Genomic DNA, 115343 nt, shown 5'->3' with positions numbered 1-115343 from the left:
TGTGGATGCAGTTCCAGCCAGGCGGTGGCCAGGTTTTGCAGGGTTGTTCCGGTAGACAGTTCATCGTCTACCAGCACCAATTCCGTTGCGGCGCGTGCTGCGGGGCCGGGATCGTAGACCAGGTGTGCGGGCGCGTGCGAGTGGGGTTCATCGAAGCGCAGCAGCAGCGGAGCTTGTGTGTGGTAGCGCGTGGTGTGCTGAAACGTGCCGGTTTTGCCCGGAGTCGCCTCCAACCACGCCCGAAACACACCCTCGCCCAGCGCGGTGGCCGTTTCCGCCAGCCCGATGAAATGCGGCGCGTGCAAGGGAGGCAACGCAGCAACCAGCGTGCGGTAAGTGCGGGCCGCCACGTCCGGCGCAATCGGAATGTGCTTGCCCAGCACCCGGCTCACGAACAGGAAACCGCGTTTAGGGTTGCGGCGCACGGCGTAGGTCAGCAGGTCGTTCAGCGGCGCGGTGGCCGCCTCTAGCCTCAGCTTCAGCGTGCCACTCGGCAAAACGACTTCTTGCATGTTCAACTCTGGGCTGACCGTCATCCTAACTCCACTTCAGGTTCGGCCAATTCCGCCGTGCCCATCACGCGCACCACTTTGTCCTCGGCCACGCTGAGGCCCGTGCGAACGGCTGGGAGGGTGTTCCAGTTCAGCGTTCCTGTGGCTGCATCCAGCAACAGGCGCGGAAAATTGATGCCTGCTGCCATGCTGTAGCGCAGGCCGCCTGATGCCCGTGCATTGATTTCCAGCATGTGTGGCACGCGCAAGCCGTCGTCTTTGGTCTGAAAATTGAAGATGCCGCTGAGGTTGTACGTCTGGGCAATCTTCTGGGCGGCGGCCACCAAGTCGGGGCGGTGTTCCAGGCGCTGCCCATGCTCCCCTTTGCGGCGCACCACCGCGCGAATCAGGCGGCCCTGCCACGCCACACAGTCGATGCTGCGTTCCGCGCCTTCCAGCGTGTGCATCAGCAGCATGGTAGGCAATTCACCACTCGCAAACATTTCCCGCGCCGCCGCCACGCTCATCTGGTACAGCTCGCCCTTCAGAAAGGAATTCAGGTCGGGCCGCTCCATCAGCACCCGGAACCCGCTGGCATAAATCCCCCGCGCAGGCTTGACGCACAGGCGCACGCCGTCTAACTTGAGTGCTTTCAAGCCGTCTTCAAAGCTGGCGGAATCTTCAAACGTCGTCCACCGCGGAATGGGCAAAATAGCAGTGTCCCAAGCCCGCAAAAATTCGTCTTTGCGTTCCAGGTGCCGCTGCGTGGCCTCATCTGCGGGCACGATCAGGGCAATTCCGGCCTCGGCAAAGGCGGGTTGCCAGTGCCCCAACCGCTCGCGCTCCTTGCCGGGAACCACCACTCCGATGCCCCGTTCGGTGCAGGCGGCCAGCAGCCACGCGGCGTAGTCGTCGCCCAGCAGCCCTTTAGGTTCCAAAAAGGTGTACGGCGCGGCGGCCAACATCCCGTGATCGGGGTCGGTGTGGCTGGCCCAGACTTCATAAGGAGCGCCTTCCAGCGCCGTCAATTGCGCAGAAGTCACGCTGAAATTTTTGGTGAATAGAACTCTGGGCAGGGCAGTGGTGGGGCGGGCAGTTGTCATAGGCATCTCGTTGGGGTTAGGGGAAAGGATGATCGGCAGTGCCGGAACAAGGAGTTCAGACAGTGATGCACGTTAATTTATCTTTAATTTGTCAGGCTGGGAAGGAGGTTCGGTTGGTTACCCCGCCTGCCCCAATTCCCGCCCCAGATTTTCGGCGGCCCGTAAAGCCGATTCTTCAGCCTGCCCGCCGTACTGAGACAGCAGTGCCCGCAGGCGCGACAGCTGTTCTACATCCAAGTACGCCCGCACGCCTGTTTCGGTCACTTCGCCGGGCTGTCCGGTCAGGCCGCGCACCAGCCCCAACACAAAGCGTTGCTGCACGGGGCCGCTGGCGCGAATCTGGCGTTCAGGGTGGGTCAGGCGAAAGTGCGCGGAAACGGTGGCGTCCTGCATCCTGCGGGCCAACGATCCGGATTGGGCCAGCACGTCGGCGGGCCGAATAGTGCGGGCAGCCTGACGATACTGCTCCGGGTCGGCGTCGTGCGTGTAGGCCCAGCCATCAGCGCGAACCTCGGCCAACTTGTTCAGGTCTACGGCGTCCAGCAGTTTCAGCAACTCGGCGTCCGTCAAATCCTCGGCGTCTACCAGTTGTGTCAGTACTTCGTCTTGCTCCGTCGTACCCAACCGGGTCATCAGGGAGGCCGTTTCGCGCCAAGAATCCAGCGCCGCCATCTCCTGAGACACGGGTAGGCTGGGATCGAGGTCGTACAGGGTCAGGTCGTGCGTCCGGAGGTGCGCCAGCAGCAAACGTCCCGCATTCTGGCGCTCGCCGCCCACGCCCCGGCGGTACAGGTGAATCAGTTTGCGTCCCTTCTGAATGGCAGCGTCTAGGGCGGGCGAGGTCATGTCCTGATTCTGCCCGGTTTGGGTGGGGGGTGCAGTGGGTGGGACGGACTAGAGCATTTGTCAAAAGAGTTGTTTGTTTTGACCGAACGAAGTGAGTGAATTTCAGCAAGGATTTGGGAGAATGGAAGCGTCAGGAGTCTTTTTTGTGACGCTGTAATTCGGACAAATGCTTTAAGGGCGGTATAAGGTGTTGGGACGGGGACGCAGCTCGCACGTTCGTTTGGCTTACCCTGCCACTGCTGCCCGCCCCGCCAGTTGCCCTGTGCTGTTTGCCTGTTGCAGAGGTACCACGGTCAGGCCGTTCCAGCGCCACGCGGCAATGGTCAGGGCGATGTCCAGCGATTTCACGCTCAGTTCCAGCGGGCCGCCGTCTCCGGTTCCGGCCAGCGCGAACCAGCAGCCCAACGGCACCTGTGCGCCGAGGTGCTGGCCCTGTGTCAGCTCGCAGGCGGCGTGTTGGGTGTACACGACTTGGGGGCCGCCGCCGACCCGAATGGCAAAGGCGTAAGAAGAGTCCGTGCGTTCCAGTTCGGCGGCGCTGTTTTGTACGTCCAGGCGCGCCACCATGTCCCAGTTGCCCGCAGGTACGGCAGGCCACAGCAGGCGCAGCAGCGGCGGCTGGGCATACAGCCCGTTTCTGAGAATCTGAAGCTGGCCGCGCTCGGTGGCGACGCGGTAGCCGTTGCTGGTGCGGCGTTCGGTGCGTGTGAGCGGCATGTCCCCCGGTTCGTTCTGGCAGGGATCGGCGGCGCGGCGGGCCGGGGCCACTGCCGAGGCCGAGACTTGGGCAGCAGGGTGGCTCACTGGGGCTGCGAGTTGAGCGCTGGCCCGCTCCAGGTCAGCCTGAGCCGCTTCAGCCTGGGCCGCCAGGTCGTTTAGCCCTGCCCGCGCCGCGTAGTACCGTGCCAGCGCTGGCTGAAGTGGTAAATGGTGCGCCGCCAGCACCGTCCGCAGTTCCCGGCGTTCGCTGCTGCTGAGGGTTCCGGCCAGTGCCACCCGCAAGAGTTCACTGGCAAAGCACAGGCCGTCCTCCAGGTCGCTCGCCTGATACACCAGCCCCGGCATCCTTACTGTTTCTTCGGGTGCGGCGGTGGTCAGCAGGCCCAGCGCGGCGGCCTGAGCCAACACTGCCGGGGCGTCTGATCCCAGCAGTACGCGGGCCACCGCCGAATCCAGCGGGCCGTACATCAGGCTCAGGCGGGCCAGTGCGCCCCGGAATGCGGGCGGCAGTGTGCCGAGTTCCCCCAGCAGGGCGTCGCGCACCCCGGCGGGCAGCGGCAGGCGCGTGCCGGGCAAGTCCAGATCGGCCTCAATCAGTGCGCGGGCATGCAGATCAAGGCCGTCGGATTGCTGCACCACGCGGGTGGCGTAAGCGCGACGTTGGTCGGCGCTCAGCAGTTGTTGGCGCTCGCTCACGGCGTCCATCACTTCATGCACCGCCAGCGCAGGCAACTCCAGATGATGCAGCCGTGAGCGGTCTACCGTGCCCAGTGCGTCCCGCAGGGCGTGTTGCTCATCTGCCGAAGACGGCGACAGCACCAGCATCAGGCTGCTGGGTAAGTTCATGGCGAACTGCATGCTGGTGGTCAGAAACGGTGTGGCCTGTCCGATATCGTGAATGGCGATCACCAGCGGATTCCCGGTGGCTGCCACCAGCGTCCATGCCCGCACCAGATCTTCTTCGCGGTGGCCGGGTTGCGCCAGTAGAGCGTGGGCTTCGGCGTGCCGTTCGGGGGGCAGCAGGCGCATCAATTGGTGCAAAAAGGCCGCCCGCTGCAACTCCGGGTGCGGCGACGCCTGCATCTGAAGGGCTTGCCAATCGCTGCCCGCCACCGCGCCCTGAAGCAGTTCGCGTTTGCCCTCGCTGCTGCGGCCACTCAGGATCACCAGTTGCGGCGTTTCTCTGGCGCGCTCCAGCAGCTGCCGGAATCGCCGGGTCAGTTCGGTGCGCTCAAATTTCACGCTGCCTGTGGTGCGGCTGGGTGCAGGCGTAATGTGCAGCTGCATCCCCAGTTGGTCGGCCCGCGCCCGAATCAGGCCCGCCGCCGCCAGGCGCCCATTTTGCACCGAACGGGCATACACCCGCGAAAAGGCGGCCTCGACCTCCTGACTGATCACCCACCGCTGGCTGTCGACCCACTCGCGGAATTCGGTGGAACCCAGGTCTTCCAGTCCACTCAGCGGCAACCCGCTGCCCTGCGACAGCCACTCGCCGAGGCGCGAATCGGGCAGATGATCGGCCTCGCGCAGCCAGCGGTCGAGGTCGGTGGGCAAGGCGGCCTCGAGCAGCGGTTGGTGAGACGGAAACAAGTCCAGCTCAAGGTGTCGCAGGCGGTGCAGTTCTACTCGCAAATTCCGCAGGGCGTCCGGGGTATTCCACATCAGTTCGGCCAAGTGTTCGCGGTGCTGCGGGCGGCGCTGCAGCGTGAGGTAGATCAGGAGTGCCACCGCCTTGACCGACGCATTAACAGGTTTGCCGTCTTTGGCAAGGTAACTGTGCCCAAGCAGATGGATGGTCAACATTTCGGCTCCCTCAAGCGAATTCTGGACAAAGGAAGGTTGAACGAAGGAAGGTGGGGGCCCTCAGAACCAGCAAAACCCGAACACTCAGCTCAGATCATCAGACCCTAGTGGTTGCCCAATGATCAGACCATGATCAGCTTCAATAGGCGTGCCCTGGTCGGCTGGCTGGGCGTGGCCTCAAGGCCGCTACACATGGGTCGTCAAGCCAGAAGGCAGCTCGGTACAGAAAGGGTCAGGACAAACTCAACAGGGCCAAATCTTTACAACATGAGGAAAGGCGGGAGAGGAGTTCGGCTGCTTCTCATGTTAACAGCGGCAGAACGTCTCTAACGTCAATTAAACGTTAAATTCGGCCCTGGTCAAATGACCAGGGATCGAGATTAAGAACCCCTCATCGACTTCATCTTCATGGCCACTTGCTGTTTGTGTCATTTTTGCCGCCATCACAGAGGGGCGCAAACCAGGAGAGGAACCGCGACTGTGCTGAATACTGGTTCCTATTAACGCACTATGCCGTTCTTAGGCTCAATTTGTGGCCGTTACCCCGTAAACACCGGATTCCCAGGCAAGTTTCCCAATTAACTGGCACTGGCCTTTCCGGCTCAAAAGTACTGACCCAAAAGAAGCGAAAGCTGCTTACAAAAAAAGGGCATCAACAAAACCGGAAATTTGTAGGCAATTGCGGCGATAAATTCAGAAAGAAAACCTTTCACAGACGGCTCATCTGTAGCTGCCGACCCAATTTGCTCGGCATGAGAAATCTGGAAATCCAGCCATACTTTGATGAGGCATTGATGCTATCCCTTCAGATTTAACACACCTCGACCGTTCTCATAACTAAGGTATGAAGGCAGACAGTTTAAACGCCTGGCGCTTAATTCTCATCTGCTGATTTGGTTTCCGGCATGTGTCGCAAGGCACCTGCCCGGCGACCTGTGGCTTGAAGATCACGGTCAATATTTACGGCGATCAAGACATAAGGAGAGCGGCGATGACAGACCGGAAGTATACGGACGCAGTCCAGCCCGAGAGTGTTTTTACTCAAACCGTTTCAGGCTCCCAGACCGTTTTGGGTTCCCCGCACACTGTGGGGCAAAAACACTTTGCCCTGTTTGGCGTTCAAATCGCCGGAACAACGTTACCGAATGTCGCGGTACTGGCCGAGGAACTGCGTCGGCTGCATCTGCTCTGCGAGTCCCAGGCGCGGCGGCTGGATGACCTCGAAGCCCGCGAACATCTCAGCTGGCCGACCAGAAGCGCCTATGCCCACCTTGAAATCGATCCGTAACGGCGGGCAGCACAGGAAAGCCGCCCTGGTCTTCCTCCACCCACTGGTCTTTTGTCCCACACTGCACCACGCCCGTCCTGGAGGCCTCAATGATCAACATCGCGCTGCTGTGTGAAGGCACGTACCCGCATATGCAGGGCGGCGTGAGCGTGTGGTGCGATCAATTGATTGCTGGTTTGCCAGAGCATTCCTTCGACGTCTACGCCATCAGCGGCCAGCGCATCAGCCAGGACGGCTGGGAATTGCCGCCCAACGTGAAACGGCTGGTCAGTGTGCCGCTCTGGGAGCAGGAACCCGGCAACGGGCGTGGCTGGCACAACCAGGAGGCGCTCGACAGCGCTTATGCCCAACTGCTGTACAGCTTATTCATCGGCACCAACGACACCGGGCTGTTTTTGACGGCCCTGCGTACAATCTTCGAGTACGCCCAACTTGGAGACCTGACTCAGGCGTTGACGACGCGCCGGAACACGGTGCAGCTGTACCAGATGTGGCGCACGTATGGGCGCAGCGCCGCTGTGATGGAGCGTCAGGAAGACCTGCTCCTCCAGCCCACCCTCGACGACGCCCTGCAGGCCAGCGTGTGGATGGAGCATTTTTTGCGGCCCCTCTCTTGCCCGCCGCCCGAAGTAGACGTGTGTCACGCGGCGTCCAACGGCCTCAGCCCGCTGCTGGCCTTTACCTGCAAATGGGCTTACGGCACGCCGTTCGTGCTGACCGAACACGGCATCTATCTGCGCGAACGCTTTCTGGATCTGCGCCACAGTAAGCACACGCCCGCCTTCAAATCGTTCCTGATGCGTTTTTACCGCCTGTTGACCTCAGCGGCCTACCAGATGGCCGACCTGATTACACCCGGATCGCACTACAACGAACGCTGGGAAGTAAGGAATGGAGCCGACCCAGACCGGATTCGTCCCGTGTACAACGGCATCAATCCCGCCTTCTTCCCCATTCATACCGAGGAGCCTAACGCGCCTACCATCAGCTGGGTGGGCCGCATTGATCCGCTGAAGGATTTGGGCACGCTGATTCGGGCATTCGGCGTGGTGCGTGAGGCCATGCCCGACGCCAAATTACGGATGTTCGGGGCCGTACCGAAGGGCAACGAGGGCTACGCGCAGCATTGTCAGGCCATGATCGATCAATTCGGTCTGAAGGAAGCGGCGACCTTTGAAGGCCGGATCGACGACGTAGTAGACGCCTATCACGCGGGGCATATGGTGGCCCTGACCAGCATCTCGGAGGGCTTTCCCTACACCCTGATCGAAGCGATGGCGTCGGGCAAAGCGACTGTCGCCACCGATGTGGGCGGCGTGACCGAGGCGCTGGGCAGCACTGGGCTGATCGTGCCGTCGCGGGATCATGGAGCAGTGGCGCAGGCCAGCCTGACGTTGCTGAGCAACGCGGGCCTCCGCAAGACCCTCGGCCAGGCGGCCAGAACGCGGGTGCTGTCTCAGTTCACGCTGGACAGTTTCCTGCACGTGTACCGCCATATTTACCCGCATGTGGTGCTGCAGGGCAGCGCGGGTCGGTGGATAGGATGACTTCGGCCCCGCTACGAACGCTTCCGACTGCGGCTCGGCGTGGCCCAGATCGCCGCTCCGCTGACCCCTTGGCCGTGTTGTCCCGCCACCTGAACCGAGACTGCCTGCACGCCCTCCAGCCGCAGGAATTGGCCGCCATTCTGGAAGCCGAGGGTTACACCGACACACTGATTCAGGAACGCTACGGCGATCTCAGCGTGTTTGCCTGCGCCGAACGCCTGTTTCAGTTGGTGCCCTACCGCCCGCCCACGTTGGCCCGCTCCGCCTCACCAACGTTGCGCCCCGGCCACATCGGGCGCGACCTGCTGCGCGGCGTCATCTATCTGCTTCCGGCGGTGTGGTCGCCTGCGGTCTTGGCACTGGGTTGGAATGGAAGCCAGAGCCTCAGTGGAGATGCAGGCCAAAGCACCAGCCTCAGCAGCATTCAGGGCGCGGGCCTCGGCCTCCTCATCTCCAGCTTCTTTGGCTGGGGCTGGATGCAAAGCGTGGCCTATCTGGGGTATCTGGGCCTGGCGACCAGTCCGGCGGAAACGGCCAGAATGCTGCGCTGGGCGGGTGCTGGGGCAGTGGCGCTGACGGGTGTGCTGGCGGCGGCAGCAGCAGCGGCGCTGGGGCAAGACCCCGTGCAAGTGGGCGTCGTGGGGCTCAGTATCGCCTGCTATCTGGCGGCGGCTACGGCTCTGTTGGTGCTCAGCAGTGAAGTTCTGTTGGTCATCAGCCTGCTCCCCGCCCTGACATGGCTGGGCTTGCAAGCGGCCTTCTCTGGCGGCTTGGCGCAGAGTAATGCCCCGCAACAAGCCGCTGTGGTGCTGGCGTTGGCGGTGGGGTTGCCCGTGGTGGCGGCCCTGTATAGCAGCCAACCTGCCCTGATCGGGGCGATGCAGGCAGCGGCGGCACGGGTGCGGGGCGTCCCTGTGGCGGTTCCATCGCCCCGCAGATTGGGCCGGGCGGCATGGCGGCGGGCGTTGCCTCACGCGGGTTATGGCTGGCTGTGCGCCGGTTTTCTGTCACTGGCACTGCTGCATCCCTTGTCCCCATCTGACCAGTACGGGTCTGCCGGAATGCTGGGCCTGTCGTGGAGCCTCGCGCCGTTGGTGCTGAGCATGGGTGTGCTGGAACTGAGCGTACGCCGAATCCACGCCGCCCTGAGACAGAAGGCGGGCACGACTGGAACAGTCAGCAGCATCGTCAGAAGCAGCGCGTGGCAAGTTCTGAAGGTAGGCGTGCAGTACACCGCCCTGTTGTTTCTCGCCTACGTGTTGGCCCGCCTCTTGGCCCCTGAATTCGGTTTTCAGCGCCCGTCGTGGTTGCTGATCCTGGGGCATCTGCAAGTGGCTGCAGCGTTGCTGTTCAGCGGCCTGCTGATCAATTTTGGGGCGCTGAACCGCGTGTTGGGCGCGTGGGCGTTGGCACTAGCCGCACAACTGGCCTTGCTGCTGGCGCACGTAGATGTTGTGAGCAGCTACACCCTCAGCGCAGGCGGCGTGCTGGCGCTCTTGCTGGCCCTGATGTGGCTGGCGCTGATGGATATTCGCAACCTCGGCTGACTTCACTCTCCCAGTTCTTCAAGGAGTTCCAATGAATAGTCTCGTGACAGTCACCGGTGCAGAAGGATTTATTGGCTCTCATCTGGTCGAAGCCCTGGTCAGAAGCGGCGTGCGGGTGCGGGCGATGGTGCTGTACAACTCGTTCAACTCGTGGGGCTGGCTGGATCAGCTGCCGCCCGATGTACTGGAACAGGTGGACGTGGTCATGGGCGATGTGCGCGATCCGGTGTCGGTGCGCGAGTGTATGCGGGGCGCCGAAGTGGTTTACCATCTGGCCGCCCTGATCGCTATTCCGTACTCGTATCAGGCTCCACATTCTTACGTGCAGACTAACGTGGTGGGTACGCTAAACGTGCTGGAAGCCGCCCGCGATTTGCACACGCCGCGCATCATCCACACCAGCACGAGTGAGGTGTACGGCACGGCCCGTGAGGTGCCGATTCACGAGTCTCACCCGTTGCAGGCGCAGTCGCCCTACGCGGCTTCCAAGGTGGGGGCCGACAAGTTGGCCGAAAGCTACTTCCTCAGCTTCGGCCTGCCCGTGGTCACGCTGCGGCCCTTCAATACCTATGGCCCCCGCCAGTCGGCCCGCGCCGTCATCCCCACCATCATCAGCCAAATCGCCGCCCGCGCTCCAGTGGTCAAAGTCGGTTCTCTGACTCCCACCCGCGACTTTAATTACGTGTCCGATACAGCCAATTCCTTCCTCGCGGTGGGCAACGCACAGGCTGCGGACGTGGTGGGCCGCACCTTCAATACCGGAACCGGAGTCGAGGTGTCGGTGGGCGAACTGATCGGAGCCATTGCCGACGTGATGGGCCGCCAAGTGGAAGTAGAGCAGGAAGCCGTGCGCCTGCGCCCCGACGCCTCGGAGGTCATGCGCCTCGTGAGCAACAGCGGAGAACTGCGCCGCGTCACCGGCTGGCAGCCCGAATTCCCGCTGCGTTCGGGCTTGGAACGCACCAGCACCTGGTTCTTGGACGGCAGCAATCTGGCCCACTACAGAACCGGAATGTACGTGGTGTAGCAAGTTTTTTGTCCTCCCCTCCAAGGCGGGCGTTGCAAAGCAAGGGGGGGATTCCCCCACAACCCTCACCTCTCATCCCTCAAAAAGGAGAACCACCATGCACGCAGTCATTCTTGCAGGCGGCAAAGGTACCCGGCTTCTTCCCTACACCACCTGCGTGCCCAAGCCGCTCGTGCCCATCGGTGACCGCTTTTCCATCCTGGAAATCGTGCTGCACCAGCTGTCTCACTTCGGATTCCGGCGGGTTACGCTGGCGATTGGGCACATGGGGCCGCTGATCCGGGCCTTTGTCGGCGACGGCGGGCGCTGGGGCCTGAACGTGAACTACCTGCAAGAAACGTCGCCCCTGGGTACCATTGGGCCGCTGTTGGGCGCACTCCATACCCTGCCCGAACACTTTCTGGTCATGAACGGCGACGTCCTGACCGACCTCGATTACGGCAAGCTGCTGCGCCAACACAGCGCCTCTGCCGCGCCCGTGACAGTGGCGACCTATGCCCGCGAAGTTCGCAGTGAATTTGGCGTGCTGGACATTCAGGAGGGCGAGATCATCAAGTTCCGTGAAAAGCCCGTCTTCGATTTCATGGTCAGCATGGGCATCTACGGGTTTTCGCGCAGCACGCTCACCACCTACACGCCCGGCCAGCCCTTCGGCTTCGATGATCTGGTACTCGACTTGCTGGCCCGCGACCAGCATCCTGCCAGCTTTGCGTTCAACGGCTACTGGCTCGATATTGGCCGCCCCGAAGACTATGACCGCGCCAACGCCGAGTTCAGTTCGCGCCTGCCTCAGCTGATGCCGGGGTTCGCGTCGGACTTGCCGGGCTTTGGTCTGGGCGAACGGCCCGAAGCTGCCGACCTGCGGGCCTTGCAGCCCAGCAACTAGGCCGGATGTATGCCATCCCTTCCCTCCCTAAACTCGCGCCTGACCCGTGTGTTACTGCTCGGCGGCGGCGGTTTTCTCGGCCTGCACATCGGGCGGAGACTGCGGCAACAGCCTGACCTGCTCACCATCGTGGGGCCGCCCCGCGCCCAACTGGATCTGGTGCAGGCCACTCCCTCGGCGTGGGACTCCCTGATCGCGGCAGCCCGCCCAGACATCGTTATCAATGCTGCTGGCCGGGTGTCCGGTTCCCCCCAAGAATTGTTCGACGGCAATATGTTGATTGTGTCCGGGCTGCTTTCCAGCCTGAACCGCCTGCAACTGCGGCCCTGGCTGGTGCATGTGGGTTCGGCGGCAGAGTACGGCGTTACCGCGCCCGATCGTCCGGTCAGCGAAGACATGCCGTGCCACCCCGTTGGCCCTTATGGAGTGGGAAAACTGGCCGCCACGCAACTGATTCTGGAAGCCCTGCACTGGGACACGGCGCGGGGTGTGGTGCTGCGGGTGTTTAATCCGGTGGGCGCGGGCCAGAGCGGGGCCACCCTCCCCGGACATGCGGCCAGTGTGCTGCGCGAAGCTGTCCGGCAGCGCAGCGACACCGTCAGTTTTGGCGACCTGGCGAGCCGACGCGATTATGTGGACGTACGCGACGTGGCCCGCGCTGCTGTGTTCGCCGCCCGCATGGGCCAGCGGTCAGAGGAGTCCCTGCCCCCAGCTTTTCCTTTGCCTGCGGTGCTGAACGTAGGTTCTGGGCAGGCCCGTCCCTCCTGCGACGTGGTCACTGGATTGGCGGACTTGGCCGGATTTGTGGGCCGCATTACCGAAACGGCCCCCAGTTCCCCGCGCTCCGATACAGTGCAGTGTCAGCGGGCCGATATTGCGCGGTTGGGTGCGCTGGGCTGGTCTCCGCATTACACCTTCGAGGATGCCCTGCACGACCTGTGGAATCACCCCTCACTCCTGGACTGGGATGCACCGGGCGCGGTTCCGGTCAGCCACCTCTCAGCTGTGTCCACTGCTGCTGCATCCTCCTCATCCGCATCAAAGGAGTCTGTCCATGAACAAAGCCGCGTCTAAACAGTTGGGGTATAAAACGGCGGCTCAGGCGCTCCTGACGGTGGCGGGACTGTTGGTGCTGGGCGGGTGTGGGCAGGGCAACAAGACCGCGCAGGAGCAGACGGATCAAGTGGTTGCCGAAGACCACAGTGACGATTTCGGCCATCTGCAAAACCACCTGCATGCCCCGGTGCTGGCCCCGCCTGCCCGTCCCGACGCCCACAATGTCGCGCCGCTGCGTGAACTTCGCGGAGCCAAGCCCCGGTTGCCGCTGCAAACGCTGAGTATGACGCCCAATACCAATGTGGTGGCCCTGAAAGTGCTGGTACTGAGTGCCAATGCCTATGACGGCACCCAGAGCGCCGCGACGACCATGTTGGCGCAGGCGGGCGTGCCCTACGACGTGATCAATCCCAGTGTGTCCGGCAGCTTTACTGCCCAAACGCTGGTGGCCGAGGACGGCACGGGCAAGTATCAGGGTGTGATTCTGACCACCGGAAACCTGGCGTATGAGGCCAGTCCGGGCGTGTGGCAAAGTGCGCTGGACTGGGCAGGCTGGAATCTGTTGTGGCAATACGAGCAAGACTACAAGGTGCGGCAGGTGTCGCTGTACACCTATCCCAGTTCCTGGCCCGAAGAGTACGGCCTGCGTGACGCGGGGCTAGCGTCGGCCACCGCCAATCCCAAGCTCACGGCGGCAGGCAGCGGTGTGTTTACCGACTTGCGGCCCGGCGTGACCCTGCCTATTCAGTACGCCTACAACTATCCGGCGACTGTGGCTGCCGTACCCGGCGTCACCACCACCCCGCTGTTCACCGATGCAGGTGGGCGGGTGCTGGCGGCCCGCTCGGACACCGCCGGGCGCGAACGGTTGGCGCTCACGTTTGCCCAGAATCCCAATTTGCTGCACTCCGAATTGTTGGGCTACAGCCTCGTCAAGTGGCTGACCAAAGGCGTGCATCTGGGCGAATACCGCCGCTTCAATCAACTGGACATCGACGACTGGTTCTTGCCCGGCGACCTGTACAACGCCACCACCAAAACCATCAAGCCGGACGCCTTCCGCATCTCGGCCAGCGACGCCCTGTCGTTGTCGGCGCAGCAAACCTCGTTGCGCCAGCGGTACCCCGTTTCTTCAGAATTCAAGTTTGCCATCGTGTACAACGGGGGCGGAGCCAATACCGCCGCGCCGCTCAGTTGCGCCACCAACGCCGTCAGCCCCGACCGCCTGAGCAGCATGTCGCGCTGCCTCGCCAACAGTTTCGATTGGGTCAGCCATACCCGCGATCACCTGTACATGGATTTTCTGAATTACAGCGATTCGTTTGCCCAGTTGCAGCCCAACCTGACCATCGGGGCGCAACTCGGCCTGAATATCAGCACCAAAAGTCTGGTCACGGGCGACATGTCGGGGCTGGGCTACTACAACCCGGCGGGTGAAGGCCCCAAAACAGATTTCGGCCTGCTCAAGTCCAATGCCAGTTTCCTGTCGGCGGCCCAGAATACGGGCACACGCTACCTGTCTTCTAACCGCTCGGTGTCCAGCCAGTGGGATGCGGGCTGCATCAACTGCGGCCTCGTGCACCCGCTGAATCCCAACATCTTCCTGATTCCGCGCTGGCCGACCAATGTTTTTTATCATGTGACCACGCCCACGCAGGCAGTCACGGCCTATAACGGCGTGTACGGCCCCACGGGAACGGCTCCCTACTGGCCAACAGACCTCACCTACAACCAGTACCTCGACAAAGAAACCGATCTGGCCCTCGGTCACGTCCTCAGCGGCAGCGCCTACCCGCACTACATGCATCAGGGCAATCTGCGCCAGCACACCACAGGCCGCAGCCTCGCCTCGGACTGGGAATCTGCGCTGCTGACCAAATACTCCAAATACAGTACGCTGCCCCTGAAAACTTTGCGCTGGGACAGCCTCGGCGCGTACATAGAGGCCCGAACCTCTTACATGAAGAGCGGCATGAGCGGCACATGGAACCGGGCGGCCAAAACCTTGACGGTGCAGTCGGCGTCGGGCGGCGAGGGCTTCGTAACCGGGGCGGCGGGCAGCCTCGGCAGCAGCGAGGTTTACGGCGGCCACACCATCACTACCTTTGCACTGGGGGCAGGACAACTCGTTACGGCAGTCCTGCCCTGACATGGCACGCCTGACGCGCACATTGACGCCGCCGACGCTGCCCAGCACCGAACCCGGCGAACGCAGCCGATCCCGCTCTGCTTTGGCCCTGTACTACGGCCAAGACGCCTTGCCGCTGCTGACGCGCTATCAGCGGGTGGTGGTGCAGCCGGGCCACTTTAACGCCGCTCAGGTGACCTGGTTGCGGCAGCGCGGGGTGCAGGTGTTGGCCTACCTGAGCCTCGGAGAAGACGGCAGCGGCCAACCGCAAGACTGGCTGACCGCTGCCCCCCCGACCATCTGGGACACGCGGCTGGTAAATGCCAGCCACCCCGAATGGCGGGCGCGGGTTCAGGCGCAAGTGTTGCGAGATAAAGCGGTGTTCAGTGGCTTCTTTTTAGATACCGTCGACTCTGCCCCCCAAGATTCCCGCCAACTGCGGGCCATGCTGAAACTGGTGAGGTTGGTGCGCCAGTGGGCTGGCCCCAAATACCTCCTGATCAACCGGGGCATCGGGTTGCTTCACCGCCTGCGCGGAACCGTGAACGGCGTGCTGATCGAAGCTTTCTCGACCACCTGGCAGTCCAGTGTGGAGCAGTCCAGTGTCGGGCAAGCTAGCGTGGGACAGACTAACGCTGGGCCGGCAGGTTACCGGGCCTACACCAAACCGGAACTCGAGTACACCGCGCAACTCGTAGAGCAGGTGCGGCGACAGGGGCTAGAGGTGTACGCCCTAGATTACGCCGATACGCCTCAACTGCGGAGATTCGCGCTGCGGCGGGCCGCCAGTTTCGGCCTCTCCACTTTTGTCAGCAACCGGGAGTTGTCTTTGCCCACTGGCTATGCGCCGCCGCCCAAGCGCGCTGGGGCCGCCACCGAAGCCCACCGCCAGAAAGGCCTCAGTCCCTAGCAGAAGTGGGAAGAACGTTTTAAGCGAAGATTCTGCCTCACAAGAAGATGCGCCCAGTGGACTCGGTCAGTCCGTCTGGAACGCATCTTTTGTTTGGGGTTGGCACCCTAGGGACTGGCCCTGATTCCCGAACATCCGGCCCTGCTGATCAATACGTGCGCAGCTTCACCAATCGGTTAATTTTCACAAATCATCGCAACTTTGTATCAGTTGCAGCTTTCGCGCCTGTAGCCCGACATCGTGCCGCCTGCTAAATTCAGGTCTTTGCGAATCGTATTGATCTTCAGACTGGTCGACAGATTGCAGTCGGGAGCCAGCTTGTATTCTGTGTTCAGGGCCAATTTGCCGCGTTTCACGTACTCGGCCAGCGGAGCGCATTCGCTGTATTGCTGGCACTGCTCGTTCAAGATGCCGTCAAACTTTTCGACCATCATTTTGCCCGTCCGGTCTCTGAGCAAAATCTTGTCGGGGCCGTTCTTCTGGAAGACTGCCAGCCCAAAAGCGTGCGCCTGATCCGCGACCCAGCCGTTGAAGTCGATTTGCTGCTGGGTCGTGATCTTGCCGCCGCTGACGTTTTCATCGTTTTGCAAGTTGTCAGGCTCAATGGCCGCAAAGCCCTTGTCCTTGCACATCTTGAAGCGATTCTTGAGGATGACGGCCAGCACCGAATTGGGCTTGAATACGTCTGTCACGTCCAGAAAGTATTCGGAGGGCCAATCGGGGTCTTGCTGAATCTTCAGGTAGCTGGGGTACTGATCCGAGTCAGGCCGGCCCGGTTCATAGCTGCCGACATCCAGATAGCAGACGGTGTACACGCCCTGCGCGTTCAGTTGCGCGACCTTGGCCGCCGAAGTACCGAAGCCGTCTATGTCCAGTAATTTCACGCCGGAAGGCACAGTGATACTTGAATCTTCACCCGCGCCAATTTGCCAATCCCAGGACACGATGCCTGCGGGAGGCAACTTGATGCCTGTAGCTGGGGCTGGCGTTGGCGTTGGAACTGGGGCTGGTGCAATGGGAGCAGGCGCAACTGGGGCTGGTGCAACGGGAGCAGGCGTGGGGGTCGTGGTCGCCGTCACCGGGTCGATCAGCAATTCGTCCACCAACGTTCCCCGGTTCCATGTACGCTCGCCGTTCAGAAACACCACGCTGAGGCGGTCGCCGGGGGCGATATTAAAGTTGCCAAATGCGACGGTGGCGTAAGTGGACGACTTGATTTCGAGCCGCGCCAACTCCTGCCCACTTCGGCGCAACGCGACCACCGGATTGCCCTGATAGGCCTCGGCCAGCGCCTTGATACGAATCAGGTATGTGCTTGCTTTTGTCGCGCTGGGCACGGTAAAGCGCACGCTGCTGCCGGTGCTGTACAGCCCCACCGACTGCCCGCCGCTCGCCGCTGGATCATCGATAATTTCGGCGTCGCGCAGCGTGCCCGGCTGAACAATGGTGAGGGGCTGACGTTGTTCGCCCGACAACTGGGCTGCGCGTTCTACGCTGGCCTGCTCCGCCTCAAAATGTGCGCCAGTGGCAGTTGTCATCGGGTTGCTGGGGGAACGGACGGAGGTTCCGCACGCACTCATCAACGAGGCGGTGACCAACAGCATCAGAGGAGTGTGGCGGGACTTAAACGTTTGAATAAGGCTCATGGGCGTTAGGCTATAGGTCGTTCAATTAGAGAAATAACGAAAAATCGACATGGCCTATTAGAATTCTCTCGTTCCTACCACCTTGAGAGGTTTGTGTAAAGGGTGGAGATTGTTCACATGTAAGAAAAGTGTCAGATCAACCAATTCGATTATGAATACAAGTTTACAGGAATATGAGAAATAGCGGTGTATTTGTATCACCCTGGCAATTTAAAAAAATAGGACTATTGATGGCGACCAACTATTCTTTTCACACTCGTCTAGAAGTGGCATAACTAACGAAGGTTATTAATGAAGATTTAGGCCCTTTGACTAGGGAGGGAGGAAATCGGGGATTACGTGCCCGTATTAATAAAAAAATCCGCTGTGATCATGACTTGATGCCACTGCTAAGCAGAGCGCCTGAAAAAAGCCAGCTTTAGCCCAGGGAGTCTGCGAATCTATCTGGTGAAATGAGCAAAACTTCCCAGAAAAACATGAGCCAAACTGAATCGGTTCAGACATTTGGAGGTGGTCGGCTTGCCGCCGATCTGAGTTGCTCATTCACTTGCCCGTGCCTCCCTCCTGCTCGGTCAGAACAAATGAGCGCTCTTCATGAAGTAAAAATTAAGTTGTGTTCAGAAATCCTTTCTCGTGAATGGCAACCTACGCCAGCCAACCGAGTCTGGTTTCTTGCGTGGTATCTATATCCGCCTGCACCTGCTCGCTGGTGGGCCTGCAGCGGGGCCAGGCCATGAGCAATCTTTTATCTGGGCGGCACCGTGCCCGTTGGTATGAGAGTCTGGAGAATGTCGTGTGGACAGTGCAGAAGCACAGCCAGTGTTGGCTCTGCCGCTCTGCCCACCAGTTCTGAGGAGGACAGTGACTATGCGAACCATCAAACTTGGCAGCAGTGACCTAGATGTGCCTGTGGTGTCCGTGGGCTGTATGCGGATCAATTCGTTGGAAAAGCAGGACGCAGCGCGGTTTGTGCAGACGGCGCTGGATGAAGGCGCAAATTTCTTCGATCACGCCGATATTTACGGGAAAGGGAGCTGCGAGGAGATTTTTGCGGAGGCCATCGGCATGAGCCCCAGCGTGCGCGAAAAAATCATTTTGCAGTCAAAATGCGGCATTCGCCCTGGCATGTTCGACTTTTCCAAAGAACACATTCTGTCTTCGGTAGACGGCATCCTGAAGCGCCTGAACACCGAGTACATCGATATTCTGCTGCTGCATCGCCCCGACGCCCTCGTGGAACCCGAAGAAGTGGCCGCCGCCTTCGACACACTCGAAACGTCGGGCAAAGTGCGTCATTTCGGCGTATCCAATCAGCATCCGCGCCAAATTGATCTGCTGAAAAAGTACGTCAAGCAGCCCATCGTCGCCAATCAACTGCAACTGAGCATTACCAACGCCACCATGATTACGAGTGGATTTAACGTGAACATGGAAAACGACGCAGCGGTTAACCGTGACGGTGGCGTGCTGGACTATTGCCGCCTGAACGACATCACCGTCCAGCCTTGGTCGCCCTTCCAGTTCGGTTTCTTTGAAGGCGTATTCCTCGACAACGCCAAATTCCCCGAGCTGAATGCCAAAATTGACGAGATCGCAGCCAAATATAGCGTCGGCAACACAACGATTGCGATGGCTTGGCTGTTGCGCCACCCGGCCAAGATGCAGCCCGTGACAGGCACCATGAACCTTCAGCGCCTCAAAGACTGCTGCAAAGCCAGCGAGATTCATCTGACCCGTGAGGAGTGGTACGGAATTTTGCTGGCCGCCGGAAACGTCTTGCCCTGATTTTCATTCTCTTTCTTTGCCGTCCAACAGCGCCCGTGCTACTGCCTGCGCTTGCTGGGCGGCGTTTGGGTGTTCAGTGATATGAGCCACTACCGTCGCGCCTTCTCTCAGTAGCAAAGACTGGCTGGCACGGGCCGGAGGATTGGGCGCGGCGGCCTCGGCCAAGGGGCTTTCCAGCAGAGCGACAAACCGCTCCTTGTGGTTGGGCCTCGTATAAGACAGGACGCCCCGCCAGCTTTTCTGTCATTCCGGCAACTGCGGTTTCTCGCCCCGGAATATGTCCTGCCCGGCATATTTTTCCAGTTGTACCCTCCCGCCCGTGCGGGCGCTTTGGTAAATGGCGTCCATGATTCGATGATCTTGCACGCCCTCTTCTCCCGGCGTCCACGGTGTTTTGCCATCCCTGACCCGCTCGGCGAAATGATCTATTTCCAGCCCGAATTGATCGTAGCTGCCGAATGCCGGAATAGTTTGGCCGTCCTTGTCGGTCAGGATCAGACTGAGGCCCGTGTAGGTAAAGGCAGGTTCCATCAGGGCGCTGCCTTCTTCGCCCAGCACGCGCAAAGTCGTTGTTTTGTGCGCCCCGTAACTGGTCAGGGCATTGGCGATGATGCCGTCTGGAAAGCCCAGCATAAACGACACCGATTCCTCTACTTCGCGGAATCGGGAGTCGTTTTTGGGCTGATGCTGCGCGGCAAAAACCCATTCCGGCTCGGTGCCCAGTACGAAGCGCAGGATGTTCAGGCTGTACAGGCCTACGTCGGGCAGAGGGCCGCCGCCTGCCAAGTCCAGCTTCATGCGCCACGCTTCGGCGTCTTCTTCGACTTGCACATGCATGGAATCCAGCAACTTGATAGGGCCAAGTTTCCCGCCCTGCACAGCGTCGCGGGCGGCCCAATGGTGCGGCGTGTATTGGCAGCGGTAGGCCGTCATCAGCTGTACCCCGGCGGCGCGGCAGGCATCCACCATTGCCTGAGCATCGGCAGCGTTCACCGACAGCGGTTTTTCGCACAGCACATGCTTGCCCATGCGGGCGGCCCGCTCAGTGTAGTCGCGGTGCAGGCTGTTGGGCAGCACGATATACACGCCGTCCACGTCTTCCCGGTTTTTCAGTGACTCAAAATCATCGTAGGAGTACACGTCCTCATCGGTCAGATCAAAAGCGCGGGCAAACGCGTGGCCTTCCTCCAGATCAGACGTGACCAGCGCGGCCACACGGGTATGTTTGCTGGTACGAATGGCTGGAATCAGTTCCTCGGCACTCAGTTTGCCCAGCCCGACAATCGCTAGTCCAACGCGTTTTTGAACAGATTCCGGCTCAGGAAGATCAGGTTTCAGTGGCATGGTGCCCACGCTAAAGCGGCGGTGTGCGCCTTGTTCATACGGAGCCTGAATGCACCTTTACGCTCCCATGACGGCGGCTCATCGATAGGGATCGCTTGGCCTCACATTAGCCTCAAACTCACATTCTGGGCGGTATGCTGCAAGCAGGGGATGCTGTCCCCGCAGCCACGTTTCGTTTTCCATCACCTCATTTATTCACCGCACCACTTATAGAGCGCACCAGAGGAGAACCGATGAGCTTTCTCAATAAACTCAAGGCGATGGGCAGTCAGGCAGGCAAGGAAGCGCAGGACACGTGGAGCCGCTTCAACAACACCGCTTTTGCCGACGCGACGATGGCCGCCTGTGCCCTCATTGGCGCGGCAGACGGCAAAATCGATCAGAACGAGCGCACCCGCACGGCTCAATTTATTACCACGAGCGACAAGCTCAAGGCCTTCAACGTGGCCGATATGAAAACCAAATACGACAACTTTTGCAACAAGATCACTGCCGACTTCGACTTCGGCAAGATCGAATTGATGCAGGTCATCGGGCGTGTGGCGGGCAAGCCGGATCAGGCCCGCGCCGTGGTGCAATTGGCCCTGGTGATCGCCAATGCCGACGGCGAATTCAGCCCCGACGAGCAAAAAGTGATGCGCGACGTGATTTTTGCGCTGAAGCTGACGCCCGCTGAATTCGGCCTCTGACCCACTCGTCGCCCCACGCGGCGCATGAGTATCAGATGTCAAAAGACCGCTCCAGCTTTGAGTCTCCTCAATTGTGATTGACAGAACGCTTTGACAGCGACATTCTAGAGGTAGAGTCTCATCCTGCGCTTTCGATTCGTTCTGCACCACTACTTCACATCACACCCATTTCAGGAGGGCAACATGGCAGTATCACTTTCTAAAGGCGGCAACGTTTCACTTTCCAAAGAAGCACCCGGCCTCACGGCCATCGTCATCGGCCTCGGCTGGGACCCCCGCGCCACCGACGGCAAGCAGTTCGACCTTGACGCCAGCGCATTTATGCTGAAGGACGACGCCAAAGTACGGGCCGACGGCGACTTCATTTTTTACAACAACAAAGTCTCTTCCGACGGCAGTGTGACCCACAACGGCGATAACCTCACTGGCGAAGGCAGCGGCGACGATGAAACCCTCGACGTGGATCTGACCAAAGTGCCTGCCGAAGTGCAGAAAGTCGCGCTCTGTGTCACCATCGATCAGGCCGATACGCGCGGCCAGAGCTTTGGGCAAGTGGGCAACGCTTACATTCGCGTTTTGAACAAGGCCAACGGCAGCGAAATCGCCCGCTACGACCTGTCCGAAGACGCCTCTACCGACACCGCCATGATTTTCGGCGAGATCTACCGCAATGGAGCCGACTGGAAATTCAAAGCCGTCGGTCAGGGCTACGCGGGTGGCCTCGCGCCGCTGGCCCGTAATTACGGCGTCAACGTCTAAACTTGTCTTTTGGAGGCGGGTGGGGCTGCTTGGCCTCCGCCCGCTTTTTGCTTTCGCTGAAGCTGAGCACTGACCCACAGCCAAAAGGAGTCCATGCAGACCTTTCAAACTGGACAAAAATCACCCCTGAGTGCTTTAACCCCCCAAACAGCTCTGACGCTGACGGTACGCGTTACTGGCCCCGCGCCTGAATATGACCTGATTTTGTTTGGCCTAGACGCGGCGGGCAAGCTCTCCGATGACCGTTACATGGTGTTTTTCAATCAGCCGAAGAGTCCTGAAGGCGCACTGAGCATGCAGAGCGGTGCCCGCAACGAAAAGGTCTTTCAGATCAATCTGGTGCAGCTGCCCACCTCGGTGCGCCGTCTGAGCCTCGCGTCCACAGTAGATCAGGGATCGTTTGCCGCCATCGATCATGCCGAAGTGACCCTCAGCAGCGGCGCGGGCCAGCATCTGACCTACCGCGTCACCGGGCGCGATTTTCAGCAGCAGCGGGCCATCATGTTGCTCGACATTTATTTCAAGGAGGTGTGGCGAGTTGGGGCCATCGGGCAAGGCTTCAACGGCGGGCTGGACGCACTGGTCAAGCATTTCGGCGGCACGGTGCAGGAGTCGCCGCTGGCCCGGCCCCCGGTTGCGCCGCCTACTCCGGTTGCTGCTCCACCGCCCACTCCGGCTCCCGCCGCTGCGCCCACTCCGCCCCCGCCCAGCATCAGCCTGCAAAAAATCACGCTGGACAAGCAGGGTCAAAGCACCAAGATTTCACTGCGCAAAGACGGGGGCCAAGACCCCATTCGCGTGAACCTGAACTGGGAGCGTGGCGGCAGCAAAGGTGGATTCCTCGGTTTTGGCGCGACATCGGGCGCTGACCTCGACCTGGGCTGCATGTTCGTGCTGAACAGCGGGCAGATGGGCGTGATTCAGTCGCTCGGCAACAATTTCGGCTCAGACCGTTTCGAGCCGTACATCATGCTCGACAAAGATGACCGCACCGGAGCCTCTAGCGACGGTGAAAACCTGATCATCTTCCGGCCCGATCTGATCCATACGGTGTTGATTTTCGCTTTCATCTACGAAGGAACCAGCGATTTTACCCGTGTGGGCGCACACCTGACCCTTAAAGACCCGCGTGGCAACGAAATCACGGTGCGCCTCAGTAATCCCGACATGCGCCGGACTTTTTGCGCCATTGCCAACATCGAGAACGTGGGGGGCGATATCAAAATTACCAAAGAGGAACGTTATTTCAGCGACCACTCCACCTGTGACGAGCATTACGGCTTCGGGTTCAACTGGTCGGCGGGCAGCAAATGACAAATATTCCGAACGAAAGCGCCGGAGTTTGGTGCGCCATTTCGATCGGAACAGAGTCCGTATGACCGCGCTCACGGCGGGTCAGCGGCTTCCGCTAAGCACTCTGGGCGTCGGCTCCAGCTTCACGGTACAGGTCAATTGCACCCTTGGCGGCACCGACATCACTGCCTTTGGCCTGAAGGATGGCCAGCTGTCCGATGACCGATACATGGTGTTTTTTAACCAGCCCAAGAGTCCAGAAGGGGCATTGGCGCTGACCGCTCAGGGCGTGGATACGGCCTTCAGCGTCAATTTGGCGGCCCTGCCCGCCGACATTACCGAGGTCTATTTCACCGCCACGCACGACACGACTCCGGTGGGCCAAGCCGGGGCTTTGTCAGTCACTTTGGGCAGCGCCACTTTCGATGTGAAGCCGCACCTGAAGGCCGAAAAAGCCGTGATGCTGGTGCGGCTGTACCGCCATCAGGGCGACTGGCGTTTGGCGACCATTGCGCAGGGATTCGACGGCGGCCTGGACGCGTTGGTGCGACATTTTGGCGGAGAAGTGGCCGAAGCTTCCGCGTCTGCTGCCCCGCCTGCTCCCGCCGCCGCCCCGGTCAACCTCAAAAAAGAGCGTCAGCGCGTACTGCTGGAAAAGGCCGAGCGCGAGCAACCGCAACTGGTGAGCCTGATCAAAGCTGCCTCCGTGAGTCTGGAAAAACGCGGCCTCGGAGAAGCGCAGTACCGGGTGAATCTGGTGCTGGACATCAGCGGCAGCATGTACGACGAGTACCGCTCCGGGTCGGTGCAGGCCCTTGCCGAGCGGGCTTTGGCACTAGCCTCGCGTCTTGACGACGATGGAGAAGTCGAAGTGTACCTGTTCGGCCTCAAGGCGCACCGCAAAGGCTCCTTGTCGCTGGGCAACGTGGCCGGATTCGTGGCCCGCATGGACATCAAGCTGGAAGGCGGCACCCATTACAGCCCAGTGATGACGCTGATCCGTGACGACGCCCGCGCGGAAGGCCACCGCCTACCCACGCTGGTGCTGTTCATCACCGATGGCGGCACGTCTAACCGCCCCGCCGTCGTCAAGCAGATGATGGAAGCTGCCCACGAGCCGATTTTCTGGAAATTCATGGGCATCGAAGCGGGCCGCGTGGACTTTGATTTTCTGGAAAAGCTGGACGACCTGAAGGGCAGGCGTGTAGACAATGCTGACTTTTTCCGCGTGCCCGCCCCTATTCGTATTCCAGACGGCGAACTTTTTGAACTGCTGGTGAATGAACTCGATTCGTGGCAACGCGACGCCAAAGCGCAAGGTATTCTGACCTGAGCCACCCCCGTTAACACTTTCTCTTACTCTGGAGGCAACACCTATGGCTATTTCACTGCAAAAAGGGCAACAGATCAGTCTGGCCAAAGAAGCTGGCCCCTCGCTGGGCGTGGTTCGCATGGGTCTCGGCTGGGACGCCATCAAGAAGAAGGGCTTTATGGGCTTTGGCGGTGGGCAAGTCGCCGTTGACCTGGACGCCAATGCCCTCCTGTTCGACGCTCAGGGCAATCTGGTGGACGCCGTGTGGTTCCGGCAACTGCAAAGCAAAGACGGCAGTATTAACCACAGCGGAGACAACCGCACAGGAGCGGGCGACGGCGACGACGAGACCATTACAGTGGATTTGGCCCGCCTGCCCGCCAGCGTTGTGACCGTCATTTTTAGCGTCAACAACTACACTGGGCAGGATTTCAATCAGGTCGAAAACGCCTACTGCCGCCTCGTGAATACGCAGGGCGAAAAAGAAATCGCCCGCTATAACCTGTCGGCGCAGGGCGGCCACAGCGCTATGATTCTGGCGAGCCTGAAACGTCAGGGCAACGACTGGACGATGACGGCCATCGGCACAACCTCACGTGGGCGCACCTACAACGACAACTTGCCCGATATGAAGCCTTACCTGTAAGCAGTTCGAGCAACCTTATTTGAACGGGCGTCCTCTGTGATGTCCGTTCTTCTCTTTGATTGCTACTCCAGTCCCGTCCCCAACATCGCCAACGGATGACGGTTCATATCTTTATAAAGCAGATATTTGCTCCAGCTTCGGCCCAATGCACCGTACCACTGAGGGCAATACGTGCCCATCCAGATCACGTCACCTGTGCCTACGGGGTAATAGGTGTCCTGCAATTTATACAAACCCTCGCCTTCCAGCATCAGCAGGCCGTGTTCCATGTAATGAATCTCGGAATAAGGGAGGCTCGCGCCGGGGGCGAAGCTCATGGTGGACATCATGAAGTCGAAGCGGGCGTCGTCGGGTAGCAGTTTGCGGGCCATCAGGTGGTCGTCGCCCTCGAAGGCGTAACCGGGATTTTCGTGCTCATTACCCCATACCACGTCCGGCGCGGCTTGCCCTACTGCGGCCTCATACGGTTTTTCAAACACGGCAAGGCGCGTGGGCTGTGTGGCGGTCAGCGTATGCGCCGTCCGTGCCGGGGCAAACACATAGTCGGACGGCCCTAGCCTGCGCGTTTCCCCGTCTATGCTCACCTCAATTTCACCGTCCAGCACGAAGGCAAAGCGTTGGTAACCGTGTGCGGATTGGTTGGCCTGCGCGCCCTGCGGCATCTCGGCAGTGAACTGCACGAAGCGGGCGCGGAGGCCGATCACCGGGGCAATATGTAGAACAATCGCGCTGCCGGGCCACTCGGCCAGCGCCGTGCGAACGAACGTTTCGGGCGTGATGACAGCGTGCGACTGTTGCAGGCTGCTGCGGGTGTGGCCGAGGTGTTTCATAGGACTCCTTGAATATGCGGTGTTAATAGCCTGCTTCTGACCTGGTTGTCAAACTGCCCATTCTGGTAAACCGCGTGGCCCCGTAGATACGTCGCTTGAACTTGGCCCCCAAACGAAGTGCCGACATACGGATTTTGCTGCCAGCGGTCATGCAAATCGGTATGTTCCAGTGTCCAGCGGTGGCCCAAATTGACCAAGGCAAAATCGGCGTCTGTGCCTATGCGGAGTTCACCTTTTTGGGGCAGATTGAACCGCCGCGCCGGGTTTAGAGCGGTCATGGCCGAAATGGCCCCCATAGCCAAACCGCGCTGCCCGTATCCATCGGTCAGCAACACATTCAGCGTACTCTGTGCGCCGCTGATGCCGCCCCACAAGGCGAAAAAGTCGTCACTGGTTTTCAAATCGGGCGGGGCGGGGGAGTGGTCGGAACCGATGATGTCTATTTCGCCGCGCAGTAAGGCAGCCCACAAGTCGTCCTGTACCGCCTGCGGGCGCAGCGGTGGCGCACACTTCAGGGCCGCCCCGATGCGTTCCACGTCTGCGTCGGTGAAATGCAGGTAATGGGGGCAAGTTTCGGTGCTCACGTCCACGCCCCGCGCTTTGGCTTCGACGGCCAAGGCCACCGCCTGCCCGCTGCTGAGGTGAACCAAGTGCAGCGGCGCATCCAACTCCTGCGCGTAGAGCAGGGCGCGTTGTACAGCTTCCAGTTCCGTTACCACCGGGCGCGAATTCAGATAGTCGCGGGCCGAGGAAGCCCCCCCAGCGCGGGCCAACTCGGTCAGGCGGCGCGTAAAGCCGTCGCTCTCGGCGTGGGTGGCGAGGGGGAGGCCGAGGCGCTTGGCGGCCTTCAGGCCCTCGTACAGCGTCACGTCATCCACCGCCGGAAATTCATCCAGCCCGCTGTGACTCATAAACGCCTTGAATCCGATGACGCCCGCCCCCGCCAGTTCGTCCATCTGGTCTACATTTTGGGGAGTCAGGCCACCCCACAGTCCAAAATCCAGCAGCGATTTGGCCTCGGCTACGGCGCGTTTGGCTTCAAACGTGGCCGCGTCCAGCACCGGGGGCGAGGAATTGAGTGGCATATCGAAAAAACTGGTGGCTCCGCCCGCTGCCAGTGCCCGCGTGCCGGTCTCGAAGCCTTCCCAGTGGGTGCGTCCCGGCTCGTTCAAGTGCACATGAGCGTCCAGTCCGCCGGGAAACAGGTGCAGGCCGGACGCGTCCAGCGTATGCGCGGCCCCGTCCAGAAGCTCATCGGCAAGGGCAACGATTTGCCCGCCTTCCACCGCGAAATCTGCCCGACGTTCGCCCTGTGCCGTGACGAGGGTGCCGCCCCGAACGATCAGATCAAAGCCCATGCTTGCCCCCTGTGCTGCCAGATTGCGCCGCCAGCAGATGCAAGAAGCGCTCGCCTAGCGCCAAAGCATCGGTTACATCTTCTGCTAACACTGCCTCGTCGGGGTGGTGGCTCAGGCCGCCCGGCGAGCGCACGAACAGCATGGCAGAGGGCATCCGGGCGGCCATCACCATCGCGTCATGGCCCGCACCGCTCACGAGTTCGGGGTGCGGCAAACCCACGTCTGACGCCGCCTGATGCAGCAGCGCCCGAAACTGCAGGTGCATCGGCGTGGCCTGAACTTCCATTTTCGGCATGACCGTCACCGTGACGCCGCGCTCACTGGCAAATTGTTTAGCCGAATCCAGCAGTTCCGGCAACGCCGCCAACCGTACCTCGTCGTGGGCGTGGCGGATGTCGAGCGAACAGCGCACCTCGCCGGGAATCACGTTGCCAGCACCGGGCTTCACGTCCATCATGCCGACTGTGGCGACCAATCCGGGTGTGCTGCGTGCCAACTCCTCGGCGGCCACCACGAAGCGGGCGGCGGCGGCCAAAGCGTCCCGTCGCAGCGGCATCGGCGTGGTTCCGGCGTGCGAGGCTCGGCCCGTAAAGGTCAAGTCAAGTCGGCTCTGTCCCGCAATCGCTTCTACAATTCCGACGCTCTGGCCCGCCGCTTCCAGCACTGGCCCCTGCTCGATATGAATTTCAAAGAATCCCAGCGTCTCCCCGATGATTTCGGCAGATGGCAAGGCCTCGGCATCCAACCCGAATTCGGTCAGTGCATCGCGCAAAGTTTGGCTGCCTGCGTCGCGTAAATCCAACATCGGCCCCGCCGTTCCCAACAGTGCCAGACTGCCAAAAAACGACGCACCGTAACGCACGCCTTCCTCCTCCGAAAAGCCCTGAACCTCCAGCGCAAACGGCAACCGCGTACCGCTCAACGTTTCCACCAGCGCGAACCCCAGTACCACGCCCAGAATGCCGTCATAGGCTCCGGCGTTCGGCACGGTGTCCAGATGCGATCCCAGATACAGCGTGGGCGCGTTCGGCTCAGTTCCTTCCCAGCGGCAGCGCAGGTTTCCGGCGGCGTCCACACGGCTGGTCATGCCCAAGCGCCGGGCCCAATCCTCCAGAAAGGCGTGAACATCATGCATGGGTGGTGTCAGAAACAGGCGCGTGATGCTGCCGGGCGTGGTGGTGAATCCGGCCAGCGTGTGGCAGGCGTCCAGTACGGTCTGGGTCAGGTCTGGTTGGGTGGTGGTCATGCTGAGCCCTCCATTAATTGCTGTGCTGCACGGGGGAAATAGGGAATGCAGATTTCGTTCAAGACCAGATGATCGAGGAATCTGGCTTCTGGCGCAGAATCATCGACTTGGGCGCGGCGTTCTTGCAGATATCGCTCCGGCGTCAGGCGTTCGCCCCCTTCCATTTCTGCGCCGCAGCTCACCCACTGCCACAGTTGGGCGCGGGCCAGTTCTGCGGTGGCAGTGTCCTCGATTCGGCCCCCACGCACCAGCACACCACTTCCCACATACCATGCCTTAAATACATCTAGCGCCAGTCCAATCGTGTCCTGCACAGTCTCTAGCGGCAGCGGACGGGCGGCGGGTAGATTTAGCAACCGCTCCCGCGTGCGCTCTGGCAATTCGGGGGGCAGCGGCTCGGCGCTTCTGCCCTCAAAGCCTGCCCGCACCGCGCCCAGCAGTTGCGGAAGTCCAGCCCAGGCTGCTGTGAACCCCTGCATGGCTTCGCGGCGTTTGTCAGCCTGCACAGTGTCCAGCGTGGATTGCGGGTTGGCTGCATCGGGCGCAACGGCGGCGCTTCCGCCAATCGCCGCTGCGTTACGGCGCTGGCACACGCGAACCAAGGCTTCGGCATAGGCCCGCATCGCGTCCACGTCCATGCCCAACTCGGCGCGGGGCGGCATGGCCGCACTTTTTTTTCCCACAAATTTGGTCAAACTGAAGACGTAGTCCCAGCGCCCCGCGTTCAGGCCGTAGGCTCGCCCGCGCAGGACGTACAGCAGGGCGTCGGCGTGCAGCACACCTGAAAACGTCTCTATTTGCAGGCACACCCGGATAGAATTGGGGGCCAACTCCAGTTCCGTTTCGGCCAATGCCAGCGCGTCTTCCCAAAATTTCGCCTCGGCCACCGTTTCCAGCTTGGGAATATACAGGTGAAGCGGTTGCTGGGGGCGCGCCGCCACAGTGGCGGCCAGATCGCACAGGCTGGCGATTCCGGGGCCGTCAAAGTTCAGCCCTTCCTCCACCGCATACAACGCACGGGGCCGCGCCAGCAGCGGTTTTTCGGTTTGGGTGGCCCAAGCCAGAGCGTCATAAGCCGCCTGCACATTGGCCTGCGTGGGGGCAAACGTGTCGTCAAAATCGATCACCACCGCGTCTGCATCCGAAGCCAAAGCTTGCCGCAGTGCGTGCACATCCGAGGCCTCCACGATCAGTTCGGCGCGGCGGCCCAGCAAGTCGGCGGGAATTGGCGCGGCGGTGTATTCGGGCGGCAGAGGCGACTCAGTGTTGATAGGAAGTGCGTCCCAGCGGGCACGCAGCGCGGTATGCAGGCGCGAGGCCAACTGGTGCGCCAGTGGTGAAAGTCGGATGGATTCGGCTGGAATTGGACTGGGCGGAGTCATGAGGCTTCCTTGGCAGAGTTCTGAGAAAAGAGAGGAGAGCGGGGAGCTTTGGCCCCAGCCTATCAACCCGCAAGACAGATGGACTCCAGATATTTAGGCGTCTAGGTTTCTGCTCCTGTTTCTGAACTGGGCCTATGCTGAGGCCGTCATGCCAGCGCCCATTGCCGATCCCCGCGCCCTGCTGGACGCCACCTACCGCGCGGCACTGCGGGCCACCGACGCAGGCGACCTGGTGCGGACGCGGTTGCTTCAACCCGGTTCCACGCCCCCGGTCCTTATCGCCGCATTCGGCAAAGCCAGCCTGCGGATGCTGGACGCGACTCTGTCAGTCTTTCCAGAATCGCGGTTTCTAGCCCTCGCGCCAGACGGCCTGCACATCAGCCCAGCCGTGCAATCCGCTCTGAATCGGGGTCAAGGCGAACTCCACTTCGCCCGCCATCCTGTTCCCGATGAACGAGGTGTGCTTGGGGCGAGGCGGTTGCTGGAACGGGTAAACGGGTTGCAGCCTGGCGCAGAACTCCTGGTCTTGGTTTCAGGCGGCGGAAGTGCGCTGCTGTGTGCGCCCTGGGGCGTGACGTTAGAGCAAAAGCAGGCGTTGACGCAGGATTTACTGGCATCTGGCGCAAGCATTCATGACCTGAATACCGTTCGCAAACACCTCTCCCGTGTCAAGGGCGGGCAGTTGGCGCAGGCGGCTCTGGGGCGCGGCGCGTCCGTCACCGCCCTCCTCCTCTCCGATGTGATCGGGGATGATCCCAGCGTCATCGCGTCCGGCCCCACCGTGCCCGATTTGACAACGTTTGCCGACGCATTGGCCGTGCTGGACAGATTTGGTCTGGGTCATCCGGCAGCGCGGGAGCATCTGCAACGCGGCATAAACGGAAAATTGCCTGACACGCCCAAATCCGGCCCCGCTTTTGCCCGCGTTCACACAGAAGTCATCGGCTCCAATCGCCTGCTTCTGAATGCGGCGGCGGCTCACCTGGAATCTCAAGGCGTGCGGGCCGTCATTCTAGGCGATTCCTTCGGTGGCGAGGCCCGCGACCTGGCCGCCCTCCATGCCGCCATTGTTCGTGGCGTGTATGGGTCTGGCACGTCTGCTCCGCCTCCAGTAGCCCTGATTTCCGGTGGAGAAGCTACCGTCACACTCGGCCTACATCCGGGCGTCGGTGGGCGAAATCAGGAATTTGCGTTGACCCTGCTGCTGGAATTGGAAGGCCGGAACCGGAATCTCTGGGGCTTGTCGGCAGGTTCGGACGGGATAGACGGGGCGTCTGCCGCAGCCGGGGCTTTCCTCAGCCCAGACAGCCTTCAGCGGGCGCGGGCGCTGGGCCTCAATCCTGCCGTCGCCCTGTACCGTCACGATTCCGGCTCCTTCTTCTCCGCTCTGGGCGACGCCCTGAACACTGGCCCTACTGGACAAAACTTGAATGACTTGCGCGTGCTGCTGGCTCTCTAGTATTTACAGTGGAATAACAAAGTAAGCGGTTATCCACAGGGAGGGCTCACTTGCATTCCCTCCAGCGCCGTCCTACAGTGACTTCAGAGCTTCGTTACACCCCAGACGGCTGTTCTGCATGGATAACCAGCCGTCCGCTCCGAGCTTTCCAGCCCTGTGCGTCAACCATGCGTTTGCCCCCTCCGTGCAGGACTACGGGAGGCGGCAGACGCACGCTGACCACCGGGCTTTTCTCGTGTTCACCCCATTGCCTCACGCGCTTTTGTGCCACCCTTTCAGACATCAGGAGGCCCATCCATGCCCAAACTGCATACTCTAGAATTGACCATCAACGGGCGGCCCCAGACCGCGCCGGATGTGCGCCCACACACTACCTTGCTGAACTGGCTGCGCGATCAGGGTTTAACGGGCTGCAAAGAAGGCTGCGCGGAGGGCGAGTGCGGGGCCTGCGCGGTGCTGGTGGCGCGGCCTGACGAACACGGCGGCACGCGGCTGGAATCGGTGAATGCCTGCCTTGTCCTGATGGGGAGTCTGGCAGGGCAGGAAGTGGTGACGGCGGAAGGGCTGGGGCGTCCGGGTGTGCTTCATCCCGTGCAGCACGAGTTAGCGGTGCGCGGTGGCTCGCAATGTGGCTACTGCACCCCCGGCTTTGTGGTCAGCATGGCCGCCGAATATTACCGGCCAGAACGCGCTGCGGGTGACGCACATCACGGCCCGAATGGATTCGACATTCATGCGCTGAGTGGGAACCTCTGCCGCTGCACCGGCTACCGCCCCATTCAGGACGCGGCTTACGCCCTCGCTCCGCCCGCTGAGGCCGACGCACTCGCCCAGCGCCGTACCCAAGCGCCGCCCATGCCCCAGCCCACGCATCTCAGCAGCCCAGACGGCGACTTTCACCGCCCCGCTACTTTGGCCGAAGCTGTGGCGTTGCTGGCCGCTCACCCCGACGCCAAAGTGCTAGCGGGCGGCACCGATTGGGGTGTGGAGGTGAATTTGCGCCATGCCCGCGCAGGCGTGACCATCGCGGTAGACAGGCTGCCGGAACTCCGCACGCTGACCGGTACCGACCACTATGTAGAACTTGGCGCGGGCCTGAACCTGTCGGAACTGGAGCGGCGCCTGGGCGACCAGATTCCGCTGCTGCGCGAGTGGTTTCCGCACTTTGCCTCGCGCCTGATCCGCAACAGTGCCACGCTGGGCGGCAATCTGGGCACTGCTTCGCCCATCGGAGACAGCCCGCCCGTGCTGCTGGCGCTGGATGCGGGCGTGGTAGTGGTGGGGCCAGATGGTGAACGCGAAGTGCCGCTGGCCGACTATTTCACGGGTTACCGCCAGACGGTGCGTCTTCCTGGCGAACTGATCCGCGCCGTCCGAATTCCGCTACCACTTGCACCTATCGCGGGTTTTTTCAAGATTGCCAAACGCCGCTTCGACGATATTTCCAGTGTGGCGGTAGGGATTGCGCTGGAACTGGAAGGCCAAACGGTGCGCCGTGTTCGCATCGGCTTGGGTGGAGTGGCCGCCACGCCCATTCGCGGACTGAAGGCTGAAGCTGCGCTGACTGGTCAAATCTGGAACGAACAAAATGTGCGCCAAGCCGCCAAACTCCTCGGCACCGAGGGCACGCCGCTGGACGATCACCGCGCTTCGGCCGCTTACCGCGCCGCCATGCTGGAGCAGACCTTGCTGAAGTTCTACTTTGAACGAACGGCGCAGCGTCAGGAGGTGCCTGTATGAGCCTGTTCGAACGTCCGCCGCTGGGTGCAGTAGGCGACTCCGTACCGCACGAAAGCGCCGACCTGCACGTCACTGGGCACGCGCTGTACACCGATGACCTCGGCGTGCGGCTGCAAGGGCTGCTTCATGCCTGGCCCCTGCAAGCGCCCCATGCCCACGCCCGAATCCTGAGGCTCGACACCGCGCCCGCCCTGAGCGTTCCCGGTGTGGTACGCGTCCTGACCGCCGCCGACGTGCCGGGCGTCAACGATGCGGGCGTGAAGCACGACGAACCGTTGTTTCCTGAGGAAGTCATGTTTCACGGTCACGCGGTCTGCTGGGTTCTGGCCGACAGCGTGGACGCGGCGCGGCTTGGATCGGAAGCCATACTTGTTGAATACGAAGTCCTGCCCGCCCTCCTGACCATCTCCGAAGCAGTCTCAGCCGAGAGTTTTCAGGGGTCGCAGCCCACCCTACGCCGGGGCGACGTGTCGCTGGGCTTTGGGGAAGCCGCACATATCTTCGAGGGTGAATTCGAGTTTGGCGGCCAGGAGCATTTTTATCTGGAAACCAACGCCGCGCTTGCCTACACCGACGAATCGGGCCAGATGTTCATTCAGTGCAGCACCCAGCATCCCACTGAAACACAGGAAATCGTGGCGCATGTGCTGGGCCTGACTTCCAGCCAGGTGACCGTACAATGCCTGCGGATGGGCGGCGGCTTTGGCGGCAAAGAGATGCAGCCACACGGCTTCGCGGCCATTGCCGCACTGGGCGCGACCCTCACCGGAAGGCCCGTGCGCCTCCGCCTGAACCGCACCCAGGACCTGACCATGACCGGCAAACGCCATCCTTTTCATGCCCGCTGGAAGGTGGGTTTTGACGCATCAGGCCGCCTGAATGCCCTGCAAGCCGTCTTAAGCAGCGACGGCGGCTGGAGCCTCGACCTCTCCGAACCCGTGCTGGCCCGCGCCCTGTGCCACATCGACAACGCCTATTACATCCCACATGTGGAGGTACTGGGCCGAATCTGCAAGACCAATAAAACGTCCCAGACAGCTTTCCGGGGCTTTGGCGGGCCACAGGGCATGCTGGTCATCGAAGATATTCTGGGCCGCTGTTCGCCGCTGCTGGGGCTAGACCCTGCCGACCTGCGCCAGCGCAACTTTTACGCGCCCGGAGAAGCCACACCCTACGGCCAGCCCGTGCGCCACGCCGAACGGCTGCAAACGGTGTGGCAAACGTTGCTGCATAAGAGCGATTTCGCCGCCCGACAAGCCGAGATTGGGGCCTTCAATGCAACCCATCCACACACCAAACGCGGCCTCGCCATCACGCCCGTCAAGTTCGGAATTTCCTTCAATTTCACGGCCTACAACCAGGCGGGGGCACTCGTTCATGTCTACAAAGACGGCTCCGTCCTGATCAATCACGGCGGTACCGAAATGGGGCAGGGGCTGCACACCAAGATGATTCAGGTAGCGGCGACGGCGCTGGGCGTCCCCCTGAAGTGTGTGCGACTTGCTCCAACCCGCACCGACAAAGTGCCGAATACCTCCGCGACGGCGGCCAGTTCCGGGGCCGACCTGAACGGCGGGGCCATCAAAGATGCCTGCGACCAGATCAAGGAGCGCCTCGCGGCGGTGGCGGCAGGTGCGCTGGGCGTGCATCCCAACGATGTTCGCTTCGAGAATGGCCGGGTCTATCCGCTGGGCCACCCCGATCAAGGCCTCGATTTTGCCAAGCTCGTCCACGACGCCTACCACCTCCGCACCCAACTCTGGGCGGCGGGCTACTACCGCACGCCGGGCCTGCACTGGGATCGGGCGGCCATGCAAGGCGAGCCGTTCAAATATTTCTCTTATGGCGCGTCAGTGTCAGAAGTGGAAGTGGACGGCTTTACGGGCGCTTACCGCCTGCTCCGCGCCGACCTGCTGCACGATGTGGGCGATAGCCTTTCTCCCCTGATCGATATAGGACAAGTGGAGGGCGGATTCGTGCAGGGCGCTGGCTGGCTGACCTTAGAGGAGTTGCGCTGGGATACGAGTAACGGGCCGCACCGGGGCCGCCTCGCCACCCAGTCGGCCAGCACCTACAAGCTGCCCAGCTTTTCCGAGATGCCCGAAATCTTTAACGTGGCCCTGCTGGAACAGGCCACCGAAGACGGGGTGGTCTACGGTTCCAAGGCAGTCGGAGAGCCGCCCCTGATGCTGGCGATCAGCGTGCGAGAAGCTCTGCGCCAGGCCGCCGCTGCCTTTGGCCCCAGTGGACGCGCCCAACAACTCGCCAGCCCCGCTACCCCCGAAGCCGTGTTCTGGGCACTAAAAGAAGCCCGGCAGGAACGGACAGAAGCGGAAGGAGTGGCGGCGGATGACTAGTGGGGGTGTGGGAAAAGCAAAAGCACCAGCCTCACAGTTTCTACCTGTCCACCCATCGATCCGAACGCCCCTATCCGTGTGAGGCCGTCGTCCACGCAGTAGGCCGGCCAATTCCAGCTCAAAGACAACTGGCAATTCCACTTCAAGAGAGGGATTGGGCCGAGTGTGGACGTGACAAGATCAATCCTGCCTAGTGCAACGACAAATTCCCCTGAACCCTTTGGGGCTGGGGGTGGGGGAGGCAAACGTGGGAGTTCCCAAGAAAACCATCCTCAATGCCCAACCAAGGAACCCAAATTGAACTGGCTCGCCGCCCTCCAATACCTGACCGACTCCCAAGAACCCGGCGTCCTGATTACCATCGCCGCTGTGCGTGGTCATGCCCCGCGTGAGGCTGGAGCCAAAATGGTGGTCAGCCGGAGCGAAACGTGGGACAGCGTGGGCGGCGGCAACCTGGAAGCCACCGCCGTAGCCCGCGCCCGCACCCTGATTCGCACCAGCGCCCAAGCCCCCGAACTCCTGACCTCGCGCCTGACCGACACTGCCCCCAACGAATATGGCCGCCAGTGCTGCGGCGGTGAGGTAACGCTACTGCTAGAGCCGTTGGCAACGGTGCGCCCCCACATCGCCCTATTCGGCATTGGGCATGTGGGGCTAGAACTTGCGCTGATCCTGTCGCGGCTGCCTGTGCATCTGCACCTCACCGATTCGCGGGCGGCGCAACTGGCCCCCGAACGGCTTGCAGGACTGGCGGCGGGCGCATCTACCGTTCACCTTCATCCCGTTCCGATTCCAGAACTGACCCTGCCCGACCTTCCCGCCGGAAGTCACATCGTCGTCATGACCCACGACCACGCCGAAGACGCCGCCCTGTGTGACGCGGCCCTGCGCCGCCCCGATCTGGGATGGATTGGGCTGATCGGCTCCAGTGTCAAATGGATTCGGTTCCGCGAGCAACTGAAGGCGGTGGGACATAGCGAAGTCGACTTGACGCGCATCACCACGCCCATTGGCCTGCCCGGAATCCGGGGCAAAACGCCCGCCGTGATCGCAGTCAGTGTGGCGGCCCAACTCGTGGAGGTGTTGGAAACCCACACATTTCCTGCTTTCCAGAAGGATTCTGTTGCTTTACAGACCAGTCAAGAAACCGCTGACTAATCCTCCATTCCACCAAATCCGTCCTTCTTCCCATTCGCTGTACTCAAGAAAAATCCGAACCTGAATGAATTTTTTCGGAATACCCCCAAAGGATTTCATGACCCTCTACCGCGCCACTTTTCTGCACACGCCTGCCAATCCCTTCCACTCCGATCAAGCCCTGCGCACCGAAGACGATGGCGGCCTGCTCGTCCAGAACGGCCAGATCATTCAGAGCGGCAGTTTTGCCACCGTTCGCGCCGCCTTTCCCGACGCCCCAGTAGAAGACCTGCGCGGCGGCCTGCTGCTCCCCGGATTCATAGACACCCACGTGCATTACCCGCAGGTTCGCGTGATTGGCGGGTTGGGGTTGCCGCTACTGGAATGGCTGGACACCATCACCCTGCCCGAAGAGGCCAAATTTGGCAATGATGCCTACGCCGCCGCCATTGCCCGCGAATTCGTGTCAGGCCTGACTAGCAACGGCACGACCACTGCCCTGATCTTCGGCTCCCATTTTGCCAGCGCCGTCGATATTTTGTTTCAGGAAGCCAGTCGGGTGGGGCTGCGGGCGGTGGCGGGGCAGGTCGTCTCTGACCGGATGCTGCGCCCAGAACTGCATACCACGCCTTCGCTGGCCTACACGGAAGGAAAGGCCTTGATAGAGCGTTGGCATGGGCAGGGAAGGAATCTCTACGCGGTCACACCGCGATTCTCCTTATCTGCCTCAGAAGGAATTTTGGACGCCTGTGCCGGGCTGATGGCCGAGTTCCCCGACGTCTGCTTTACCAGCCACATCAACGAAAACGGGCGCGAAATTCAAACTGTGCGCGATCTGTTTCCCAGTAGCCGCGATTATCTGGACACCTACGAACGCGCCGGACTGGTCACGCGCCGCACCGTGCTGGCCCACAGCGTTCACCCCACAGACCGGGAACTGGGCGCAATGGCCGAACACCGCTGCACCGCCGCACATTGCCCATGCAGCAATTCGGCGTTGGGGAGCGGAAGGTTCCCGCTGGGGCGTCATCTCGCGGCGGGCGTTCACGTGTCCCTTGGCACCGATGTGGGCGGCGGCACGGGCTTTTCTATGCTCAAGGAGGGCTTGCAGGCCCATTTCATGCAGCAGCTGATGGGGCCAGCCGGCGTACCGCTCTCACCCGCACACTTGCTGTACCTCACCACCCGCGCCGGGGCCGAAGCCCTCGATCTAGACGGCCAAATCGGAGATTTCAGCGCAGGCAAAAGCTTTGACGCCGTGTACTTTCGCCCGCCAGAAGGCAGCATCATGCACACCGTGTTGGCCCATGCCTCCAGCACCGAACGCGCTCTGGCCTCCCTGTTCGCGGGCGGCACACAAAGCGACGTAGCGCGGGTATGGATCGGCGGTGACTCGGTGTATGCCCGTTCCCCACAGCCGCAAAAAAATCCCCAGCTTAGGCAGCTGGAGATGTGAGGGGCCGTGTAGGTTTGCTTTAGTCCGCAGATTGGGCGCTGACCGGTGCCGCACCCTCTACTTTGGTGCGTCCACGTGAGGCTTGTCCGCCTTTGCGTCCAGCAGCACGCGCTTCTTCGGAAGTAAATTGGTGGGCGTTGCCGCTGGCATGGGCCGCCTGGCCGCCTTTACTGGCAATTTCGCGCTGCTTTTGAGGATCCATCCGGGCAAAGCCGCGCCCACTTCCACTCTTCACACCATTTTTATCACTGTTGCTGGTCATGTCACGCCTCCGGACAAATCATTTGCACTATGGAGCAGATGCTTCCGCTCTCTAGGGCCGAGTCTGCCGCGTTTGGCGTGCTCACCCTACCCATCTCACTAAAGGCTCGACAGTAGAAAATGTTTGCCTTACGTGAATTTAATAAAGGATAATTAATTTTCTACTCATATTAAGAAAGACATAGGGGTCTTTCTCATTGTATGGGCCGCTCTTTAGTCTATCGGCTCGGCTTCAGCGACTCCTCTGCTGGGCAGCGGTGGATTAAACATAACCTGATGTAATGTCTTCGATCTTTTTGTGGCTTCGGCGGCCAAGGCCAGAAGTTGCTGTGCCTCAGCGGGTGCACTGATCTGGAGGCTCTCTCCAGTCCGCTGGAGCAGCAGTCTCTTTTCTTCCAAAATTCTGAGAGTCTGCCAGAAAGATTTTTCGACGCTCTCCGTCACTTCGTCAAGCAGCGCGGCGGGGCTATAGGCGTGACCGGTGTGGCAGCGGTAGCGAATCAGGTTGCCCTCGTGAATTTGAAGCAGGCTGCCGTGACATTCCGGGCAGGTCAGGGGAATGGGCGTGCCCAGACCCATTACGCCAAGGTCAAAACCGTTTCTCTCGGCAGCGATCTGAATTTCTACATTGATCCGCTTCAATTCGTCTTCCACGTCTTTCACTTCGATTCCACCAGCACCGGTTTCAGTGGCTGCCGTTAACTCTATCAATGAGGCGGCCAGCTCAGATAAAGGCTGCACCATGTCCACCTCTACCTGCCGAATCGCGTTCAGCGGCATGTCCTCGTATCCAGCCTCTTGCGGGCGCTGCACAATGGTCGTTCCGCCCAGCCGCCCCACCGTCCACAGCCCGGAGGTTCCGTCATCAAGCATCCCCGACAGCACCACGCCCACCACACGCGGCCCGTAAGTGTACGCCGCTGAGCGAAACATGGCGTCTACCGAAGGCCGGAAGCGGTTTTCCTTCGGCCCCTTTTTGACCAGCATCCGGCCAGCTTCTAGCAGCAAATGATGGTCGGGTGGGGCGACATATACCCGTCCGGCACGGATGGCCTCGCCGTCTTGGGCATGTTCGGCAGGCAGCGCCCCGGCACGGCTAAAAATTTCGGGGAGGTAGCTGGGGCTGTAGGACGGAATGTGCAGCACCACGAAGATGGGGGCCGGAAAATTGGCTGGCAAATAAGAAAGCAGTTGCCGCACGGCTTCCACGCCGCCCGCTGACGCGCCGATCACGATGATGCGTTGATGGTCATTGCCTGCAAAAGGTCTTGCTTGGTCGCCAGAGTGGGACACCAGAGCCAAATCATCTGGAAGAATCATGGCCTGAGAGTAGGGTTTTGCTGCCCTGTAGTGAAGTCTGATTAAGCCTTTACCCGTGCTGCCCCGGCTCTTTGGGAAAGGCCACCCAAATGCTCGCGCCCTCCCCCTCTTTGCCCTCGGCCCACACACGCCCGCCGTGCCGCAGGGCGATGCGCCGTACCAGCGCCAGTCCCAGCCCTAATCCCTCCATTTCGCCGTCCGTGTGTAGGCGCTGAAAAATCCCAAAAATCCGGTCTTTGTGCCGCATGTTGAAGCCCCGGCCATTGTCGCGGACACAGATCAAGTGTTCGCGCTCGTTTTCCTGTGTGCTGATCCGCACGTGGGTTGGCTTGTCTACCGAACTGAACTTGACGGCGTTGTTCAGCAATTGCGAAAACAGCAGGTGTAGCGTGCGGCTATCGCCGTAAATAGTGGGCAACGGATCCTGGGACAAACTAACTTGGCGGCCCTGCAATTCACTCTTCATGCTTTTGCGGACATCCGCCATGACGCGTTCCAGGCTGACCGGAAAAAAGCGGGCGCGCTGGCGGCCAGCCTTAAAATAGGTGTGGAGTGCGCCGACCAGTTCATTGAGATGATGGACTCCAGCCAGTACTTCTTGCAAATCGTGCCCGCCTTGTGGCCCCTCGGCGGTGGCCAATTCGTGCAGTTTGCTGGCGTGGACATTAATTTGCCGAATCGGAACGCGCAGGTCTTGCGTCACCGACTGCACCAACGCCTCCAATTCATCATTCAGTTCCTGAATTTGTGCGGCGCGGGCCTGTGCCCGTTCTTCCAGCGTGGCGTTCAGCAGCGATATGGCTTCCTGCGCCTCTTTCAGCGGCGTAATGTCGATAACGGCGGCGCGAGCGTGCTGCAGTGCGCCGTCTGGGGTCTGCCTGTCCAGGGTCTGTATATCTGAGGATTGCGTCGCGACCGCATCTATTTGGGCATGGAACGCTTGCCCATCTTGGCGCACCAGCGTCAGTTCTACTCGGCACGGCAAGCGGGTTTCAAAAACGCGCCGCAAAAACACAGCAAAATGGGAGCGGAAGCTTTCCTGTACGAAAACAGGCAACCGCCGTCCGTTCAGCCGCTCGCGGGTCAGCCCCAACTGGCTACAACCGGTTTGATTAACTTCCAACACCACGCCGCTTCGGTCAAGGGTGAAATATCCCAGTGGGGCCAATTCGAACAGTTCTATGTACTTGTTGCGCGTCAGTTCAAGTTCCAGATTGGTCTGGCGTAGTTGCTCGTTTTGAAGCTCCAGCTCTATTTGATGAACGTGTAATTCGTGTTCCTGAGCCTGAGCGTAGTGCTTAAGTGACGCTGGATCACTGGGCAACTCGTCAAGCTCATAGGGGGAAGACGCACGCAACTGGCGCTCTGCCTCTCGGCGCAGCGCCGGATCAAGCTGTTCCTTTCCGGCGTCTGCCCCTTCGTCAGATGTATGCATTCCCCCTCCCCCATGTACGTCCATAATTCAAGGTTCTGTTCACCATCAGGCCAGCCAAATCAGCGATTGTGGCGGTTGTTGCGCTCGCCCGCCACACTAGATCAACACAACCGTCATCTATTCTCCATCCTATTCCTAAATCTGTAGATATGCGACAAGTGGTGTTCTACCGCTGTCCAGAGTCGTTTTGTATGGACTATACGCCAGCTTTTTACCTCCAACAGACACAGAAGCGTTCAGAGCCTCAAACAGAAGTGTGGATTTATTCATATTGGTGGTTTCCTGTAGAGCTTGTTGAGCCTATGTTCGCGGCCTTCCTCTGGAATTGAGCTTAACTGAGCGCTCGACCTATCTGCATTTAGAGAACAGTTGTAATCAACACAACCTTCGGAATATTTAAGTCCCTTAAGCGTCAGCTACCTGCTGTGTTCCAAACAACCGATCCATGAGGATAAAACATTTTCCTGACCAAAGTGTCAATTGGCGCAACCCTAAGTGACTGCGAATTTCGACAATTCAAGGAACCTACCTTTTGATCAGTAATGCAGCCTAATCGTTGGCATCATGCTCGTCAGTCATGCTCGAGCCTTCTGCCAATGCACGGTTCACGATGTTGGTGATGTCTTCAAGCATAAGTAAAATCAGTTCTGTCTTGCCGTCTTCACTGACCAAATGGCGGGCGTTGAATTTATATTTCCGCATGCTTTGCAGTGGCAAATTCAGGTCGGCTACAAAATCAACGACAGCCGGGCTGCCCAGGGTCAATTTCCGCAAAACGGAAATAAGGTCTGGAATATCCAGGACGCCATCAGCAAGGTCTTCCAACGCCTCGCCCATCAGTTGAAACCAGGGCACCTTCAAGAGTTCTACGAGGGGCCGATTGACCGTATGCACTTTCAGTTGCGGGTCAAGTACCATCACCGGATCAGGCAAAGAGTTGATCATGGCTTTGGCGTACAGCAGAGATTCCTCAAGCTGCCGCTCAAGCTGTTTAAGGGAAACAATATTGGTAAATACGATGACTACACCATCAATGAAATTATCAAATGTTCGGTAGGGCGTAATTCTCATCAGATACCATATGCCCTCTTTGGTTTGCACCTCGGTCTGATACGCGGTCAGATTTTCCAAAACTTCTTTGATGTCCCGCATAAAATGCTCGTAATTTAGATTGACGAAAATATCTCCGATAGGCCGCCCGGCGTCGGAAGGAATAAGGCTTATAATAGATGTAATTTTTGGAGTGAAGCGTTTAACACGCAGTGTATTGTCCAAGAATACTGTGGCAATGCCCAGACTATCCAACAAATTTTTGATATCATCATTGGCCTGTGCAAGGTCGCTGATCATCATTTGATGTTCAGAGTTGATCGTAATAAGTTCTTCGTTTAAGGACTGCAATTCTTCTTTTGAGGTCATCAACTCTTCATTGGCACTTTGCAGTTCTTCATTTGTAGTTTGCAGTTCCTCGTTGGCACTTCTCGACTGTTCCAAAGAAATTTCGCTTTCCTCAAGCGTCACCTGCAGGTGCTCACGGGTGATTCTCAGTTCCCGTTCCAGTTCGGCCAATTGGCCGGTTGGCCCGTTCAATTCCATGGTGTCCAGCAAATTAGAAGACGGCAGTGTCGGCGCGGCAAACACGATGAGCAGCAGGTTTTTAAGGGCGGGTGCAGTGACGATAGGATGCACGATCAGGTCGAAGATCAGTGTTCCTTCGCCGACCAACAGGCGAATATTGCGGTGAATGACTTCTCGCTGGTCGCTGACGGCAATGCGGAGGGCCGCCGCCAATTCGTAGCGCAGGCCGGAGCGGGCCATATCCACCACGTTCACGTTCGCGCTGAGGCCGGGCTGCCCCGCCGGAAGCTCTAAATACGGCCCCGTGTGCCCGCTGACATACTGAATATTCCCCGTTTCATCGACCACCACTGCCGGAGGTGCCCATTGGTTGAGCAGCAGGTTTTGCACGGTGCTCGGCAGATCAGGCTCACCCTTGCTGCGCCGAACCTTGGCATGTTCTCGCTGCGTGGCCACCGACAGGGTCATGTTGGTCGCAGACAGTCCAGCCAGTCCCCGGCCCAGATGAATTGGCCCCGATGAGCCGGGATTGCGCTGAAAGATTTTCCAGCGGGTTTCCAGGGTAGAAAACAGGTTGCGAACCTGACCAATAGTTTCCGATGGCCCCAAAAAGAGCAGGCCATGCGGCTTGAGGGCGTAGTGAAACAGGGGAATGAGCTGCTTTTGCAGGTCGTTACCCAGATAAATCAGCATGTTGCGGCAGGTCAATACATCCAGGCGCGTAAAGGGTGGATCACCAAAAGTACTGTGCTGAGTAAAAATAATCATGTCGCGCAGGCTCGGTTTGACTTTGTAGCCGTGCGTATGCCGTACAAAAAACCGTTCCAGCCTCTCCTCGGACACCGTGTAACTGATATCCAGGGGATAGAACCCCTCGCGGCCCCGATCAAGCGAGTGCTCGTCTATGTCCGAGGCAAAAATCTGAATCTTCATGATGCCGCCCAGGCCTTCATCCATCAGTTCGCACAGCACCATGGCAACTGAGTAGGCTTCTTCGCCTGTCGAGCAGCCCACCACCCACACCCGGAAGGTGTCGGCACTCTGAATATCGTTGCGGGGACGGTTGATCAAGCTGTGGCGCAGATGTTCAGTTAGGCGCTCAAAGGCTTCTGGGTCTCTGAAAAAGCTGGTGACATTAATAACGAGATCTCGCGCCAGGGCCACCACTTCTTCCTTGTTGTCTTGCAAATGCCGCAGATAATCGGCGAATTCCATGATCTGATTGCCTTTCATCCGGCGCTCTATTCGGCGCACGATGGTGTTCTTCTTGTACTGCGAGAAATCTTGCCCAGTGTGCTTGCGGATCAGGAGCAAGATTTTATAGAGGGTCGCTCCCGCCTTGATCTCCCCGTTTTCGTCGATCAGCATGCCCATCTGCACCATCGGCACGCCGTGCACGAGGTCGTACAGGTAGCTCGCGAGTTCGGTAGCCGGAAGCACTTGATCGGCCAGCCCGGTCGCCACGGCATTTTCGGGCATGGCTGGATACTGCGCGCTGATAGGGTCTTGCACCAGCACCCGGCCCAGATTGTCGTGGATAGATTGCAGGCCCCGGCTGCCGTCTGCGCCCATGCCAGACAGCACCACGGCCACCGCCTGCTCGCCCTGATCGCGGGCCAAACTTTCAAAAAACCGGTCTATGGGCGTCGGACTCGGATCGGCATCATCTAACAGCAGTTGCCCGCGCAACAGGCTTAGGCTTTTGCCGGGCGGCACCACGTACACATGGCCCGGTTGGGTGATCATGCCGTCTTTAATCTGTACCACCGGCATCGGGGTGCAGCGTTGCAGCAATTCCGGCATGACGCCCTTGTGGTGTGGATCCAGGTGCGGCACGACCAAAAAAGTCATTCCGGCTCCGCTGGGCATTCCGCTAAAAAACCGTTCGTAGCCGTCTAGTGCGCCTGCCGAACCGCCAATGCCAACCATCCATAGGGGTGAAGCTGGAGAATCACTGGGTGAAGTCATGGACATGCTCCTCGAAACTGGGAAAAAATAGGTTGAAGAACATAGTGGGTCGGGAACACAGTAGCTGGGGAACACAGCCGCGAACTCCACTGTACAGCTTGTTCAGACCGCTTGTTCAGTAGGCTTGTCTTGCTGTGTGATGTGTTGTAGACGTGTGCTCCGGGAGCGTTAGACAAAAATTTGATCTGACTTCCGCCAGTTTAATCCCTCGCTTTCCCTCAATTCAGACATAGGCCTTCTTTGTTCTGAACCGTGTCATACGTTGTGGGTGCTATACGCTTGTCTAAGCAGAAGAGGTACTTAAAAACCTATGCTGTCACCAACGGTAGATGGCCCAGATTCCAACTGATCGGGCGGTCTTGCACATCGGCGCTGACTTCTGTTTGCACCGAAACCACCAACGCGCCCAAATCGACCAATCCCAATCTCAGCGGTTAGCGAGAAGTCCGCGACAAGTCCAGCAGGGCGTCAATCAGGGTATTCATGCGCCTCGCCGCCTGATCGATGACGCCGAGATAGCGGCTCACTTTGGGCTCTAAGGTGCTGCCCAACTCCTTCCGGAGCAGATCGTTAAAGCTGGCGATGTGCCGTATGGGGGTACGACACCGAATAGGCGAACGCCTCCACCTCTTTGTTGGCGGCTCCCAGCGCTTGTGTGCGGACATCCAGAGCGGCCCGCTGCGCCGTCAATTGCCGCGCTTGCTCGGCGCGTTCGGCGGCCAGCCCCAGCCCCGACACAATGGTTTCCACTACCGCTTTGTCTACGGTTGTCCACGTTCGCTGACCAAACAGAACCACGGCCAGCACGCCTACCAGGGTTTCATTCGGCAGCAACGGCAACGTGGCAACGGCGTGAATATGCTGCACCACTTCCGGCAGCGTATCCAGCTCATGCTGGTACACATCTTGGTAAAACGGCTGGCGGGTACTCCACGGTGTTATAAGGGTGGGAATTTCCATCGGAAAGCCTGCCTTCACCAACTGCTCTAGGTCGGGGTCACCAAAATCCCCTGACACCGATTTCAGCTGCCACAGGTCGCCTTCCAGCTCGTAATAGTCCACGTAGCCTGACGGCACCAGACTCAGCGCGATGTCTTGGGCGCGGCGCACGAGTGGGTGGCGCTCGGTTTCAAACATCAGGTCACGCGAGAGTTGGGCCACCGCTTACAGCGCGGCGTTGCGGCTCTCGACCTCGGCTTTTTGGGCTTGCAGATGCCGCGCCTGCACTGCCCGTTCCAGGGCAAGGCCCAGCGTATTCGCCGCCCGCCTCAGCAACTCCTGCTGCTGCCACGCGCCGCATTCCTCCTGCCGCCACGCCACCAAAAAGCCGCCAAACGTGCGGTCGGGCAGACAGATCGGCTCCATGGCCCCGGCTAGGGCTGGAAACGCTGCGATGGTGCCCGGCTCGGCGCGTTAATTGTTCAGATAAACACCGTGCCCGGTTTGGGCCACCCGGTGTAACATCGGCGCTTCACTCAGCTTCAGGCCGGGGCGCATCATGAACTTGACGATGGCGTCGGGCGTATCGCCCCAGAGCGGGGGCAGGCGAATCTGGTCGTCTTCCAGGCGCACCACCAACATGCTCTGGGCCGATGCGTGGCAATGCCAACCCCGCCACCTCCTCCGGCGTGGTGGCCCATTGCAGGGCTTCTCCCAACACCGCCAACACCTCGGCTTGCTGGCGGGCGCGGTCAAGTTGGTGGGTGCGGCGGCCCAATTCGGCCACTTCCTCGGCCCGCTCCAGCGCCAGCTTCAGGCTGCGGCTGACGGCCCGGATTAGAGCCTGATCCTGGTCACGCCAGGGTGTGGTGTTCTTGAGGCCAAACAGGAGCAAATGCCGAATGTTGCCGCCCACCGCTAGCGGATAGCCTGCTGCCGTGCCGTAGGACTCATCTGTTCCGGGTTCCAATCCCCCGTAAAAAAATCCGGTGTCTGAAGCGAGGGTACTCTGAATCAGGGGCGTACTGGTCGGCAGTCCAGCCACCACTGTTTCGAGGCTGCCGCCCGCCACATCTTCACTCTACGCCTGAGCTTTCCAGAGGTCGCCGTCTTGCTTGTAGTAGATGACTGTGCCGTCGGCAAAGAGCAGCCTTAACATGGCAATCGCCTGCCGCGCCAGGGTCAGCACATCGGTTTCCGTGCCCACCGCTTCGGTAAAGGCCACGAACGCTTCCTGTGCGGCGCGTTCTTCCAACAGCTGTTGGGTGCGCTGGGTCACGCGGGCCTCCAGCATCGCGTTCAGGTCATGAAGAGCTTGCTCCGTTTGCTTTTGGGCCGTAATGTCGCGGGATAGACCGTAAAGTCTGACCGCCGCTCCGTGTTCGTCGCGCTCCACAAACGTATGCTGCTCGACCCACAGCAGTTGTTGATCGTCGCATAAAAAGCGGTACTGCAACACCGATTCATCCCGTTGCCCGCTCCGCAGTTCCCCAAAAGCCTGTATGACCAGTGGCCGGTCTAGGGGATCGACGTGGGCCAAATAGTCGGTCAGCGACGGATTGCCCTGCTGCACGCCCAGGAGTCCCCTCAGTTCGGGCGAGCAATAGCCGGTATTGCTGCGTAGATCAAACTCCCATGATGCCTGACGGGCCGCCTTCAAGGCCAATTGAAGACGCGCATCGCCAGTGTGCGGGAACAACTATAGACCTACCCTACCGCACTTGTTAAAGCCTGTCCGCAGATTTTCGCGAAGCTGCAAGGGGCCAATAGCCAGCAGTATGTAGTCTTGACTACCGACCGTACTCTGATCGCCCTTGCTCCGCTGAGAGGCGTGCCAGAGCCTGTCCAGTGCTGCTTCAGGCGCGGGCCACCACTTCCGCTTTATGCAGGCGTTTTTCACTGTACATTCGTTGGTCTGCCAAAGCGACCAATTCAGAAATGACCGTGCCATCGGCCGGAAAGCTGACTATGCCCGCGCTGGCGCCTACCGCTGCAAACCCCGCGGCGTGCGTTTGCACCAAGGTTTGTTGAATCCGCTGGCGAATGGCCGTGAGGTCGCCGCTTGCGCCTTTGGCGGCAGTGTGCGGCAGCAGCAGCGCGTACTCGTCGCCGCCCAAGCGGTACACCCGGTCTTCGGTGCGGAAGGCCGCCCTCAGCCGTTCTCCAAAAGTATGCAGCAGCGCGTCCCCACGGGCATGGCCCTCGGTGTCATTCAGCAGTTTCAGGCCGTCCAGGTCGAGGATGACGAGAGCAAACGGGACGCTGTGGCGGGTGGCTTCGGCGGACAAACTCTTGAGATCAAGCTCGAAGGCGCGGCGATTGGCCAGCCCGGTCAGGCGGTCACTCAGGGCGGCAGTTTCCAGTTCTTTCAGCCGTTCTTGCCGCTCCAGGGCCATACTGACCGTGCGGGCCGCCGCTCCGAACAACGCCTGATCTTGGGGACTCCAGTCCTTCTTTTGATACAGCCGGACAGCGCACAACATAAATTGCAAGTCGTGTGACCTTGCCAGTGGAACCCACAACACCGACCGCGCTCCCGCCGCGACCAAGTCGGCATTTGCGCCCTCATGTGCGGCGTAATCGCTGACATAGGTGGCCTGTCCAGAGTCGAACACCTGCCACATCAGCCCCTGCCCCTGGTCAAGGCCGCGTGTCATCAGATCCAGATAGCTGCGGCTGGCCTGTCCATTGCTGTAAGCCGTGACGGTACGGGCATGGTCATGTTGGGCCACGATAAGTCCGGCCCAGTCGGTTCCTGCCACCTGGCTGACCAGTGCACAGGCCCGCTGAGCGACTTCCTCGGCGCTCAAATTTCCCTCGCTCAGCTGCGACACCTCGACCAAGGCGCGGGCGTGCTCGGCGGCCAACCGGAGGTCTTCCAGCAAGGCCACCCGCTCCCACGCGGCGCACACGGTGCGTGCCCCGGCTTCCAGTAAGGCCCGCTGGGCACTGCTCCACGACAGCACATGGCCGCGCCGCCCAGCCACCAACACCGTCAGTCCTCGCCCCGGCTTGTGCGGCAAGGGGACAACGGCCAGCCCAGTGACTCCTCTGGCCGCCAGCAAAGGTTCGGTGGTTTGGGCCAGATAGAGCGGCCCCTCGGCGGCAGTTTGCCACAGGTCACTGCTGGCAAAACCGGAATTAAGCGCCAGTTCCGTCTTGAAGTCCTCGCTGACTTGCCCATGCAGGGCCAGCAACCCGGCCTGCCCTTGCTGAACCCGAACCAACGCCAGCCAACTGGCATGGATGGCAGGCACCAGCAGATCAAAGGTGCTGCGGGTCACGTCTTCCAGCGTTTTTGCCCCACTGAGGCTGCGGGTCAGTTCTGCCAGGGTCAGGGCGTCCTGGCGGGCACTTTCGGCTTCCTGTGCCAGCAGCACAAGTTCGGTGGCTTGCTGCTCCAGGGCGTTGCGGGCCTTCACCTGCCCCGTCACGTCGCGCACAATGACCGTTCCGTACTGCACGCCCGATTCGCCCGGCACCGGAAACGTCTGTACCAAATAGGTACGCTGTGCAAATTCAAGTTCCCGAACAGACGGTTGGCCCTCCAACGCCGCCAGATGGTCAGGCTCAAGCGCTAGGGCAATCTTGGGGGGAAAAATCTGGTGAAGGGTTTTGCCTTCCATCGTTTCTCGCCTCAGGCCCACGGCTCCCAGCCCGGCTCCATCGGCCAGCAAGTAGCGCAGATCGCGGTCAAACAACACCACCGCGCCCTCCGGAAAATGGGCGGCCAGTGTGCGGTAACGGGCTTCCCGGTCTCGGATATCACGTTCGGCGGCCTCATGTGCGGTCAGGTCGGTGATGACCGTGATGGCCCCCACCCCGTCTGAACCCACCAGCGGGGCACTGTTGACCACGCCTGACATGACGCTGCCGTCCCTTCTGCGAAACTGAAAATGGGCCTGAGAAAAATTGATCTGAGTTTGCCGCACGGAAGGCGGCGGGGTTCCGGCCCTCTGCGCGATGACCTCTGAGAGCGCCTCCCGCTCGGTTGGAATGACCAGATCGGTGAGACGCTGGGTCATGAGACTGCCGGGAGTGTGATCCAACATGTCGGCCAGAGCAGGATTGACGTGTGTAAAATTCCCCTGAGCATCGGTGACCGCTACGCCCTGTCCCATCGTGTCCACCATGGTGCGGGCAAAATTTCGTTCACGGGTCAGGCTAACCAGCAGGTTGCGGTTGCGGCGCTCCAGCGGGACTAACACAAATACCCCCAACGTGGCGAGCAGCGTCAACACCACTGCGACCCGGCCCCAAGCCAACCGGTTCAAGGTCGTGATGTATCCGGCACTGCGCTGTTCGGCGCGGGCTGTGGCGGCGTCCAGTTGCTTCAGGAGTGGCCCACGCGCCTGAAGGGAGATCCAGCGCAGATCGGCAGAGTCGGCCTGAAGTCGGCCTGCCTGGATATTCAGAATTCGCCTTGTAGCGGCCACAAATGCCTGAACTGAATTGTCGAGATTGCCGTTGTACAGCGCACGCACTTCATCGGCGTCACGGGCATGATACAGACCAGACGCCGGGTTCCTCAGCCGCATATGACTGGCATAGAACGTGCTGACAGTCTGCCCAAGCTCGGCTTTGAGTTCGGCACGCAGGGAGGACGGAAGCAGACTGGCGGGCTGAGCGAGTTCCTGCACGTTCCAGGCGATCTGCTGCGAGAGCATCCGCTGCCGTCCGGCCAGATTCACCAATTGGGTGTCCTTGCGGCTCGCCGTGACCTGAGCCGATAAAATAACATTTGAACCCACGCTCAGGGTCGCAAGCACCACCAGGGTTGTTATGTACGCACGCCTAAGTGTTTTGCCCCCAAAGGTTAAAGTTGGGGTGATACTTGGCCCTGTCATACGGGCAGTCTAAACAGAGCTTCCTGACAAGACTTTGAATTCTATAATCATGAGGCTCTGATCCTGATGTTCCTCGTCCACAAGCTTAACAGGGGTGGGTAACAACACTTCAAGTTAAAGCCGGGCGTTGTTGGCCTGAGCTAAACTTTGTAAAGTGGCGGTCAAAGGATCACTTGCCGTGTGTGAACATACACCCGCCACGCTGACCGTATAAGTTAACCAGTCGCCCCGTTCATCAAAATCACGCTGGACTTCAAGTTGAAGTGTCCAACCAGCCGACATGCCCCATTGCAGGAGATACATCATCAACACTGGCCCGCTTCCCCTCTGCCAGATCACCTGGCCATTGGGGCCTAACGACAGGTGAATCTGGGGATCGGCTGGCATGCCGCCAGGCAACAGGGAGTTGAAGCCAGCAAAGAAGTGTTCCCCTCCTGCACTGGCGACGCGGTGGAGGGCCTGAGGCCAGGTAGCTGCCTGACGGAGTGCATCCAACAGTGGGTCGTTCATAGCTAAAGAGACCTCGTCAATGAGAAAGGCACAAACCGCGTGAATCTTGGTGTGACTTTAGCAGTTCCCGCCGACAAAATTTTCCAGCATGCCATCGGCGGCACTAGTCACAAAAAACTAGCTGACCCACCGCCATCTAAGATCGCCGAACCCTGCCAGGACTGGAGGACGGATCAATAGGGGTGTAGCTCCGTGCGTTGCCAGGTTATTTTTTTGTATATGACACTTGCTTTCATTCTTAGCATTCAAGAAAAACCATTCCCATAAAACCAGATAGCTAAACCCCGTCATAGAAGCACTTAAAACCGCTTGCTCACAGGAAGCCCGAGAAGGGCGATCCAAGATGTTTCGAGAGCTAGAACACCTGGGCATACGCAAAATAGAAAAAAGGGAAAATCGCTAACCATGCAGGGAACAAGTTCGCACTAATCGGACTTAGTTTGAAACCACCAAAGCTAAAGGGTAGAATCCAGCCATGATGTTGGTCGGCTCAAGAATTCATGCTCACAGGCATAGGCAAGTTCCTTCGCTGGTGTCAGAGCGTCAGCCATGAGCCTCGTCCGGGCGACTGGCACCCTCGCCATTTCCAACCTGACAGATCAGGCCTTGCGGGTACGGGCTGTGGAGGCCGCCAGCACTTACGACACCGAAATGTTGATTCAGGTGACGCGGGCCTACATGACCACTGCCAGCCGCAAAGGCGCACGCACCAGCTCCAAAACACTGGACGCCTACGCCTTGGCTGTGAGCGATTTCGTGCCCTGGGCGCGGGACAACGGTGTGCAGTTGCTGCGGCCCGGACGGCGCGACGGCAGCCGCTACGTGGCGCAATTGCAAACTCGGCCTACACTGGGGCGCGGCAAAAGCGGAACGCTGTCTGCATCGACGGTGGCGCAGTATGTGGCAGGTGTGCGTGCCCTCTACCGCGCTCTGCGTTGGGCGGGGGCCACCGAAGCCCAACCTTTCGAAGACGCCCACGTGCCGCCCGACCCCACCCCCGGTATCGTCAAAAACCCGCCCTATATGGCAGAGATCGACGCGGTCTTGGCCCAATGTGAACCGAGATTGGCAGCGCTCCTGTTGCTGTGTGCCCACGCTGGCTTGCGGGTCAGTGAGGCGCTGGGGTTAAAGGTGGCCGATATCGATGGCGCACGGCTGACGGTTCGGGGCAAGGGGGGCAAAATACGGCGCGTGCCGCTAGGCAAGCGGGTGCGGACAGCTCTGGCAGGCTTATCTCCCTTGACCGCAGCCGGACAATTGTTTGATTGGAATTACGCGCAGGCCACCTATCAGATGCAGAAGGCGTTTCGAGCGGCAGGGTACGGGCATGTGTGGCGCGGCTTTCACGCGGCGCGGAAGCATTCTGGGACGCGGTTGTACACGGCAACGCGGGACTTTACGCGGGTGGGGCTGTTTTTGGGGCACAGCAGCGTAGATACGACTCGGCGTTATGTGGCGGTTCAAGATGACGACGTAGCGAGTGAAGTGGAGTTTTTCTAGGCGCTGATTGAGGGGAAGAACAGGGGGCCATGCTGCAGAGAATGATTGATCTGCAGCATTGTTATTCCCCTGTAATACACGAATCAAAAGGAGACGGACAGGCCCCTAAGAGCCTGCCCGTCCGTCATCGACCCAGTTTTTTAATCTGAGTTACTCTTCATTTCTGTCGATCAGTTGCGGCCCCGGCGGGCGCGTTGTGGCCCCACTCGGCCTGCGCCAACGCCTGCGGCCGGAGACGAACCGACCGACCGCCCTGACGACTGGCCCTGTCCGGACGATTGCCCGCCCTGCTGAGACCTGCCCTGGCTCTGGCCGCCGCGCTGGCCCCCACCTTGGCCTCGGCCTTGGCCGCCGCCACCGCTTCCGCCCTGTTTTTCCTGAATTTCGCGGTCAACCTGGCCTTCTTCGTTGGTCAGGGGGGGTTGCAGGGCAGCGGGTAGTCCACGGCGCACGCCTTGCCATAGACCGCGTTGTTCGGGGATGAGGAGCACGAGGTTGGTTCCGGGCTGGCCTGCACGCGCCGTCCGGCCCGAGCGGTGGACGTGGTTTTCGGAGGTGGACGCCACGTCCATATGAATGACGAGGCGCACTTCGGGGAGGTCGATGCCGCGTCCGGCGATGTCAGTGGCGATCAGCACGCGAGATTTGCCGTTGCGAAGCAGACCCATCACATGCTCGCGCTTTTTCTGATCCATGTTGCCTTGCAGGGGGCTGACCACGTCGCCGGGCAAGAGGTCGGCCAGGTGTTCGGCGCGGCGCTTGACGAGTGCTTTGGTGCGGCAAAAAATAACCACACAGCCGCCGGGTTCGCGCAGGGCTTCGCGGGCGTGGTTGGCGGCGATGTCCAGCACGTTGCCCCGCGTCACGTTGATAAGAAGGTGGGTCGCTCCAGTCGCTCCGCCCATCACGTCCTGGTCGGTTTTGCCGCCCTGCTCGGCAGACAAGGCCGCCCGGTCAGGGGCAATGTCGATGCGCTTGGGCTCATGCATAAATTGCTCGGCAATATTGCGAATGGCGGCTGGAAATGTAGCCGAGGCCATCGCCAGTTGCAGAGCACGCGCTCCCGTACGGCCCCGGTGTTCGGCCTGCGCCTGGGCCGCTTGGCCTTTGGCGGCACGCAAAATGTCGCCCACGTCTCTGAGAAAGCCCAGCGACAACAACTCGTCGGCCTCATCCAGCACGACGTATTTCAGCCCCGCAAGGCTGAGTTCGTTACGGCTGATCAGGTCTTTGAGGCGTCCGGGGGTTCCGGCGATCAGGCCCTTCCCGGTGGCTTCGCTGCGAGTCTGCGAGGGCGTGATGCCGCCCGTGATTCGGCCTGCCGACATGCCCAGTTCGCGGGCCACGTCACGGATTTGCACGGCCAGTTCGCGGGTAGGCGTGACCACCAGAACTTCGGGGCGCATCCCGCGAGTGGTGCCCATGCCGATGCCGCGTGCGGCGGCAGGTATTAGGAACGCCAGCGTTTTGCCGCTGCCGGTGCGGGCAGTGGTGATCACGTCCTGGCCGTCCATCAGCGCGGGAATGGCTCCGGCCTGAACGGGCGTGGGGGTGCGGCCACCCAGCAGGGTTTGCCAGGCGACGGGCTGTGCGGGGCGCTCTAACGTGGCTGTGTTGCCAGAGTTGTTGGATGGGGTACGGGCATTTGAAGCATTACGGTTATAGGTCATAGGGCGTCCTAAGCCGGCGCACCCGGCCTAAGCTTGGGCCTAGGGAGGGGCGGGCATGGATGGATGCGGCGTCAGGCAAGGGCCGCAGGCGGAAAGGGCAGAACGTTGAATACCCCGCCTGAGAGGCCCAACCGCGCAGCAAGACTCGCCGCACACCACGTTTCCGGCAGGGCCACCACAGACAGGAGGCCAACACAACACGGAAACTGCAGGATCGATAAAGAGAGAATCTAGGCCAGAAACAATTCTTTTCAGCGCAATTACTGTCTTGATGTCTCCGGTCTGAAGTGCAACAGAAGACACCGGGGCTGAACGCCACCCGCAAGCGCGGGGATTCACAAGGAGCATTGTACCTGATTCCGTTCTGGACAGGGCGTGACTACGTGAGGGACGCGCGACCTCCTGTTGAGTCCGTCGCACTTAGCATTGCGTGTCTCCGGGACAGCACCACACCCGCTCCGCAAGCGGCTCTACGAGTCCATTTCCATTACAACGTACTTTCTTCGATATTCACTTTGCTCGGTTCATCTATCGATTACCTTCGGCTTACCTGGTTGCACTCAACAACGGCTCCGAACCGCTGCGCTGACTCTGAAGATTTGTTCAGCTTCGTCTGATAGGTGCCTATATGCTTAAATCTGGCTTAACGTTTGGGCCGATCTGGGGGGCAAACCGCGCAGGATGTGGCCGGGGCCGTCTGCGACATTCTGATGGAGCATCCTCACGACGCGCCTATGGCGTTGTTATATCTGACCACCCCGGCGGACGACGAGGAACGGCAGGAGAGTTTGCAGGTGGCAGCAGCGACGCACTTGGAAGAGATGCGGGAAGCGGGCGTACCCGACGTCCTGCCCTTCCCAGAGAACGCACAAGACCTGCACTTGCTGCACCGCGTCTCTCCTTTTCCAGCTCCAGTGTGGCTGGAACCCATAACCCAGGTGGCGGCCTTGCCCCTGCTGCACAGCGACGGGGCAACTGTGTTGGGCCTGTTGGTGGTCGGTCTGAATCCCCGTAAAAAGTTTGACGGGCCGTACCGAATGTTTTTGCAGGTGTTGCGTAGGCAGGTGGCCTCCGCCCTGATGAGCGCTCATGCGTTTGCACTGGAGCGTGCGCACGTAGAGCAGGCCCGGCAGCAAGCTGAACTCTTGGCCCGCCAGAATGCCCAGTTGGAAGCCCGCGCCCGTGCGCTGCAAGGATTCAGCGACCTGACCCATGACCTGAATGTGAATACCCCGCCGCAAGCGTTGGCACAGCGGGCGCTGGAAGGGCTGATGACGCGACTGCCTGAAGGCTACGCTGCCTATATTTGAACTGCAAGACGGCCACTGGCATGAGCTCGCCCGCGCCGGACAGTACGGCGACCCAAATTTGACGGCGGCAGTGGCAGCGGGCCTTCCCTATAACGCGACCCACAATTTGCGTCTGCCGTGGGAAACCGGGGAACCTTACCAGAGCCACTACGACACCAGAACCGGCAGCTTACCGGGCAGTACCTCGCATGTGCAGGCCACCGCGTGTTTGCCGGTCTTGGCGTCGGGGCGCTTCATCGGGGTCATTGGCTGCGGCCTTTTTGCGGGGCAAACGTGGAACGCCGAAGACCGCGCTGTCGTCGACACTATCGTGCAGAGCCTCGGACTTGCCATCGAGGGGGCGCAGAGCGTGGCAGCCCTTCAGGAGCGCACTGCAGCATTGGTCAGATCGAATGCCAAGTTGGAACGCTTCGCGTCGGTGGCCTCGCACGATTTACAGGAACCGCTGAGAACCATCACCAACTTCAGTGCGCTCCTCAAAAAACGGCATGGCGAAGACCTGAACGACAACGCCCTGAAATATCTGGACTTTATTCAGTGCGGCGGCCAGCAGATGAAAGCTCTCGTCGGCGATCTGCTGACCTTTTCACGCCTGTCGGAGGAGGTGACAGCCTACGGAGCCGTGCCGACCAGTGAAGCTGTGTGGACCGCGGAGCGGTGGCCGAGGCCGGGGCGACCCTTCAGACGGCGGGATTGCCTGTGGTGCGCGGCGATTTGCCCCGGCTGACGCAACTGTTTCAGAACCTCCTGGGCAACGCCATCAAATTCAGGCAGGAGGGGACTGCACCAGAAGTGGGCGTGAGTGCAGAACGCGAGGGCACCTTCTGGCACTTCCGCGTCACCGACAACGGCATCGGCATAGAGCCGGAAGCCTTCGAGCAAGTGTTTGTGATGTTTAAGCGCCTGCACGCCTGCGACGAATACCAAGACTCCGGCTTGGGCCTCTCTACGTGTCAATGCATCGTGGAAGACCATGGCGGCAGAATTCTGGGTGGAATCGGCGCCGGGTCAGGGCAGCACCTTTCAATTCACGTTGCCCGGCGCTGCCGAAGCGCCCTGAATCTCGCCGCACTCCATCTCACTGCCCTGCATCTCACTTCAACAGGACGCTGAATTCTGAGGGACTGAAGTAGGGCACACTTAACATTGCGCGTTTCCAGAACATCACCGGAACCGCTCGATTCCCAGTGCGCCTTACGTTCTTCGTTTCTCGCTCCGCTCGGTAAAGCTAAAGCTTGACTGCAAGGGACTTAATTCTGTCGCCTGGCTGACCGTACCGCACACTCTCCTGAAGGGCGAATAAAAACCATTGATGCCTAGGCCGCTGCTCCAGGAGCCAAATTTATTGTCGGTCTTGTCAACGTCGCGGCTCTTCCCAGCCCAATTCGTTGTTTAATAGGGGTCTCTAGAGTCGGCAAACAGGGTTCGGTACCCCATTCGGCACACGATTGGGCCTTTTCTGGGCTGTGCAATTGGTTTCAGCCTGCCCTCTATTTTGGAGTGATCCTATGCCTGATACCCCGGTGCATGCCCCCGTCTCCCCAGCAATGATCGTTCGGCAGAGCAGCCCAGCCAATCTGGAATTTCCGTTCCACACACTGTCGGAACGTCTGACACCACCGGGCCAATTTTATGTTCGCAGTCATTTTCCGGTGCCCGAACTGAATGCCGAGGAGTGGCGATTGGAAGTAGGCGGTTTGGTCGGCCAGCCCCTGTGTCTCACGTTGGCCGACCTTCAGGCCATGACCCCGCACACGGTCACGGTCACGCTGGAATGCGCGGGCAACAGTCGGTCTTTCCTGACGCCCAAGGTGGCGGGCGTCGCGTGGGACTTGGGTGCTGTGAGTACCGCCGAGTGGACGGGCGTCCCCTTATCTGCCGTGCTGGAGCGGGCCGGACTGCAAGCCGGAGCACGGGAGGTGGTGCTGTGCGGCGCAGACCGAGGCTGTCTGGATGAACCCGCCAAAACGCCGGGCATCATCGCCTACGAGCGCAGTCTTCCGCTGAACAAAGCGCAGACCGATGTGCTACTGGCTTACGCCATGAACGGCGAACCGCTGACGCCGCAGCACGGGTATCCGGTGCGGGCCATCGTGCCGGGGTGGTACGGCATGGCTTCTGTCAAATGGCTGACTGGCATATGCGTGACTGACACGCCATTTCAGGGATTTTTTCAGACTTTGGATTACTCATACTGGGAAAGCGTCGGTTCCCTCTCGCCGCAGATGACGCCGCTGTCGGTGATGCAGGCCAAGGCCCAGATTGCCCGGCCTGCCCCCGGCGAAACCGTCGCGGCCGGGAAACCTTACGTCATCATGGGCGCGGCGTGGACAGGAGAAGCCAAGATTATACGGGTAGAAATCAGCACGGACGGCGGGCAGACCTGGGCCGAAGCCGAACTGACCGACCCCGCCGAGGCGCATGTGTGGCGGCGGTGGCGGTACTTGTGGCATGCGCCTGATCCATCCGGAACAGTGACCCTGCTCGCCCGCGCCACCGATTCGTCGGGGCAGACTCAACCCACCAAACACACGCCGGAGCGCGGCAAATACATGATCACGTTCCCGCTGCCTATAGCGGTGATGGTGGAATAGAGATTCAGAAGGGAGATCAAGCAGGCCGCAAGTCCTCTGCGCTTTGGTCAGCAAAAACGGGCGTGGCCAGGTTCAGTGCGTGGGTGCGAATATCGGCGGGCCAATGGGTGCTGTGTTCAGCAAATGCCGTGCCATCACGGGCGTACAGGGCGCGGGTGGCGGCTTCAAAGTGCGGCAGGTTTCCGGCCACCGCGCCCAGAAAACGGTCTGTGGCGACCTGTGCCTGTTGCACCCGCTCCTGACCGGGGTTTTGCTTGCGGGCCTCATCTACCAAGCGGCGTAGGGTTGCCGATGCACCGCCGCGTTGCAGTTCCAACCAGGCCCAGTGCCGGGGCAGCAACGAGATTTCACGCGAAACGATGCCCAGTTTGGGCCGTCCGGGGCCAGCTTTGGCCAATGCGGGAGACGCAACAGCAGGCAGAGGCGCTTCCCGGTCCAGCACCTCGGAGAGCGTCCCGCGTAGATTGAAATCCATCTGTCGTCCGCTATGATTTTCAAAAATCAGTACGGATGAGTTGGCGTCAAGCGGTTGAATCTGGGTTTTGAGGTAGGCCAACACTTCGCGCAGAGCGCCCGTTACCAGGTGCTGAGAACCGTGAAAGGCCGTGTAGGTGGGCAATTCGTCCATAGGTGAATACTATCCGGGTAAAATAAGGATGTCAATATCACCTGGGTAGAACGAATGGCTTAGGCGGCTTGCTTTGGATGCTGGGTGTCCAAGTGCACACAGGAGCCGCTGGGGAAAACTTCTGTTCTACGCTGCGTCGTCTGTTTGAACCTAATTTCAGATATCTGTGGATGAATCAACCGCCAAATTGTAATTTATCTCTAAGTCTGGTGATCTTTTTCCGGCTTTTGACCAGTAACGTTAGACTTGATACAAATTACAAACAAGCCAAACTTAAACTTTGTTCTAAGAATTTTATCATTGTACTAGCGCGTACTTTAGTGAATGAGAATGGCAATTAGATTCCTTTTGTCGGTAGATCAAACAACTTGACGGCCTGACAGTTCGTTTTCTTACTTTGGCATCCTTTGTTCTCAAAGGAGCAAGCTGTTTTGTTTTTCGAAGGAGTTCTTATGAAGAAGATTTTTGCACTGACCGCACTGATGTTTGTCACTCCCGCCCTGGCCGGAGGCGGAAGCGCCGTTCCCTCGGGCAACACGATTGCGGCTATCGTTTCTAACGACCCGAATTTCAGCACCTTGCTGACCGCTGTGCAGGCCGCAGGCTTGGCGAGCACCCTCAGCGGAGCTGGCCCGTTCACCGTGTTCGCGCCCACCAACGCCGCGTTTGCCAAAGTGCCCCAAGACCAACTGAATGCCCTGCTGAACGATCCCGCCGCGTTACGCGCCTTGCTGCTCTATCACGTCGTGCCGGGCCGCGTGACCGCCGCACAAGTGGTTACGCTCAACAGCGCCAAAACCGTGAACGGAGCCAACGTGACTATCGCAGTCAACGGCGGTACGGTGACCATCAACGACTCTACGGTCACCGCAACCGATATTCGGGCCAGCAACGGCATCATTCATGTGATCGACACGGTGCTGATGCCCTGAGGCAACCCCCTTTTAAACGGAGCAGGGGAGCAGCGGCCAGCAGGCTGTTTCTCCCCTGCTTTCTCACATACAGTCTTGCCCCGACTCGCTCCTGACCGTTCCCACCTTCCCCTGAGAGACCTGAATCTATGCCCCCATCCACCCTATTTGTCTCGATGTTGTCCCGCTGCCTGACGGCCTTACTCCTGCTCGGCGCAGTTTCAGCTTGCAACCCTGCCCCGAAAAGCTCGGCTTCGTCGGAGCCTGTGCCGTCTGCTGTATTGGCGAAGGTACCTGCTTCGGCGGTGCCCAGTTCGGTTGCACCTGTGACGGTTCCCAGTGGGGAAGAAGCAGGGCGAGACGCGCCGCGGCCCACAGAAATTCAACTGTTGTGGAGCGTGCCGGAACCTCTTCTTCAAGGTGGAGAAGTTTCGCGCCCACTGGTAAACCGTTCTCTAACCTTGCCCCTGACCGCCCAGCAGGTGAGCGCTGTCCAGATGAATACAGTGCAGGCAGAGGGGCGGGCGGACGGACAGCAGAGCGGAGGTGGGGTAGAAACGCTTCGGCCCACGCTAGAGACGCTCTACGCGCAAGTAGAGGCGCGGCAGCCACGAGAAATCCGCTTCGTGCGGCAGGGCAACGGCTGGATCGGTCAGGCCCAAACAGGCTGGAAGGTTGACCGCGCCGCCACCGAAGCTGCCCTGCTGCGTGCCGTGCGAAGGGGCGAACGACGCAGCACCCTGTCGGTCAACCTGGTGGCCCCGGCAAGGAGTGTGGCCTGGGCCGCCGCTCAGGGGTTGGCACATTTGGGGACCGGTGAATCGTCGTTCACGGGCAGCCCTGACTTCCGGGTGCATAACGTGCGGGTCGGGGCCAGCCGGGTGCATGGCCTGTGGATGGCCCCCGGTGCCGAGTTCAATTTTAACCGTTCTATCGGCGCGATCAGTGCCAACACAGGCTTCCTGCAGGGCTATGTCGTAACGGGCAATACCCTGAGCATAGAGGACGGCGGCGGGCTGTGTCAGGTCAGCACGACTGTGTTCCGGGCCGCCTTCCGCGCCGGGCTGCCTATTACCGAGCGGCACGCGCACTCCTATCAGGTGGGCTACTACGGCGACCCTGGCCTGGACGCCGCCGTATACGCGCCCAGCAAGAATCTGCGCTGGCGCAACGACACGGCTGGGGTGCTGCTCGTGCAGGCCGACTGGGACATACAGGCCGCCCGCCTGAGCGTGCATCTGTTTGGCCGCCCAGACGGCAGGCAGGTGCAAATTGGTGAACCAAAACTCTCTGGCACACGCACCGCGCCGCCGCCCACTTTTATTGCCGACCCACAGATGGCTTCGGGCACAGTGCGCCGAATAGATATGCCTGCGGCGGGCGCACAGGTCACGGTTTCCCGGCAGATCAAGTTTGCAGGGGGCCGCACCCGCAGCGAGAACCTGCCCAGCACCTACCGGGCTTGGGGCGGCGTTTTTGCTGTTCCACCGGGAGATGACCGTTTAAGCGGGCCGGAGTAGAGCATTTATCAAAAGAGTTGTTTGTTTTTGACTGCACTATGGGAGAGGCGCGGAACAGCTTGAATGCTCCGCGCCTGCGCTGTTGGCCCACAGCTAAGGCTTGATTTTGGGAGACAGAGCCACGATTGAAAACCAGAACGTTTCGAATGACTTGATGACTTCCACAAATTCACTGATGGTCACAGGCTTGGGAATATAGGCGTTGGCGTGCAGGTTGTAGCTGCGCCAAATGTCGCTTTCGGCTCTGGAGGTGGTCAGCACGATCACCGGAATATTGCGGAAGTACTGATCGAGTTTCAGAATGTCCAGCACTTCCAGGCCGCTCATACGCGGCATATTCAGATCAAGCAAAATCACGTCTGGGGTGGGTTTTTCGGCGTACGGGTCTTCTCGCCGCAAAAAACGTAGGGCTTCTACACCATCTTTGGCTACATGCAAATGATGGAGAAAATCGGCCTCCGAAAAGGCTTCCTCCGTCAGCATGACATCGGCGGGATTGTCTTCGACCAGCAAAATCTCAATAGGCTTCATGCAAACTCCTGAGCAGTCAGTGAACGGACAGCGGGTAAACGCCCTTCGCTGGGGCAGTTATAGCGGGTATGGCCGGACAAACCAGTGACAATGCTTAAATTCTAGCCGACTGGGAAACGGAATTTAAGGCGGAGAGGGAGGGGCAGAGCTTGCTTCTGGCGGGCCGTCACCCCCTACAGCAGGCGACAGATCAGCGGCTCCTGGACTGGCGGGAGCGGGGGGAACAGTAAACGAGAAGGTGCTGCCCCGGCCAAGCATGCTGGTCAGGTCAAGCGTGCCGCCGTGCTGCTCTACAGCAGTACGCGTGACGGCAAGGCCAAGGCCACTGCCCTCGTATTCGCCGGGGCCGTGCAACCGCTGAAACACGCCGAAAATCCGGTCATGGTACTGAGGCTCGATGCCGATCCCATTGTCCTGAACGTGAATCCTCCAGTGGTGGCCTTCATCTGTTGCCCACACTCTGAGCAGTGGTGCCCGCCCCTCGGCACGGAATTTGAGAGCGTTGCCGATGAGATTCAAAAAAATGTGCCGCAACAATTCCGGGTTCCCCACACAGAGGGCAGAGGTTCAATTTGAATCTCTGCGCCCTGAACTTGCAGCTGTAGGTCGTCAAGCACTTTTGCCACCAACTCGGCTGTATTCACCGCAGAGAAATTGCGCCCGACTTGTCGCACCCGTGAGTAGGCCAGCAAGTCCTGAATCAGGTATTTCAGGCGCTGCGTGGCCGAAATGGTAAAGGCGATGTACTGGTCAGCGCGGTCATCGAGTTTGCCCGAATAGCGTTTAGAAAGCAGTTCGGTGTAACTGCCGATGGTTCTGAGGGATTCTTGCAGATCGTGGCTGGCCACGTAGGCAAAGTGTTCTAGCTCGCGGTTGCTGCGTTCGAGCGCCGTATTGGTGGTTCTGAGCGCCTGCTCGCGCTCCTTCACTGCGCCCGCCATGATCTGAAATTGTTCCCCCAATTCGCGCAATTCCAGCAGGGGCGTGAGCGGAAGGCGGTCATCGTAATTGCCCGCTGCCATCTGCCGCGCCCGCGCCGTCACGTCCTGCACGTTGCCCGCAACCGTTCTGGCCGCCCGCACGGCAGTCAGGATCAGCAGCAAAATACTCAGCAGCAGGCCCAGCAAAGTCACGGCCCGCACATTGCGGAGGGTGTCGGTACTGGAGAGAAGCGCCGCCCTCAGATGAGCATTTTCTCTTTCCTGCATGGTATTCAGCGTTTGCCGCGCCTCATCGAGCGTGCGTTTGCCGCTGCCGTCGCTGACCAACCGCACGGCGGCGTCTAGAGATTCTCGGCGGGCCGTAATTTCGGGAATGGCCGCCTGACGATCCCACGCTTCTATCAAGAGGGCCACCCTATTCAGGGCCACCTGCTGTTCACTGGTCACACTCGCTTCCCGCAGAGCCGCGATATGGCCGGGCAAGATTTTTTTGGTGGTCGTGTACGGCTGTAAAAAGGCCGCAAGACCTGTAATCACGTAGCCGCGCTGCCCCCGTTCTGGGTCGGCGGTATCGCGCAGAAGGGCTGTGATAAGAGTCACCCGCGCCTGCGCTTCACTGACCAGCTTGGCGCTGCGGGCATTGCGGTCTACGGCAAACAGCACCGAAATGCCCACACACAGCAGCAGCAACAGGGGCAACCAAAAAGGCCGCAGAATAAACGTGGAGAGCGGTTGGCCCGGCGAAGAATACGGGGCTTCCCTCTCCGTGTTCTGGTCTCTCTGATCCGCAAAAGATGTGCCAGGAGGATGATGCTGAGCCGACATGCCTCCGGAGTGCAGAAGAAAGCCCTGATGACCGCTGTACTTTTTTAGTGGTGTGAGATAAATGTCACGTCTGAACCAGCTCGCTTTGCACCCTCACGCGCCGCCAGATCCTGGATAGCGTTCAGGTCTGACCCAACTCTGGCCTGTACCGACTCTATGTTAGAGGCTGGTTCGTACCTGCCACAATTCTGGAAACAGCACGATCTCTAGCGCTTTACGGAGGTAGCCCACGCCGCTCGTACCGCCGCTGCCCGTTTTAAAGCCAATGGTGCGCTCCACAGTCGTCAGGTGATTGAAACGCCACGCCCGGAAATTGTCTTCCACATCAAGCAGTTTTTCGGCCAGTTCGTATAGATCCCAGTATCGCTCTGGGTTGCGGTACACCGTCAGCCACGCCTCCAGCACCTGGGGGTCTTCTACAGGCTTCTGGGAGAAGTCGCGCTGCAACACTTCGGCGGGCACTGGCAACCCCCGCGCCGCCAGCAGTTGCAAGGTCAGGTCGTACACGCTCGGCGCTTTCAGGGCCGCTTGAAGAGGATCGAGGAGGTCGGCGCGGTGGGCGTGGGGCCGCAGCAGGGCCGGGTCGCGGTTGCCCAGCAGCACCTCGACCATGCGGTACTGCGCCGACTGGAACCCGGACGCCCGCCCGAACGCGTCACGGAATTGCAGGTAATCGGCAGGCGTCATGGTCTTCAACACGTCCCACGCATTGGTCATCTGCTGCTGCGCCCTAACGACCCTGGAGAGCATTTTCAGCGGCGTATCGGTCACGCCAGCCGCCAGCAGGGTCATGGCCGCTGTCAGTTCGCGCACCACCAGTGACATCCAGACCTCCGACACATGATGCACCGACACGAACAGATGCTCGTCGTGCGCCTGGGTCACGGGCTGATGGGCCGACAGCAACGTGTCTATTTGCAGGTATTCCACGTAACTCAGCGCCCGCGAGAAATCACCGTAGGCACGTTCGGCAGAATTTGGGTCTGGATCGGCGGGGGTGACGGGACGGTGGGAATCGCTCATGGGCTGAGCGTACTCCTAACAGGCGGGCCAGAGCTAGAAGGGAGCTGAATGGAATGACCCGCAAGTCGCGGCGACCAACATCGACCGTATGGAACGTCAAATGCACAGAACAAGGGTTCCGGGGTGGTGAGGCTGAGAGGCAGTGCTTGTCCTCTCACCTCAGCTCTGACCACTCGCCCTCTTCACTTGGCCTAGTCGCTCGCCAAGCTGGCCCGGACGGCCTGACGGCGCTGCTTCACTGCGTACATCCGTTGGTCAGCCAGTTCGATCAGGGCCAACCCGGACGCCTCGCTGCTCTGCGCGATCCCCACGCTGACGCCCCTGAGCGTGGACACCTGCCGCGCCGCCAACACCGCCACATCCACTTGTTCGTGCAACTCGTCTTCCTCGGTTCTGGCCGAGAGCAAGATGAATTCGTCGCCGCCAACCCGGTACAGATCGGCGGCGTTGCCCAGGTCTACGGCCAGTGTTCCAGCAAATACTTTCAACACTTTGTCGCCCTGGGCGTGGCCCTCAGCGTCGTTCACTGTCTTCAGGCCGTCCAGATCCAGCACCGCCAGGGTAAAGGCCTGATTGTTGGCCCGGCGATCACTCCTGTCTTGCTCCAAGGCCCGGCGGTTCAGCGCCCCGGTCAGGGGTCTTGGCGGGCTTCCTGGAGGGCCGCGTCCATCACCAAACGCCGATCCAGCGCACTCCTAACGCTTCTGCCCGCCGCTTCCAACAGCGCCCGGTCACTGCTGCGCCAGTGGGTCACGGCATTGTCTTTCAGGCGCACCGTCATCAACAAAGAGGTGACGGTGCCGCGCGTACCCAGCGGCAGCCACGCAATTTGCCCAATGCCCGCAACAACGACTTGTTCTACGGCATTGGGATGGGCCGCGTAACCTTCCAGGTACAGCGGCGCCGTGGCGTTCTTCAGGGCCGAAATGATGCTGCTGGGCCAGCCAAACAATTGTTCAGGCACGGCCTGCGCCGCAGCGGGCAAACGGGGGTGGGTATAGGCAACCTCCATTCTGATGCAGTCTCCCTGAAACCAGACCAGGCCGGTGTAGTCGGTTCCCAGCGCTTCGCCCAGTAACCCCGCCGCCAACGTAATTTCTTCTGGGCCGAGGTCAAGGTCCATCAGGCTGCTCACGCCTTCCAACACCCGGCCATGTTCCAGAATCCGGCGCAGCTCCTGGCCCACTTTCTCCTGTGCGCCCAATTCGCGGCTCAGGTGCAGATTCTTGATTCTGAGTTCCAGTTCATCTACGACCAGCGCCGCCAAATCCTGAAGGGCCGCCACGTCGGCGGGCGTCAAGGGGTGAGGTTGATCGTCCAGCACACACAGCGTGCCGATGCGGTATCCACTGGGACTGGTCAGGGGCGCGCCTGCATACATATGAATGTGCGGTGAATGTGCGGGTCGCCCGTAACCAACGGGTTGTGGGAAAAGCGGGGATCAAGGTGAGCGTTCTCGATGACCATTGGCGTGTCTTGCAGAATCGTCCATGCACACAGCGCATCGGTACGCGGCATACTCACCGGACTCGCGCCCACCGCCGCCTTGCCCCACAAACGGTACTGATCTACAAAATTGACCATAGCAACGGGGGTTTTGAGCAGGTGGGCCGCCAGCCGGGTGATCCGGTTAAACGCTTCTTCCGGATAAGTATCGAGCATTTCGTACTGAGCCAGCGCCAACAGCCGGGCGTATTCTTGGTCGGGGAAAGGAGCACCGGGTAATGCTCCAGCAATAACTTCTAGAACTTGACCCTGTTGAAGCGAGGGACGAGCACACTGGAGAGCACCATGGGGAAACCACGGAAAACCTGGACGACCAACATCAAAGAAGCCATGGTTCTGAGCGTCTTGCGGGGAGCGTTGGGCGTGGCAGAAGCGGCCCGACAGAAGTCTGGTCGGCAGCTTCGGCGTTCAGCGCGGGCAGCGACAAGAAGCCCAGTGCCCCCAAACGGTAATTCAGGGTCACGACCACCACGCCGTATTACTCGGCCAGCACACTGCCGTCGTAGGCACTGCCCGACCCCAACGTAAAGCTGCCTCCGTGCAGCCACACCATCACGGGCAGGCGGCTGTCGGCGGTGGCCGATTTGGGCGTCTACACATTCAAAAACAGGCCGTCTTCGTTGCCCTGCACCTCTCCGGGCGTCACTCCGGCCACCGCAAACAGGCCGAGGGCAATCTGAGGACACACCGACCCCGGCTGGCTGGCGTCACGCGGAACCGTCCAGGTCGGCGCGGCCCGCGGCGGTTGCCAGCGCAGATTGTTCACTGGCGGCGTAGGGAATGCCCAAAAAGCTGTTAGCGGTGCCCTGCCGTCCGGTCACTGCGCCCTGATCGGTCTGTACGGCCACTGGGGTCTGCGCTGCTGCGGTCTGCGTAACTGTGGCCTGATCCTGTGCAGTACACGTCAGGAGCAAAGTCATTGTTGATAGCCGGGAGAATACTGTTCTCAACATAGTCGACCTCATAGTTGGCCTCTAAGAGCAGAGAGAAAAGGAAAACTGCATCCACCCAACGACATCAACACCTGCTGTCAACACTTGTCATCGACACTGGGGAGTGTTCATCAAAGTAAGCAGGCTCACTAACATAGTCTGTACGGATTGGGGCAAATCAGAGTCGCGGGCCGAAACAGCAGCGAAGAAGAGGGGATTTTTGATCTCTGAGCCGTAGTTTATGCCAGCAACGGCCTGTCCAGTCCTCTTAAGGTCTACCAGACATATTCAGCCCTGCGCACCGCAGATTGATAGGCTGTGGGTCTGATGATCTCGCCGCGACTCTCTTCCCCTCTAGCTGCCAGCCATTGCTATACCACCGCCCGTACCCAACCTGACTTGGACGCAGGGCAATGAGCGGCGGTTTGGTGGCTCTGCTCGACGATGTGGCGGCCATTGCCAAGCTCGCCGCCGCGTCGCTGGACGACATCGCGGCGGCGGCAGGCAAGGCGGGCACCAAGGCTATCGGCATCGTGGTCGACGATACGGCGGTCACGCCACGCTATGTCACCGGGTTTAGCCCAGACCGGGAACTGCCAATTATTTGGCGCATCGCCAAGGGGTCACTCCGCAACAAGATCGTATTTATTTTGCCTGCCGCCTTGCTGCTCAGTCAGTTTTTGCCCTGGGCCATAACGCCCCTGCTGATGCTGGGCGGGGCTTACCTGTGCTACGAGGGTGCAGAAAAGCTGTACGAGGCGGTATCGGGGCATAAGGAAGCGCCAGATGCATCGGCGGCCAAGCTGACCAGCACGGCGCACGAGCAGACGATGGTGGCCGGAGCCATTCGCACCGATTTTATTTTGTCGGCAGAAATCATGGCGATTTCGTTGGCCGACGTCGCTGACCAACCATTCTTTTCCCGCGCCATCATTTTGATCTTGGTGGCCCTAGCGATTACCGCGTTGGTGTACGGCCTGGTCGGATTGATCGTCAAAACCGACGATTTTGGCTTGAAACTTGCTGGAAGCGGTTCGGGTGTGGCTCGCAGCATCGGGCGCGGCCTGGTCAAAGGCATGCCCGTCGTGATGGCGGCGTTGTCGGTCATCGGCACGGCGGCCATGCTGTGGGTGGGCGGGCACATCATCATAGACGGCCTCGACAAGTTCGGTGTGGGCGGGCCGGCCCACTTCCTGCATGACCTGGCGGTAGGGGCGGGCGCGGCGGTGCCTGCGGCCAAAGCTGTGGTGGAATGGCTGGTCGACACCCTCGGTTCTGCAGTGGTGGGCGTGGTCGTTGGGGGTATCATCGTGGCCGTTATGCATGTGCTGCCCCGCAAAAACAAGCACTGAGGGCTAACCCCGATGTCACGATAAAACGAAGTACGGACTCCGAACCGAATCCCAACACTCCGGGATTCGGTTCGGAGTCCATATCATTCATGGCTCACAGCTCAGCGCCAAATGAGGGCCGAACTTTTTCGAGTGGTTTTGACCTCCTACCTCAGGGTGCCGGACTCAATTTGTAAATGGCATTGGCGTAGTCATCGGAGATCAGGATATTGCCCGCTGCGTCTGGCATGGCATCTACCGGGCGGCCCCAGCGGACTTTGCTGGCGGCGTTGGTGACCCAGCCCGTGACCAGATCTTGCTCTGTGCCCGCCGTGCCCTGCGCTGTCCACGGGAAATACACGACTTTATGGCCCACGAACGCCGAGCAATTCCAACAGCCGTGCAGCCCGATCACCGCGCCGTTGCGGTAGGCGGCGGGTACCTTGGAACCCTGCAGGAACGTCAGGCCCAGCGGGGCAGAGTGCGCCTGAATGCCCTTGCTGATGCGGTCGATCGCGCCGCAATTTAGCTTGCTGCCATCGGCGTTGTTTTGCACGTCGCGGTCATAGGGCATCAGGTCTAGGCCCGCATCGGGGTTCGGGTTGCAGTAGGGCCAGCCGTAGTTGCCGCCGTCGCGGACGCTGGTAAATTCTTCGGGTGGATGGTTGTCCACATACGACTGAATGACCTTGCCGTAATCGTCGCCGGTGCCATCGTTTTGCCAGTCGTTGTGGAACGGGTACGCGATATTGTCGCGGTTGTTGACGGCCACCCACAGCGTATTGGTGCCCGGAACCACCGCCAGTCCCTCGGCATTGCGGATGCCCTGTGCAAACAGGCGGCCCCCGCTGCCATCGGCGTTGTACACATAAATCGCGGCGCGTTTGAAGGCGGCGGTCACATCGCTGGGGCTCGCATTGGTGGCCGAGGCAACCGAGACATACAGCCTGTGACTGCTGTCTATAGCGATGTTTTTGAGGGCGTGCGAATAAGCGCCCTGAAGTTCTGGCGTGCTGTTGTCGGGCAAGCTATTGACAATCACGCTGGCACTGCGCCGGGACGTGTCGCCCGCTACATAGACTGAACGTGAGATCTTGCTGCTCTCGGCCAGATACAGGTAACTTACGCCGCCCTGCACGTCCAGCACGAGGTCGTGTGGGGATGAGAGGCCACTGGCGAACTCGCTGACCACGCCTACACCGCCTGCGTCTGGGCGCACCAGCAGCACTTTGCCGGTGCTGGGCTGAGACACCAACAAGTCACCGTTGGGCAGCGGCAGCAAAAACCGGGCCTTATCAATCCGGGTATACACCGAAATCTTGAAATTCGGCGGCACTTTTAGTGTGCGGGCCACATCGAACGGCGCGGCGCGGAGGCTAGCGGGCACGCTGACGGTTACATTCACACTGGCGGCAGGTGGCGGGCCGGCGGCAGGCACACTGCACGTTAGGCGCGCTCCTGCCCAGTCGGCATGGTCATACGATTTGCCGTCTCCGGCGTCTGTCACGACCAGTTTCAATTCGTTTTTACCCGCTACACTTACATTCACGCTCTGGGTGGCACTGCTGCCCGTCATTCGGCCCGAATCGAACAGCTTGGCCCCATCCGCAAAGACCTGGAAAACCACGGAACCTTGAGTTTGTCTGTCTATTTCATCGTCCAGGCCGACATCGGTCACAAACGTGGAACACTGCCCGCCCAGCGCATAGGAGATGCTGGACACCGAATGCACGCCCAGGCCTTTGGCGTACACCTTGCCGTTCAGGGTCAGCGCCCGCCCATCGCCCGCCGCCATTTCGCCGTTGCTGCGGTCACGTTCGACTGGCCCCCACCCGCTGCTGGCCGAAGTCCAGTTCAGCGCCGACAGGTCGTTGCTGCCAGTGACGATGCCCAAGCCCTGAAGCGGCGGTTGGGAGTCTGTCCAACTGCGGTCTATGCCATCTGCGTAGGGGTCTGTGGCTCCGGGCTGTGGGTCGGTCTGGGCGGACTGCTGCGAACAGCCACCGAGCAGCAGGCCAGTGACCAGCAACAACCCTTGAGCACGAGTGGCAAAACGGGACGGGCGTTGCAGGACCATCGGAAGCCTCCTGTTGAGTACCGAAGAAAGAGCCTGAGGGCTGGAAGATCGGGAGAGGCCAGTCTAGAAATCCCCGCTTCGCTGCGGGTGTGAAGCGGGCCATAAGTTACTCAGAAAATGCCGGATTGTGCGGAAGCTGAGCAGAGTCAACAAAGCTGTGATTTCGGCTAAGAAGGTATTTGGGCCGTGCTGGACAGCGCAGTTGGAGATGACGCTCCCCTCTAGGCGGCAGGTACACTCAAGAACTTCATGAACAGTAATTCTAGGCCGCCAGCCCATGCAGGAGACAAGAAGCCAGCCCCGACATCCGGAACTGGCTTCTGGAGATTCAACGTGAATCAACAGGGTTGATCTGTTGTGTTAATCAGCTGGGGCGGGGGCCATCAGTGGGGCCGCCCAGACGAACTTCAGTTCGGGCCGGAGCCACAGCCTCACGGCGACCAGACAGGCCAGCCAGGCCCAGCAGACCGAGCAGACCAAGCCAGTTCCAATCAAAGCCATCATTATTATTGTTAGTCGTCTGAACAGTTGTATCCGTCCCGGTGGTTGCCGTGTCGGTGGTGTCTTGTGCGTAGGCCGGAAGCGGCGCGAGGGTCAACATCAGGGTCAAAATCAGGGCTTTTTTAGGTAAGGTCATGGGGCCTCCGCAGGCTGAGAAATCAGTAGTGCTGAACGTGAAGTCAAGCGCCGTTAGCGTTTGTTCTGCTGGTTGTCGGTGTCGCCTGTAATGCGGGCGTCACCTGTCTGGTTTACGTCCAGCACTTCACGGCCCACCGTGCCCGTCACCTGCTCCTGCGTGGTCACGACGCGTTTGCCAATTTCGACCTCTTCAGTTACAAAGGCTTCCTTGCTCACGTTGGCGCGCTCGGCTTCCACATCCACCCGGAGCGTTTCGGTGCTGCTGCCCATCTCCACCTGACCCTGGACTGGGCGCGAGTCGGTCACCGCATGGCGCTCAATGATCACTTCCTCGTGCATTACAGGAACCTGCACTTTTTCTTCGTGGGTTTCCACATGCTTGCTGACCTGCACACTGCCCGCCATGTATTTTTCTTTGTTCACCGACAGGCGTTCTTCCAACAGTTGCAGGCGCTCCGGCGTCTTGAACATCCGGTCATTGGTGTCTTGGTCACGGTAGTTATACGTCTGGGCAGTTGTGGCCGTTTGGGTAGGCTCAACCGCCGCAGTCTGAGCAGCCATGCTCATCTGGTCTCCGCGCAGCACGCGCTCATCGCTGCTCTGGGCGTCGAACGTGTAGTCTTCGTCGTCGCTGTAGCGGTGGAGAGAAGACAGTTGACTTGTGGTGAGATCGTCGAAGTACACACCGTCGTCTTCAAAACGGGCGAGGCCGATGGGCAGCAAGACTGCGCCGTTCAGGTCGCCGCCATTCTGGTCGACGATCAGGTACCGCAACTTGCCGTAATCATCGTCTACGAGGGCGTCACGTACCATACCCAACTGCTGGTGGCCGGACAGAAAAGCAGGGGTGCCCACTGGACTGTACATGCCCGTGTCCTGAAAGTCGGCGCTGTGTTGACTGGAAATCTGAGAAAGTCTATGCAAATGGGTCATGTTCGCTCCTTGAGGGTGAAGACGTACTCCGTGAATGGTGGCATTTCACTTCACTGTCTTTCCCTGAGAACAGATTCAGACCTATTTAGTTTTAGACCATTGGATGTTTACTTTTGTCACGTTTCTTTGGCAAGCTCGGTCGTTGTCAATCGGATCATAGAGAATGATTACGGTAAATGCCGTATTAAAAGCTTTCAAATCCCACTCAAATAAACAGTCGCTAATCCAGATCCATATCCGGTTGTAGATTCCGATAAAAGCTTTGTTGGTGGGGGAAACTCGATTCGGCTGCCGAGTTAATGAAAACTCAATCCAAAGATTGTGAAGTCCCATTCCACAGGAGTTGAACGGCTGATTTTAGTGACGCAATAAGGCATTCACTGCGTCCTTAATGGCCCGCCTGCGCTCGGCGTGATCAATCTCCTGTTCCGAACCATCCATCAGCAGGGGCCGGGTTTGGGTCAGGGCAATGACCAGATCAAGCAGGATGTTGGGCGGGAAAGTCGCGCTCAGCAGGCCGTGTTCCTGTGCCCTCCGGATTTCGGCCACCTTGTGACGGTTGGCTTCTACAACCGCGTCTGTCTTCATGCCCACCGCGCCACGTTCCAGGCCGTCCCACACACCGATTCGGAACACTTCTGGGTACTTCTGAAACTGGTCGAACAGGCGGGCGGCGTATTCTGCGAGGTCATGCACGTCTACCGGAACGTCATTCATATTGCGAACGATCAGGGCGTCGAATACGGCATCGAATAACTGGTCTTTGCTGTGGTAGTAAGCATAGATCATGGCTTTGTTGCTGCCCGAAGCTTTTGCGATTCGGTCTATGCGTGCGCCAGCAATGCCGTAGCGGGCGAATTCGGCGGTGGCCGCCTCCAAAATCCGTTGCCGGGTAGCTTGGGCGTCTCTCTTCACACATTCAGCATACAACCAACCTGTTGTTTGACTTCTGAAAACCAAGCTGTTGTAATGCATCCACCAAGCAACCAGTTGGTTGCCTCTCTCCTCTCATTTTCGCGCTTTGTTCCGCCCCGCAGGAGACCTATGAAGCTCACCGACTTTCGTACCCTTGGACGCTCCGGCCTGATCGTCAGCCCTCTTTCGCTGGGCACCATGACCTTTGGCACGCCGCGCTGGGGCTCGCCTGACGACGTGTCGGAGAGCATTTTCAATGAGTATGTGGATGCGGGCGGCAATTTTATAGATACCGCCGACGTGTATTCGGGTGGGCGCAGTGAGGAACTGGTGGGCCAGTACACGGCGTCCCGTAAGTTGCGCGACCAGTTGGTGCTGGCGACCAAATTCACCTTTGGGGCGGTGCGCGGCAATCCCAACGCCAGCGGCAACGGGCGCAAGAACATGCAACGGGCGCTGGAAGGCTCCTTACGCCGCCTGCACACCAACTACATCGACCTGTACTGGATGCACGCCTGGGATTCGGTGACGCCCGTAGAGGAAGTGGTGCAGTCGTTCGGCGACCTCGTGCGGGCAGGCACCATCCGGTATTACGGCTTTTCCAACGTGCCTGCGTGGTATTTGGCCCGCGCCGCTACTCTTGCCGCCGAAAACGGCTTGCCCGGCCCGGTGGCCCTGCAAGCCCAGTATTCTCTGGTAGAGCGCAGCCTGGAGCAAGAATATGTCCCTGCGGCCAAAGCGTGCGGCATTGGCATTACGCCGTGGAGTCCGTTGGGAGCGGGCTTTTTGAGTGGCAAATACAGCCGCGAATCGGCAGGAGCCAGCCCGACTCAAGCAGGGGCGGCAGGGCGGCTCAGCGGCCCCAATCCCTTTGGCGACACCAAATTTACCGAGCACAACTGGCAAGTGCTGGACGCTGTGCAGGAAATCGCCGCCGAGGTGGAACGTCCGCCCGCGCAGGTGGCGCTCGCCTGGGTCTTGGCGCAACCGGGCGTAACCGCGCCCATCGTGGGAGCCAGCAAACTCGCGCAACTGCACGACAGCCTCAGCGCCCTAGAACTGCGCCTGACGCCCGAACAACTGAAGCGCCTGAATGACCGCAGCGTGCTTGACCCGGCACACGGCATGACCAAAATGCTGAAGAACGCCGTGTTTGGCGGGGCCTCGGTGCAGGGCTGGGACGACTAAAAGCCGTTCGGGATGACCTCAAGCTGAACCGGGTTTCAAGTCCATCACCGCCACCAACAGGGCGTGAGGGAGTGTGAGCGCGGCAATCAGGGCCAGGTACAACGCGGCAAAGGTTTCCAGGTTATGCACCTGCGGAGCCGCCCAGAGGTACAGGCCGCCCAGCAAGGCAAGGGCAATCAGAGAAATCGGCAGAAGGTCGCGGCTGAGGCGCAGCACCGGGCGGGCCGCTACAGGCTGAAGTTTCAGCAAGCGTCCCAGATGCCGCCAGGCGTGCCACAGCGTGAAATAGATGCCGATAGACAGCGGTGCGGGCACCAGCAGGAAAGTCAACAGGAGCAGCGCCGTTTCAGCCAGTTCAGTCAGCAGAACTCGGCTGGAACGCAGCGTATCGGCTACATACCCCAGCAGGATGACGCCGACCACGACTGCCAAAGCGTTGAACACAGGGGCGGAGAGCAGCGGGCCACTGGCCGTTTTGATGATCTCACCTTGCCCAAACGCCTGCCCTACGCCCGACGCCAAGCGCCCGAACCATTCCGGAAAGGCCAACAGCGGCACCAGAATAGGCAGGCTGCCCCGCGCCAACAGCGTGACTGCCGCGCTCCAGCGTCCCAGCCAGCGGCGGCGGCCCTGCACCGTTTCCAGGTAATGCAGGTCGCCGTGCCCCCAATGCAGGCACGACAACAGCACGAATCCCCAGAATGCGGCGCAGGGCAGGAGCCACCAGAGGCCCAGTGCAAGGGCAGCCAGCAGCGCGTAAACCGCGATATACACCACCACCACGCCCAGCCGTTGGCCCCAGCGCCAGCCAATTCGGGTGGGAACCAGGTGATCCAGCGCCCCGTGCGGAATGCCCAGCAGCACCGTGCTGACCAGCAGAGGTAGGTACATCAGGCGGGTCAGCGACTGCGGAAACAGCAGCCACAGCACCAGCAAAAGCGCCATGCTGCTCCACGGAATCAGCGTCAGGGGAAGCGGGGCCGCACCGACAGGCCGGAGCCATAGTTTCACCGCCGCACGGTCAGAAGTCCATTTCATACGGATGGGGTGGCAGCGGGCAGAAAAATGGCAGCAGGCGAGAACAGTCGCGAGGGCAACAACAGCAATCTGGACAGAATCAAAACGGTCACGCGCCTCCTGAAAGCCGTCTGGCAGCTATGGTCTGCTCAAACCGCGCCGAAGCTTCAGCCGATAGTCGGTGGGTATTGAGTTTCTTGAGCCCAACCTAATCAAAGCCTTAGGATGCCGCTTTAGCAGTTCATACAGTTGTCGCGGTCAGTTTCAGGGCGGCACTCAAGCGGGCTTTGCCGCTGCTTCAGAAAGGCCGTGCGGAGGCAGGCCGTCACGCTATGGTGTCTTCAAACTTGTTGGACACGGCATTCCCGGCTCAGACGTTGACCCTAGCTTCTAAGTCGCACTCTCTTGAGCAGACACAATTTCTTAGCCCCACAGGAGCGAACATGGAACCCAGACGACTTGGCAAAACGGGGCACTTGATCTCCCCTATCGGTTTCGGCGCTTGGGCCATCGGCGGCACCTGGGGCGCGGTGGACGATACCACCAGCCTCGCCGCACTGCACCGCGCCCTCGATCTGGGTGTCAATTTTTTTGATACGGCGGACGTGTACGGCGACGGCCACAGCGAGCAACTGCTCGCCCGCCTGCGCCGCGAGCGATCCGACCCTTTTGTGGTGGCCACCAAAGCAGGCCGCCGCCTCGATCCGCACACCGCCGCAGGCTACAACCGCCAGAATTTGCAGGCGTTCGTGGAGCGCAGCCTACACAACCTCGGTGCAGAGGCGCTGGATTTGCTGCAACTGCATTGCCCGCCCAGCGAGGTGTACGAGCGCGATGACGTGTACGGCGCGCTGGACGAGCTGGTGCAGGACGGCCTGCTGCGGGCCTATGGCGTCAGTGTGGAAACGGTGCAGGAGGCGCTGACCGCCATCCAGCATCCTCACGTGGCGACTGTGCAAATTATCTTCAATGCCTTCCGGCTCAAGCCCGCCGAAGAATTGTTTGCAGCGGCGCGGGCGCACGGCGTGGGCATCATTGCGCGGGTACCGCTCGCCAGCGGCCTGCTCAGCGGCAAGCTGAGGCGCGATACCGCCTTTGCCGAAGACGATCACCGCCGGTTCAATCGTCACGGCGAGGCTTTTGACCGGGGCGAAACCTTTTCGGGCGTGGACTATGACGCGGGGCTGGAAGCGGTGGAACGGTTGCGGCCACTGGTGCCGGAAGGCGCGACGTTGGCCCAGTTCGCCCTGCGCTGGATTCTGATGTTTCCGGAGATCAGTTGCGCGATTCCCGGAGCCAAAACGCCCCAGCAGGTGGCCGACAATACGGCGGCGGCAGACCTGTCTCCCCTGACTGAAGAACAGATGAAGGGCGTGCAGGCCGTATACGACGACCTAATCCGCGCACAGGTTCACCCGCTGTGGTGAGGGCGCTCTAGACTAGTTCGAAGGCTTGTGTTGCCTTAATTTGCGTCACGGTAAGCTGAGGGCAGGGATGGCCTGAATCTCAGGCCATCCCTGCCGCGACGGCTGACCCCGTCTGGAACGCTTGTTCCTGATTTTTTCTTCTGGTGGGGGCGGAACCGCGCGTTCGGGAATCCTGGTGAAGAGTCGTGATGCGGGCGTGCAGCCCCAGGAACGCTTGAGCGCGTTTTCGCCCCTTCACCCCCTGCTGACTTCGCTCTTGTCGGCAAGTGCATCGGTGTTCTGGCCAGGTCACGGTGTTGCCCCAAACCGTGGAGCTCACCTGCGGGTGATCCACCTCCGCCAAGCTCGGACGCTCCCGGATGGCTGCGCCGTCACTTCGGAGCTGACCCGGTGTGAATGACCTCTGGGACGTCGTCTTCACCCCACAGTTTGGTCAGGAAGGTCTTGGCGGCATCGGGATCCCGGTGCCGCCCAAGCAGGATGTCAAGCACAACGCCGGACTGGTCAACCGCCCGTCACCACCCGTGCCGGACACCACCCACGGTGGCCGGAGGGCTTGGTGTCGGTCACGGACAGTCAACCGACCTCGGCCCAATAAAGGCAACACAACCGTTCGAAGACTTTCTGAAAGCCTGAGCAGACCAGTCTTCAGCAGATCATTCTTTACACGAAGCGGTCTACCACCGTCATCCCTAGACCCGCGAATTGGTTCATGTTGACCAGCGCGTCTATAGACTGCTCCAGCGAAATGCGGTTGCCGATGAGTTGATCAGGCTTCAGCAATCCACTCTCGATCATTCTCAGCATGTCTGGGTAGGCGTGGGCGGCGAGGCCGTGACTGCCGTAAATCTCCAGTTCCCGCGAAATCACGGCGTCCATCGGCACGGCGGGGTGGCGTTGGTCGGCCAGCAGCAAGCCCACCTGCACATGCCGCCCCCGCGTTCTGAGGTTTTGCACCGAATTGAAACAGGTTTGCGGGTGGCCCAGTGCGTCCAGCGAGAGATGTACACCGCCCCCGGAAAGTTCCCGTACCGCGGCCACCGCATCTGGCATGGTGCGGCTGTTGACGGTCTGATCGGCTCCCAGTTGGCGGGCCAACTCCAGCTTGGCATCGTCAATATCAATGGCAACGACACTGGCCCCGTGAGCCTTGGCGATCATGATGGCCGACAGACCTATACCGCCGCAGCCGTGCACGGCCACCCATTCTCCCCCCCGCACCCGCCCCTGCTGCACCACCGCCCGAAAAGAAGTGGCAAAGCGGCAGCCAAGGCTGGCAGCGGTCACAAAGTCCATGCTGTCCGGCAGGCGCACCAAGTTCTGGTCTGCAAACTCCAGCGCCACATACTCGGCAAACGATCCCCAGTGCGTAAATCCCGGCTGAAATTGCCGTTCGCAGACCTGTTGATGCCCCGCCTGACACTGAGAACAGCGCCCGCAGCCGCAGACGAATGGCAGGGTCACGCGGTCTCCAGCCCGCCAACGCTGCACCTGTGCGCCCACCGCCACCACGGTTCCGGCAAGTTCGTGGCCCGGAATATGTGGCAGAGCTATATCGGGGTCGTGGCCCATCCAGCCGTGCCAATCGCTGCGGCACACGCCTGTGGCCCCAACCTGCACCACCACGCCAGACTCGGTAGGGGTCGGATCGGGCACAGTGACCAGTTCGGGCTGCTCGCCAAAGGCGGTGTACATGACGCCCTTCATATCCAAACTCTCATGCTCAGACTCTAGCGGGCCAGACGAGTGGGAGGACTTAGAACGCCGCAGTTCTTCACCTAACCCATTCACATCGCCCGTGTCTGCCCGCTCAGCCGAGTCATACGGATTGCAATTGGAAGTCCAAACTGTGGGGCTTTCCATCCGAGCTGTCCAACGCCGGATCGAGCACAGAGACCCGGTTGCGTCCGGCGCGTTTGGCGGTATACATGCTCAGGTCGGCTTGGCGCAGGCCGTCACTGAGCGTGCTGCGCACAGCCCTCACTCCGGCGCTGACCGCAACATGGAGGGGACTGGCCGCCCACTGCGCTTCACACGCCACCCGAATCCGTTCCAGCGTCGCGGCCAGGCTGTCGGGGCTGGGTTGAAGCCGCACCACCACGAATTCATCGCCGCCCAGCCGTGCCAACAGGTCATCAGGGGCAAGGTAGCGCACAAACAGGGCCGCCAATTCCCTAGCACCTGATCCCCCGCACTGTGACCGAAGGTATCGTTGATGTGCTTAAGGTGGTCTACGTCAATGAAAGCCAGCGTCAGGGCCGAGCCGGAAGCCATCTGCTCGCCGCACCACTGCTCGAAATAGCGCCGATTATTCAGGCCCGTCAGGTCGTCGGTCACGCTGACCGTTTTCAGGTCGTCCTGCTCTGCTTCCAGCGCCTACATAGTGTGGCGAAACAGTTCCATATTCTGCCGGGTTTCCTCGGTGCGGTGGACAGTTTCCACCACCTTCAGTTGGGTGCTCAGTTCCTTCTTACAGCGGGTTTTGACGGCTTGCACCATCTCCAGCAAGGTCAGGTAGGCGCTGTGGTGCTTGCCCAACCGCGCCTGAGCCGAGGCCCGCACCTGCAACACGTCGTCCAGCATATCTAGGCGAGTGGTGGCCCAGACCTCAAGCTGCTCCAGCTACGCGAGGGCCGAGGCTGGGTCACCGGAGTTGGCCTCCAGTTTCGCCGAATGGAAGGTCAGGAAACGGCGACTTTCTGTAGGCAGTGGGCGAACCAGTACAGCGTTCAGGCGGGAGCGGGCAGCCTCCACCTCGCCTGCCGCCGCTAGGCGCAGCGCCTGTTGGCTCACCACACCCAGTAGGGCCAGGCGTGGGCGGCCATCACCTGCTCTTCGGCCACATCGAGCATGACCTGACTGCGTTCCGTGTGGCCCAAATCCTGCTCGGCCACGCTGTCGCTTCCAAGCCCGGCCCTGCTTCGTGAGCCACATCAAAGGCCATCTGAAAACGCAGCCGCGCCCGCTCCGGGTCGTCCCAGACCAATTGCACACCGATATCGTTGTGGGCGAGGGCCGCCATTTCTGCGTCTGCGGCCTCCCGAGCCTGCCCGACAGACATCAGCACCGCGCCTTTGATGTGCAGGGCCCGCGCCAGCCAGACCCAGTGACCCGCTTCCCGCAAAGTCGGTTCGGCGGCGTCTATATCCTGCAGCCCTTCTGGGTAGCGTCCCTCACGCCAATTCAGGTAGGCCCGCAGCACAAGGCCTGAGCGGGCTGCTGAGAAGATTGATGAGCCGATTGCTGTGCTGTGTGCCGGGCCGTTTGGTCTGCACAGGCTGACTCCGCGAAAGCCCAAGCCGCCGCCGGGTCGCTCATACGGCTGGCCCAAGCGTGCTCGGCGGCTTGCTCATCAGTCATTCCCCACTATGGCAGATGGCCGCCCTCCTAAAAGCCGTGGTTGTAGGCCAAAACGCACCGTATTTAGATTGTGTCGCCCCGCTTGGGCCAGAGACCGCAACCGAGAGACCGAGCAGCGGCCACCCAACCCCCCCGCCGCACGCCTTCTGTGCCCCGCCTTCTCCTGTCCGTTCCTCTATTGTAGGGTCGCGTTCAAGCCCACTCTTTCGCCCTCAGAGGAACCTTCCATGTCTTCATCGTTTCCGCCGCCTTCCCCTGTTCCTGTCGCTCCGCCCAGTACCCTCGGCACCCTCTGGAAATCGGCTTGGTTCCGGCTGATCGTGTATGTGCTGGTCGGCTTTGTCCTGCTGTGGCTGTACCGCCGACTCAGAACGGTACTGATTGCGACGCTGGCGGCGTACCTGATCGCTTACCTCGTTCAACCCGTGCTGCAGCGCCTAGAACGGTACGGTGTCAAGCGGCCATTGGGAATTACGTTGCTGCTGTTGGTAGTCGTGGGAGTGTTTACCGCCATCAGCCCACTGCTGGGCGTGGTGTTCAATCAGGTGTCGTCGCTGGTGCAGGCACTCCCCAGTTTGGCTGATACCTTCAGTGCGTGGCTCAGCCAGTTGGCCGAAAAGCGTCCGGCGTTGGCAGGCGTGCAGCAGCAGGTCGAGGTGTGGCTCAGCAGCCTCACCCAGAATTTGTCCAGCAACCTTGGCGCAGTGCTGGGCGAGGTCTTTTCGCCCAGCGGCGTGCTGGTCGGCGGCTTGCTGGGCGCGGTGGGAATATTGGGGCAAGTGGTGTTGACCATCATCATCAGCATTTACATGATGGCGCGGTATCCGCAGATCGGGCCGTCCTTGCTGCGGCTGTTGCCCCGGCGTTTTCAGACGTTGGCCGATGACATCAGCGGGCACGTGGGCAACGCTGTGGGCGGGTATTTTCGGGGCCAAATGCTCGTGACGCTGTCTTTTGGCCTGATGGTAGGTACGGGTCTCACGGGCCTCGGCCATCCCGCTGCGCTGGGCATCGGCTTCGTAGCGGCGCTGTTTTATATCGTGCCGTATCTGGGCTTCTGGGTGGCGCTGATTCCTGCCCTGCTGCTGGCAGTCCCGTTGGGCGGCCTGAAGGTGGTGCTGGTGCTGGTGGTCTTCCTGCTCGCCGATCAACTGTCGGTGCATGCCATCTCGCCCAGAGTCATCGGCCAGAACACCAATCTGTCGTCGTTGGCAGTCGTCTTGGCCGTCACCTTCGGCGTGGGCCTGTTCGGCATTCCCGGCTTGTTCATCTCGGTGCCGTTGGCTGCGCTCGCCAAAGCCCTGACCGAAGCGTATTACTACCGCAGCCGGGGGTATCAGGCCATCAGCCGCCCTTATCCAAGACTAGAAGCCGAGCCTGACCCACCGATGATCGTGACACCAGACCAGAGCTTGCGCCCGGAAGGAGGGCAGAGCAGGTAGTCCGAACTGACTAAAAATACGGACGGGCAGCGCTCCGTTCCTGATGTGCGCAGAACGAAAGGAAGTCTCTCCTACCCCTGGCCCAACGGCGACTGTTCCAACTGTGCTAACCAGTCCCCAGGATCGGCGTACACCGCCGCCGCGCCCTCGAAACGGGTGTCGCCGCCGCAGCGCAAAGCAATGGTCGCCACGCCCGCTTTCCGCGCACTCTCGATGTCAAAGGGCGTGTCGCCCACCATCAGCACCTCGGCAGGTTCCAGCCCCAGCTTGCTCACGGCGGCCTGCACGATGTCTGGCTCCGGCTTGGAGGCTTCCACATCCGAGGCGGTGGTGTAGTCGGTGAGCAGGTCGTCTACTCCAGCCACCTTCAGCAAGTCGGCCACCAGAGCCTCATCTGCCGAGGTGCCCACGATCAGGCGCAGGCCCCGCGCTTGGAGGCGCTCTATCAGGGCACGGACGCCGGGTTGGGCCTTCAGATGCGGCACTTCCTCAGCCTGAAAATGCCGCTTCCAAGCCTCGCTGAGCCGCTTAAACGTGGGCGTGTCTTTGTGAATATCGGTCAGCCGGGGCACCATCTGATCGCTGCCCATGCCGATCAGTGGGCGTACCTGATCAAAGGGCACGGTCAAGTTCTCATCGGCAAATGCCTTCACCCAGGCGCGGGCGTGGGCATCATTGCTCTCCACCAGGGTTCCATCAATGTCAAAGATGACGCCTTTATACATGCGGTCAAGGTAGACAGCAAATGGCCCCCGCACATAAGACAGGCCTGGGCAGAACTTTAGGAAAGACGGCCTGTATCTAGGAAGCAGCAAGTCCTGTCATCTTCCTCTGGATTGGCTTAAGGATGAGTCCGTTTTTGATGGTTCGGCAACCGTTATCTTGCCTCCACTGCTGAAGAACATAAACAGGCCCACTGACCGGGCCAGTTCGAGGCGTTGGAGGCTGATATGGTTCGCCCGATTGCTCTGCTTGCCCTGCCCGCATTGGCCCTGACCGCCTCGATCCTGCGTGGGCCGCCCAGTCCTTTGCGCCCCACCACGTCCGCAGATGGCGTGGGGCCGCTGACCCGCCGCCGCTACTGGGCCGAAGTGGAGGGGGCCACCCGCACGCCGCAGGACATCGCCACTGATTGGCGCAACCGCCTGCCTCAGCATTCGCCAAAGGCGATGGCCTGGTTCCGGGGGCTGGATCATCCGGTGCCGCCCATAGCGCAGGGGGATCGGTTGTGGATTTTGCTGCTGGGCACGCGCCGCGCACGGGTCGTCATCGAACACGTAGACGACATGGGCTTCCGCGCCCGCACACTGCGCCTTCATCCCGATGCTGGCACCTCTGAATTTCGGGTGCTGCCGGGACACCGGGCCGGGCACCTGGTCTTGCAGGTGGAATCGGTCATGCGAACAAACTCGCGCTTTGACCGAATCGCCTACATTCTGGGGGTTCATGCGGCACAGCGGATGACCTGGGAGCGGGTGCTAGACAGCGTGGCGGCCTATAGCGGTGGGCAAATAATGAACCGGGGGCATGAAACGGTGGAACTGCCAATGCTGCCGCAGGTGCCGGAGTTGCTGGCGGGGAGTTCGGCCGAGGAATGAGCCGAGCCGAAAATAGGCCGGGTGCAGCCAAGAATTGGCTGGCCATCTAGATGTGAAAACCCTAAAGGTCATTTGAGCTACTTCACGCATTAGCCTCAAAAACACCGCCGAAGGCTTATCAAAGCTGAGCCTTGTGAGGAGGCGGGAGGAGTTCGTGCATGACGAACTGCACCCTGGCAACGGGTCTTGAGGATTTGGAACTGCTCCAGCAACTCAGAGTGGCCCTCATTCCCCGACTGACACCCTCTGAGGTATTGAGCAACACTTATAGAAATCTGCGCCTCCCTAACCTCGGCACCCCCGCTGGAAGTGGTGCTTTTTGATTGGAAGACCTACGAAGTTAAAGACATTCAGACGTTGGGTGAGTTGAGGCTGGAATCCAGGGAAACCGAGTTGCAGATAGGCCAGCCTTTTCATGCCCATCATCCTGCAATTCAAGTGGCCCAAACAGGAGCGGCACAGACAGGGGGGGACAGACCGGAGCGGCACAGGGTAGACCAGGGCAACCAGATTTAAATTCGGCTGGCCCTCTTGGGTCTGGCCCTGTCTGGTTGCCGGGCCGCCCGCACGCGCCGGGGTACTGGCTCTGCACCTTCCCTATTCCCAGGCAGATGCACCGCTAACGGCAAAGGGCTGGACAGAAGATGAGCAGTTGTGGTGGCATTCGGTGGCCTCGTTGACGGGGCTGGCGCTGGATTATGTCGCGCTGGCCGAGCGCACCGAACAACTGGAAGAAAGCAACGTGGAGTTGCGCGGCTACACGCACGCCCTGTCTCATAATCTGGGCGAACCAATAGAGCGGGTATCGAACTTTTTGAAATTGGTGAAACGGCGCTTGCACGGCCAACTGGACACCCAGACGCGCCGTTTGTTCGAACTGAGGCGGCGCGAGGCCGAGCAACTAGCGATCCGGGTAATGGAACTGCGGGTCTTGGCGCTGGTAGACCGCCAAGCCATGCGTGTAACCCCCATTGACCTGAATGTGCTGCTGGTGCAGGTGCACCATATCCTTGCTCCCCTAACACGGGGCCGCCAGATCGAGTGGCTGGTCGCAGATTTGCCCAAAGTCAAGGGGACGCGCTGCTGTGGCAAGTGTTCGTGGAGCTGCTGGCCTTTGTACTAAGTACATCCTTGTTAAGTTTTAGATCAGGGTGGCTCCGAGGGCTTGGAGGGCGATCAACAAGGCCGCTTGGAGTTCGCTGACGGTGTCGTAACACCGCCGAGGCATCAAGAATCCTTTGAGTCTGCGCCAAGTCGTTTCAATGCGATTGAGCATGGGGCAGTACGCTGGGAGATATCGAAGGAGCATCCCCTTGGCAGCCCAGATCGGCTCTCGTGCTCGAATCGCCTGACCGCGATGAAATGAGGCGTTGTCCAACATCACCACCGTCAACCGAGCGGTTCCTGAACGACGCTGCGCGTCGTCAGACTGTTCAGCGAGGGTGTCCAGATAAGCGATGACATCATCCTGCGTGCAAGACGCGGTCAACTGCCGCACCGCCAAATGCTCACCTTGGGCGTCCACGGCCAGCGTACCAATGAGGTTGATCCGTCCTTGAGATCCCCAGCGCGTGGGCACTTTGAACTGCCGTCCGGAACCCCGTGGGAACCAGGAATTGGTGACCGACAGCATCAGTGACAAGCCGGTCTGATCTAAAAACTTGAGGGTGAGTTTGCCATCCAATGCCCCTTTTTTAGCGTCTCGATCGACGCTTGATGCTCATGAATGACATCTGGGTCAGGCACCTGACCCGGGGCGTAGCGTCCCCGCTTCCACGAATAGCCCAGCGCCAGGAGTCGGACGCGGATCGCGTCTCGACTGACCGTGATGCCGAAGCGCTCCTGGAGCGCTTCGGCTAAGAGGTCGCTGTTCCAGAGCCGTTGCTCAGCCAGTCGCTCCTGAAGGTACTGGTCCATCTCTGGGGTGACCCGGCGCGGCGGCCCCGAAGACCGGCCATCCATCAATCCGGGGATGCCACGCTGTTCATAGCGGTCCAGATCATTGTGAACGCTTTGTGGGTTGCGCCCGAAATGCTGTGCGAGGCGCGGTACGGTCATCCCACTGGCGTTCAGACGGACAATGCTCGCTCGCAGACGAACTTTGACGTTGATCCCCGCCCCCAGTTCGAGCTTGCGCAGGGCCGCATCTTCTTCGGAACTCAGCGACAGGTGTCGGGCTGGAGGAGTCATTCCTCAAAGCTTAGCAAGGATATACTTAGAAGACACTTGGGATAATCCCGACACGCAAATCGGCTTGGACACCCAGCCGCCGGACCGCTTCGTGATCCTGCGGTTCTGGGATAATGGGCGCAGCTTTCCGGCCAGCGTCGGAGACCGGCTATTCGAGGTCTTTAACCGCTCGGTACCCCGTCAGACCGATTTTGGCCGACCGGGATTGTCGAACGTTCGGCGGGTCGTCGGGCGGCATGGGGGCCGCATCCGGGTCGAAAGTGAGGAGGGCCGGGGCGTGACCTTCTTTGTTACCCTGCCCCGTGCGGGCGACTGACCGCAAGCGCCTGCGCCACGGCCTGTAAATTGGCAGGCCGGAATCCGTGCGATATTAGGGCCGGAAAAGGCAGGGCGGCGGCATGTTCTGGGTTCCAGAGCGCCAGATGAATGACATGGGGCCGCGTTTGCAGTGTCGGCAGAAGTGCTGTCTGAGCCGCACCTAAGCTCCAACGGTTGGTGGTGGCGAACAGGATGGGGGCAGTGGGAAACTGAGTCAGCAAAGCCAGAGCTTCTGCCGGGTCACGGCGCAACAGGCCCACTTGCAGGGCGGGAAAGTGAGGGCGGATCGCGTCGGCCAGAGCTGCACCGCTGGGCGCGTCACCGTAGGGGCCGCCCAAGTCACTGGTCTCAGGGACGATAAGGAGGAGCGGTGCGGCAGGGTCGAGCGTGGGCCAATCGCCGCTAAAGCCGAGGCTCTGAGCGGCCCAAGCTCCAATCTGTTCTTCATCCGCCTGTTGCTGAGGCAGGGAATAGGGGCGTGGCGTACCGGGAAAACGGGAGGCGACACGTTCAAGACGGCTTAGAGCCTGTGCCACACGCCGGGGCGACAATCGGCCCTCATCCAGCGCCCGCTGTAGTGCCAAAGCGTGGTCGGCGTGGGTGTTCAGATCACCGTGCCCGCAACTCAGCACGGCGTCGGCCCCGGCCAGCAGCGCCAGAGGAGCCGCCTCGCCGTGGGGGTGGCGGTCTGCAATGGCGTGCATGTCGGTGGCGTCGGTCACAACTACGCCGTCATACTTCCAGTCGGTTCTGAGAAGATCGGTCAGAAAGGCGGGCGACAGGGTGGCGGGCTGCACGGCGTCCAGCGCGGAGTACACGATATGAGCGGTCATGATGCTCCCCACGCCTGCCGCCACTGCCGCCCGGAAAGGCCGCCATTCGGTCTGCTCCAGTTCGGCGTGGGATTTGTTCACGGTGGGCAGGGTCAAGTGACTGTCCTGGGTGGTGTCGCCATGCCCCGGAAAGTGTTTCACGGCGCTCAGCACGCCCTCTTCCTCACTGCCCAGCGCCCATGCCACACCCAGCCGGGCCACCAATTCAGGGTCACTGCCAAAGGCCCGCTCTCCGATCACCGGATTCAGCGGGTTCACGTTCACATCCAAGCTGGGCGCGTAATTCCAGTTGATGCCCAGTTCGATCAGCCCGCGTGCGGCGATTCGGCCAGCTTCCCGCGCCGCTTCCTCGCTGCCGATAACGCCCAAAGCTTGCGGCGTGGGTGCGTGTGGACGGTCTAATCGCCGCAGCACCGCGCCCCCCTCCTGATCGGTGGCAATGAGCGCGTCGTGGCCCAGCGCATCCCGAATATCCTTCACCAGTTGGGCCGTGCGCTGCGGCGTGCTGAAATTGCGGGCAAACAGGCACACACCGCCGAAGCTGTGCTGGGCCAAAAAGCGGGCCTGTGCGGGGGTAAGGTCGGGGCCGGGCAGGTCGATAATCAGGGTGCGGTTGGGGAGCAGAGCCGTCATTGCTGGGCCTCCATTATTTAACTGCACCTTCCATTCCCTTCATGAAGTAGCGCTGGGCCGCCAGAAACACCAGCAGTACGGGCAACATCATGATCAGCGATCCGGCGGCGATGTTAAAGGGATCGTAGTTGAATTGCCCTTTCAGACGCAGCACGGCTACGCTCAGGGGCGCTTTGTCGGGCGCGGCAGACAGCACCAGCATGGGCCAGAAGTAGGCATTCCAGGTGCCCACCAGCGTAAAAATGCCCAGTGCGGCCAGCGAAGGCTTGCTCAATGGCAACATAATGCGGGTCAGAATGGTCATCTCGCCCGCACCGTCCAGTCGCGCGGCTTCCAGTAGGGCGGTAGGCACGCCCAGAAACGCCTGCCGCATCAGGAAAATGCCGAATGCACCCGCGATGGTGGGGATGACCACGCCCAGATGTGTCCCCAGCAGGCCCATGTTTTTGAGGGTCAGGGTATTGACGATAAAGGTGGTTTCTCCCGGCAACACCAACGTCGCCACGATGATGGCGAAGATGATATTGCGGCCCGGAAAACGGAAGCGGGCCAGCGGATAGGCAGCCAAAGCCGAAACGATCAACGTGCCAACCACCGTCAGCGCCGTTATAGAAATGCTGTTCCAAACGTACTTGCCCAACTCGAAGGTGCGGTAAACCTCCAGAAAATTGTTCAGCGTCACGGCCTTGGGAAACAGGCTGGCCGGGAAATCGTAGATGCTGGTTCCAGCGCGTTTGTCGGTAATAGCAATCGCAAAAGTCCAGACGAACGGGAACACAGCGAAGATCAGGACGACGGTGAGCATAACGTAACGCAGCACCAGCCGAAGCGCCTTTTTGTTGCTCCTGCGGTGCGGGACGGTCTGCACAATGGGTCTTGTTACGGCGCTCATTTGTCGTCTCCATCGCTGTCACGGAACAGGCGGAAGTTAGCGACAGACAGGGCCAATGCCACCACTGCTACCACCAGACCCGCCGCACTTGCCAGCCCATAATCAAAGTTGAAGCCCTGAAATGCCTTGGAATAGACGTACATGAGGGCGGTATACGTGCTGTTCAGCGGGCCGCCGTTGGTGAGTACCAGCACTTCTTCCAGCACGCGCAGGGCGGCAATGGTCGACAGCAGACTGCACAGCAGAATCGTGGGTTTCATCATCGGCACCGTGATTTGCCAGAACCGCTGCCACGCTGACGCGCCGTCCAGCACCGCCGCTTCTTCCAGTTCTTCGGGGATGCCCTGTAGTCCGGCCAGATACAGCACCATGTAATAGCCGAAGCCGCGCCAGAACGTGACAAGCATGACGGCCCAGAACGCGGTGGACTCGCCGTTCAGCCAGCCGACTGCGCCGCCCGGCAGCAGATGCAGCGCCCCCAGCACCCAGTTCAGCGTGCCGTCTTTGTTGTAGACCCATTCCCACATCACGGCGGCCAGAGAAATACTGGTGACGACGGGCACATAGTAGGCTGCCCGGAAAAATGGCATGCCGGGCAGATTTTTGTTGACCAGCACGGCCACCGCCAGTGACGCCAACTGCAACACGGGCACCACGACCAGATATTTCACGCTGTTGCCCAGAGAAGTCAGAAACAGCGGATCGGCAAAGAGGGTGCGGAAGTTTTCGATGCCAATCCATTTGGGCGGCAATCCCTGCCCAAACCGCGCCCCGCCATATTCGGTGAACCCCAGATAACTGCCGTAGGCCAGCGGATAGAAGGTAAAGAGGGTCAGCAGAATGAGGGCGGGGGCTAAAAATGCGTAGGACATCAGCGTGTCACGCCATGAAAAATCGGAACGGGTGCGCGGTGTTTGGGTGCGCTGGGCACGGGTCATGAAACACCTCCTTGATGGGGGAGAAAATCCGGGATTTAAGTTAACGACTGGTTGTCTAAAGTCGCTCAATCCAAGCAGCGGCCCGCCCCACTATTCGGCAGGCGGGCCAAGGGGTTAGGGCGCAGAAGTCAATTCTTTGCCCCAGACCCTTACTTCTTCATATTCGTATTCCAATAGCTTACCGTATCATTCAACGCCTGAGCCGCTGTTTTCTTGCCCAGCATAGCGGCTTCTATGTTGTCGCTGAAGTTCTTGTACAAATCGTCGCTGTTGCCGGGAACCTTGAAGCCGGGATTGATAAAGCGGCCCGATGCACCCACCAAGCTCGTGGCTTTGGCAATAGGATCGGTGCTGACTTTCTTGAAGAAAGGATCGTTCTGGGCGGCGGCGGTGGTCGGCACAATCGGCACGATCTTGGCAAAAGCGATCTGGTTGGCGTTGTTGGTAAAGAAGGCAGCGAGCTTGGCAGCCTCGGCGGGGTGCTTGCTGGCGGTGGGAATGACCATGCCCATGCTGGTGCCGGTCTGCACGCCCGCCTTGCCCAGCGGCGCAGTCGTGACCACTGTTTTGGCGTACAGGCTGGGGTTGGAGTCCTTGATGCGGTTCAGGGCTTGCGGCCCGCCCACGATCATGGCGACTTTGTTCTGGGCGTACAACTCGGTTGCCAACTGGAAGGCTTCTTTTCTTAGCGCGTCTTCGGGCAGGTAGCCGCCTTTAAACAGGTCGACGTAGCGTTGCAGCAGGGCAATATGCGCGGGCGAGTTGAAGGCCGCCTGACCGCTGGCGTTGTAAATCGGCAGACCATCGGAGAAGAAGTAGCCGAGGAACGACGCGCCGCCGGGGTCTTTCAGGGCCGGAACCCACGCATAAGCGCCCGTTTTATCTTTCACGGCCTTCACCATGTTCAGCATCTCGGTCATGTTGCGCGGCGCTCTCACACCCGCTTTTTTCAGCAGATCGGGGTTGTACAGCAGCACGCCTTCATTCAACGAGCCGTACCAGGGGTAGCCGTAGACTTTGCCGCCAATCGTAAAGTTCCGCAGCGTTTGCGGGTAAAAGGTGGTTTTGAGGGTAGCGGGCGCGGTCAAGCCGTCAACTGCCCGCAGGAAGCCGTTCTGGGCGGCTTTGGCGGTCTCGTCGATGTTCAGGTTTACCACGTCGGGTGCGCCGCCCATGTTCACGCTGGCGATAAAGTCCTGCACCATCGTGGCCTGCTTGTCGAACCATTTGACCTTGATATTGGGGTTGGCCTTCTCGAAGGCGGCGATGGTGGTCTTGATGTACGGATCGAATTTGGGGCTGAGGTACCACGTCCAAAACTGGATTTCGACGGGCTGCTGGGCGGCGGCGGTGCTGAGGTGGCCGGAAGTGGCGCTGAAAGCGAGGCCGAGAGTGAGCAGGCGCAGGGCGTATTTCATAGGGACTCCTTGAGAATGGGCCGGGTGGCCTGAGTGAGAAGGAAATCTAATATTTCTTGTCCACCACGCTTTCTGCGGTCACCCGCAACATGGCGTGGCTTTCGGGGCGGCGGGCCAGAACAGCGGCGTACAGCATTTCCAGCACCAGCGCCTGAGAAGTAAGTGTGCCCAGAACGCTGTCGGTGAGCGGGTCTTCCTGGGTCGAGGCGAATAAAACGGCGCTAGCGTAACGGGTGACTGGGCTGCTGGCGCGGTGGGTAATCGAAACAGTGAAATGACCGTGAGACTGTGCTAATTTCAGGTGCTGCACGGTGTCTATGGTGCTTCCGCTTCCGCTGAGGCCAATCACGACTCCGCCGCGTGGCATGGCGCTGATACTGACGGCGGCAAGGTGAGGATCGGTGTGGACGACGGCAGTGATGCCCAATCTCATCAGGCGGTGGGCGAAATACTGGGCCAGTAAACCGCTGTTGCCCTGCCCGGTCAGGTCTACTCTGGGGGCACGGGCCAGAGCCTCTGCCACCACGTCCATCACGGCTGGGTCGTGCAAATGGGCCGTATCTTCCAGCGTCTGGGCGCACTGCCGAACCAAAGCTTGCGCGTGCGTTTGGGCTATTCCGGGGCCAGAAGGTTTCGGTGGTGGGCGGCCCAGCACGTCTGTGGCCAGAGCGATTTTGAAAGCGTGAAATCCGGCGAATCCCAACTTGCGGCACAGCCGCGTAATGGTGGCCTCCCCTACCCCAACTTGCAGGGCCAACTCGGTAATCGTCTGGTGCATCACGGTGTCGGCGTCAAGTGAGACGTGGTCGGCAACCCGTTTCAGGCTGGGCGAGAGGGCGGAAGATTGCAGGCGGATGCGGCCCAGCACGCCAGCGGGCGGCGCGGGAGAAGACAGGGGAACGGTGGGCAATGCGTAACCTCCTGACAACAGGCGGAGAACAAAGGTTGACAACTGCTGTTCTGGTGATGTGGCGCAACTGTGTTGGTTGTAACCACATCATGATAAAAATAATTACCCATGTCAAGTGGCAAGCTGAAAATTTCAGCCAGAAATGGGATTGTGTAGGGAATCTAGCGCCTGTTGGGAGGAGGCCAACGCTCAACCCACTCCTGGAAAGCAGTTTGCAGAGGCCAATTCCAAGCGTCTTGGATAGGATTTATAGCAACGTGGGCCGAATCGTCGAGATCGTAACCTGTGAAAGTCCTCCCTTGATGTATTGGTCTGAAAGATATTTTCAGCTTTGTCAGACTGAACCTATGGAGGCAGAAAAAAGCGCCGTCCCAGATCGGGAACGGCGCTGGAATCGAAGGAAGTTTAAGCGGGAACCTGGGCCAGCAACTCGCGCAACTTCTGGGTGTCCTGATGAAAGCCCCGGATGCCTTCGTTCAGCTTCTCGCCTGCCATCGGGTTTTCTGCGAGGCTCCAGCGGTAGTCGGCTTCGCTGATCTCGGTTTCGGTGCGCTTGCCCTCGCTGGGCTGCAATTGGCGCTCCAGCACGCCTTCATCGGCGGCCAGTTCCCCCAGCAGTTGCGGGCTGACGGTCAGGCGGTCACATCCGGCGAGGGCTTCCACCTGTGCGGCACTGCGGAACGACGCGCCCATGACCACAGTGGCGTACCCCTGTTCCTTGAAGTGGCTGTAAATCTTGCGTACAGACTGCACGCCGGGGTCTTCGTCGATGGGATAATCCTTGATTCCAGTGGACTTTTTGTACCAATCGGTGATGCGCCCCACGAACGGCGAAATCAGGTACGCGCCCGCCTGAGCGCAGGCAATCGCCTGTTCCAGCCCAAAAATCAGAGTCAGGTTGCAGCGAATGCCTTCTTTCTCCAATATCTGGGCGGCCCCAATGCCTTCCCAGGTGGCCGCCAGCTTGATCAGAATGCGGTCGCGGCCCACACCCTGGCCCTCGTACAGCGCGATCAGGTGACGGGCGCGGCTCAGCATGGCGTCCTTGTCGAAGGACAGCCGGGCGTCCACTTCGGTGCTCACGTCGCCGGGCACGATGCGGGTCAGTTCTGCGCCGATCTGTACAGTCAGGCGGTCAATGACGGCGTCCACGTTTTCGCTGCCCGAAACGCTGCTGCGGGCCGCCGTCAGTAGAGAGCCGTAGCCCACCAATTGCGCCGCCTTCAGAATCAGGGACGGGTTGGTGGTGCAGTCGCGGGGCTGATACAGCTTGATGGCCTCTATGTCGCCCGTATCGGCCACCACGATAGACATGCTTTTCAGTTGTTCCAGTTTGTTCATGGTTGTTCCTCCGGTCATGCACGATTGGTCGTTCGGTGCTGATGCTACTCCCCTGGAGTCTGGAGCAAACTTTAAGTGTTAGCACACGCACGGTCTGGCTTCTGCTTACCTCGGCGGCAACGACAGTTTGCCCGCAATAACGGCATGTTTGGCCCCGGTGGTGCGCGGCAAAGTGTTGGGCCAGCCCTGAGCGGCGTAGTAGCCCAGCACCGCAAAAGCTGCTGCTTCCCGCGCCGTAGAGTTCCAGCCCCTTTCCTCGAAGGTCAGCACGGGAACGGGGGCCAGAGCCGCCCGAAACTGCGCCATGAATACAGGATTGAAGGCTCCGCCGCCCGCCACCACGATTTCGTCTAGGCCGTGTGGCAGCACAAACCTCGCGTAACTCTGGGCAATAGCCTGCACGCTAAAGGCAGTGACAGTGGCTGCCAGATCGGGCACAGACAGGCCCGATGCGCCGGGCAGATGGGCCAGTGTCCAGTACTCGCGGCCTGTGCTTTTGGGCGGCGGGGTCAGGAGTTCGGGATCTTTCAACCACAGATTGACCAAGGCTTGATCGGCCTGCCCACTGGCTGCCAAGTGCCCGCCCTCGTCGTAGCGTTGGCCCGCTAAGGCGGCGGCTTCGTCGATCAGGGCGTTGGCGGGGCCAGTGTCGAAGGCCAGCACTTGCTCGCCCACTCCGGGCAAATAAGTCAGGTTGGAAATGCCGCCCAGATTGTGAATGGCCCGCCGCACGCCTGCTTCAGCAAACATAATTCTGTCGGCAAACGGCACGAGTGGCGCGGCCTGCCCTCCTGCGGCGAGGTCGGCGGGACGGAAATCGGAGATGACAGGTTTCCCGGTGCGCTCGGCAATCACGGCGGCTTCCCCCAGTTGCAGGGTGGCCCGCCGCATCCAGCCCCGGCCCTCATCCACACGCGGAATGTGCATGACCGTCTGCCCATGTGAGGCGATCAGGTCAGCCTTGTCGGACAGTTTGGCGGCGGCTTCGGCCAGCAGTTCGCCCAACCAGAAATGCAGTTGGGCGAGGTCAGATGAGTTGGAAGTGTCCCGGCCAGCCGCCAGAATGGCGGCCCGCAGGTCGTCGGAGAAGGGCGTAAAACGGTGTTCCAGCACCCGCACTCTTCCGGTAACTTCGGACAGCGCGGGTGGCCCATCTCTCCCCTGCGCCAAGCCAAAGCCGTGTAGTGCAGGCCAGCCGGGAAACTCGGTCAGCACGGCGTCTATGCCGTCGGCGCTGGTGCCGCTCATCAGGCCCAGCACGCGTGGAGAGGGTGCAGTCATGGGCGCAGGCTAGAGCATTTTCATTGACCAGAGCAGCAGATCAGCGGTTTTGCGGAAAGCCCAGATCCACCTTGCTGCTTGCTGGATCGGGCCAGCGCGACGTGATGACCTTGGAGCGGGTGTAAAACTTGACCCCTTCTGGCCCGTACATATGGGTATCGCCAAACAGACTGGCCTTCCAACCGCCGAAGCTGTAATAGGCGACAGGCACGGGAATCGGTACATTCACGCCCACCATGCCGACTTCCACATCGAATTGGAATTGGCGGGCCGCGCCGCCATCACGGGTAAAAATGGCGGTGCCGTTGCCGAATTCGTTGTTGTTGATCAGTTCCAGCCCTTCCGCGTAGGTGTCGGCCCGCACCACGCACAGCACCGGGCCAAAGATTTCATCGTCGTAGGCGGCCATGCCGGGTTTCACGTTGTCCAGCAGCGACACGCCGAGGAAGAAGCCGTCGCCGTCGAAGTGGGCGTCGCGTCCGTCTACGACCACTGTTGCGCCCTGTTGCTCTGCCGAAGCGATATAGCCTGCCACCTTGTCGCGGTGTTCACGGGTGATGAGTGGCCCCATTTCGTTGCCTGCCACGTCGCCGGGGCCAATTTTCAGGGCTGGAATGCGTTCCTGAATAGCGCTGATGAGCTGATCGCCCGCGCCGCCCACCGCCACCAGCACGCTGATAGCCATGCAGCGTTCTCCAGCCGAACCGTAGGCAGCAGATACGGCGGCGTCGGCAGCCATCCCAATATCGGCGTCGGGCAGCACCAGCATGTGGTTTTTAGCTCCACCGAGGGCCTGCACCCGCTTGCCATTCTTGGTTCCGGTTTCGTAGATGTAGCGGGCAATCGGCGTGCTGCCCACGAAGCTCACGGCGGCAATACCGGGGTGGTTCAAGATCGCGTCCACAGCTTCCTTGTCGCCGTGAACCACGCTCAGCACGCCTTCTGGCAGGCCTGCATCCTTCAGTAATTCGGCCAGAAACAGAGCCGAAGACGGGTCTTTCTCACTGGGCTTCAGGATGAAGGCATTCCCGCAGGCAATCGCATTGCACAGCATCCACAGTGGCACCATCGCCGGGAAATTGAACGGCGTGATGCCCGCCACCACGCCCAGCGGTTGCTGAATGGAGTACACGTCTACCCCCGTGCTGACCTGTTCGGAGTAGCCGCCTTTCAGCAGATTGGGGATGCCACACGCATATTCCACGTTCTCGATGCCGCGTGCAATTTCGCCCAGCGCGTCGGAATGCACCTTGCCATGCTCGCGGGTGATGATGCGGGCGAGTTCGTCTTTGCGGGCTACCAGCAGTTCACGGAACTTGAAAATGACTTCGGAACGCTTGCCCAGCGAAGTCGCACGCCACACTTTGGCCGCAGCCGTGGCGATCTGCACGGCGGCGTCAAGTTCGGCAGTGCTGGCTAGCGGCACTTGCGCCTGAATCTGTCCGGTGGCGGGGTTGTACACAGGCGCGCTGCGGCCTGATTGTCCGGCAGCGGGGGCGTTGTTGAGCCAGTGGGCGAGGGTTTGAACGGTGGGGGTTGGAGCGGTTGCAGTCATGGGAGGAACCTCGGTTGTGGAAAGTAGGAAAGAGGCAGGAGAAAGAGTAATCGCTTCGCTACACTCACCCCTCCCAGCCTCCCCCTCAAGGGAGAGGAGCTAAAACGCAGGCTCTTTTTCTGTCTTTCTCAGCCCCTCTTGACTGGTACAGCTCCGCAGGAGAGGGGGGCCGTTGCGAAGCAACTGGGGGGTGGGTGAGCAACGCGAATGCCCTTCAATCCGCCGCCACTGGCCCCGCGATCATCTGATCGACCAAGGCCAGTGCTTCCTCATACACGCTCAGGCCATGATCGAGTTCTTCTTTGGTGACCACGAGCGGCGGGCAGACCCACAGAAAATTGAAGCGGCTGTAGGCGTACACGTGCTTGCTCTTGATGTGCGCGGCCAGCCGTCCCATTTCAGGCGAGGTGCCATTGAAGGGCGCGAGCGGTTCTTTGGTGGCCTTGTCCTTCACCAGTTCGATGACGCTGAACAGGCCCTTGTAGCGCACGTCGCCCACGCAGGCGAAGCGGGCCTTGATGGCTTCCAGCCGCTGCCCAAGGTACGCGCCGAGTTCGCGGGTGTGTTCAAACAGGTGTTCCTCTTCGTACACGGCGAGGTTGCCGATGGCCGCCGCGAGGCTCACCGGATGGCCGCTGTATGTCAGGCCGCCCGCCAGAAAATGGGTCTCGAAATATTCGGCAATGGCGTCGCTGACGATCATTGCGCCGAGGGGCATATAGCCGCTGGTGAGGCCCTTGGCGCAGGTCACGATGTCGGGCTTGATGCCGTAATGCTGGGTGGCGAGCCAGGTTCCGGTGCGGCCAAATCCGCTCATGACTTCATCGTCGATGAGGAGGATGCCGTACTTGTCGCACAGGGCACGGAGCTTGGGGTAATAATCGTCGGGCGGCACGAGCAGGCCGTTACTGCCGGTGATGCCTTCCACCATGATCGCGGCGATGTTGTGCGGGCCTTCCATCTGAATAATTTCTTCGATGTGAGAGATGCATTCGCGGTTGCAGGAATCGGGCGTTTTGCCGAACGGGCAGCGGTAACAGTACGGATCGAAGGCCCGCACGATGCCGGGCACGCCGGGTTCCACGGGCCAGCGGCGCGGATCGCCGGAAGCCGTCATACTGCCCATCGTCGCGCCGTGATAGGAGCGGTAACGGGTGATGATCTTGTCGCGCCCGGTGTACAGACGGGCCATCTTCATGGCATTCTCGTTGGCCTCGCTGCCGCCGAGCGTGAAGAAGCTTTTGCCTAAGCCCGTGACTTCCGCCAGCTTTTTGCCCAATGTGGCGCGGACATCGGTGGCAAAGCTGGGGCCAGCGAAGCACATCACGTCTACCTGATCTTTGATGGCCTGAAGCACACGGGGATGCTGGTGCCCCACGTTGATATTGATCAGTTGGCTGGAAAAATCGAGCCAGGTGTTGCCGTCGCCGTCAAAAAAGTGGCTGCCCTTGCCGCCCGTCATATGAATCGGGTTGGTGGTGTTCTGCACACTCCAGGAAAACAGCGTGTAGTCGCGGTTATCATGAATAATCTGGCGGCTGTCGGGATGAGCCTGCGGAAAAGAATCGGGCATAAGTGACCTCCCTGAATTGGATGTGGCTTCAGTTTAGGTTCATTTGCCCGCCAACGCGAGAGACAGAGTGTCCAAGCTGGCGCGACCCTGGGCTTGCACGGCGCGTTACTTGCACAGTCCGGTTGAGTAGGGCGCACTTAACATTGCGATTTTCCGGGAGAGCACCGGAACCACTCCGCAAGCGGCCCTACGAGCCGATTCCCAGGGCAACAGACTCTCTTCGCTCGGTGAATCAATTGATGAACTTCAGCTTACTGAGGTCTACTTGCGCCCAATGGGATGACCTAATGGACAGCCACAGGCATGACATGGGTTAGACTCAGGAATGGGACGACAGAAGCAGTGGGTTGTGAAGCTGAGTGACGATGAGCGGCAACAGCTGACGGACATGACGCGCAAAGGCGTGCACAGTGCGCGGGTCATGACCCGCGCACGTCTGCTGTTGCTGAGCGAGCAAGGGCTCCTCGATCAGGAGGTGGCCCAGCGTCAGGGCGTCAATGCTGCGACTGTGGCATCCATTCGCAAGAAGTACGCTGAGGGCGGCCTGCAGGCTGCCCTGTACGAAAAAGAGCGTCCTCAGCAGCCCCCGAAACTGGATCCTCAGCAGACGGCGATCCTGATTGCCGAAGTCTGTCGGGCACCTGATGGTCGGGAGAAGTGGACGATGCAGCTCTTGGCTGATCGTCTGGTGACCTTAGGCGTGGTGGACAGTAGTAGTGACGAGACGGTGCGGCGCACACTGAAAAAAACGCGCAGGGACCGTGGCAAGTTCAAAGTGGGTGTGTCGCTCAGGTAGGCGCGGACTTCGTCTGGCGCATGGAAGCTGTGCTGGACACGTATGCTCAGCCCTACGACGCTTCGCGGCCGGTCATCTGCTTCGATGAAACATCCTACCAGCTGCTTGATCATGTCCGTGAGCCATGGCCACCCGTGCCGGGATTCCCGGCACGGGTGGATCATGAAGACAAGCGGTGCGGCACGGTGAATTTCTTCGTGGCCTTCGAACCCCTGACGGGTCAACGTACGGTCACGGTGACCGAGCGACGAGGAAATGCGGAGTTCGCAGCGCAACTCCAGAGCCTGGAGTGACGCTCTCCCGAGGCAGAGAAGATCACACTCGTCCTGGATCAGCTGTCGACACACAGCCCAGCGGCGTTATATCAACCTCTTCCGGCAGAGGAAGCCCGGCCATTGACTCGTCGATTTGAGTGGGTACACACGCCAAAACATGCGTCTTGGCTGAACATGGCCGAACTCGAATGGTCGGCCCTGCAACGTCAGTGTCTTGGGCAACGTCTGGCCAGCAAAGAGGCCGTCGAGCGTGAGATACAGGCCTGGGAAACCGACCGCAATGCGCGGGCGGTGCGCGTGAACTGGCAATTCTCAACACCAGCTGCGCGGGAGAAGCTCGGACGGCACGACCCAGCGTGAGAATAACTACAGACATGCCTGTGGCTGTCCACTAGAGCATTTGTCAGAATAGACGGATGAACACTGCTGGAGTGCGAGGCTACGGGTTGGCGTTGCGGACGCGCATCGTTGCTGTGGTTGAGGGTGGAGCCTCGCCTGCACCAGCGGCCCAGCACTTCTCCGTGCATGTCACGACGGTCCAGCGGTACCTGGCCCGCCATCGTGACCACACCCTCCACGTCGTCCCAACACCGACGGGGCGTCACCGTGCGGTGACGCCCACCCACGAAGAGCAGCTCCTGGCGCAATAAGAGAGCCATGGGGACGCAACGTGACAGGGGCACGCGGTTCTGCTTGAAGCAGCCACGGGACTCAAGGTCAGTTTCAAGACGGTGGATCGGGTCTTTCGCCGCCATCACCTCACCCACAAAAAAAACGCTGGTCGCCAGAGAACGCCGTGAGGAACGCCGCACGGTGTTCCTGAACGACCCCTAGCCCGACCTCAATCACCCTGAACGCCTGATCTTTGTGGATGAGAGTGGCTTCAACACGTCCATGACGCGCGGCTACGCCCGCGCGCCCAGCAACCAGCGGGCGGTCAGTGTCGTGCCTCGCCATCACGGCAAAAACGACACCCTGATCTGTGCACTGGGATCAGCGGGGCCAGTGGCCCCGCTGGTTCTAAGTACAACGCATTTAGCATGTAGACTTAAGCATGGCCCGTCCTGCCCGCCGCATTGACATTTCTGAAGACGCTGATGCGCTGCTTCGAGAACTGGAGACCAGTCCATATACCCACCCGAAGGTTCGTCTGCGGGCCAGCATTCTCCGGCTGCATCGACAGGGCTGGAGCATTCCCCAACTCTCCGCGCACTTTGGCCGGAACCATCAGGCCATCCACCACGACTTCACCCGTTTCGAAGAGCGCGGCATTCCAGGATTGAGCGACGAGTGTCCACCGGGACAGCCTTCGAAAGTGACCCCCGAGATGGAGCAGTTTCTCCACGAGAAACTGCAGGAGCAGCGCTTCTGGAACGCTCCACTGCTGTGCGAGTGCCTCGCACAGCAGTTTGGGGTGGGGATTCGACCTCGTGCATTGGCCAATCACCTGCAACGCCTGGGGTATAGCTGGAAACGCGCCCGGTATTCACCGGCTCAGACGCTCGATCCTGAACTCATTGCCCCGCATCAGGCTTCTTTGGAAACCCTAAAAAGGGGGCACTGGACGGCAAGCTGACCCTGAAATATCTCGATCAGACCGGACTTTCTCTGATGTTATCGGTGGGAGCGACGTGGTTTAAGCGGGGTTCCGGGCAACAGTTTGAGATCCCCACTCGGTGGGGATCGTCGGGACGGATCAACCTCATCGGCACCTACAGCATGCACGCCTGCGAAGAACAGCTCGAAGTTCGCGAACTGGAAGGCAGCTGCAACGGGGATCAGGTCATCGCGTATTTGAACACCTTGGCCTCCGGCTGTGACCCAGATCAGCTCACGGTCGTCGTCCTGGACAATGCGCCCTTTCACAAGGGCGCGAAACTCAGGGAACAACGCGCGTCTTGGGAACAGCAGGGGCTGTTCCTTCGATACCTTCCACCCTATGCGCCCTTTTTAAACCTCATTGAGGAGGTGTGGCGGAAGCTGAAGGGCATCTTGATGCCGCGTCGTTGTTACAACGCCGTGACTGAACTTCGGGCCGCACTCGTGACTGGGTTGAAGATTCTTGGGGCAAGATTTATCTAGATGTTAAATGCGGCGTACTTAGATGGGCCGGTGACCGCTGTAAGCTTCGAATACGACGTCCAACACGAGCTGTGCCCTGCCTTGACGCGAGATCAGGTGGTCATCATGGACAATCTCCCCTCACACCATCGAGCGTCCGTTCGGACGCTCATTGAAGATCAAGGGTGCACGCTGCTGTTTTTGCCGTCCTACAGTCCGGATCTCAATCCCATTGAGTGGTTGTTCTCGCAGATCAAGAGTGTCCTGCGTGGTGATGCACGGCGGAGTGTGGATCGCTTGATTGAAGGCATGGGTGACGCCCTGAAGACAAGTTCTGGACAACAGGTGGGGCATTGGTTCACTCGCGCCCTTCTGAAAGATCTCTTGTGACAAATGCTCTAGGGATCAAGCCATCTCTGCCGCGACCGTTGCCCAGGTCTGGAATGCTTGCTTCTGATTGTTTCTTCTGGTGCGAGTGGAAACGCCCCTTCGGGAGTGATGGTGAAGATTCAGGGTTCGGGCGTGCAGACTCAGACATTCCTGCACACGTTTTCGCTACCCTAATCCTTGCTGACTTCGCTCGTGTCGCCGTGTTGAGCGATGTTCTTGCCAGGTCATGTTGTTGCATGGGGCGTCACTGATCACCTGCTGGTGGTCAACATTCACCAGCCTCGGGATCTCTCGAATCGCGGCTCCGTAGCTCCGCAGCCCATCCGTATGAATGACCGCTGGGACAGCGTATTCACCAAGAAGTCTGGTCAGAAAGGTCTTCGCAGCATCGGTATCGCGGTGCCGCCCAAGCAGGATACCCTGCACGAAGCCGTGCTCATCAAGAGCTCTCCAGAGCCAGTGTCTGATTCCGTCTACCGTGGTACAGACCTCGTCCATGTGCCACCGGGAACCCCGTCGGGGTTCCCGGTGGCGTAGTTCGTGGGCGAACAGAGGGCCGAATGGGATACACCACTCGCGCAGGGTCTCGTGGCTGACCTGTTGGGCCGCGCTGGTGGAGCAATTCCTGAACGTCTAGGGAGCTGATAGGAAAGCGGTGGGAGAGCCAAACCGCGTGCTGAATGATGGTCACCCTGAATCGGTGACGATACGGTTTTGGGTCAGTCACGATAGGTCCGCCTAACCCACCCCAATTAAGGCAACACAACCCGTCCAAGACGTCCTGCGGCTTCAGCTGCGCCTCGTGGAAGACCCACGCAGCGACTCTCGTCTTGGAGTCCAGTGCAGCGGTGCGCGGAAGGTATCAGGCAATCTTGCGGTGCGGCGATGTAGCAGACGGTCTTTCAGGGAGGCAGCGAGCGTGTCAGCATAGAGCAGGGCCGTTCTGGTTGTCGTCACAGACTCAGTTACTGCCCTTAACGCTGCTTTTCTGCGTTCCAGACAACAGTGACTCCGAAGTGCCGGCTGCCTATGTTGCAACGTGTCCACCCTCTAGTGGGTGGAGAGACATGGGATCGGGAGCCGGTGACGTGGAGTCCAAGACGAGAAGGAGAGCCATGATGTCTTCTGAATCCAGCCCCCTGTTCGCCGGCTCCATTCCGCAGTTCTACGCGCAGTACCTGGTGCCGATGCTCTTCGAACCCTATGCTGCCGATCTGGCGGCCCGGGTGGCGGACATGCGGCCGAACCGTGTCCTGGAACTCGCCGCCGGGACGGGCGTTGTGACGCGCCACCTGGCGCGGGTGCTCACCCACGACGTCACCATTATTGCCACCGATCTCAGCCAGCCCATGCTGGATCAGGCGGCACAGACCGCAAGTGTCCGTCCTGTCGAGTGGTGTCAGGCGGACGCGCAACGCCTCCCCTTTCCCGATCAGAGCTTTGATGTGGTCGTGTGCCAGTTTGGGGTGATGTTTTTCGCCGACAAGGTGCAGGCCTTCAGCGAGGCCAGGCGCGTGCTGCGTCCGCAAGGTCAGTTCATCTTTAACGTCTGGGATCGCGTCGAGAACAATGAATTTGCCGATACGGTTCTACAGGCGGTTCGGCCACTGTTCAGAGCAGACCGACCGCCCTTTTTGACCCGGATCCCTCACGGGTACTTCGACCCCGCGGTGATTCAGGACGACCTGGTGCGCGCTGGCTTTACCCGGCTGCCTAGGATCTCGACCATGACCGCCCAAAGTCGCGCAGACGCTCCACACTTGCCAGCAATGGCGCTTTGCCAGGGCACACCGATGCGCAACGAACTGGAGGCGCAAGAACCGGACGTACTCCAGGTGGCCACCGAGCAGGCGAGCGCGGCAATGGCCGCCCGCTTCGGAACAGGAGCGGTGGAAGGGCAGATGCAGGCTCTGGTGGTGGTGGCCGAAGCAGGGTGACAGGGGCCTTCAAGCCTGGGACGACTCTGCTCTGCGTCTCAGACACTCTTTATCCCAAAGTGTCAGCTACTGAGGCTTGACCCTTCGACCTTAAGAAGGCAGGCCCTGGTTTCCACTGACAGCCGTCCAACTGCTGGAGGACATCACACCCGACACCATCAGCCGCTTTAGCCTCGGTCTTGAGTCCTCAACAAGCTCATAGGGTGCATTTGCCGAAGCCCAAGTCTCAACAGGCCTGTAAAACCGCTGGATTCATCGGTCTACCCTGTGCAAGACCCGAGTGCCTGGGGAGTAGACCCCCCAACCGTTCTGCCTCTCTTTCAGGATCAGCGCCCCGAGACCTGCTCGACCGTCTGTCTGATTGCCTCCGCCACTTTCTGTGAGACCTTATAGCTTGGGTTGGTGTAGACGTCCACAAAGGCGTGACCCAAAAAGGCCCCACCGGGTTGCCCCATTGGAACCGAATCGTCGTTGGCTTGCAGCACCGGAAACACCAGTCGCAGGGCGCCTAGGATGAGATCGGCTTGAGTCGAGACGTACGCTCCCCCCATTGGAGCCTGTGCGTTGGGAACGGAAATTCCCACGACTGCAAAACGTTCTGTGGGTACGCTCCGCCGTGTCAACTCCCGCGCCACGACCTCAGCGTAGAGATTGCCCTGGCTGTGGGCGACCAGAACCACATGGAGTCCCTGGCGCAAATAAGCCTCCACTCCATCGGTGAGCCGTAAGGCGTTCTGATCCATGTAGTGTGTGGCTGATGTGCGGTCTCGCAAGCGCAGAGTTGCCTGCACCAAGGAATTGAGGTACGTCTCGGTGTAGTCTCGCAGAGCCGCCGAGACCTCAGTTGGGCTGGGCACAAGGTTTTGAGACTGTGGAAGCACACTGGTCGGGTTAGACAAGGCCTGCAACCATCCGGTGACCGTGGTCGGCACCTTGACGGCTGCGTTTACCTTTTTGGTCAGCAAACTCGTCGCGACGCTCGAGAGGTCAGACGGTTCTCCGAAACTGGCCGCAAACACAGCTGCGCCGGAGTCCTGCTCTCCAAATTTTTGGCGGAACACCTCCACGACATCGCGTAATCCCTCAGTGGGATTATAGTTGAGGGCGTAGTACAGGCGCTGGTTACCAATGGATTCGCCCATCAGGCGGCGCAGTGCCAGCATGCTTTTCAGAGCCGTTTCCTCGGAGTTCAGGATGCCGTTTTGAAAGATCAGCACCGTGCATTGTCCGTTGGGGCAGTCTTCCGAGCCTGCTGGCAGAAGCGGCATGAAGCGCGGGCCAGCTCCGGCCAGCGCCTGGGCGTAAGCGTTCAGGCGCTGGCCCGTGTTGACTGTTCGGGCTCGCAACTCACGCGCGAGATCCGCCCAGTCCGGCCTCCCCGATTCTAAGAGCGCGAGCAGGGGATCGCGTCCAGTGCTGGTGACCGGAGGCGTTCCTACCACCAGCCTCTGAAGCAGTCGAGCGTATTCTTCAGATGCCGTCCGCTGAGCCGGAGAGAGAGTGTCAGCTTGAATATAGGCATCGACATCGTCCCGAATTCCGTTGTTATTGGCATCGGTGCCTGCTACGCCAGTCCCGAGAGCAGAGGAGGACAGCAGAAGCGCACTCAGAGCCAGCCATTGCAGGAAGTGCTTCATGAGGAGAGCGTAGGTCAGCCTGTGTGACGTCGGTGTGACGAAGAGCGAGCCTGACCCCTAATGAAATTGCAACCACTGCGCTGACGTAAAGCTCTCAAAAGCCGATCTTGGGACGCTGATACCCAGGGTCAAAGGGCTTTGGTGACTGCGGGACGGCAAAACTCGTACGGAGGATCTTGCGTGCCAGCGCAATCAGGGCGACCTTCCTCGACGTAGCAGCACTTCAACAGGTTTATCGTTACTGTCTATTTTGAGATACGGTTGAAAGCCCACCTTCGCCGCAAGTCTCAAAGACGGCATATTTGCAGGGTCAATGAGGCAAAAGGTATCCCCTTGGCTTAGATTCAGGTCACGCCACTGCAAAATGGCTCCGAGAGCCTCAAGCGCAAAGCCTTGCCCGTGAGCCCAAGGCATCAACACCCAGCCAGCTTCCGGCAGTGGGTCGAGTACGGCATGATCCTTCAAGACGTCCCGCTTGAACCTGGCGATGCCCATCTCCCCCACACATCGCCCTGTTGAGCGTTCGAACACCAGCCAATACCCAAAGCCGAAAAGCATCCAATGGCCGAGGTGACGAAGCAACCTCGTCCATACGTCCTGTGGAGCAACTGGCTGTCCGGTGGTATAGCGCGTAACCACCGGGTTACTCCATAACGCTACACAGGCCTCAAAATCTGTTTCCTGATGCCCGCGAAGCACAAGACGTTCTGTATGTAAGACGGGCGCAGATGTTTTTGTCATGTAAGTCACCATTGAGGAAGTCACGACTCTCTTTGAACATACGAAGATCCAACTGTTGTAGCGCACTCCAAACCCAGAAGCAGGTTTGCAAGTGGTTCCCCGACTTCGGTAGCAAGACCTAGGAACTGCGCATCCCAATCGGATGTCTACAGCTAAGCCTCTCGCAATCATCTTCTGGATCAATAGAGCGCAGCGAGTTCGAAAGAACGTGCGCTGAACACGGGAGGAGAGAATTGTAGGCACCTCTCGAAAAGTTCGAATGTCAGTGTCGAGTCACCTAATCAGTGAACACCTTCTCGACAATGACCTCGACATCACCAGTCAGACCATCAGAATTGAGAGCGTAGCCGATATCAGCAGCAGGGATCTTCTTCGTCCAGCGCTGTCCTTTGCTAAAGTCGTCCAAATTCAGCGTTAGGACTTTGGACTCAGGAATGAGATACAAGTGACTTAGTGCGTACGTCCGACTTCCAGTGGGTCGCGGCAGAGTCGCACACTGATTGCCGGAATAGAGCTCACCCGTACTCCAATCCCAAGTATCGACATGTGTCCCACTGACACGGCGTTTGTCCTCACGCAATTGCACCATCAGAGTTCGGCTGTCATTCCCTGCGTCATCAACCCGGTACGCTATGAGAGTGTCAATCGAAAAGTGACTGGATTCATAGTTTTCTGCTGATGTGGAATCAATTGTGAACTGAAAAGGCTTCCAGTTCCATACATCATCCACGAATTCCACGCAGCGCGCTTGAATCTCTTGCCTACCCACTGATTCTCGAGAAAACTTATGTTTTAAGAGAGCTTCATCGACCAATTTAGATGACCAGCCAGCACTTGGCTCTAGACGGACACCAAAGGACACTTTACCCTCCCAGCGTTCCTCCTCCACCGCTGTTGAGGTGACGGTGCCCCCCTGACGGCCTGACACAATTTATGAGGGAGAGCGAAATCTGAGCACCCAGCCGCCTTCTAAAGCGTCCACAGAACTGACATGCGATTTCTTGCGACGTCCGGGAGGCGCCGGATCGGCGCCTCCTTGGAGCGTCAGGCGGTTGAGTACTGCCTGCCCCCGGCTCAGCGCGAAGTGGACGCCGCGTAAACCAAGTTTCAAATAGCTCAGGGCGCGGTTCCAATGGGGATCAATGGTTCTGCGCACACCCTGCTGCACGAGCTGGAGTCCTTCGGAGACGAGCAGGAGCGTGGCCACAGAGATCACCAGGATCAGGCGTTCGAGGCTGGCGGCATCACGCAGTTTGGAGTCCTCCAGACCGAAGAGGCCACTCTTATCATCCAAGAATCCTTCCTCTATTTGGAAGCGCTCGCCGTACTCAGCAAACGTTGCACGACTGGTGGGTTCATCGCTCACCACCTGCCACTGCTCTGGGCCGTCCGTGGGACGGCCCAGAACCATCACACCGGCCCAAATCGGTGTCCGGTGATCGTGACGTTGTGGAAGCAGCGCGTTTCGCGCTGCGAGTTTGATTTCCCCGATGGTGCAGACCCGTTGCCCGTCTGGAGCGGCCAGAATCAGGCTCGATTTGATGCGGATGCGGAAGTGCCATCCGCAGACGCGGAGCCAGCCCATCAAGGCCGTGTCGCAAAAACCCCGATCCGCCAGGAGTCGAACATCGTGCAGCCCAAGAAAATCCAGCAGGCCTTTGACCTCGGCGAGGACAGGCAGGAGTTGTTCGGTGCCGACCTGAGCACTGGCATGCTCTAGGACGCGGGAGACGAGCGGTACCGCGCGTCCCCGGTAGAGGACGGCCACCCGGATCAGACAGAAGCGTCCGAACAGGATGCTGGTGTCCAGCGCCAGCGTCAGGGAATGCGGGCCCCAATCCCGCAAGGCTCGGGTAATCAGGGGGCCATACACACTGCCAGGGGCGATGGCTGGATTCTCCAGCCACCGTCGGCAGCGACGTTCGGTGCTCTGGGCGACCGTGGCCTGGGAGTGGATGTGCGGCAGCCAGGAGGGAATGGAAACGCTCTGGGACAGCACCAAGCCGCTGACCATCCAGGCCAGCGTACGGGCGTTGCGGACGTCGTTCCACAGGGCGGGGTGGAGGTGGGGCAGGATCGCTTGGTACAGTCGGGGGGCGTCCCCGGTGGCATTTTCGGTCTTCACAAACAGAAAGTGTCCCCTACCGGGGACGCTTTCTCATAAATTGTGTCAGGCCATCAGGGGGTTGACCTGTAGAGCAAAACATGCGAAAGGGACGGTGTTATGGGCCGTCCCGACCTCACTTTACAGTCGCTTTCTACCGCTGTCACCCTTCTCAGTCGCTGGACCCGCCTCACCTTCCACCGAAACTGTTCCATCCACACGAGAATTTTTGTGACACTGACCTCGTGGCCGTCGCAGTGCTTTAAAAACTGCATAAGGTGCCCTATTTCAGCCGGTGGTGGCGACTTCTGAAGCTGAACCACTTTCCGCACTTCCCCTCTGAACCGCAAGCCCGAATCCGGCTCGCTCGATTGACCCCGGTCGTCGAGCAACTGGCCACCGAAGTCCAGTGTCTGGACTTCGTCGCTGTGGATTCACAGCCGCTCCCTGTTTCGACCTTCAAGCGAGCGCCACGATGCAAATTTCGAGGGGCTCGTCATGCGTTCAGCACGGCTGGGCCGGTGTATGGCTTCAAATTGCACGCTTGGAGTGCGCTGAACGGCAAGATCGTTAAATACGAGATTCGTCCAGCGAATGAGCACGATTTCAGCGTGCTCTGCGAGGGTGTTTAGGGACTGGCCCGCTTACAGCGGGCCAAAACAGATCGGAGACAAGGGTTATCAGTCTGAAACATGCTTGACCCCCAAGGAGGCGAATGCGAAACAGATTGATCCCCGTTGGAAAGAAGAGTATGGGGCCGCAAGGAAGTACATCGAGTCTGCCTTCTCCGTTCTGGTGGGTGCGGGACTGCGCTGGGGACAGGTCAAGAAGTTCCTGAGTCTCCGGTTGAATGTCGCCTTGGGCGTTGATCGGCTTGGGGGTGTCTGATTTGGGGGCGGGCGACCCACGCGGAGCCGTCGTGTGGCTGTGGCGGGGCATAGAAGCCTGTCACCGGAGCGGGCTGGTGATGGTCGAAACGGTGGGGTATGACCATCTGGCGCGTGCCCACGAGCAGTGGGGAAACTCCTCGGAGGCAGAGCGGCTGCACGGGGTCGCACTGGCCCTAGCCCAAAGCAGTGGCAGCGGCAAGGCAGAAGGCCGTCAGCGGCAACGTTTGGGCTCGCTTTTGACCCGGCTGGGGCGTTGGTTCTAAGCCCTGGCAGAGCTGGATCAGGCCTATGTATTGGCCGTTCAACTGGGCTTGCCCCAACTGTCCGAGGAAATCCACGCCACCCAGAGCGAGGTCTTTGACCAACTCGGAGACGCCCAGTCAGCCCTGACGCACCTCCAAGCGCAGGTGGAGCTGGAGCGCAACCGCCTGACCGAAGAAGCGCGGCAACGGGTGGGGGTGCTGGCGGCCCAGACCCACGCGGCGTGGGCACAGTGCGAGGCCGAATACCAGCGCGAGCAAGCCAGAGCAATGGCGCACCTGGCTCATCATGATCCGCTGACGGGGCTGGCCAACCGTGCAGGAGGGCGGCCCATCTGGCCCAAATGGTGGCCGGATCACCCGACGTGGGCGCAGACCATTTGGCCGCAGGTAACACAGCGCGCGCCTTTTGCCCTGCTGTTTTTGGATTTGGACGGATTTAAGGCCGTCAACGACACCCTGGGCCATGCGGCGGGCGATACATTGCTGTGCCTGGTGGCCCAAAAACTGAATCTGTGCCCACAGCGCCCCGAATCATGCCAGCGCCGAAGCCCTCGCGCAACGGTTGGCAGCCACCCTGGACAGCCCGTTCACGGTTTCTGAGCAAGAGGTGTTTCTGACGGTCAGCATCGGCATCAGCCTGTATCCGCACGGCGGAACTGATCCCGGCACGCCGATTTGGCGATGTATCAGGCCAAACGATCAGGCAAGAATCCTCGGCGGCATTACGCGCCCGAAATGCAGGACAGCGCCCGCGCCCGCCTGCTGGTGGGCAACCAACTCCGGGTCGCACTGGGCCGCGAAGAATTTCAACTGCATTATCAGCCTCAGGTCGATCCCTAAACCGGCCTGATCGTGGCGATGGAAGCCCTGTTGCGCTGGTTTCCCGACGGTGGCCGCTTGGTGCGCCTGGACGTGTTCATTCCTGCCGCCGAGGATTCTTGCCTGATCGTGCCCATCGGGGGGTGGGTACTGAATGCGGCCTGTGCCCAAGTCGCCCTGTGGCGACGCGGGTGGCCCTCAACGTGTCTCCCCAGCAGTTTGCCCGCACCGATTTTGTTTCCACCGTCCACGACGCCTGTCTGCGCCATCAGCTTGATCCCAGCGCCCTGGAACTGGAACTGACCGAACGCGGCGTGGTGCAAGACCCCGAATTCACGGCGCGGCAATTTACGGCGCTGCGGGACTTGGGCGTCCGGATCGCGCTCGATGATTTCGGGGCCGGAGAATCCAACCTGTCGCGCCTGCTGCGTCTGCCATTTGATGCGCTGAAGCTTGACCGAGAACTCGTCCGCACGCTGGGAGAATCGAGCGAGGCGCTGCGGGTGATGCAGGCCATGACGGCCCTGGCCCGCACCCTCAATCTGGAAGTGGTGGCCGAGGGCATAGAGACCCCGGCGCAGTTGCAGGCCGTGCGTGCCCTCGACTGCAACCGCGTGCAGGGCTACTTTCTGGGGGTTGCGCAAGCGGGCTGGCCGGATGAACAAGGAGGGTTTGGCGGCTCCACGCCAGAATCGTAACTGCTACTCACGTCGCTCTTCTCCCCCGCCAGAGCACAGGCTGAGGACTTGGTAGGGGGTGAAGGCGAGCGCTTTTTGTGGTGCTGAATCTTCTGTATTTAGCGCTTGCTCCAACAAGTTTACCGCCTGCCAACCGTCACCGAGTCCCAAGCTGTCCAACCCCGTCAACGTTGCCTGACCGCGAGTGCCGTGCGTTTCATACAGCCGGATAATCATTGCATCACTGTCTTCAGCCAATTTTAGGGCACTCAGGCGCAGGCTGGGGCCGCCGTGCAGATGCAGCAGGCGGGCCGATTCAGGCAAGGTTCCGTCAGGAGTTGCGCTCCGGTAGGCCAGCAGCGGCGCATTTAGGTCGTGGGCCTCTGCCACCGTGCCGTTTCGCCAGTCGCCCGCGTGTGGATAAAGGCTGTAAGTGAACTGGTGCAGGCCCTCATCGGCTGCCGGATCTGGCGAAATGGGCGAACGCAGCAGGCTCAGGCCCAGCACATTGCCCGCCGCGCTGTAACCGTATTTGCTGTCGGTGAGCAAGCTCAGGCCGCTCCCTGCCTCGCCGCTGCCGCCTTCGCTGAGGTCGGCCCAGCGGTGGCCGGGTTTTTCAAATTGGGCGGCGTCGCCCGCCGTATTGGTGTGGGTCGGGCGGGTCACTGCGCCGAACGCGGTTTCAAAGGTAGCGACATTGGCCCGGACTTGCAGCGGCACCAGCGCCCGCAAGAAGGTGCGGCGGCCCTGCCAGTCGGCGTGCGTGTGAATGTCGAGCCGCTTACTGCCGGGGTCTAGGCGGTAGGTTTGCGTGATAGTGCTGGGGTTCATCGAACGGGGATTACCCCGCTCCTGCTGGCTGCCGCGGCGCACCTGCACCTCTGCCGCACTCACGCGCCGGGGGGCTTCCAACGCCGTCCACTCCTCGCCTTCCTGCGTGTAGGTGGCATCTACGTCCCACGCCTCCCACATACGCGGAATATCCACGTAGGCCCACAGTTGGTTGCCCCATCCATCCAACATTTCGCGGCCCTGCTGCTTGTCGTACAGGCTGCTTAATGTGCCGTCAGCACTCACCTGCACGCGCAAATACTCATTCTCTAGTGTCAGGTCATCGGGCGGGAAAGCAGGCAGAGCAGGTTCGGCGACAGCCACCGGAAAGCTCAGGTAACCCAGCCCCGGCACAGTCAGCCCCGGCGGAATGCTGAGGCCTTCCAGCCCAGCCAAATCAGCACTCAGCAGGCGGTCTTGTAGCGTCAGATTCCAGACCACCACACGCTCAGTCTGGTCAGACGGCCCACCTACCGCGTCGCTGAGGGCTTGCAAGGCCGCGTCGCGCAGTTGCCCGGCCTCTTCCAGTGCCCCCCGCATCTCGGCTTGGGCCACTGTATTCACCGCCTGCACGCTACTTCCGGGCAAGATGTCGTGAAACTGGTTCCTGAGCAGTACCTTCCAAGCCGCGTGTAATTCGGCGTGCGGATAAGAACGGGTAATGATGCGGGCAGCCAACACACAGGCAGCTTCGGCTTCGGGCAAAGTAAGTTCCAGACGGCGATTCAGGCGCTTGATTTCGGCCTGCGTGGTGTACGTTCCCCGGTGCAACTCAAAATATTGCTCGCCCACCCACACCGGCAAATTGGCCCGCGCCTCGGCCCCAATCTGGTTATAGAAGTCGGCCACCCGCGTCATGTGCAGCTTGGGCAGGCCTGGAAAATCGCGCTGGCGGGCGTAGCGTTCCAACATACCGGAAGTCGGGCCGCCGCCGCCGTCGCCGTAGCCGAAGCTCAGCAGGCTCTCTCCGTGCCGCCGCTTGCCCCGGAAGGCCTTCCACGTTTCAAAGGTATCCAGCGCCTTGATGTCGCCGTTGTAGCCCTCGGCAGGATTGAGGAAACTGTGCGCCAGCACGCGGCTTCCGTCCAGTCCTTCCCAGTGGTACAGGTCGTAGGGAAACACGGTGGTTTCGTTCCAGTTCAGCTTGGTCGTAAAAAAGTTCGGCATGTCGGCCAGCCTCAGGAGTTGCGGCAGGTTGCCCGCGTACCCGAAGGTGTCGGGCAGCCAGCAGACCCGCGACTGCACGGCAAATTCTTTCTGAAAGTAGCGCTGACCGTGCAGCAGTTGCCGCGCCCACGCCTCGCCGCTGGGCAGGTTGCCGTCCGGCTCGACCCACATGCCGCCCACCACGTCCCAGCGCCCTTCCATCACTCTGGCCCGAATCCGCTCGAACAGCGCGGGGTCGTCTTCCTGCACATACTCGTACAGCTGGCCCATGCTCTGGTTGAACACGAAATCCGGGTACTGCTCCATCAGGTTCAGCACGGTGGCAAAGGTGCGCCGGGCCTTGCGCCGCGTTTCCGACAGGGGCCACAGCCACGCCAGATCGATGTGCGCGTGTCCGGTCAACGCCAGATGGCCTTCTGCCGGATACTCGGCCCGCAAGCTGTCCAGTGCGCTCTGCAGCCACGCCCGCGCGGCTGCCAGTCGGGGTTGCCATTCCTGCGGGTAGGGCGGCGGGTTAGCCGTTTCAAACTCGTATTCATCCCAGAGGCCGTCAATCGTGGCCTTCAGCACCGGGTTTTCCACGGCCCGCGCCAGATACGCTGCGCTGTTGCCCCGTTCCAGCGGAATCTGCCGGAAAGCCGCGTCCAGCAGATCGGTCAGGCGTTCGGCAATGGCAGAGCGGCCCGCTTTCAGCAGGTGTTGGGCGGCGTCATACACGGCCAACAGGTCTTCGTACAGCGCCCGCACCCCCGCATCAGGCACCACCAGTCGGGCGCGGTGCAACGCATTTTTCCGCTCCGGCGAGCCAAACAGGCCCTTTGGGCTGGCTTCTATTTCCAGGCTCAATACTTCGCCGCCCACCGCCGCTGCCAAGACCCGAATTTCGGTATGAAAAGGATTCAGGCCGCCCACGCTGGCCCCGTTCACGCGGAGCAACCCCTCGCCGCCCGGCAACAGTTGCGCGGTGACGGCCTGCCCCGCCCAAGCTTGCGGCACCGTTACCTCAAAGCGCATGGACACTGGAAAGGCCCGCGACGGCCACGCCGAGCCTTCCTGAATCGGCCATTCTTGGCCCGCCGCATCTCTGAAAATGCCTATTGGAAGCGGCAAAGTGACAGCATCGGCCCAAGCGTGCAGCTCGTTCAGGCGTTGCAACAGGCGTTTGAGGTGCTGCTCGGTGGTCACGGCATGCGACATGGCGCTTATGGTGACACGGGAGGGAACGGTTGGAGGCGGAGTTCCAAAGAGACTGGTTTCAGGCAACAAAAACTGTGCGGCAAAGAACAGCGAGACAACGAACAGGGCCGCCAGAAGTTGCTCCCCGGCGGCCCTGAGTCCAAATTATTTTAGATGTGGTTTAGATTTAGACGGTTGCCGCTACAGGCTGAGCTTTGGCTGCCTGCTGAGCGCGTGCTACAGCCTCGGCCAAGATTTCTTCGCCCTTGCTGGGATCGAAGTTCAAGCCTTCAGCCAACAGCACTTGCACGTCTGTGACACCCAAAAAGCCCAGGAAGGCCCGCAAGTGGCTCTGAGAATGCTCCATGCTGACCATCGGGCCAGCGCTCCAGACACCGCCGCGGGCTTCGGTAATAAACGCTTTCTTGCCCACCGCCAAGCCTACGGGGCCAGTGGCCGTGTACTGGAAGGTTTTTCCGGCGACGGCGATGGCGTCCATGTAGGCCTTGACCATCGGGGGGTAACCAAAGTTCCACATGGGCGCGGCAAACACGATCACGTCGGAATCCAGGAACTGATCGACCAATTCACCGAGGCGCAGCACTTTGGCGGCTTCGTGGTGGCTCAGTTCCGACTGTTGGGCCAATTTGCCCCACGCGGTCATCACTTCTGCGTCGATCAGGGGGATATTGCTTTCGTACAGGTCAAGTTCAGTGACCTGAGCGCCAGGATTCTCGGCAGCGTAGACATCGACAAAGCTCTGGCCGAGGCGAAGCGAATACGACTGTTCGGTGCTCTTAGGATTGCCCTTCACAAATAATACTTTCGTCATTTGAAGCTCCTCTGTTGCTGAATGGGGGGGGTGCTGGTGCAGTGGGGCGAAGCTTGCCAGCGGGCAAATGCACCGACTCCAACTAAGTGCAATTTAGTCTAAAGTACTTTGTTTTGTCAACTAGAATATATCACACAGCATTCTCAAAACTCGATTGGGTCTGGCATGAGCGGGGTCAGCGACAAGGCTTGTGACGACAGGCCACAGCGTGATTCAGAGTCCCACCTTTTCTCCGCTTATGTGAGGACAACTCTGCATCTGCAACCCGGACAGAACTGATCTAACTTCAGCGTTGGCCCCTCAGAGCATGCAGCACGTCTTTCGTGCCCGTATACAAGTCGCGGTAAAGGCCATATAAGCGGTCATACTCGGGCTTCTGGGCGGCGTTGGGCTGGATGATGTCGGCGGGGCGCACCCATGAATCCAGGTCGGCCCGCGTGAGAACACCTGCCGCAATTCCGGCCAGAAAAGCGTCGCCGTAGCTGGCCCCCACCGTGGTTTCGGGCAAGTGCTGGGCCTCGCCGCTGATGTCGGACACGATTTGCAGCCACGTGCGGGTTTTTGCGCCGCCGCCCACCGCCACCACGCGCCGCACGTCGGCTCCGAGGTCGCGGAAGGCCTCTATGTTGTGGCGAATGCCGTAGCCCACGCCTTCCAGCACGGCGCGGAACAGGTGGTCGCGGGTGTGGGTCAGACTCATTCCGGCAAAGACGCCGCGTGCATGGGGATCGTTGATTGGGGTGCGCTCGCCGCTGAAATACGGCAAGACCAACAGGCCGTCCGAGCCGGGGGCGATGGCGTCGGCCCCTGCAAACAGCGTGTCGTAGGCTTCGCCGGTAGGCTGATCGCGGGCAAATTCATCGGTAAACCAGCGGGTCAGGCTGCCAGTCGTGCCCATGCCTGCTGCCAGATTGTGCTGGCCCACGAATGCGCCGCCCACCGTCCACACGCGGGAATCGGGCGTGGGCGCGTCCTGCACCAGAATAAAAAAGGTGGTGGAACCGTACATGATCATCAGGTCGCCGGGATTCACCACGCCCACGCTGAGGGCTTCACTGAGGGCATCCACCGCGCCCACCGCGACGGGCGTGCCCTCACGCAGTCCGGTCAGGCGGGCGGCTTCAGCGGTCACGGTTCCGGCGCGTTCATCGCTCCAGCCGAGTTCGGGCAGGCGCGACAGGTCGGAGTCGCCCAGCACTGGCACGGCAAACTTCGGCGTCCACTGGCGCGAGGCCGGATCGTACAGCGGCATGGAGTGGCTGGCCGTGTGGTGATCCATGATGTGCCGCCCCGTCAGGCGATACGTGAGGTAGGCACTGGCCGTCGTGAGTGTGGCCGTCTGCGCCCAAATGGTGGGTTCCTGCTCGCGCAGCCAGCGAATTTTGGGGCCGATGGCCTGACTGGTGAGGCTCATGCCACTGTGGGCAAAAATAGCGTCGGTGCCGATTTCTACTTCCAACGCCTCGATTTGCACCTGAGCGCGGGAATCTACGCCGTACAGGATGCCGGGGCGCAGCGGACGGCCCGCCGAATCCAGCGGCAGCAGCGTGGGGCCGATGGCGCTGAGGGCCACGCCCGCCACGTCCGCACCCGAATACTCGCCCGACAGTAGGGCCGCGATAATGACCTGCACATCGGCCCACCACACGGCGTCGGCGTCCTGCTCGGCGTATCCGGGGGCTGGAAAGGAGACCGTGTGCGGGACGACATGCTGACGCAGGATTTTCCCGGCGGGCGTGACTAACACACCCTTGCTGGAGTAGGTGCCGACATCTATCCCCAGCAGCAGTTCAGGCGACATCAGATGGACTCCGTTCCATTGGCCGGATTGAGCCACAACAAGACACTGCATTCAATCGGAATTCACCTCAATCATGACCTTCATACTGGTCTTCTTTTCCGCGTCGGCAAAAGCGAACGCTTCGGGCGTGTGGGCAAAGTCGTAGCGGTGCGTGACCAGCAGATTCAGGTTGACTGCGCCGCTGGCAACGAGTTCTATGGCGGCGGGGTAGCAGTTGGCATACCGGAACACGCCCCGGATGCTGACTTCCCGGCTGGCCGCGCTCACGATATCGAGGCTGACCTCGGGGTCTGGCGGCAGGCCCACCAGCACGGTCACGCCGCCCGGTTTGGGGGCCGCCAGACTGAGGCGCGTGGTTGGCAAACTGCCCGCCGTTTCAAAGCTGACATCTACGCCCGCATGAGACAGCGGCAGGCCGTCCCGCGCCGCTGTGATGCTGCGAATGAATTCCAACGGATCGCCCGTGCGGGCATTGAAGGTATGCGTGGCCCCCACCTGCCGCGCCAAGTCCAACCGGAAATCCTCGAGGTCTATGGCGATCAACATGGTCGCGCCCGCTGCTTTGGCCGCCTGAATGGTGGTGCAGCCAATCGGCCC

The 115343-nt window shown here is 60.3% G+C and carries 104 protein-coding genes and 7 pseudogenes (2 of these 111 cut by a window edge); 47 read left to right on the top strand and 64 right to left on the bottom strand.

The window, feature by feature from the left end; all coding sequences use genetic code 11:
* The 4 genes from M1R55_RS27295 to M1R55_RS27280 form a co-directional block, all read right to left on the bottom strand.
* Positions 1-536, bottom strand: partial view of a phosphoribosyltransferase domain-containing protein gene (locus M1R55_RS27295; RefSeq protein ID WP_249396158.1) — the 5' end (the start) only. 583 nt of this gene lie to the left of the window's left edge; the window shows 536 of its 1119 coding nt (coding positions 1-536); it begins with the start codon at positions 534-536; its stop codon lies beyond the left edge, outside the window.
* A complete protein-coding gene (locus tag M1R55_RS27290; protein ID WP_249396157.1) occupies positions 533-1534 on the bottom strand; it encodes an ATP-grasp domain-containing protein in 1002 nt (333 codons plus the stop codon). The genes M1R55_RS27295 and M1R55_RS27290 overlap by 4 nt, the downstream gene beginning before the upstream one ends.
* A gap of 177 nt (positions 1535-1711) precedes the next feature.
* Positions 1712-2440, bottom strand: coding sequence for a hypothetical protein (locus tag M1R55_RS27285; protein ID WP_249396156.1), 729 nt, complete (start codon positions 2438-2440; stop codon positions 1712-1714).
* Between the two features lie 225 nt (positions 2441-2665).
* The gene (locus M1R55_RS27280; protein WP_249396155.1) at positions 2666-4963 is read right to left on the bottom strand and encodes a hypothetical protein; all 2298 of its coding nucleotides are present in this window, start codon (positions 4961-4963) and stop codon (positions 2666-2668) included.
* Positions 4964-5954: 991 nt separating this feature from the next.
* On the opposite strand from M1R55_RS27280, the gene M1R55_RS27275 reads away from it, so the two are divergent.
* From M1R55_RS27275 to M1R55_RS27240, 8 genes are all read left to right on the top strand, one after another.
* Entirely contained in the window at positions 5955-6251 is a 297-nt protein-coding gene (locus tag M1R55_RS27275) for a hypothetical protein (protein ID WP_249396154.1), read from the top strand.
* 89 nt (positions 6252-6340) lie between these two features.
* A complete protein-coding gene (gene pelF, locus M1R55_RS27270) occupies positions 6341-7798 on the top strand; it encodes a GT4 family glycosyltransferase PelF (RefSeq protein ID WP_249396153.1) in 1458 nt (485 codons plus the stop codon).
* Positions 7795-9345, top strand: coding sequence for a hypothetical protein (locus M1R55_RS27265; RefSeq protein WP_249396152.1), 1551 nt, complete (start codon positions 7795-7797; stop codon positions 9343-9345). The genes pelF and M1R55_RS27265 overlap by 4 nt, the downstream gene beginning before the upstream one ends.
* Positions 9346-9376: 31 nt before the next feature.
* Positions 9377-10372: a GDP-mannose 4,6-dehydratase gene (locus M1R55_RS27260; protein ID WP_249396151.1), complete on the top strand. Its 996-nt coding sequence runs from the start codon at positions 9377-9379 to the stop codon at positions 10370-10372.
* A gap of 97 nt (positions 10373-10469) precedes the next feature.
* On the top strand, positions 10470-11258 hold the full coding sequence (locus M1R55_RS27255) for a sugar phosphate nucleotidyltransferase (protein ID WP_249396150.1): 789 nt from the start codon (positions 10470-10472) through the stop codon (positions 11256-11258).
* A gap of 9 nt (positions 11259-11267) precedes the next feature.
* Positions 11268-12332, top strand: a complete 1065-nt coding sequence (locus tag M1R55_RS27250; RefSeq protein WP_249396149.1) for an NAD(P)-dependent oxidoreductase — start codon at positions 11268-11270, stop codon at positions 12330-12332.
* Positions 12313-14463, top strand: coding sequence for a hypothetical protein (locus M1R55_RS27245; protein WP_249396148.1), 2151 nt, complete (start codon positions 12313-12315; stop codon positions 14461-14463). The genes M1R55_RS27250 and M1R55_RS27245 overlap by 20 nt, the downstream gene beginning before the upstream one ends.
* A 1-nt stretch (position 14464) precedes the next feature.
* On the top strand, positions 14465-15352 hold the full coding sequence (locus M1R55_RS27240; protein WP_249396147.1) for an endo alpha-1,4 polygalactosaminidase: 888 nt from the start codon (positions 14465-14467) through the stop codon (positions 15350-15352).
* Positions 15353-15558: 206 nt separating this feature from the next.
* Here the strand turns inward: M1R55_RS27240 and M1R55_RS27235 are convergent, their stop codons facing one another.
* Positions 15559-16998, bottom strand: a complete 1440-nt coding sequence (locus M1R55_RS27235; RefSeq protein WP_249396146.1) for an endo alpha-1,4 polygalactosaminidase — start codon at positions 16996-16998, stop codon at positions 15559-15561.
* Between the two features lie 867 nt (positions 16999-17865).
* Here M1R55_RS27235 and M1R55_RS27230 point away from each other — a divergent pair.
* Entirely contained in the window at positions 17866-18783 is a 918-nt protein-coding gene (locus tag M1R55_RS27230) for an aldo/keto reductase family oxidoreductase (RefSeq protein ID WP_249396145.1), read from the top strand.
* Between the two features lie 243 nt (positions 18784-19026).
* Here M1R55_RS27230 and M1R55_RS27225 read toward each other — a convergent pair whose 3' ends face one another.
* Positions 19027-20127, bottom strand: coding sequence for a Gfo/Idh/MocA family protein (locus M1R55_RS27225; protein ID WP_249396144.1), 1101 nt, complete (start codon positions 20125-20127; stop codon positions 19027-19029).
* A gap of 233 nt (positions 20128-20360) precedes the next feature.
* On the opposite strand from M1R55_RS27225, the gene M1R55_RS27220 reads away from it, so the two are divergent.
* From M1R55_RS27220 to M1R55_RS27200, 5 genes are all read left to right on the top strand, one after another.
* A complete protein-coding gene (locus tag M1R55_RS27220; protein WP_249396143.1) occupies positions 20361-20816 on the top strand; it encodes a tellurite resistance TerB family protein in 456 nt (151 codons plus the stop codon).
* 183 nt (positions 20817-20999) lie between these two features.
* Positions 21000-21575: a TerD family protein gene (locus tag M1R55_RS27215; RefSeq protein ID WP_136364044.1), complete on the top strand. Its 576-nt coding sequence runs from the start codon at positions 21000-21002 to the stop codon at positions 21573-21575.
* 93 nt (positions 21576-21668) lie between these two features.
* On the top strand, positions 21669-22889 hold the full coding sequence (locus tag M1R55_RS27210; RefSeq protein ID WP_249396142.1) for a TerD family protein: 1221 nt from the start codon (positions 21669-21671) through the stop codon (positions 22887-22889).
* 61 nt (positions 22890-22950) lie between these two features.
* A complete protein-coding gene (locus tag M1R55_RS27205) occupies positions 22951-24201 on the top strand; it encodes a VWA domain-containing protein (RefSeq protein ID WP_249396141.1) in 1251 nt (416 codons plus the stop codon).
* Positions 24202-24244: 43 nt separating this feature from the next.
* Positions 24245-24826 carry a TerD family protein gene (locus tag M1R55_RS27200; protein WP_249396140.1) on the top strand — a complete coding sequence of 194 codons (582 nt, stop codon included), beginning with the start codon at positions 24245-24247 and terminating at the stop codon, positions 24824-24826.
* A gap of 62 nt (positions 24827-24888) precedes the next feature.
* On the opposite strand, the gene allE is transcribed toward M1R55_RS27200, so the two are convergent.
* From allE to M1R55_RS27180, 4 genes are read right to left on the bottom strand one after another with little or no spacing between them, the layout of a single operon-like run.
* The gene (gene allE / locus M1R55_RS27195; protein ID WP_249396139.1) at positions 24889-25656 is read right to left on the bottom strand and encodes a (S)-ureidoglycine aminohydrolase; all 768 of its coding nucleotides are present in this window, start codon (positions 25654-25656) and stop codon (positions 24889-24891) included.
* The gene (locus M1R55_RS27190) at positions 25653-27014 is read right to left on the bottom strand and encodes an allantoinase (protein ID WP_249396138.1); all 1362 of its coding nucleotides are present in this window, start codon (positions 27012-27014) and stop codon (positions 25653-25655) included. Before M1R55_RS27190 ends, allE begins: the two co-directional genes overlap by 4 nt.
* Complete coding sequence (locus tag M1R55_RS27185; RefSeq protein WP_249396137.1) at positions 27004-28260, bottom strand: allantoate amidohydrolase; 1257 nt, start codon at positions 28258-28260, stop codon at positions 27004-27006. The genes M1R55_RS27190 and M1R55_RS27185 overlap by 11 nt, the downstream gene beginning before the upstream one ends.
* Positions 28257-29642, bottom strand: a complete 1386-nt coding sequence (locus M1R55_RS27180; RefSeq protein WP_249396136.1) for a malate synthase A — start codon at positions 29640-29642, stop codon at positions 28257-28259. The genes M1R55_RS27185 and M1R55_RS27180 overlap by 4 nt, the downstream gene beginning before the upstream one ends.
* Positions 29643-29790: 148 nt before the next feature.
* On the opposite strand from M1R55_RS27180, the gene M1R55_RS27175 reads away from it, so the two are divergent.
* The 5 genes from M1R55_RS27175 (at position 29791) to guaD (ending at position 37791) form a co-directional block, all read left to right on the top strand.
* The gene (locus M1R55_RS27175; protein WP_249396135.1) at positions 29791-31101 is read left to right on the top strand and encodes a glycerate kinase; all 1311 of its coding nucleotides are present in this window, start codon (positions 29791-29793) and stop codon (positions 31099-31101) included.
* A gap of 297 nt (positions 31102-31398) precedes the next feature.
* Positions 31399-32841 carry a xanthine dehydrogenase small subunit gene (locus M1R55_RS27170; protein WP_249396134.1) on the top strand — a complete coding sequence of 481 codons (1443 nt, stop codon included), beginning with the start codon at positions 31399-31401 and terminating at the stop codon, positions 32839-32841.
* On the top strand, positions 32838-35198 hold the full coding sequence (xdhB, locus tag M1R55_RS27165) for a xanthine dehydrogenase molybdopterin binding subunit (protein ID WP_249396359.1): 2361 nt from the start codon (positions 32838-32840) through the stop codon (positions 35196-35198). The genes M1R55_RS27170 and xdhB overlap by 4 nt, the downstream gene beginning before the upstream one ends.
* A 297-nt stretch (positions 35199-35495) precedes the next feature.
* Complete coding sequence (gene xdhC, locus M1R55_RS27160; protein WP_249396358.1) at positions 35496-36356, top strand: xanthine dehydrogenase accessory protein XdhC; 861 nt, start codon at positions 35496-35498, stop codon at positions 36354-36356.
* Between the two features lie 97 nt (positions 36357-36453).
* On the top strand, positions 36454-37791 hold the full coding sequence (guaD, locus tag M1R55_RS27155) for a guanine deaminase (RefSeq protein ID WP_249396357.1): 1338 nt from the start codon (positions 36454-36456) through the stop codon (positions 37789-37791).
* Between the two features lie 19 nt (positions 37792-37810).
* Here guaD and M1R55_RS27150 read toward each other — a convergent pair whose 3' ends face one another.
* The 11 genes from M1R55_RS27150 to M1R55_RS27100 form a co-directional block, all read right to left on the bottom strand.
* The gene (locus M1R55_RS27150) at positions 37811-38053 is read right to left on the bottom strand and encodes a KGG domain-containing protein (RefSeq protein ID WP_249396356.1); all 243 of its coding nucleotides are present in this window, start codon (positions 38051-38053) and stop codon (positions 37811-37813) included.
* Between the two features lie 212 nt (positions 38054-38265).
* Positions 38266-39372, bottom strand: coding sequence for a chemotaxis protein CheB (locus M1R55_RS27145; RefSeq protein ID WP_249396355.1), 1107 nt, complete (start codon positions 39370-39372; stop codon positions 38266-38268).
* A 49-nt stretch (positions 39373-39421) separates the two neighbouring features.
* Positions 39422-40807 carry an ATP-binding protein gene (locus M1R55_RS27140; protein ID WP_249396354.1) on the bottom strand — a complete coding sequence of 462 codons (1386 nt, stop codon included), beginning with the start codon at positions 40805-40807 and terminating at the stop codon, positions 39422-39424.
* Positions 40808-41356: 549 nt separating this feature from the next.
* On the bottom strand, positions 41357-44353 hold the full coding sequence (locus M1R55_RS27135) for a CheR family methyltransferase (RefSeq protein WP_249396353.1): 2997 nt from the start codon (positions 44351-44353) through the stop codon (positions 41357-41359).
* A gap of 434 nt (positions 44354-44787) precedes the next feature.
* Complete coding sequence (locus M1R55_RS27130; protein ID WP_249396352.1) at positions 44788-45018, bottom strand: histidine kinase dimerization/phospho-acceptor domain-containing protein; 231 nt, start codon at positions 45016-45018, stop codon at positions 44788-44790.
* Entirely contained in the window at positions 44924-45514 is a 591-nt protein-coding gene (locus M1R55_RS27125; protein WP_249396351.1) for a hypothetical protein, read from the bottom strand. The genes M1R55_RS27130 and M1R55_RS27125 overlap by 95 nt, the downstream gene beginning before the upstream one ends.
* A 3-nt stretch (positions 45515-45517) precedes the next feature.
* Positions 45518-45718 (bottom strand): hypothetical protein, encoded by a 201-nt coding sequence (locus tag M1R55_RS27120; RefSeq protein ID WP_249396350.1) that lies wholly within the window; start codon positions 45716-45718, stop codon positions 45518-45520.
* Positions 45719-45824: 106 nt separating this feature from the next.
* A complete protein-coding gene (locus M1R55_RS27115) occupies positions 45825-46364 on the bottom strand; it encodes a hypothetical protein (RefSeq protein WP_249396349.1) in 540 nt (179 codons plus the stop codon).
* Between the two features lie 9 nt (positions 46365-46373).
* Positions 46374-46952, bottom strand: a complete 579-nt coding sequence (locus tag M1R55_RS27110; RefSeq protein ID WP_249396348.1) for a PAS domain-containing protein — start codon at positions 46950-46952, stop codon at positions 46374-46376.
* 196 nt (positions 46953-47148) lie between these two features.
* Positions 47149-50139, bottom strand: a complete 2991-nt coding sequence (locus M1R55_RS27105) for a diguanylate cyclase domain-containing protein (protein WP_249396347.1) — start codon at positions 50137-50139, stop codon at positions 47149-47151.
* A gap of 114 nt (positions 50140-50253) precedes the next feature.
* A complete protein-coding gene (locus M1R55_RS27100; protein WP_249396346.1) occupies positions 50254-50526 on the bottom strand; it encodes a hypothetical protein in 273 nt (90 codons plus the stop codon).
* Between the two features lie 672 nt (positions 50527-51198).
* Between M1R55_RS27100 and M1R55_RS27095 the strand changes: the two genes are divergently transcribed.
* Complete coding sequence (locus M1R55_RS27095) at positions 51199-52149, top strand: site-specific integrase (protein WP_249396345.1); 951 nt, start codon at positions 51199-51201, stop codon at positions 52147-52149.
* A gap of 170 nt (positions 52150-52319) precedes the next feature.
* On the opposite strand, the gene M1R55_RS27090 is transcribed toward M1R55_RS27095, so the two are convergent.
* Positions 52320-53819: a DEAD/DEAH box helicase gene (locus M1R55_RS27090; protein WP_249396344.1), complete on the bottom strand. Its 1500-nt coding sequence runs from the start codon at positions 53817-53819 to the stop codon at positions 52320-52322.
* Positions 53820-54469: 650 nt separating this feature from the next.
* On the opposite strand from M1R55_RS27090, the gene M1R55_RS27085 reads away from it, so the two are divergent.
* From M1R55_RS27085 to M1R55_RS27070, 4 genes are all read left to right on the top strand, one after another.
* Positions 54470-55129 (top strand): hypothetical protein, encoded by a 660-nt coding sequence (locus M1R55_RS27085; protein WP_249396343.1) that lies wholly within the window; start codon positions 54470-54472, stop codon positions 55127-55129.
* Positions 55130-55187: 58 nt separating this feature from the next.
* Positions 55188-55856, top strand: a complete 669-nt coding sequence (locus M1R55_RS27080) for a GAF domain-containing protein (protein WP_249396342.1) — start codon at positions 55188-55190, stop codon at positions 55854-55856.
* Complete coding sequence (locus M1R55_RS27075) at positions 55787-56242, top strand: ATP-binding protein (RefSeq protein ID WP_249396341.1); 456 nt, start codon at positions 55787-55789, stop codon at positions 56240-56242. Before M1R55_RS27080 ends, M1R55_RS27075 begins: the two co-directional genes overlap by 70 nt.
* Before the next feature lie 395 nt (positions 56243-56637).
* Positions 56638-57723, top strand: coding sequence for a sulfite oxidase (locus M1R55_RS27070; RefSeq protein WP_249396340.1), 1086 nt, complete (start codon positions 56638-56640; stop codon positions 57721-57723).
* Between the two features lie 16 nt (positions 57724-57739).
* On the opposite strand, the gene M1R55_RS27065 is transcribed toward M1R55_RS27070, so the two are convergent.
* Entirely contained in the window at positions 57740-58351 is a 612-nt protein-coding gene (locus M1R55_RS27065; protein ID WP_249396339.1) for a DUF2239 family protein, read from the bottom strand.
* Between the two features lie 452 nt (positions 58352-58803).
* Between M1R55_RS27065 and M1R55_RS27060 the strand changes: the two genes are divergently transcribed.
* Positions 58804-59283 (top strand): fasciclin domain-containing protein, encoded by a 480-nt coding sequence (locus M1R55_RS27060; protein ID WP_249396338.1) that lies wholly within the window; start codon positions 58804-58806, stop codon positions 59281-59283.
* A gap of 305 nt (positions 59284-59588) precedes the next feature.
* Positions 59589-60782: a VanW family protein gene (locus tag M1R55_RS27055; RefSeq protein ID WP_249396337.1), complete on the top strand. Its 1194-nt coding sequence runs from the start codon at positions 59589-59591 to the stop codon at positions 60780-60782.
* A 93-nt stretch (positions 60783-60875) separates the two neighbouring features.
* Here the strand turns inward: M1R55_RS27055 and M1R55_RS27050 are convergent, their stop codons facing one another.
* The 9 genes and pseudogenes from M1R55_RS27050 to M1R55_RS27010 all read right to left on the bottom strand — a co-directional run bounded on the left by M1R55_RS27050 (position 60876) and on the right by M1R55_RS27010 (position 66528).
* Entirely contained in the window at positions 60876-61313 is a 438-nt protein-coding gene (locus M1R55_RS27050) for a response regulator (RefSeq protein WP_249396336.1), read from the bottom strand.
* 123 nt (positions 61314-61436) lie between these two features.
* Positions 61437-61865, bottom strand: a complete 429-nt coding sequence (locus M1R55_RS27045) for an ATP-binding protein (RefSeq protein ID WP_249396335.1) — start codon at positions 61863-61865, stop codon at positions 61437-61439.
* Positions 61829-63079: a CHASE3 domain-containing protein gene (locus M1R55_RS27040; protein WP_249396334.1), complete on the bottom strand. Its 1251-nt coding sequence runs from the start codon at positions 63077-63079 to the stop codon at positions 61829-61831. Before M1R55_RS27040 ends, M1R55_RS27045 begins: the two co-directional genes overlap by 37 nt.
* 159 nt (positions 63080-63238) lie before the next feature.
* The gene (locus tag M1R55_RS27035) at positions 63239-64102 is read right to left on the bottom strand and encodes a tryptophan 2,3-dioxygenase (protein ID WP_249396333.1); all 864 of its coding nucleotides are present in this window, start codon (positions 64100-64102) and stop codon (positions 63239-63241) included.
* 191 nt (positions 64103-64293) lie between these two features.
* Positions 64294-64710 carry a GGDEF domain-containing protein gene (locus M1R55_RS27030; RefSeq protein ID WP_249396332.1) on the bottom strand — a complete coding sequence of 139 codons (417 nt, stop codon included), beginning with the start codon at positions 64708-64710 and terminating at the stop codon, positions 64294-64296.
* A gap of 23 nt (positions 64711-64733) precedes the next feature.
* Entirely contained in the window at positions 64734-65483 is a 750-nt protein-coding gene (locus tag M1R55_RS27025; RefSeq protein WP_249396331.1) for a hypothetical protein, read from the bottom strand.
* Positions 65462-65785: a GAF domain-containing protein gene (locus M1R55_RS27020; RefSeq protein WP_249396330.1), complete on the bottom strand. Its 324-nt coding sequence runs from the start codon at positions 65783-65785 to the stop codon at positions 65462-65464. The genes M1R55_RS27025 and M1R55_RS27020 overlap by 22 nt, the downstream gene beginning before the upstream one ends.
* A 301-nt stretch (positions 65786-66086) precedes the next feature.
* A pseudogene (locus tag M1R55_RS27015) lies at positions 66087-66374 on the bottom strand (carboxylesterase family protein).
* Entirely contained in the window at positions 66316-66528 is a 213-nt protein-coding gene (locus M1R55_RS27010) for a hypothetical protein (RefSeq protein ID WP_249396329.1), read from the bottom strand. Before M1R55_RS27010 ends, M1R55_RS27015 begins: the two are co-directional and overlap by 59 nt.
* A 425-nt stretch (positions 66529-66953) precedes the next feature.
* On the opposite strand from M1R55_RS27010, the gene M1R55_RS27005 reads away from it, so the two are divergent.
* Positions 66954-67892: a DUF808 domain-containing protein gene (locus M1R55_RS27005; RefSeq protein WP_249396328.1), complete on the top strand. Its 939-nt coding sequence runs from the start codon at positions 66954-66956 to the stop codon at positions 67890-67892.
* A 151-nt stretch (positions 67893-68043) separates the two neighbouring features.
* On the opposite strand, the gene M1R55_RS27000 is transcribed toward M1R55_RS27005, so the two are convergent.
* The 4 genes from M1R55_RS27000 to M1R55_RS26985 form a co-directional block, all read right to left on the bottom strand.
* On the bottom strand, positions 68044-69948 hold the full coding sequence (locus M1R55_RS27000) for an NPCBM/NEW2 domain-containing protein (RefSeq protein ID WP_249396327.1): 1905 nt from the start codon (positions 69946-69948) through the stop codon (positions 68044-68046).
* A 364-nt stretch (positions 69949-70312) separates the two neighbouring features.
* A complete protein-coding gene (locus M1R55_RS26995; protein ID WP_249396326.1) occupies positions 70313-70585 on the bottom strand; it encodes a WGxxGxxG family protein in 273 nt (90 codons plus the stop codon).
* A gap of 53 nt (positions 70586-70638) precedes the next feature.
* Entirely contained in the window at positions 70639-71520 is an 882-nt protein-coding gene (locus M1R55_RS26990; RefSeq protein WP_249396325.1) for a DUF2382 domain-containing protein, read from the bottom strand.
* A 357-nt stretch (positions 71521-71877) separates the two neighbouring features.
* Positions 71878-72435 (bottom strand): TetR family transcriptional regulator, encoded by a 558-nt coding sequence (locus M1R55_RS26985; protein WP_249396324.1) that lies wholly within the window; start codon positions 72433-72435, stop codon positions 71878-71880.
* A gap of 129 nt (positions 72436-72564) precedes the next feature.
* On the opposite strand from M1R55_RS26985, the gene M1R55_RS26980 reads away from it, so the two are divergent.
* Positions 72565-73623, top strand: coding sequence for an aldo/keto reductase (locus M1R55_RS26980; RefSeq protein WP_249396323.1), 1059 nt, complete (start codon positions 72565-72567; stop codon positions 73621-73623).
* 18 nt (positions 73624-73641) lie between these two features.
* On the opposite strand, the gene M1R55_RS26975 is transcribed toward M1R55_RS26980, so the two are convergent.
* Positions 73642-74661 carry a beta-carotene 15,15'-dioxygenase, Brp/Blh family gene (locus M1R55_RS26975; protein WP_249396322.1) on the bottom strand — a complete coding sequence of 340 codons (1020 nt, stop codon included), beginning with the start codon at positions 74659-74661 and terminating at the stop codon, positions 73642-73644.
* A 422-nt stretch (positions 74662-75083) separates the two neighbouring features.
* Here M1R55_RS26975 and M1R55_RS26970 point away from each other — a divergent pair, with 422 nt between their 5' ends.
* Positions 75084-76067 carry an aldo/keto reductase gene (locus M1R55_RS26970; RefSeq protein WP_249396321.1) on the top strand — a complete coding sequence of 328 codons (984 nt, stop codon included), beginning with the start codon at positions 75084-75086 and terminating at the stop codon, positions 76065-76067.
* 371 nt (positions 76068-76438) lie between these two features.
* Here the strand turns inward: M1R55_RS26970 and M1R55_RS26965 are convergent, their stop codons facing one another.
* The 6 genes and pseudogenes from M1R55_RS26965 to M1R55_RS26940 all read right to left on the bottom strand — a co-directional run bounded on the left by M1R55_RS26965 (position 76439) and on the right by M1R55_RS26940 (position 79269).
* On the bottom strand, positions 76439-76558 hold the full coding sequence (locus M1R55_RS26965) for a hypothetical protein (protein WP_249396320.1): 120 nt from the start codon (positions 76556-76558) through the stop codon (positions 76439-76441).
* Positions 76559-76730: 172 nt separating this feature from the next.
* Entirely contained in the window at positions 76731-77774 is a 1044-nt protein-coding gene (locus tag M1R55_RS26960; protein ID WP_249396319.1) for a zinc-dependent alcohol dehydrogenase family protein, read from the bottom strand.
* Between the two features lie 112 nt (positions 77775-77886).
* A pseudogene (locus tag M1R55_RS26955) lies at positions 77887-78404 on the bottom strand (GGDEF domain-containing protein).
* A gap of 39 nt (positions 78405-78443) precedes the next feature.
* The gene (locus M1R55_RS26950) at positions 78444-78650 is read right to left on the bottom strand and encodes a hypothetical protein (RefSeq protein ID WP_249396318.1); all 207 of its coding nucleotides are present in this window, start codon (positions 78648-78650) and stop codon (positions 78444-78446) included.
* Positions 78651-78689: 39 nt separating this feature from the next.
* Complete coding sequence (locus tag M1R55_RS26945; RefSeq protein ID WP_249396317.1) at positions 78690-78860, bottom strand: hypothetical protein; 171 nt, start codon at positions 78858-78860, stop codon at positions 78690-78692.
* A gap of 31 nt (positions 78861-78891) precedes the next feature.
* A complete protein-coding gene (locus M1R55_RS26940) occupies positions 78892-79269 on the bottom strand; it encodes a hypothetical protein (RefSeq protein WP_249396316.1) in 378 nt (125 codons plus the stop codon).
* Between the two features lie 385 nt (positions 79270-79654).
* Here M1R55_RS26940 and M1R55_RS26935 point away from each other — a divergent pair, with 385 nt between their 5' ends.
* On the top strand, positions 79655-80869 hold the full coding sequence (locus M1R55_RS26935; RefSeq protein WP_249396315.1) for an AI-2E family transporter: 1215 nt from the start codon (positions 79655-79657) through the stop codon (positions 80867-80869).
* A gap of 71 nt (positions 80870-80940) precedes the next feature.
* Here M1R55_RS26935 and M1R55_RS26930 read toward each other — a convergent pair whose 3' ends face one another.
* Positions 80941-81594 carry an HAD family hydrolase gene (locus M1R55_RS26930; RefSeq protein WP_249396314.1) on the bottom strand — a complete coding sequence of 218 codons (654 nt, stop codon included), beginning with the start codon at positions 81592-81594 and terminating at the stop codon, positions 80941-80943.
* Between the two features lie 225 nt (positions 81595-81819).
* On the opposite strand from M1R55_RS26930, the gene M1R55_RS26925 reads away from it, so the two are divergent.
* The 3 genes from M1R55_RS26925 to M1R55_RS26915 all read left to right on the top strand — a co-directional run bounded on the left by M1R55_RS26925 (position 81820) and on the right by M1R55_RS26915 (position 83590).
* The gene (locus tag M1R55_RS26925; protein ID WP_249396313.1) at positions 81820-82467 is read left to right on the top strand and encodes a DUF1990 family protein; all 648 of its coding nucleotides are present in this window, start codon (positions 81820-81822) and stop codon (positions 82465-82467) included.
* A 158-nt stretch (positions 82468-82625) separates the two neighbouring features.
* Positions 82626-82790, top strand: coding sequence for a hypothetical protein (locus M1R55_RS26920; RefSeq protein ID WP_249396312.1), 165 nt, complete (start codon positions 82626-82628; stop codon positions 82788-82790).
* A 344-nt stretch (positions 82791-83134) separates the two neighbouring features.
* Positions 83135-83590: a hypothetical protein gene (locus M1R55_RS26915; protein ID WP_249396311.1), complete on the top strand. Its 456-nt coding sequence runs from the start codon at positions 83135-83137 to the stop codon at positions 83588-83590.
* 18 nt (positions 83591-83608) lie between these two features.
* Here the strand turns inward: M1R55_RS26915 and M1R55_RS26910 are convergent, their stop codons facing one another.
* Both M1R55_RS26910 and M1R55_RS26905 read right to left on the bottom strand, forming a co-directional pair.
* Complete coding sequence (locus M1R55_RS26910) at positions 83609-84151, bottom strand: transposase (protein WP_249395927.1); 543 nt, start codon at positions 84149-84151, stop codon at positions 83609-83611.
* The gene (locus M1R55_RS26905; protein WP_249393826.1) at positions 84121-84657 is read right to left on the bottom strand and encodes a helix-turn-helix domain-containing protein; all 537 of its coding nucleotides are present in this window, start codon (positions 84655-84657) and stop codon (positions 84121-84123) included. The genes M1R55_RS26910 and M1R55_RS26905 overlap by 31 nt, the downstream gene beginning before the upstream one ends.
* A gap of 64 nt (positions 84658-84721) precedes the next feature.
* Here M1R55_RS26905 and M1R55_RS26900 point away from each other — a divergent pair, with 64 nt between their 5' ends.
* Positions 84722-84973, top strand: coding sequence for an ATP-binding protein (locus tag M1R55_RS26900; protein ID WP_249396310.1), 252 nt, complete (start codon positions 84722-84724; stop codon positions 84971-84973).
* On the opposite strand, the gene M1R55_RS26895 is transcribed toward M1R55_RS26900, so the two are convergent.
* The 9 genes from M1R55_RS26895 to M1R55_RS26855 all read right to left on the bottom strand — a co-directional run bounded on the left by M1R55_RS26895 (position 84948) and on the right by M1R55_RS26855 (position 96349).
* Positions 84948-86441 (bottom strand): glycoside hydrolase family 3 protein, encoded by a 1494-nt coding sequence (locus tag M1R55_RS26895; protein ID WP_249396309.1) that lies wholly within the window; start codon positions 86439-86441, stop codon positions 84948-84950. The genes M1R55_RS26900 and M1R55_RS26895 overlap by 26 nt on opposite strands.
* Positions 86442-86454: 13 nt before the next feature.
* Positions 86455-87333 carry a carbohydrate ABC transporter permease gene (locus tag M1R55_RS26890; RefSeq protein WP_249396308.1) on the bottom strand — a complete coding sequence of 293 codons (879 nt, stop codon included), beginning with the start codon at positions 87331-87333 and terminating at the stop codon, positions 86455-86457.
* Positions 87330-88271 (bottom strand): carbohydrate ABC transporter permease, encoded by a 942-nt coding sequence (locus M1R55_RS26885; protein WP_249396307.1) that lies wholly within the window; start codon positions 88269-88271, stop codon positions 87330-87332. Before M1R55_RS26885 ends, M1R55_RS26890 begins: the two co-directional genes overlap by 4 nt.
* A 149-nt stretch (positions 88272-88420) precedes the next feature.
* Positions 88421-89689 (bottom strand): sugar ABC transporter substrate-binding protein, encoded by a 1269-nt coding sequence (locus M1R55_RS26880; protein WP_249396306.1) that lies wholly within the window; start codon positions 89687-89689, stop codon positions 88421-88423.
* A gap of 46 nt (positions 89690-89735) precedes the next feature.
* Positions 89736-90599 (bottom strand): MurR/RpiR family transcriptional regulator, encoded by an 864-nt coding sequence (locus tag M1R55_RS26875; protein ID WP_249396305.1) that lies wholly within the window; start codon positions 90597-90599, stop codon positions 89736-89738.
* Between the two features lie 405 nt (positions 90600-91004).
* On the bottom strand, positions 91005-91940 hold the full coding sequence (gene tal, locus M1R55_RS26870; protein WP_249396304.1) for a transaldolase: 936 nt from the start codon (positions 91938-91940) through the stop codon (positions 91005-91007).
* A 105-nt stretch (positions 91941-92045) separates the two neighbouring features.
* Positions 92046-93221, bottom strand: coding sequence for an anhydro-N-acetylmuramic acid kinase (locus tag M1R55_RS26865; RefSeq protein WP_249396303.1), 1176 nt, complete (start codon positions 93219-93221; stop codon positions 92046-92048).
* A 40-nt stretch (positions 93222-93261) separates the two neighbouring features.
* Positions 93262-94776 (bottom strand): CoA-acylating methylmalonate-semialdehyde dehydrogenase, encoded by a 1515-nt coding sequence (locus M1R55_RS26860; RefSeq protein WP_249396302.1) that lies wholly within the window; start codon positions 94774-94776, stop codon positions 93262-93264.
* A 214-nt stretch (positions 94777-94990) separates the two neighbouring features.
* Positions 94991-96349: an aminotransferase class III-fold pyridoxal phosphate-dependent enzyme gene (locus tag M1R55_RS26855; protein ID WP_249396301.1), complete on the bottom strand. Its 1359-nt coding sequence runs from the start codon at positions 96347-96349 to the stop codon at positions 94991-94993.
* Between the two features lie 325 nt (positions 96350-96674).
* Here M1R55_RS26855 and M1R55_RS26850 point away from each other — a divergent pair, with 325 nt between their 5' ends.
* The 7 genes and pseudogenes from M1R55_RS26850 to M1R55_RS26825 form a co-directional block, all read left to right on the top strand.
* Complete coding sequence (locus M1R55_RS26850; protein ID WP_249392045.1) at positions 96675-97145, top strand: helix-turn-helix domain-containing protein; 471 nt, start codon at positions 96675-96677, stop codon at positions 97143-97145.
* A 20-nt stretch (positions 97146-97165) separates the two neighbouring features.
* A complete protein-coding gene (locus M1R55_RS32490) occupies positions 97166-97438 on the top strand; it encodes a hypothetical protein (RefSeq protein ID WP_371827329.1) in 273 nt (90 codons plus the stop codon).
* A gap of 21 nt (positions 97439-97459) precedes the next feature.
* The gene (locus tag M1R55_RS32485) at positions 97460-97780 is read left to right on the top strand and encodes a transposase (RefSeq protein WP_371827178.1); all 321 of its coding nucleotides are present in this window, start codon (positions 97460-97462) and stop codon (positions 97778-97780) included.
* A 56-nt stretch (positions 97781-97836) separates the two neighbouring features.
* Positions 97837-98443, top strand: a pseudogene (locus M1R55_RS26840) (IS630 transposase-related protein); the annotation flags it as partial.
* 31 nt (positions 98444-98474) lie between these two features.
* Complete coding sequence (locus M1R55_RS26835) at positions 98475-98996, top strand: helix-turn-helix domain-containing protein (protein WP_249396300.1); 522 nt, start codon at positions 98475-98477, stop codon at positions 98994-98996.
* Positions 98997-99031: 35 nt separating this feature from the next.
* Positions 99032-99502: a transposase gene (locus M1R55_RS26830; protein WP_249392828.1), complete on the top strand. Its 471-nt coding sequence runs from the start codon at positions 99032-99034 to the stop codon at positions 99500-99502.
* Between the two features lie 18 nt (positions 99503-99520).
* Positions 99521-99871: pseudogene (locus tag M1R55_RS26825) on the top strand (transposase); the annotation flags it as partial.
* A 15-nt stretch (positions 99872-99886) separates the two neighbouring features.
* On the opposite strand, the pseudogene M1R55_RS26820 reads toward M1R55_RS26825, so the two are convergent.
* Positions 99887-100598 (bottom strand): annotated as a pseudogene (locus M1R55_RS26820) (IS6 family transposase).
* A 388-nt stretch (positions 100599-100986) separates the two neighbouring features.
* On the opposite strand from M1R55_RS26820, the gene M1R55_RS26810 reads away from it, so the two are divergent.
* Entirely contained in the window at positions 100987-101808 is an 822-nt protein-coding gene (locus M1R55_RS26810; RefSeq protein ID WP_249396299.1) for a class I SAM-dependent methyltransferase, read from the top strand.
* A 326-nt stretch (positions 101809-102134) separates the two neighbouring features.
* Here M1R55_RS26810 and M1R55_RS26805 read toward each other — a convergent pair whose 3' ends face one another.
* The 4 genes from M1R55_RS26805 to M1R55_RS26790 all read right to left on the bottom strand — a co-directional run bounded on the left by M1R55_RS26805 (position 102135) and on the right by M1R55_RS26790 (position 106311).
* Positions 102135-103445, bottom strand: coding sequence for a hypothetical protein (locus M1R55_RS26805; RefSeq protein ID WP_249396298.1), 1311 nt, complete (start codon positions 103443-103445; stop codon positions 102135-102137).
* A 192-nt stretch (positions 103446-103637) separates the two neighbouring features.
* The gene (locus M1R55_RS26800; RefSeq protein WP_249396297.1) at positions 103638-104186 is read right to left on the bottom strand and encodes a GNAT family N-acetyltransferase; all 549 of its coding nucleotides are present in this window, start codon (positions 104184-104186) and stop codon (positions 103638-103640) included.
* Between the two features lie 277 nt (positions 104187-104463).
* Positions 104464-105048: a hypothetical protein gene (locus M1R55_RS26795; protein ID WP_249396296.1), complete on the bottom strand. Its 585-nt coding sequence runs from the start codon at positions 105046-105048 to the stop codon at positions 104464-104466.
* Positions 105049-105117: 69 nt separating this feature from the next.
* Positions 105118-106311 carry a transposase gene (locus M1R55_RS26790; RefSeq protein ID WP_249396295.1) on the bottom strand — a complete coding sequence of 398 codons (1194 nt, stop codon included), beginning with the start codon at positions 106309-106311 and terminating at the stop codon, positions 105118-105120.
* Positions 106312-106410: 99 nt separating this feature from the next.
* On the opposite strand from M1R55_RS26790, the pseudogene M1R55_RS26785 reads away from it, so the two are divergent.
* The 5 genes and pseudogenes from M1R55_RS26785 (at position 106411) to M1R55_RS26765 (ending at position 108960) form a co-directional block, all read left to right on the top strand.
* Positions 106411-107178 (top strand): annotated as a pseudogene (locus M1R55_RS26785) (IS982 family transposase).
* Entirely contained in the window at positions 107141-107443 is a 303-nt protein-coding gene (locus M1R55_RS26780) for a hypothetical protein (protein WP_249396371.1), read from the top strand. The pseudogene M1R55_RS26785 and the gene M1R55_RS26780 overlap by 38 nt, the downstream one beginning before the upstream one ends.
* A gap of 30 nt (positions 107444-107473) precedes the next feature.
* On the top strand, positions 107474-108043 hold the full coding sequence (locus tag M1R55_RS31995) for a GGDEF domain-containing protein (RefSeq protein ID WP_305880282.1): 570 nt from the start codon (positions 107474-107476) through the stop codon (positions 108041-108043).
* A gap of 81 nt (positions 108044-108124) precedes the next feature.
* Positions 108125-108283: a hypothetical protein gene (locus tag M1R55_RS26770; protein WP_249396294.1), complete on the top strand. Its 159-nt coding sequence runs from the start codon at positions 108125-108127 to the stop codon at positions 108281-108283.
* 18 nt (positions 108284-108301) lie between these two features.
* Positions 108302-108960: pseudogene (locus M1R55_RS26765) on the top strand (EAL domain-containing protein).
* Between the two features lie 3 nt (positions 108961-108963).
* Here the strand turns inward: M1R55_RS26765 and M1R55_RS26760 are convergent.
* From M1R55_RS26760 to M1R55_RS26745, 4 genes are all read right to left on the bottom strand, one after another.
* Positions 108964-112134, bottom strand: a complete 3171-nt coding sequence (locus tag M1R55_RS26760) for a glycoside hydrolase family 38 C-terminal domain-containing protein (protein ID WP_249396292.1) — start codon at positions 112132-112134, stop codon at positions 108964-108966.
* A gap of 166 nt (positions 112135-112300) precedes the next feature.
* On the bottom strand, positions 112301-112945 hold the full coding sequence (locus tag M1R55_RS26755; protein WP_249396291.1) for an FMN-dependent NADH-azoreductase: 645 nt from the start codon (positions 112943-112945) through the stop codon (positions 112301-112303).
* A 286-nt stretch (positions 112946-113231) separates the two neighbouring features.
* The gene (locus M1R55_RS26750; RefSeq protein ID WP_249396290.1) at positions 113232-114746 is read right to left on the bottom strand and encodes an FGGY-family carbohydrate kinase; all 1515 of its coding nucleotides are present in this window, start codon (positions 114744-114746) and stop codon (positions 113232-113234) included.
* Positions 114747-114797: 51 nt separating this feature from the next.
* Positions 114798-115343 carry the 3' portion of an NAD(P)-dependent alcohol dehydrogenase gene (locus M1R55_RS26745; protein WP_249396289.1) on the bottom strand. Its footprint extends 534 nt past the window's final position, so the window shows 546 of its 1080 coding nt (coding positions 535-1080); its start codon lies off the right edge, out of view; its stop codon occupies positions 114798-114800.

Source organism: Deinococcus sp. QL22, from assembly GCF_023370075.1.
Lineage (GTDB): Bacteria > Deinococcota > Deinococci > Deinococcales > Deinococcaceae > Deinococcus.
Note: the sequence above shows the minus strand (reverse complement) of the source record. Positions and strands in the feature narration are given on the sequence as shown.

What these genes read in the sequence shown, in the direction of transcription:
- M1R55_RS26880 (WP_249396306.1), bottom strand. Translation starts at nt 89,689, where the DNA reads ATGAAATACGCCCTGCGCCTGCTCACTCTCGGCCTCGCTTTCAGCGCC.
- M1R55_RS32490 (WP_371827329.1), top strand. Translation starts at nt 97,166, where the DNA reads ATGGAAGCTGTGCTGGACACGTATGCTCAGCCCTACGACGCTTCGCGG.
- M1R55_RS27200 (WP_249396140.1), top strand. Translation starts at nt 24,245, where the DNA reads ATGGCTATTTCACTGCAAAAAGGGCAACAGATCAGTCTGGCCAAAGAA.
- M1R55_RS27070 (WP_249396340.1), top strand. Translation starts at nt 56,638, where the DNA reads ATGCCTGATACCCCGGTGCATGCCCCCGTCTCCCCAGCAATGATCGTT.
- M1R55_RS27175 (WP_249396135.1), top strand. Translation starts at nt 29,791, where the DNA reads ATGCCAGCGCCCATTGCCGATCCCCGCGCCCTGCTGGACGCCACCTAC.
- M1R55_RS27255 (WP_249396150.1), top strand. Translation starts at nt 10,470, where the DNA reads ATGCACGCAGTCATTCTTGCAGGCGGCAAAGGTACCCGGCTTCTTCCC.
- M1R55_RS27225 (WP_249396144.1), bottom strand. Translation starts at nt 20,127, where the DNA reads ATGCCACTGAAACCTGATCTTCCTGAGCCGGAATCTGTTCAAAAACGC.
- M1R55_RS27035 (WP_249396333.1), bottom strand. Translation starts at nt 64,102, where the DNA reads ATGAGCGATTCCCACCGTCCCGTCACCCCCGCCGATCCAGACCCAAAT.
- M1R55_RS27265 (WP_249396152.1), top strand. Translation starts at nt 7,795, where the DNA reads ATGACTTCGGCCCCGCTACGAACGCTTCCGACTGCGGCTCGGCGTGGC.
- M1R55_RS27040 (WP_249396334.1), bottom strand. Translation starts at nt 63,079, where the DNA reads ATGTCGGCTCAGCATCATCCTCCTGGCACATCTTTTGCGGATCAGAGA.
- M1R55_RS27135 (WP_249396353.1), bottom strand. Translation starts at nt 44,353, where the DNA reads ATGACTTCACCCAGTGATTCTCCAGCTTCACCCCTATGGATGGTTGGC.
- M1R55_RS26865 (WP_249396303.1), bottom strand. Translation starts at nt 93,221, where the DNA reads ATGACTGCACCCTCTCCACGCGTGCTGGGCCTGATGAGCGGCACCAGC.
- M1R55_RS27190 (WP_249396138.1), bottom strand. Translation starts at nt 27,014, where the DNA reads ATGGGCTTTGATCTGATCGTTCGGGGCGGCACCCTCGTCACGGCACAG.
- M1R55_RS27250 (WP_249396149.1), top strand. Translation starts at nt 11,268, where the DNA reads ATGCCATCCCTTCCCTCCCTAAACTCGCGCCTGACCCGTGTGTTACTG.
- M1R55_RS27210 (WP_249396142.1), top strand. Translation starts at nt 21,669, where the DNA reads ATGCAGACCTTTCAAACTGGACAAAAATCACCCCTGAGTGCTTTAACC.
- M1R55_RS26860 (WP_249396302.1), bottom strand. Translation starts at nt 94,776, where the DNA reads ATGACTGCAACCGCTCCAACCCCCACCGTTCAAACCCTCGCCCACTGG.
- M1R55_RS27000 (WP_249396327.1), bottom strand. Translation starts at nt 69,948, where the DNA reads ATGGTCCTGCAACGCCCGTCCCGTTTTGCCACTCGTGCTCAAGGGTTG.
- M1R55_RS27060 (WP_249396338.1), top strand. Translation starts at nt 58,804, where the DNA reads ATGAAGAAGATTTTTGCACTGACCGCACTGATGTTTGTCACTCCCGCC.
- M1R55_RS27275 (WP_249396154.1), top strand. Translation starts at nt 5,955, where the DNA reads ATGACAGACCGGAAGTATACGGACGCAGTCCAGCCCGAGAGTGTTTTT.
- M1R55_RS27285 (WP_249396156.1), bottom strand. Translation starts at nt 2,440, where the DNA reads ATGACCTCGCCCGCCCTAGACGCTGCCATTCAGAAGGGACGCAAACTG.
- M1R55_RS26830 (WP_249392828.1), top strand. Translation starts at nt 99,032, where the DNA reads ATGTTATCGGTGGGAGCGACGTGGTTTAAGCGGGGTTCCGGGCAACAG.
- M1R55_RS27205 (WP_249396141.1), top strand. Translation starts at nt 22,951, where the DNA reads ATGACCGCGCTCACGGCGGGTCAGCGGCTTCCGCTAAGCACTCTGGGC.
- M1R55_RS26755 (WP_249396291.1), bottom strand. Translation starts at nt 112,945, where the DNA reads ATGACGAAAGTATTATTTGTGAAGGGCAATCCTAAGAGCACCGAACAG.
- M1R55_RS26930 (WP_249396314.1), bottom strand. Translation starts at nt 81,594, where the DNA reads ATGTATAAAGGCGTCATCTTTGACATTGATGGAACCCTGGTGGAGAGC.
- allE (WP_249396139.1), bottom strand. Translation starts at nt 25,656, where the DNA reads ATGAAACACCTCGGCCACACCCGCAGCAGCCTGCAACAGTCGCACGCT.
- tal (WP_249396304.1), bottom strand. Translation starts at nt 91,940, where the DNA reads ATGAACAAACTGGAACAACTGAAAAGCATGTCTATCGTGGTGGCCGAT.
- M1R55_RS26960 (WP_249396319.1), bottom strand. Translation starts at nt 77,774, where the DNA reads ATGAAGGGCGTCATGTACACCGCCTTTGGCGAGCAGCCCGAACTGGTC.
- M1R55_RS27260 (WP_249396151.1), top strand. Translation starts at nt 9,377, where the DNA reads ATGAATAGTCTCGTGACAGTCACCGGTGCAGAAGGATTTATTGGCTCT.
- M1R55_RS26920 (WP_249396312.1), top strand. Translation starts at nt 82,626, where the DNA reads ATGACGAACTGCACCCTGGCAACGGGTCTTGAGGATTTGGAACTGCTC.
- xdhB (WP_249396359.1), top strand. Translation starts at nt 32,838, where the DNA reads ATGAGCCTGTTCGAACGTCCGCCGCTGGGTGCAGTAGGCGACTCCGTA.
- M1R55_RS26810 (WP_249396299.1), top strand. Translation starts at nt 100,987, where the DNA reads ATGATGTCTTCTGAATCCAGCCCCCTGTTCGCCGGCTCCATTCCGCAG.
- M1R55_RS26950 (WP_249396318.1), bottom strand. Translation starts at nt 78,650, where the DNA reads ATGCTGGACGACGTGTTGCAGGTGCGGGCCTCGGCTCAGGCGCGGTTG.
- M1R55_RS27215 (WP_136364044.1), top strand. Translation starts at nt 21,000, where the DNA reads ATGGCAGTATCACTTTCTAAAGGCGGCAACGTTTCACTTTCCAAAGAA.
- M1R55_RS27185 (WP_249396137.1), bottom strand. Translation starts at nt 28,260, where the DNA reads ATGACCACCACCCAACCAGACCTGACCCAGACCGTACTGGACGCCTGC.
- M1R55_RS26855 (WP_249396301.1), bottom strand. Translation starts at nt 96,349, where the DNA reads ATGCCCGATTCTTTTCCGCAGGCTCATCCCGACAGCCGCCAGATTATT.
- M1R55_RS26895 (WP_249396309.1), bottom strand. Translation starts at nt 86,441, where the DNA reads ATGACGGCTCTGCTCCCCAACCGCACCCTGATTATCGACCTGCCCGGC.
- M1R55_RS26800 (WP_249396297.1), bottom strand. Translation starts at nt 104,186, where the DNA reads ATGACAAAAACATCTGCGCCCGTCTTACATACAGAACGTCTTGTGCTT.
- M1R55_RS27005 (WP_249396328.1), top strand. Translation starts at nt 66,954, where the DNA reads ATGAGCGGCGGTTTGGTGGCTCTGCTCGACGATGTGGCGGCCATTGCC.
- M1R55_RS26980 (WP_249396323.1), top strand. Translation starts at nt 72,565, where the DNA reads ATGAAGCTCACCGACTTTCGTACCCTTGGACGCTCCGGCCTGATCGTC.
- guaD (WP_249396357.1), top strand. Translation starts at nt 36,454, where the DNA reads ATGACCCTCTACCGCGCCACTTTTCTGCACACGCCTGCCAATCCCTTC.
- M1R55_RS27025 (WP_249396331.1), bottom strand. Translation starts at nt 65,483, where the DNA reads ATGTATGCAGGCGCGCCCCTGACCAGTCCCAGTGGATACCGCATCGGC.
- M1R55_RS26990 (WP_249396325.1), bottom strand. Translation starts at nt 71,520, where the DNA reads ATGACCCATTTGCATAGACTTTCTCAGATTTCCAGTCAACACAGCGCC.
- M1R55_RS26935 (WP_249396315.1), top strand. Translation starts at nt 79,655, where the DNA reads ATGTCTTCATCGTTTCCGCCGCCTTCCCCTGTTCCTGTCGCTCCGCCC.
- M1R55_RS26760 (WP_249396292.1), bottom strand. Translation starts at nt 112,134, where the DNA reads ATGTCGCATGCCGTGACCACCGAGCAGCACCTCAAACGCCTGTTGCAA.
- M1R55_RS27145 (WP_249396355.1), bottom strand. Translation starts at nt 39,372, where the DNA reads ATGATTCTTCCAGATGATTTGGCTCTGGTGTCCCACTCTGGCGACCAA.
- M1R55_RS26890 (WP_249396308.1), bottom strand. Translation starts at nt 87,333, where the DNA reads ATGAGCGCCGTAACAAGACCCATTGTGCAGACCGTCCCGCACCGCAGG.
- M1R55_RS27235 (WP_249396146.1), bottom strand. Translation starts at nt 16,998, where the DNA reads ATGAGCCTTATTCAAACGTTTAAGTCCCGCCACACTCCTCTGATGCTG.
- M1R55_RS26925 (WP_249396313.1), top strand. Translation starts at nt 81,820, where the DNA reads ATGGTTCGCCCGATTGCTCTGCTTGCCCTGCCCGCATTGGCCCTGACC.
- M1R55_RS27220 (WP_249396143.1), top strand. Translation starts at nt 20,361, where the DNA reads ATGAGCTTTCTCAATAAACTCAAGGCGATGGGCAGTCAGGCAGGCAAG.
- M1R55_RS27120 (WP_249396350.1), bottom strand. Translation starts at nt 45,718, where the DNA reads ATGGAGCCGATCTGTCTGCCCGACCGCACGTTTGGCGGCTTTTTGGTG.
- M1R55_RS27150 (WP_249396356.1), bottom strand. Translation starts at nt 38,053, where the DNA reads ATGACCAGCAACAGTGATAAAAATGGTGTGAAGAGTGGAAGTGGGCGC.
- M1R55_RS26780 (WP_249396371.1), top strand. Translation starts at nt 107,141, where the DNA reads ATGTCGCCTTGGGCGTTGATCGGCTTGGGGGTGTCTGATTTGGGGGCG.
- M1R55_RS27245 (WP_249396148.1), top strand. Translation starts at nt 12,313, where the DNA reads ATGAACAAAGCCGCGTCTAAACAGTTGGGGTATAAAACGGCGGCTCAG.
- M1R55_RS26995 (WP_249396326.1), bottom strand. Translation starts at nt 70,585, where the DNA reads ATGACCTTACCTAAAAAAGCCCTGATTTTGACCCTGATGTTGACCCTC.
- M1R55_RS26850 (WP_249392045.1), top strand. Translation starts at nt 96,675, where the DNA reads ATGGGACGACAGAAGCAGTGGGTTGTGAAGCTGAGTGACGATGAGCGG.
- M1R55_RS27180 (WP_249396136.1), bottom strand. Translation starts at nt 29,642, where the DNA reads ATGACTCCGCCCAGTCCAATTCCAGCCGAATCCATCCGACTTTCACCA.
- M1R55_RS27095 (WP_249396345.1), top strand. Translation starts at nt 51,199, where the DNA reads ATGAGCCTCGTCCGGGCGACTGGCACCCTCGCCATTTCCAACCTGACA.
- M1R55_RS27105 (WP_249396347.1), bottom strand. Translation starts at nt 50,139, where the DNA reads ATGACAGGGCCAAGTATCACCCCAACTTTAACCTTTGGGGGCAAAACA.
- M1R55_RS26970 (WP_249396321.1), top strand. Translation starts at nt 75,084, where the DNA reads ATGGAACCCAGACGACTTGGCAAAACGGGGCACTTGATCTCCCCTATC.
- M1R55_RS27065 (WP_249396339.1), bottom strand. Translation starts at nt 58,351, where the DNA reads ATGGACGAATTGCCCACCTACACGGCCTTTCACGGTTCTCAGCACCTG.
- M1R55_RS27240 (WP_249396147.1), top strand. Translation starts at nt 14,465, where the DNA reads ATGGCACGCCTGACGCGCACATTGACGCCGCCGACGCTGCCCAGCACC.
- M1R55_RS26885 (WP_249396307.1), bottom strand. Translation starts at nt 88,271, where the DNA reads ATGACCCGTGCCCAGCGCACCCAAACACCGCGCACCCGTTCCGATTTT.
- M1R55_RS27010 (WP_249396329.1), bottom strand. Translation starts at nt 66,528, where the DNA reads ATGACTTTGCTCCTGACGTGTACTGCACAGGATCAGGCCACAGTTACG.
- M1R55_RS27140 (WP_249396354.1), bottom strand. Translation starts at nt 40,807, where the DNA reads ATGCATACATCTGACGAAGGGGCAGACGCCGGAAAGGAACAGCTTGAT.
- M1R55_RS26835 (WP_249396300.1), top strand. Translation starts at nt 98,475, where the DNA reads ATGGCCCGTCCTGCCCGCCGCATTGACATTTCTGAAGACGCTGATGCG.
- M1R55_RS27280 (WP_249396155.1), bottom strand. Translation starts at nt 4,963, where the DNA reads ATGTTGACCATCCATCTGCTTGGGCACAGTTACCTTGCCAAAGACGGC.
- M1R55_RS27100 (WP_249396346.1), bottom strand. Translation starts at nt 50,526, where the DNA reads ATGCCAGCCGATCCCCAGATTCACCTGTCGTTAGGCCCCAATGGCCAG.
- M1R55_RS27130 (WP_249396352.1), bottom strand. Translation starts at nt 45,018, where the DNA reads ATGTCCGCACACAAGCGCTGGGAGCCGCCAACAAAGAGGTGGAGGCGT.
- M1R55_RS26905 (WP_249393826.1), bottom strand. Translation starts at nt 84,657, where the DNA reads ATGACTCCTCCAGCCCGACACCTGTCGCTGAGTTCCGAAGAAGATGCG.
- M1R55_RS26770 (WP_249396294.1), top strand. Translation starts at nt 108,125, where the DNA reads ATGTATCAGGCCAAACGATCAGGCAAGAATCCTCGGCGGCATTACGCG.
- M1R55_RS27230 (WP_249396145.1), top strand. Translation starts at nt 17,866, where the DNA reads ATGCGAACCATCAAACTTGGCAGCAGTGACCTAGATGTGCCTGTGGTG.
- M1R55_RS27090 (WP_249396344.1), bottom strand. Translation starts at nt 53,819, where the DNA reads ATGACCTATAACCGTAATGCTTCAAATGCCCGTACCCCATCCAACAAC.
- M1R55_RS27050 (WP_249396336.1), bottom strand. Translation starts at nt 61,313, where the DNA reads ATGAAGCCTATTGAGATTTTGCTGGTCGAAGACAATCCCGCCGATGTC.
- M1R55_RS26750 (WP_249396290.1), bottom strand. Translation starts at nt 114,746, where the DNA reads ATGTCGCCTGAACTGCTGCTGGGGATAGATGTCGGCACCTACTCCAGC.
- M1R55_RS27170 (WP_249396134.1), top strand. Translation starts at nt 31,399, where the DNA reads ATGCCCAAACTGCATACTCTAGAATTGACCATCAACGGGCGGCCCCAG.
- M1R55_RS26975 (WP_249396322.1), bottom strand. Translation starts at nt 74,661, where the DNA reads ATGAAATGGACTTCTGACCGTGCGGCGGTGAAACTATGGCTCCGGCCT.
- pelF (WP_249396153.1), top strand. Translation starts at nt 6,341, where the DNA reads ATGATCAACATCGCGCTGCTGTGTGAAGGCACGTACCCGCATATGCAG.
- M1R55_RS26805 (WP_249396298.1), bottom strand. Translation starts at nt 103,445, where the DNA reads ATGAAGCACTTCCTGCAATGGCTGGCTCTGAGTGCGCTTCTGCTGTCC.